The following is a 115,343-nucleotide window of genomic DNA, read 5'->3' on the forward strand; positions in this document are numbered from 1 at the left end:
AGGTTCAGACAGCGTGATATTCGATTTCATAAGAACAGTTGGTCAGTCATCGGATTACTGATTATAACACCAATGCAGATAGTTTATCTGATCAACTTAATACAAAAAACTTATTGATTTTTAATGAAATTAATTCATTTTAGTTCGCAAAAAAATCTTTTATATGTGTAAAAATATTCTTTTGAGAGAAATCAAAATCAATGTGTTAGGATTGTTATCATTTGTTTTTAAATAATTTTTATGAATTACATTATAGATGAAATTTTGTGATTGAGACGTGATTTTTCGATCATGATTTATAATAGACATGTATTCTTGTTACTATATAGTATATAAATATTTAGCTTTCATAACCAGTAATACTTTGTAAAATAGGTGTGAATTATGAAAATACTTATAGTTGGAGCAAGTGGAACAATTGGAAAAGCTGTTGCAGAGGAATTAAGTCAAAAACATGATATTATCTGTGCTGGTCGTAATAGTAACGATATTAAAGTAGATATCACCTCTCCTGAAAGCATTAAAAAGATGTATGAAAAAATTGGCTATATTGATAGCGTGGTCAGTGCAACAGGAAATGCTCATTTTGGAGCCATTCAAGAATTAACCCCACAATTAAATGAAGTTGCGATTGAAAGTAAACTTAAAGGCCAAATAAATTTAGTTCTTTTAGGACTAAACTATATTAATGAACATGGTAGTTTTACTTTGACTACAGGTATTATGAAAGATGATCCAATCTTACAAGGAGCATCAGCGGCGATGGCCAATGGTGGAGTCAGGTCTTTTGTAAAATCGGCCGCCATTGAAATGCCAAGAAATATTCGTATAAACTGTGTTAGTCCTAATGTATTACAAGAATCATGGCATAAATACGGTGCTCTTTTCCCTGGATTTGAAGCTGTACCTGTAAAAAGAGTGGCTTTGGCGTTCAAAAAAAGTATAGAAGGGGCTCAAACTGGTAAAGAATATAAAATTTACTAATTATAAAGAATAAATGTTCATAATTTCGTATAAATATAATAATTCCATTTAAAGATGCGGTTTTAATATGTAAATTATTACATAAAAATAATAATCGCATCTTAATCCTTACAATTCATCGGATTCATTATTTTTAATTTTATTATATGGAGATTTATTATGAAGAAAACCTATGACTTAATCATTGTAGGTGGAGGGTTGGTAGGCTTATCAACAGCATATAATGCAACTTCATATTATGGAGGTTATACACCTATTAAAGGAGAAAATATTCTTGTATTAGAAGAATCAACATTTTTTAATCAAAATTCTAGTACAGCAGGCGCATCTCGTCAATTTCGGCTTCAATATAGTGAAAACTATATGTCGAAACTTGTCTTAGAATCAATGTATGAATGGAAAAAGTTGCAGAAGCATTCATTGCATCCGCTGATATCCCATACAGGATGTTTATGGTTTGGCGATCCAATAATTCCTACAACTGAAGGGGGAATAATACCTGCCATAGATACTATGGATAAATTAGGAATTCCTTATCAGTCTTTATCGGCAAAAGAAATTGAAAACTTATACCTTTTTAAAAACATACCAACAAATTATACAGGTTTTTTTCAAGGTGATGGCGGAATTATAAATATCCCAGCTACTTTAAAGACTCTTTATAACGTCGCTTATAATAGAGGAGTACATCTGAAAGAAAATTGTCCAATTATCAGAATTGATTCAGATAAAAAAGAAGTTATTGTAACAAGCGAAGGTAATGTATTCCACGGTAAAAAAGTCGTAATAGCGGCAGGGCCATACACTAATAAACTATTATCCTCTTTAGGAATCTATTTAGATATAGAAATATGGGATATGATATCAGCTTATTTTTGTAAAAAAGATTGTAATATAGACTACCCAACATGGTTTGTATTCCAAAAAGATAATGAAAAAAATTCTAACTTATACTATGGATTTCCAGAAGCTTATTGGAAAAACCCCGGATATATTCGAGTAGCACCAGACTATCCATTCAATATATTAGAAGATCCTGAACAACGAACTTTACCAACAGATAATGACCTTATAGGAACTAGTAACTGGGTAAAAAATCATATGAAAGGTTTAGATCCAGAACCAAAGCTCACTTCAACTTGTATGCTAGCATTACCTAAAAATGGACAACTGATGTATCTTGATTCTTTAGATACGTCTCCTAATATTGTTGTTTATACTGCTGGATGGGGAGCTAAGTTTGCGCCATTGTTAGGAAAAATTTGTGCTCAGTAGGTCAAGAAGGTTACAATTTTTTAGCTGATGCAGGAGGATATTATTCAAATACAATTAACTGGAATGCAGCTGAATCTATGTCTTACATGGTAGGGGATTTTACACCATCTGACGTAGAATATAAAACTATTGAAAATGGGTTTGACCAAGTAGCTTATTCCTTAGCAAAAAAATATACTAATATTCCTGGTTCAAAACTTTGGCTAAAAAACTCTTTAGTAACTTTCAAACGAAATAATGGTGATGGTCGTCGTTATTCTTTACAATTTTGGAATAAAAACAGAAAAGTTTATTGGAATGTTAATTCAGATATTATTATTTTGGCAATGCCAAAACGTTCCCTTGAACTATTAGACCAAAAAAATTTTTTCTTTGATAAGTATTCTAGTCATAAATTACAAGAGCATATCAATGCTGTTATTTCTGAGCCATCACTAAAAATGCTAATGGGATTTGAATATCCCTGGTGGACTGAACAATTTGGAACTAACGCAGGAAAATCCATTACTGATTTATCTATTCGTCAATGCTATTATTTTGGTACTGACCCGAAAAATTCTCACTCATTATTTCTATCAAGCTATAACGACATGAGGTCAGTTACATTCTGGAAAGCATTAATGAGAATAAAAGATAAACAATCTATATATGAACCACATCCAACAAAAATAGTTTCACAAGAAAATTTAAAGAGGATATTCTTCCCGGTAATCCTGTTCCTAAACACTTAGTTAAGGAAGCAATTAATCAGGTTAAAGAACTACATGGTATAGATATTCCATTACCTTACATTGCAAGAATTAAAGATTGGTCTGAAGATCCATATGGTGGTGGATACCATGCATGGAAAGCAGGCGTCTCAGTAGGAGAAGCTATACCTTTTATGAGGCATCCAATAAAAAATGAATCTGTGCATATTATAGGAGAAGCATATTCAGGTGATCAAGGCTGGATCGAGGGTGCATTTTGTGTAGCAGAAAAACTGTTACAAGAATGTTTTGGTCTAAACTGGCCAAACTGGTTAGATGATAAATATTATTTAGGAAGATAATAATATATACCAATCTAACTTCAAGATGCGTGTGATTTCATATCGTGTTGTAAATTGCAACTTGAAGTTTAATGCGTATAGTTAACCTAAGTTTTTCTTAAGGATAGCTATTTTAAAGTCATGCGGATTTAAACTCGGCTTTCTCGATTGAAATGTATAAAAGACTACTCCTAATGTTACTTCTAACAGAAAGCCGACTATTCTTTTATTTCTTTTAGCAAACTATTTCACTCATCACATTTTGCCTAAACTTTCCCTTGTCGTCATCTCCATTATCATGGGGACCGAAGACTGGCAAAATATTGATACTTATGGCCGCACCAAAATGAAATGGTTGAAAAAATATCCTCCATTTCTCCGCTGGTATACCATTGCAAGAATACTATGCACTATATCTAGCTTGATCTCCTGCTGGAAGCCTTACTGAACTGGGTCAATAAACAGCGGGAATTGGGCACATCGCCTTTGGTGGGAAAGTCCTACCGTAACGACAAGAAAAATGCCATCCAATGAGCCACTGCCTATGATACCAAGGTGAGATTGGCGTTGAATCAAAAAGCGACCATCACAAAAACGGTGAAATCAGCCCCGCCTGTCAGATACTGTGATACTCTTAACCTGAAAGATACCTCGATACCTTGCATTGCCAGCGTGAAAACCCTGGAAAAGACCAGTAAAAAGAAAGCCTATGTAGTCGTTCGGGGGAGTAAAAAGAAATAACGGAGAAGGAATATTATTTCCTTCTCCGTTTTGTGATATTGGGTTTATACCTTCAAGCATCATTAATAATGAAAGAAGTTCTCACTTATTTCTGGCTATCACAATTTTGATAAGCGCCCCTGAATGTTGTCTTGCATTCATATCATAACCATAGATATCATCTCGATATTGTGGTTTGCCTTTTTCATCAACCCAGGCTGTCTGGTAGTAGAGAAATACCGGTATTTTTTTGGGGATATTAACATATTTTGTTGACCATGTTTTCAATGAACTATTCACCTTGGTTTTATTCCAACCTGCATCACCCAATAGCATATTAGCCAATTCGGGTGCTTTATTAACACGTACACAACCCGAACTTACCGCTCGCATTTCCCGGTTAAAAGAAGCCTGATTAGGGGTATCATGTAAATAAATCGCTTCTGAATTTGGCATATTAAATTTAAAACGCCCCAATGAGTTAGTGGGGCCAGGCGCCTGCCTTATACGATAAGGGAATTTATTCGGCGTTATTACACTCCAGTTAATCAATGATGGATCGATAACTTTGGCATCATTGCCCCAACTGGAAAAAACCGTATATCCACGTGTGCGGAAATAACTTGGGTCACGCATCGCCCTGGGTGCGATATCTTTGCGTGTCATGCTGGTTGGGACGTTCCACGGAGGGTTGATCACCACATTATTGAGTTCACTACTCATAATGGGGGTTTTACGGCTCGGCCGTCCAACGACCACTTTAGAATCCAATATTTCTTTGCCATCTAAATAATAGAAAAGTGAGTAATCAGGTATATTAACTAAAATGCCGGTTGGGATATCTCCGGGAATAATCCGTAATCGTTGAATATTTAATGCCATAATGCGGGCGCGGATTTGCGGGGTCGTATTTAACCAGGCTTTCGTAGATTTACCGATAACCCCATCAGCCGACAACCCGTGCAGGGCTTGAAAACGTTTTACCGCCGCGATTAATTCCTTACCGTAAACCTTATTATCGGATTTGGCAGCAGAGAGATCCAACATGCCCGAATGTGCCAATATTTTCCTTAATGCAATAACGCTTTCACTACTTTGTCCGGGTCTTAGCGTTCCTGTAAATGAAAACTCAGCCCACGGCGGTTGTTCAACCAATTGAGCCAGCATTTCCTTACGCATATTTTCATACATAGGATGATTCGGTGATAAACTCGTAATATAAGAAAAAACACTATTATTATTGATATGTTGTTGCCATGTATGAATTAAAGCGGCAGGAGGTAACTCAATTTTATAAGGCGATTTGCCATATAACCACAAATTGCCTTTTTTATCGATATTATTAATAAAATGGAGGTAACCTAACATCGCATCAGATAAAATAATATCACGCCCCATTTCGCTTAATTCAGGAGTGTGGAGTTGTATCAGCCATTTTTCAAATTGGGGCTGAAAACCCGCAAGTGATATTTCAACCAATTGTTCTTCAAACTGTTTAATGGCTTTTTTATCTGTCCACAGTGGCTGCATTTTATTATCGGCATATAAAGTCACCAAGCGATCCAGAAATATCGGTTTTACTTGTTGTGGCAACCAAATTTGTAACTGTTTTCGATTTTGGTCACTGGAAAGCACCGGGGAACCAGACACTGTCTTACCAGATAAAATAACAGCGCCTTCTTTTTTTGCTTCTACTGTTAATTGTTGTATACCCATCAATGACTGTTCATTTTGTTGGTGTGTAAAGGCTGCCTCTGATACCGCCAATGTGCTACAGATAAAAGAAACTTTCAGTAACCTGGCCGTGTTCTTCACCATAAGAGCTCACCTCATCTGATTATGTATCCAGCTATCCAATGAGTTATTATAATTATCCGCAGAGCCACTTTATCAGAAAAGAATACTCATCATTATAGACCTAATTACGGCTTAAGACAGGGAACAGACCTTACCAGACTTGCTCTCATCAGGTGGAATAAAATTTAAGAAAAAGGCAATATTGACCATAATAATTTAAATTATAATGGCTTAAAAAAAGAAAAAGGTGCCTTTAAGCGCCTTTAGTCAGGATATATTTTTAAGATTAATACTCAGAATTAATCACCACTTCTTCGCCGAACCGACCCGCTTTAGGTAAAGGTTGATAAGACGAGTTTGACGCCAACTTTTTTTGGTAAAAGGCTACCTTAACTATTGAGATAAGGAAGGGACACACTGTGCCCCTTCTTCGCAGAAATATCACTCAATGACGAAGTTATTCTTGCAATATAGGCTGAGCCTGTATTTGTAACTGCTCAGTAGCCGGAGCATCCTGCCCAAAACCACGCAGCCCAACAACATGTACATGCTCTTGGTTATTGAAAATTTTACGTACCAGCTTATAGGTCGTCCCTTTTTCTGGACTGATATTTTCCGGTGCAGCGATAATTAGCTGCATATGCAAGCGTTCACATAGCTCAAATAATGTTGCAATAGATTTCGCATCCAATCGGGCCGCTTCATCAAGGAATAGCAACCGGCATGGGGAAATATCTTTACCACGCAGACGACGGGACTCTTCTTCCCAACTCTGCACGACCATGACCAGAATGGACATCCCCGTACCAATGGCTTCCCCGGTAGAAAGCGCCCCACTTTCCGCTTTTAACCAGCCATCCGAACCTCGATTGACTTCAACGTCCAATTCAAGGTAATTGCGGTAATCCAGCAACTCTTCACCAATGGTTTGGGGTAAACGCTGCCCCATATCCATTTGCGGGTTCAGACGCTGATAAAGTTTCGCCATCGCTTCTGAAAAGGTCAAACGCTGGCTTTTGAACAGATCCTGATGCTGTTCCTGCTGCTCAGAAAGCACATCCAGTAACAGGGAATGACTTTCACGTACATTCACGTTCAGGCGTACGCCACCAACCTGCCCAAAAGAAACTGCCTGCAACCCCTGGTTCAGCATGCGAATACGGTTTTGCTCGCGTTGGATGGTCTTACGGATGATATTCGCCACGCTTTTGGCGCTAATCGCCAGTGTCTGCTCACGGGCGGTTAATTCTTCGGTCAAGCGTGCCAGCTCAATTTCCATCTGTTCAATGGCATCAACAGGGTCATCCGTGCGGATAATATCCTGCCGGATGCGTTCACGCAGATGTTGGTAAACCGCAACGAAAAATTGGATCTTACGCTCAGGGCGTTTTGGATCTTCCGACAAACGTAACGCATCGCGCAAGTGTTCATTATCAGCGACTGCCAGGCGCAATGCACCCAGCGCCTTATCCGACATTGAACGCAGATCATCCCCCTCCATATAGGCCAGTTCTCGACGGTGTAAACGACGTTCAACGCCATTGTCTTTCACCATACGCATCACGGCACACCAGCCCGCTTTAGACGAAACCACCTGTTCACGTTTCAGGCAATAATCACGCTCAGATTTGCGCAATTTCTTCTGGAGGTTTTCCATTTCCGCCTCACAGAACGCGATCTGTTTCTCAAGTTGGTTGATACGGGAACGATTAGCATTCACCGCAGCGTGGAGCTGATCACGACGTTCACGGGCGCGGCTTTCGGCATTGGCATCTGCCTGGACACCAATATCTTTCATCTCCTGCTCAAGTTCTTTCAACATATCTTGCTTAGTGTCATAAGAACTTTTCAGTGATGCCAATACCTGGTTGAACTGTGCAAATTGTGCCCGTTGCTGGCGCAATTGTTCACGCGTCCGGCTACGATCAGATTCTGCGTGCTCAAGACGTTGGCGCAGATGATCATTCAGGTCAGCATTTTCATTGAGCATACCGGCAGAGTCGCTGTAACTAAAATGCGCACGGCGCTGTATAACTTCCGTCAAGGCAAAGGCTTGCTGTTTGGCCTGATTCTGGCTGTGTTTGGCTGATTCATAATCTTTTTGCAACTGTTCATGCTGCTGTGGATCACTTTGTAAAGCCGAAACCCACGGTTCAAGTTTAGCCAGGGCGTTACCGTGTTGTTGCAGGAAACGCGCCGCCTCCTGAGCTTCACTCATTTCTTCACGCACCGTTTCCACGCGATCAAGCAAGGCTTCATCCAACAACACCGCCACTTGTGGGATCAGACGATTCAATAGTGACAGGCTCTCTTTCACCTGAACACGTTTTTGCTGATGCTGCTGGGACTGAGTTTCAAATTGAGATAATTCTCGCTCCAGTTCAGTACGACGCTGATTCAGATAACGGATCTCTGCTTCTGGATCGTCATCAAATGCAACAGAAAGGTGTTTCCCGATAAAACGGCTGAACGCCTGGTGCGCACGTTGGATCTTCTGCACATCAAATGAAAGTGTCGCATAGCGCTCTGCCAGCGTATCACGCTCAAGGCTAAGCGCTTCCAGTCGATTTTCTCTGGCTGCCCGTCCAAATAAGGGAACCTCAGGGTAACGGGAATAACGCCATTGGCGATCGGATGATTTCACCAGAACGGCGTTTTCCTGCTCTTCAAAACTGAACACACTGTCATCGAAAGATTGTGGATCGCCTTCGATGAGATAGAGATCTTCCGGGCAATCTTCCAATGTTTCCAGATGTGGACGAACCAGTGAGAGATCAGGCATGACGATTGCGTGACGCGCAGGACCATAGAGGGCAGAGAAATAAGGTGCGTCATCAAGGGTAATATCGTCATAAATTTCAGACAGTAAAACACCACCAAAGCGTTCAGCCAATGCAAGCAATCGGCTATCTTCGGCACCACTGGGTTGGTTCAGACGCTCAATCTGTTTTTCCAGCTCACGTTTTTGGGCAGCAATATCATCACGCTCGACAGTCAGTTCGCGTTCCTGTTCAAGCAATTGCTGCATATATTCAGTGACATCGTGACTATTTTCGAATGTTTCATTGCACTGTTCACTAAGCTGATTTAAGGCTTCCTGTGCTGCCAACCACACTGGCGCCCGTGCAATCAGATCCTGAATTTTTTTCTTAACCTGTTCAAATTCCTGACGTATTTGAATCCGACGTTCACCACTTTCATTGGCGCTCAGGCTTAATTCTTCTCGCTGGGCCTCCAATTCACCCTGCAATGTTTCCAGATCTTCCACCTGGTATTGTTGGTTATGGCGCTTACAGAATTCTTCCAGCAAGCGCTCTGCATTTTGCTGGCTATTTAGGCGTTGTTCCAATTCGGCCAACTGGATACGCAAAGGTTGGACGCGCTCAGCCAAATGGCGCTGGGATGGCCATTCACGTAATGCGTCACGGGCTGACTGCCACGCTTCACTGCGGCTTACTTCACCAACGACACTTTTTACCAGTTGATAGGCCTGTTCAAACTGGCTATGGGCCGTATCAGCGACGCTCAGCTTCTGTTCCAAAGCCAGCAACGTTTCCGTCGCTTGCTGCGCTTTGGCTTGATAGGTTTCCTGCCACTCATCAGCATTTTCTATCGACAGATCGGGAAGCTGGCAAATTTCACGGGCACGCTCTAGCGCTTGCAAGGCTTGCTGATATTGAATAGCGCGAGTTTGCTGGACATCCAAAGCCTGTTGGTAGTCTGCAAGCTGGCTTTTTAGCTCATCAACTTCTTGTTCTGCCGCTTCAAAGATGGCTTCATATTCCGCTTGAAGATCTTTTGCCTCTTCTACCACTTCACTCTGTTCTTCCAGCCGGTAAGTCAGCTCTTCAATATCAGATTGGTAGCGATCAATTTTTTCCTGCTGGCGCATCGCCGTTTGCACCAGATTCAGGTGATCGCTGGCTGCCTGGTAATCCATTTCCAAATCAGAAGATGCACCGCTTTGTTCGGCCAGTTCCCTTGCCATTTCAACATGACGATATTGTTCAGCGATTAATTGACGACGACTGCCAAATAATTCACTGCGCAGAGCCAATGCCTCATCCAGATGAACACGGCGTTCATTGGTATGGCGCATATAGTCAGCCGACACATAGGCCGTCGCCTCTGTGATAAGGTGTTTGAACAGGTCACGATCGGATTGGGTGACACGGATAGCCTCCAGTGTAATGCGGTTTTCACGCAAGGCGGCTTCCATATCCTGAAATGCTTTTCTGACACCACTATTTTCCGGCAGTAAGTAATCACGCAGTGAGCGGGTAATCGCACTGGAAATACCGCCATATAACGATGCTTCTATCAGACGATAAAACTTGCTGCGGTCACTCGCTGAACGCAAACGTTTTGGGATCACGCCCAAATCAAACATCAGGGAGTGGTAATCTGTAATCGAGTTAAATTGTTTGAACTGAACGCCTTCTATCTCATCAAGACGTTCCCTTAGCTCATTTAATGGCAGAACCCGCACTTGCCGCTCATTGAGGTTTTCAGTGAGTAGCTGCGTTGGCTGAATTGATGCAGGAACGCCTTGGATCATAAACGGCTTAATATCCACTTTTCGATCACGCCCTGCCACTTGTTGTAAACGAACCCCGGCGATGATCCGCTGATGGCGAGAGTTAACAATATCCAGCGTGGAATAGCAGACACCGGCTCGCAGTTTGCCATGTAACCCTTTATCGCGCGAACCAGAGGTCGCGCCCGCTTCTGTCGTATTACGGAAATGGAGCAACGTTAAATCAGGGATCAATGCGGTCACAAAAGCCGCCATCGTGGTTGATTTACCGGCACCATTACCACCGGATAAGGTGGTGACAAGTTCGTCAAGATCAAACGTTCTGGCAAAAAAACCGTTCCAATTAACTAACGTCAGTGAGCGAAATTTACCGCGTTCAATCATGACTGCTCATCCTCCTCACCTTCTGCTGAATGCCCTGATGCTTCTTCATGTTCATTATTTTCCTGCGATGTTTCCCCTTCTACGGGCATGGCTTCACCATCACGGATCATCCGTAATTGCGCCTCGCGTGGGTCATCACCGCTGCGTACATCTGCACCGAAGCGAAATACCGCTTCGGTAATCGTAAATTTAATGCTGTCGTTTTGCAGAAAATAAACCATGCCCAAACGGCGTAAACGGTTTAAGGCAGTGCGCACTTTTTCCTGCAATTTCTGTTTGTCCAGATCGGAACCTGTCGAACGCTGGTTGACTAATTTCATTAGCTTATGTTCATCTGCCAATGACAGTAATTCTTCGTACAACTCCTGAAAGCTAAATATTCCCTGATTGGACAAGCGTTCTGGGCTAAGGTAGAGATAGCACAGGATCTTACCCACCATCATATCCAATTCGGATAAAACAGATCGCGGGATCAGCGTCGTTGAACGGGGACGCAGGTAGAAAAAACCTTCTGGTGCACGGATTAACTCGACGTTATAACGCGCATAGAACATTTCCAATTCTTCCTGAAAATCCATCAAAAAGGCGTGATTATCAAGATCATCCAGACTAATATGACGACCAGCTCTTAGCTGGCTGTCTAATTCAGGAAAAAGTGTATTGGATAATGCCTGAGCCAGTTTCACTGGCATAAGTTGTTCAATATGTGTCGATGACATGTGCCTGCACCTTGGCTCCGTAATCATTAATCGCTAACCATTCCGCTGGTAATCCAGAGAAATCTGCTTCTGCAACTCCCAACCTGACTGCTTGATCCACCAGAATACGCGCTACATCAAAATGGCGCTTACGTGGATACTGGACAAGGTAGTCGCGCAGTAATGCCCCCAAATCCAGTGGAAGTTTTGCCTGTTGGTAAACCGCCAACGCCTGCTCTATCATTCCAGCCAATTGTTCATTGATTTCACTAAATTCTTCATATTCCATTTCTGGTGGTAATTCTCCCATTACCTCTTCATTGCGCAAAGTCTGTCCTTCATCGCGCATATCCAGAAAACGTTCGGCATTAGCGATAGTTAGCGCCCACGGATTATCAAAATAGTGTTGAATGGATTGACGAAGGCGCTGGGCAAAAATGCGGTTTTTATCCATATCAATGGCGGTTCGGATAAATTTGTGAACGTGACGGTCATAGCCTATCCACAGATCAATGGCCTGTTGCCCCCAACTGACAATACGATCCAGTTTGCTTTGTAAGTCAAAAACCAATTTATCCACCGGCTCAGATCCCCCGCTGTCCATATTCGCGGCCTGGATGCGCAAGAGATTAGCCTGCAACTTATCACCCGCAGCTTCCAATGTATCCTGAAGTTCCCGCAGTGTGCCGGAAGTTTCAGACAGCAGTTGTTCGCAATTAGCGATAGCCGCCTGCCAATCCTGATTGAGAAGTGCGGCAATATCGGTTTTTACGCTGTCTTGCTGTTCATCCAGCAAGCGCTGGGACATATCAATGCTGTCAAAAATTTCGGCCACCGAATATTTGAGGGGGGCAAAAACATTGCGATGCCAATGGAATTCATCACCGCCTTCTTCGGCAGCCTCTGCCGCTCGATGCAATTCATTGGCGACGATGGATAACTGCATAGAAAGACGTAACGTGGAAAATTCACGCTGACGAATGTAATAATCACTGATGCCTATTCCCAGTGGCGTTAAGCGATAAATGGCATTGCCATCCGCCAATTCACTGGTAAAACGGTTAAGTAACTTCTGGCGTACCATATCGTTAATGGCATTATTCGCCCTGACGGATACGGCTTCAGAAGTCTGCTCAAAACCTTTACACACTTCACGAAAAGCATCCACCAGCTCTCCTTCACTCATTTCGCCGTCAAGTCGCTCACTGTTCAATACAGCAATCGCCAACAAAAAAGCCAACCGTTCTGATGGCAAGGAAATTGAAAAGTCATTTTTTCTGGCCCAGGACACAAGTTCAGGAACAGTCTGGGAATATTCACTCATAATTCGCTCTTTTAGATAGGCTTGCGTGCCAGCACATGAATGTAACGCCCCAGGCTGATATAGGGCTCCTGTCTGCAATAACGCTGTTCAAGTTCAAGCAACGCTGGAAAATCTGCATCTTGCAATTGACGATTTTGCAGGTAGTCGTGAAAAACTCTTACCCCTGTTTTACCTGTTATTTCCATCTTAAGTTCAGTTAGCCACTGATATACCCGCTCTGGGATTAAGGGATTTTGGGGCGTTAAAGAACGTTTTCGACGACGTTGGATATTCGGGGTCGCCAAATGAAAATTACCTAAGATGGCGTTACGCATGATCAGTCCATTAGCATTATAAAACATTAATGAGAGTGCACCACCGGGCGATATTATATCTTCCAATGTTTCTATTGCCTCTTTTTGGTCAGTGATCCACTCCAATACAGCATGAAATAAAACCAGATCAACGGGCTGTTTAATATGCTGGTGAATGTCCTGTACCGGACTTTGGATAAATTGCATCTGATCGAGAACACCCCGCTCTTCGGCGTTATATTTTGCCCTTTGGATCATCTCTTTTGATAGATCACAAAGTATGACTTGGTGCCCCAATTCAGCTAATTGACAGGCCATATTCCCTTCACCACCCCCTGCATCCAAAATACGCAAAGGGCGTTGAGGCAGATGATTCAGCAATTCGTTAATATCCTGCCAGACAACGGCCTGCCTGATTTTACCTTTGGTTGTGCCGTAAATATTACGCGAAAATTTGTCTGCAATATCATCGAAATTGCGATCCCGCATGAAAAGCTGCCTCACTTATAAGCTAAGTTTAATTTATCTATTGAGTAATGATGCTATCTACTGCTATTTTTACTACTGCTATTTTTACTACTGTTATTTTGGCACAGTAATCATTTAATTAACTACTTTTAGCCTTAAATTCACCCTCACACGATTATAGTTTAACCAACTCAAGGCCAATCAATGTTATTTCTGTTAAAAAAATATATCGGCTCACTATTAATGCCTTTGCCGTTGATTATTATCGTCTCTTTTACAGCCTTGCTATTACTGTGGTTCAGCCGTTGGCAAAAAACAGGGAAAACTATTTTATCACTCTGTTGGCTGGCATTGCTTTTATTGAGTCTACAACCTATCGCAGATAAATTCTTACTCCCTGTCGAGGGAAAATATGTTCAGCGCTATGAGCCAGACACAACCTCTGTCACTGCGGTAAAATATATTGTTGTTCTGGGGGGCGGTTTTACTTATAACCCCCAGTGGGCTCCCAGCGCTAACCTGATCAGTAACAGTTTACCCAGAGTCACTGAAGGTATTCGGTTATATCATCTTAACCCCAGTGCTAAAATGATTTTTACCGGCGGTAAAGGTGTTAATGCCATTAGCAGCGCCGAAGTCGCTGCTATGGTAGCACAATCTCTGGGAATTCCTGTAGAAGACACGATAGCATTAAAAAAACCCTTGGATACAGAAGAGGAAGCTATTGAAGTTGAAAAAATCGTCGGAAAACAACCTTTTATTCTGGTTACTTCTGCCAATCACATGGAAAGATCCCTCAAATTTTTTGCCCAACGCGGCCTACATCCCATTGCAGGCCCAGCCAACCAATTAGCGGTCACAACACCTTTATATTCATGGGAAAAATATATTCCTTCTCCCTACTACTTATCACATACAGAGCGTGCCTGGTATGAAACATTAGGGCGCATCTGGCAAGCCATTAAGCCTGCAAGCAAGGATATAAGAATCGAAAAAACAGCAGATTTGCAGCAGAAAGATGATGAAAAATAACACCCGATTTGAGCGAAAAATTTAAGTAAACAGGGAAGAAAAAAGGGAATGCCGTATTTACGTTACGGCATTCCCTTGTCAATCATCTCCGGCTCAGACAAAAAAATCAGAGCACGGCAAAAACTTTTCTGACCGCTTCCAGATCTTCCGGTGTATCAACACCGGCACCTGGTGCTTGCAATGCCGTTGCTACATGAATTTTTTCACCGTACCAAAGCACTCTGAGTTGTTCGAGCATTTCAATACTTTCCAATGGACTTGGCGTCCATTGAACATAGCGCCGAATAAACCCCGCCCGATACGCATAAATGCCAATATGACGCAGGAAATGGTCTCCGATATTCTCCCTTGATTGCATAAAACGGTCACGCTCCCACGGGATCGTTGCGCGAGAAAAATAGAGGGCATAACCTTTCGCATCCATCACGACTTTGACGGCATTAGGATTGAATGCCTCTTCTGCATCTTGGATCGGCACGGCAAGCGTTGCCATCCCAGCATCACTACCCGCCAAATTACCGGCCACTTGCTTAATGATCTGTTCTGGGATAAGCGGTTCATCTCCTTGAACATTCACAATAATTTCATCATCAGCAAACTGGTATTTATCGATAACCTCAGCCAAACGCTCTGTACCTGAATGGTGGTTTTCACTTGTCATGCAAACTTCACCACCCGCAGCAGTGACGGCATCAAAAACGTCTTGATTATCTGTCGCCACAATAACCCGATCAGCGCCAGAGCGGATAGCCCGCTCCATCACACGCACAATCATTGGCTTGCCATGAATATCGGCCAGTGGCTTTCCAGGCAAACGGGTTGAAGCAAAACGTGCTGGAATGATAACAGTAAACATGGGTTATTTATTTTCCTCTGTAGGCAAGGCGCGAGCTTCATGCTCTAGCAACACAGGAATACCATCACGGAAAGGAAAAGCGAGGCGATCAAATTTGCAAATCAGTTCAAAGTTTTCTTTATCATAACTGAGCTTGCCATGACATATCGGACAAGCAATGATTTCGAGTAAACGGTGATCCATATATCCCCCAGGTAACGGGTTTTAAATTTAATATGGCTCAGAATACCATAAGCCATGTATCACCGTTAACTTTGTTGCCTTGTTTAGTTTCCCTTATTTTGTTCATTACCAATATTATTGGCGGGTATTTAATTCTGGCAGCAGAGCGCAAATATCGTTTAATACTTTTTGCCCTTTTTCCTCTGGCAATTCAGCGTGTACAGGTAAATACCACCAGTTAGGTTGCGCAAATTGGAAACATTTAACCGCGTCTTTCTCTGTCATCAACAAATTTTGATCGCTATTTGCCAAAGTCAATAATTGGGATTTTTCGTAAGCCTGATGATCAGCAAAAGCGTGTGTTTGTTGTAAACTCGCTCCTAATTGCTGTAATGTCGCAAAAAAACGCGGGGGATGGCCAATCCCGGCCATCGCAATGCCATTAGGAATATCAGACACTTTTCGCATTTCCCCTGTCAACAAGTTAACCACCAAATTTCCCTTTAGGGTCATGGGTAATTCACCTGCTTCTGGTGTTCCACCATTGACAATGATGGTATTGACGCTATTTAAGCGTCCTGCCAGTTCTCGCATAGGGCCGGCCGGCAGCCAGCAGCCATTGCCAAAACGACGCACGCCATCAATGACCACAATCTCATAATCCCGCTGCAAAGCATAATGTTGAAGACCATCATCGGTAATGACGATATCCACCGAAGCATATGCCAGCAATACCTGAATGGCTTCGGCTCGCTTTGGTGCCACCGCAACAGGCGCACCAGTACGCCGACGAATTAAAACAGGCTCATCTCCTGCCTGTGCTGTTGTCACCTCATCAGTCACCAGTAGCGGGTAACGTTCCGACTTCCCGCCATAACCACGCGAAACAACGCCAACCCGATAGCCTTTTTGTTGTAATTGTTCAACCAGCCAAATAACCACCGGCGTTTTGCCATTTCCCCCTGCGGTCAAATTACCAACGACAACAACCGGAACGGGTGCTTTCCAGGAACGGCTTAAGCCTAATTTATAGCTTAAACGACGTAAGACACTTACCAGCCCATAAAGGGCTGATAATGGCAATAATACGATGTAAAGCCATGAGCGGCCGGACCATATGCGTTCAATCATTGGCCAAACTGCATCCTATGTAACTGGGCATATGCTCCACCGTGTTCTAACAGCATCGCATGGCTACCCCTTTCTATGATATTTCCATCTTCAATAACGATAATTTCATCGGCATTTTCAATGGTAGAAAGGCGGTGGGCAATGACCAATGACGTTCGGTTTTTCTGCAATTCATCTAGTGCGGACTGAATTGCACGTTCAGATTCCGTATCCAGAGCAGAGGTCGCTTCATCCAAAATCAAGATCGGAGAATCACGCAATAAAGCACGGGCGATGGCAATGCGCTGACGCTGTCCCCCAGAAAGTAAAACGCCATTTTCGCCAACCATGGTATCAAGGCCATTATCCAGCTTCTTGATAAAATCCATTGCATGGGCCATTTCTGCCGCTCGCTCTATTTCTGCACGACTAAATTGTCCCTCACTGGCGTAAGCAATGTTATTGGCAACCGTATCATTGAATAGATGTACATTTTGCGATACCAACGCAATTTGGTTACGCAGTGAAGCCAGTGTATATTCACGCAGGTCATGGTTATCCAACATTATTTCACCTTCATTCACGTCATAAAAACGAGTAAGGAGATTAGTAATTGTCGATTTACCTGAACCTGATCGCCCAACCAATGCAACCGTTTTTCCCGCCGAGATTGTCATTGAAATATTTTTCAGTGCAGGATGATCTTTGGTTGGATAACAGAAAGTGACATTACGGAATTCAATGTTGCCTTTTGCCTTTTTGATTTCCAATTTACCTTCATCTTTTTCCTGCTTCATATCCAAAATAGCAAACAAGGTCTGGCACGCAGCCATACCACGTTGGAATTGAGCATTAACGTTAGTCAAGGACTTTAACGGACGCATCAGGGCAATCATGGATGAAAATACAACGGTGATTTTCCCTGCGGTCAAGGCCCCCATAATTTCAGGGAAACTGGCCGCATACAGGACAAATGCCAGTGCAAAAGAAGCAATAATTTGAATAATCGGGTCTGAAATGGAACCCGCAGAAACCATCTTCATTCCCTGCTGGCGCATATGGTTACTGACTTTATTGAAACGTTCAGTTTCAACTTTTTGCCCGCCAAAAATTAAGACTTCTTTATGCCCTTTCAGCATCTGTTCAGCACTGGTTGTTACCATTCCCATGCTGTTTTGCATGTTTTTACTAATATTACGAAAACGCACGGAAACAAGACGAATAACCCCCGCAACGATCGGCGCAATAACAATCAAAATAAGGGAGAGTTCCCAACTGTAATAGAACATCAGTATAAACAGGCCAATAATTGATGCTCCTTCCCTGACAACTGTCACCAATGCACCAGAAGAAGAAGAAGCGACCTGCTCTGAATCGTATGTAATGCGGGAAAGCAAAGTTCCTGTGGATTGCTGATCAAAGAAAGAAACCGGCATTCCCATCATATGGTTGAACAGACGGCGACGCATCTGCATGACGACTTTGCCTGATACCCAAGAGAGACAATAACTTGATATAAAACCAGATATGCCACGTAACAACATCAATCCGATAACAACCAGTGGCATCCACTTTAATACGCTAATATCTGCCTTGCCAAAACCATCATCAAGCAAAGGCTTCAACAAAGAAAGCATCAATGTATCACCGGCAGCATTAATCACTAGCGCAACCGCCGAAACTATCAGGCCGATTTTAAAAGGGGTGACGAGCGGCCACAATCGGCGAAAGGTCTGCCAGGTAGAAAGGTCTTTATCATTCATTATTGAGTTACCAAAACCAAAAGAAATAGCGAGTCATTCTACTCATGATCGCCATGAATACCAAACCACTGATGATACCACCGTGATACTATTTGTTGTCGATAACCTTTTAATTTAATGTCATCACGATAAAAATAACCGGTTATCTGACCAGAAACTGCTGTGCTATGCCACTCAACTCCGGCATTTTTATAGCGTTGTTTCACTTTCACTGAAGGCAGTCTCCACGGGCTATAACGTGCAACCGAAGCCAAAGCATATTGAGGCATAACCTTGCGTATAAATACTGAGGTAGAAGAGGTATTACTCCCATGATGGGGAACCTGTAGTACTGTTGCATGTAGATCGCTTTTCTCAAGCTCCGATAGACGATATTCGCCCTGTTTTTCCAAATCTCCTGTTAATAATAGACTGTACTTGCCATCATCAATGCGGATCACGCAAGATTGATTATTGCCAACATTCGCTGCCTTTTCTGGCGGCCAGAGAACGGAAAAATTTAATCCTTGCCATGTCCACCGCTCACCACGGACACAGGGAAAATGAGCCTGATTCTGGGAAGGACTTCTGATTTGGATATCAGGATACTTTGCAGCCAGATATTCCACCCCGCCCGTATGATCTAAATGGTCATGGCTAAGAATGATTTGCTCTGGTGTTAATCGATGCCAACGTAAATAAGGTTCAATGATTTTTTCTGCCATACTGCCCGTCTCCCAACGATTGCCTGTATCGAAAATAATCGCTTTTCCCCCTTTATCAATGACTATCGCCAATCCATGCCCTACATCCAGCATTGAAAAACGCCATCGATAATCATTGGAATGTTTGGAATAACACGCAATAATGCCAATGCAAATTCCCAACAGCCATTTATAAGATCTCCACCAATCTAAGCGCCAAATAACAACCCAAAACCAGCCGACTAGTGTCATAATAATGGGATAAGACCCGGTGTTAAACCATGAATGCGTCAAGATAGGTAAAGGTGATAAGGCAAATAAAACACTATAATCAACAAGTTGCCATAAAAATGGTTGGATAACCGGAAGAAAAAGGCAAACTATGCCCAGCATAACCAATGGCACAGATAAAAAAGAGATTATCGGAACAGCCCATAGATTAGCCACCAATGACGCAATATTAACGCCCTGAAATAACAAAAGCTGCAACGGCAACAACATTAACATCATGCCCAATTGCATATGCAACCCACGCAGCCATAACCACTGCCAACCATGACGTATTTTTTCTGGCAAGGGCATCCAATAAAACCAAAATAACAGTGCCATTACCGCAGTAAATGAGAGCCAGAAGCTATCAGAAAGCACGGCCAGTGGATCGAAAAGTAAAATCAGGGCGGCACTCCATAAAGCCCATTGCCATGAAAAACAAAGCCGGCTTTTACACCGTAAATAAATCCACAACGTCAGACTCAATATTGCCCGAATGGCCGGAATTCCCCAACCCGACAGCCAACCATATAGCATTGCGGTTAACCAGCCCATGATCAATGGGAAACGAAATCCGATCCATTTTGCAGGCAACAAATATTGCATCATTCTCGCAAAACTCCAGCCAAATAAGCTGGCCATTGCGATATGCAACCCGGAAATTGCCATTAAATGAGCAACACCGGTCTGCTGTAATAGCAAGCGAGTGGGTTTATCCAGCCACGACCTTTCACCAAACGAAAGTGCTAATGCAATACCGGCCTGTTTTAATGATTGAATTTCTGGCAACAACTGATTAATAACATGCTGTCGAAGGTTGCAATTTTTATCGAGTGGTTTTGCATCAATAATTTTTCCATTCAACGGCTGGCGAATAGACAGTGAATATCGCTGGCTATCATAACTACCTTGATTTAATTGGGCATGAACAGGCCTGAGTTTCATGGTTACCTGCCATTTCTGCCCGGCACATAGTGACTCCTGAGAGTTCCATGTTACTGACGCATATAAGGCAGGGAAAATATACTTCCCATCACTTTCAATTAGTCTTATACGATAACGCGCTTTTTGCGCCTGCTCCTTAGTGCCATTTTCTAACGATACACTGTCCATCATAACGATTGCAGTACGGGCAGTTTCACTAAAATAAGTGACTTGCGCTAATATTTGATGCGCATGCCAACATCCGAAAATAAACACCCATAATCCTAATGATATTAGCCGTAGGGTTTTACAAGGAAAAAATAGCAAGAAAAATGCCAAAAAAATCAGGTACTGGAGGGTCTTTGGTTGGGGAAGATTTGCAAGGAATAATAAGGGAAAAACACCCAATACAACAACTAATGCAGCCCAATTTAGACTGACAATTGGCACCGATTTCCGCCAAATGGCAAGCAAATAGGTAAAAGGGAAAAATATTATAGGCTGCATCCATTATGCCTCTGCGCTGACATTCCATTCACGCAAGAGAGATTATTACACAGTAAATCTTACTGCCAGTGAGAGAGATGTTACCGTAGAGCCACTTCGCAAATTAATTTTCAAACGGAAGAAACGCCCAAAAAAAATACGACTATCCTCACAAAAAACGGCACCCTAAGGTGCCGTTAGTTTAATTAAGTAATAACTGATATCTTAGCTATTGCCATAGATATTCACGCGGTCACGTAATTCCTTACCAGGTTTAAAGTGGGGAACATATTTACCGTCCAATTCCACTTTTTCACCCGTTTTTGGATTACGCCCCACACGCGGAGCCCGGTAGTGAAGAGAAAAGCTGCCGAATCCGCGAACTTCAATACGTTCACCTGCGGCGAGTGTTTCTGCCATATGATCAAGCATTTCTTTCACTGCATCTTCAACGGCTTTGGCCGGCATGTGAGATTGCTGCTCTGCAAGTCTTTCGATTAATTCAGACTTGGTCATAGTACCTCCCTAAACTACCGTATTCGGGTAATATTGCCACTCTGGCAAATATTACCCGCCGTTATTGACTTAGATTATTCGCCTTTAGCGGCTTTGAAAGCTTCAGCCATTGCGTTGTTAGCGAAGTTTGTATCTTCTTGTTTGTTCACAGAAGCGATAGCGTCTTTTTCATCAGCTTCGTCTTTTGCACGAACAGACAGGTTGATTACGCGGTTTTTGCGATCAACACCAACATATTTAGCTTCAACTTCATCGCCAACATTCAGTACTTGAGTTGCATCTTCAACGCGGTCACGTGAAGCTTCTGATGCACGCAGGTAACCTTCTACGCCGTCAGCTAATTCAACTGTAGCACCTTTTGCATCAACTGCAGTGACTTTACCAGTAACAATTACACCTTTCTTATTTACAGACAGGTAATTGTTGAATGGATCTTCTGCCAGTTGCTTGATGCCCAGAGAGATACGCTCACGCTCTGCATCTACTTGCAGAACGACAGCAGCGATTTCGTCGCCTTTTTTGTATTCACGAACTGCTTCTTCACCTGCAACGTTCCAGGAGATGTCAGACAGGTGAACCAGACCGTCGATTCCGCCTTCCAGACCAATGAAGATACCGAAGTCAGTGATAGACTTGATTTTACCTTCAACGCGATCGTTCTTGTTGTGCGTCTCAGCAAATTGCTGCCAAGGGTTAGCTTTACACTGTTTCAGGCCCAGGGAGATACGACGACGTTCTTCATCGATATCCAGAACCATAACTTCCACAACATCACCAACGTTAACAACTTTGGATGGGTGGATGTTTTTGTTGGTCCAATCCATTTCTGAAACGTGTACCAGACCTTCAACACCTTCTTCGATTTCAACGAAGCAGCCGTAATCAGTCAGGTTAGTTACGCGACCAGTCAGTTTAGTACTTTCTGGATAACGTTTAGCGATTGCGACCCATGGATCTTCGCCCAGTTGTTTCAGACCCAGAGATACACGGGTACGCTCACGGTCGAATTTCAGTACTTTAACTGTGATTTCATCGCCCACATTGACGATTTCACTTGGATGTTTAACACGTTTCCAAGCCATATCAGTAATGTGCAGCAGGCCATCAACGCCGCCCAGATCAACGAATGCACCGTAGTCAGTCAGGTTCTTAACGATACCTTTAACTTCCATGCCTTCTTGCAGGTTTTCCAGCAGTTGATCACGTTCTGCGCTGTTTTCAGATTCGATAACTGCACGACGAGAAACAACTACGTTGTTGCGTTTCTGATCCAGCTTGATGACCTTGAACTCAAGCTCTTTGCCTTCAAGGTGAGTAGTGTCACGAACTGGGCGAACGTCAACCAGTGAACCTGGCAGGAACGCACGGATACCATTCAGTTCTACAGTGAAGCCGCCTTTTACTTTGCCATTGATAATACCAGTGACAGTTTCAGCTTCTTCGTATGCTTTTTCCAGCATCAGCCATGCTTCGTGACGTTTCGCTTTCTCACGAGACAGGACAGTTTCACCGAAACCATCTTCTACCGCATCCAAAGCTACGTCGATTTCATCGCCAACCTGGATTTCCAGCTCACCTTGAGCATTTTTGAATTGTTCTACAGGAATTGCAGATTCTGATTTCAGACCCGCGTCAACCAATACAACGTCTTTATCGATAGAAACCACGACACCACGAACGATGGCACCTGGACGAGTTTCGATAGTCTGTAGGGATTCTTCAAAGAGTTGAGCAAAAGATTCTGTCATGTTTATGATCTTCAAGATTTTTAATTAACGTCCATTTAGCTTCCAGCCGAATGGGGTTGTTTTACATACCTCGCAACGTTCCCTGTTACAAGGTGTTTTAGTGTACCAGAATATTTCACTACCAATACACCAGAATTCTATATACATCTTCTTGATATGCCACTGCAATAGCATATTTGAGAAAATTAACGGTTATGCGGGTATTTCCAGCGCATTTTTCGCATAAGCCAGTGCTTTATCAATCACTTCTTCGATAGACATGCTGGTCGAATCCAAGATCAATGCATCTTGTGCAGGCACTAAAGGCGCGACTGCCCGATTACGATCGCGAAAGTCCCGTTCCCTTATTTCGGACAAAAGGCTTTCAAAGTTAACACTAAAACCGCTCTCCTGCAACTGTAACATGCGTCTACGGGCGCGTTCTTCCGCACTTGCATCAAGAAATATTTTCACTGGTGCATCAGGAAATACGACAGTGCCCATATCACGACCGTCAGCTATCAGCCCAGGCGCAATGCGAAAAGCTCTTTGCCGGCGTAAAAGCGCTTCACGGACACGTGGGAATGTTGCCGCCTGTGAAGCCGTATTTCCAACGGCTTCGGTACGAATTTCATTGCTGACATCTTCGCCTTCCAGAATGACCCGGAGTTTGCCATTTTCAGGCATAAAACGAACATCCAGGTTTGCAGCCAGAGGAACCAGAGCGTCTTCAGACTGGATATCCACCTGATGATGGATGGCAGCCAGTGCCAATACACGATAAATGGCACCTGAATCGAGCAATTGCCAATTTAACGCTTCAGCCAATGCCTGACATAGTGTTCCCTTGCCAGCACCACTTGGCCCATCAACGGTTATTACTGGGGCTATCGCCGCCATCATTATCCTCCTTTTCGCATAACATTCGTATAACAGACAGGTCATTTACCGAATGCAAAAATTGCCTAATTAGCAAGCAATAAAAACCTGTCCTATTATATGCGCTCAGCAGGTGAGAGAGAAACAGGTAAAGCCCATTTATTTCTATTCCTATCTATTTCTGCATCCCGCTCTACTTTACATACTGGCTGAGCCTTTCAAGCTGATTGAAATAGTCTGGAAATGTCTTTGCTGTGCAGCCGGGATCAAGAATGGTGACAGGGGTATCCGACAGGGCCACCAGCGAGAAACACATGGCAATGCGGTGATCATTATAGGTTTCAATTTCAGCATGATGGAATTTTTCTGGCGGAGAAATTCGGATATAATCATGCCCCTCTTCCACTTCGGCGCCGATTTTTCTTAATTCCGTAGCCATGGCGTGCAACCGATCCGTCTCCTTTACCCGCCAATTGTAGATATTGCGGATAATGGTTTCTCCCTGTGCAAATAACGCGGTTGTCGCAATCGTCATTGCCGCATCAGGAATAGCATTCATATCCATATCAATGCCGGTCAATGTACCGCGTTCGCATTCAATAAAATCATCCCCCCAACGAATAATCGCGCCCATCTGTTCCAGCACATTGGCAAATTTGGTATCCCCTTGCAGGCTATTTTTGCCAATCCCCGTAACACGAACGATACCGCCTTTAATGGCTGCCGCGGCCAGAAAGTAAGACGCCGATGAAGCATCGCCTTCTACCAGGTAGTGCCCTGGAGATAAATATTGCTGTTGGCCTTTAATGTGAAAAACCTGATATTGCTGATTGTTTACCGCCACACCAAAACTTTTCATTAAAGCCAATGTAATATCGATATAAGGCTTGGAAACTAAATCGCCTTGTATGCGGATTTCCGTGTCATTTGCTGCCAATGGGGCTGCCATCAACAAGGCCGTCAGGAATTGGCTGGAAACGCGACCGTCAACGGTAATTTTTCCCCCTGAAAATCCGCCCTTGATATGTAAAGGCGGATAATGCTCTTGTTCAAGGTAATCAATTTCTGCTCCCCCTTGGCGCAGGGCATCAACCAAGTGACCGATTGGGCGTTCTTTCATACGAGGTTCACCGGTCAATACCACACTCATACTGCGATCCAGGCTGTTATTTCCCAAGCATAACGCCGCCGCCAATGGGCGCATTGCTGTACCTGCATTACCCAGAAACAGTTCGATGCCGTGCTTATCCGTAATGCAACCGCCAATGCCATCCACTTCACAAATAGTGCGGTCGGCAGATAGACGGCAGGAAATACCCAATGCAGCCAGAGCATTAAGCATGTAACGGATATCATCGCTGTCCAGCAAATTGGTTAATCGGGTTGTTCCCTTGGCGAGAGCCGCAAGTAATAAAGCGCGGTTAGAAACGCTTTTAGAACCGGGTAAATTAATCGTTCCATTAATACGGGAAATAGGTCGTAACGTCAGGGATTGCATGATAGAGAGGCGTCTCCGGTTTTCTTAATTAGGCTATGTTCTTACGTTTTTTTAGGATAAATAGAGAAGCTGGGGTTCGGGAGGTTTTTCCCCTCCCGATGATAGAAAATTATGCGTTACGGCGTTCAAAATCAGCCATAAATTCAACCAAGGTTTTTACTCCCTCATAAGGCATAGCGTTATAAATAGAAGCGCGAGCACCTCCCGCAACTTTATGCCCTTTCAACGCATGCAGCCCACGAGCATAGGCTTCTGCCAGAAACTGACCATCTAACGCTGGGTTAGCCAGTTGGAATGGCACATTCATGATAGAACGGTTTTGGGGAGCAACCCGATTGATATACAACTTGCTGTTATCAATGGCATGATAGAGATGTTCAGCTTTGGCATGATTGCGTTTACTCAGCTCTTGCAGCCCCCCCTGCTCTTTCAGCCATTTGAATACCATACCAGATAGATACCATGCAAATGTCGGCGGCGTGTTATACATCGAGTCGTATTGGGCCTCTACAGTATAATCCAGAATAGAGGGGGTATGCTGGTGTGCTTTGCCCAATAGATCTTCACGGATAATGACGACGGTTATTCCCGCTGGGCCGATATTTTTTTGTGCTCCAGCATAAATAACCCCATAGCGGCTAACATCAATGGGTGCAGAGAGGATGGTTGAAGAGTAATCAGCAATCACAATTTTATCATCACCAAAATCAGGCTCTTCAAAAATTGCAACGCCCTCAATAGTTTCATTAGGGCAATAATGGATATAGGCCGCATCACTGTTCAAGGCCCACTCACTCATCGGCTTCACGCTTTTGATGCCGTCCGTCTCTGTCCTGATATCAATAAGGTTTGGTGTGCAATATTTTTCTGCTTCTTTCGCCGCACACTCAGACCAGTAGCCACTAACGATATAATCTGCTGTCGATTTATCACCCAGTAAATTCAGTGGTAACGCTGAGAATTGCCCTCGAGCACCACCGTGGCAAAACAGCACTTTGTAATTCTCAGGTATTGTTAATAAATCTCGGAGATCTTTTTCTGCTTCTGCCGCAATCGCTACAAATTCTTTGCTACGGTGGCTAATTTCCATTACCGATGTTCCCAAGCCGTGCCAGTTGCAAAGTTCCTGCTCTGCGCGTCGTAACACTTCTGCTGGCAACATAGCTGGGCCAGCGCTGAAATTATATACCTGACTCATTAACTTCACCCTATCAATGGATACAATAAAATCGGATATATGGGTTTTATCACTCCCTCTTTGCCGCTGCAATAATTATTAAACATTTGTTGCAATCCATTGTATAACTAGCTGAAAAAACACTCATTAATGGTCAAAATATTAAGGATAAAAAATAGCCAGAATTTTATCAATGATCATGGCCAAATTGAAGATGAAAACCCCACAGTTAACTTTATTTCAAAATTAATCATAAGAATAAAAACAAGTCATTAAGTGATTTTAATTATTCATTTATAACATTTTTATAAAAATGTTATAAAAAAACACTTCCCACTTACTTCACTTAATTTATAATTCATATAGCTAAATAAGATTTCAAAACGGTGGGACACCCCCTTACTCCTCGCGGTGCGAGGAATAAGGATTATACTGAATTTGCGTGTCTCACTATTGTGAAACGCTATTTAGTTTTACTGACAAACATAACCACCTCATTATAAATACGTTCAGAATCATCCATTAAATCATCTAAAATACTTTAATTATCAATCACATTTTAACCAAAAAATAAAATACAACCTAATACACATATACATTTTAAGTTCTAAAAAATACATTATATACCCGTCGCCTCTCAAGATGCATCTGGTCTCTCCCCGCTGCGCGGGGAGAGACCAACACTCACATTGGTTTGCAAGCGGCAACTTGAAGTTGGATTGGTATAAATTTTAGTTATTACCACAAGCCAAAAGTGTTTCATAAATAATAAATAATTCACCAATAAAACAGGATGACATAAACATGAATAAAATAAAACCAATCTATCTTAGCTATATGTTTTTTATTATATTATTTTTCTCATCTTCTTCTGCCATCGGTGCAGTAAGATCTACCTTCATTAACTTAAAAAATAGTACAGACGATATTTTAACACTTGATTCAAAATCTTTAAAAAGCGGCATATGGAACATCAAACCTCCTGAAAAAATATTAGCGGGCGGGTTAGTCACTTTTATGCCTGAATCCAACGGATTTATGACTGGAACAGAAGGAACTACCACATACAAAACATCAGATGGTGCCAATATAACCATATACTGGAGTAACCCTTATATAGGAAGTAATTCATATGCTATAAACACAAATAAACCAGACAGTTACTTGACGGGGTACTCTGGAGGAAAAGGGGATAATACTGAAATAAATGTCACTTTTTTCAAAAAGAATATCACACGAGATTATAAAGTCATTGTTATGTCTGATCCGCAACCATGGAGATTAGAAACCGGAGACCCTAACTCTACTAAAAATCAGGCTCCCTGGGAAAACAGAAATCAAAATGTTGTAAAAAGTATTAATGAATTACATTTGCAAGGTCTAGTAGACTTCGGCATCATAAATGGTGACATGACCGAATTCGGCCGACAATCCACCAGAAATAGTTTTTATAAAATATATAATAAATTGTTGTTCCCATATTATTTTGGCCTTGGTAATCATGATTACGCAAACAATGTAAATGATTGTACTGAAGGATTGGATTTTAGTAAAAACGCTTGTGCAAGATGGTCTGTAGATAATATGGCATCAGAAATCAGCAACCATTACCAAAAAGAATTATTACTAAATTTCAGTAGTTATTATAACAATAGCAACCGCAGTGGTAGTTTGGCTTACTCATGGGATTTTGGTAATATTCATTATGTTCAACTACAAAACTACCCGACTTATCACGTTAAATTAGATCACTATGCCGCATCAACAATAAATATAACAACATCAATGGAGTGGTTAAAGAACGACTTAGCAAATGCATATTCCAGAGGAAAAGCAAGCATTCTTAATTTTCACGATGGCACTCAACACTTCATTCAAAAAAGTACTGATGAAGAGAAAAAAGAACTCAAAGATTTCATTGAAAAATATAACGTTATGGCGGTCTTTCTTGGCCATACTCATCAGGTTGAAGAATCCAACCAAAATGGAAAAGACCCCGTTTTTGGTCATGCTAGAATATATAATAGCGGCGCACTATTCCAAGGCGATTTTCTACTAATGAATGTAAAAAATAAATGTATTGATGTTTCAGTTTATAATGGCCGCAATGGCTCACCTAAAAAAATCCAAGATTTTCAAGGGACTTGTGGAAAATAAATTTGCTAATGTTAATCAATCATAAAAAGGCGCATAGAATGCGCCTTTTTATTCAACCAGGCATTAATACTTACTAAACATTTCCTGAATTTTTTCCACATCGGAAGTTTGCGTCAGAGCCAATTGCAGCAGAACACGCGCTTTCTGCGGATTTAAACGCTCTGAAGCCACAAATCCATATTTGCTGTCGTTAACTTCAGCATTCTGGGTCGTGTAGCCGAAAGGAATACGGCTGGAACGAACAACAACGACGCCATCTTTAGCGGCTTTAGTCAATGTGTCAAAAATGGACTTATAGATGTTACCGTTACCTACACCTGCACTGACAATGCCCTGATAGCCATTTTCAACGAAAGCTTTTACTGGCAGATCAGACGCATTAGAGTAGTTATAAACGATACCCACTTTTGGCAATTTATCCAGTTTGCTCACATCAAAAACGGCTTTGCTGGCTTTTACTGGCACCGCAGAATAGTAGCGCACTTTTCCATTGTGAACGAAGCCTTGTGCACCAGAATTCACCGCCTGAAACGCCTGAACTTCCGTTGTACTCAGTTTACCAATGTCACGGCCATGAATAACGGAATCATTCATCGCAAGCAGGACACCACGGTTTGCAGAGTTTTTATCAGAAGCCACAACAACCGCATTAAACAGGTTTAATGGACCATCAGCACCCAGTGCAGTAGATGGGCGCATTGCACCAACCATCACGATAGGCTTCTGGCATTGAGTCGTCAGATCGAGGAAATAGGCAGTTTCTTCCATGGTGTCCGTACCATGGGTGATAACAAAACCGTCGGTTTTGTCACATTCTGCATTAATTTTCTTCGCCAGCGTCAACCATACCTGATCGTTCATGTCCTGAGAGCCAATGCTAACAACTTGCTCGCCTTTCAAATCAGCAATGTTTTTAATTGCTGGTACAGCATTCAGCAGTGCATCAATACCGACTTTACCCGCTGTATAGCTAGATTGCGTTGCAGATTCACCACCCCCGGCAATTGTACCTCCCGTTGCCAAAACAGTGATATTTGGCAAAGCGAAAGCAGAACCACTAACTAAAGCCAGAAAACCGGCTATTGCTGTTATTTTAGTCTTTTTCATTATTCAACCTCTTGTAAAAAAAACTATTTTATTATGTAAACCAAGAATAAATAAACTCTAATTAACAATAATTTTTGGGAATTGATAGAGCGGATAAAAAAAACGCCGTATGATATGCACCTTTAACATGAATTGAAGTGAATCACGATGACGCAAACCTATATCCCAGGCAAAGATGCCGCGTTAGAAGACTCCATTAACCGCTTTCAGCACAAGCTAACGTCCCTTGGTTTTAATATTGAAGAAGCCTCATGGTTGAATCCTGTCCCGAATGTCTGGTCAGTACATATCCGCGATCGCGACTGCCCTCTGTGCTTTACCAATGGCAAGGGCGCCAGCAAGAAAGCTGCATTGGCCTCTGCATTGGGAGAATATTTTGAGCGTCTATCGACAAACTATTTCTTTGCTGATTTTTATCTGGGCAATACGATTGCCAATGGTGAGTTTGTCCACTATCCAAATGAAAAATGGTTCCCGGTGCCGGAAGATGACTCTCTGCCAGCCGGTATTTTAGACGAACGTCTGCACCATTTTTACGATCCAGATAACGCGCTTTGTGCTAGCCAATTAATTGATCTGCAATCCGGTAATGAAGAGCGAGGAATTTGTGCTCTGCCATTTACACGTCAGTCAGATAACCAAACGATTTATATTCCCATGAATATTATCGGCAACCTGTATGTTTCAAATGGCATGTCAGCCGGCAATACGATGAATGAAGCGCGTGTACAGGGATTATCTGAGGTATTCGAGCGCTATGTGAAAAACCGCATTATCGCAGAATGCATCAGCTTGCCTGAAATTCCACAGGCAATTATGGATCGCTACCCAGGCGTTGTTGAATCCGTCAACAAATTGCAGGAAGAAGGCTTCCCGCTCTATTGTTACGACGCTTCACTTGGTGGGCAGTTTCCCGTCATTTGTGTCGTCCTGTTCAATCCTAATAATGGCACTTGTTTTGCTTCCTTTGGTGCACACCCCGATTTTGGTGTTGCGCTGGAGCGTACAGTCACAGAACTGCTGCAAGGCCGGAGTCTGAAAGATCTGGATGTCTTCACCCCACCCAGTTTTGATGATGAGGAAGTGTCTGAGCATACCAATCTGGAAACTCATTTTATTGATTCAAGCGGAGCAATCAGTTGGGATCTGTTCAAACAGGATGCTGATTATGCGTTTGCAGACTGGAATTTCAGCGGAACGACAGAAGAAGAATTCGCCACCCTGATGGGGATCTTCAATCAACTGGATGCTGAAGTTTATATTGCTGATTATGAGCATCTTGGCGTTTATGCCTGCCGTATTCTGGTTCCCGGCATGTCAGATATTTATCCCGTCGAAGATCTGCATATTGCTAATAACACTATGGGAACGCATTTGCGTGACACCATCTTGGCATTGCCAGAGAGTCAATGGCAGCCAGAAGCGTATCTGGCCCTCCTCGAACAGTTAGATGATGAGGGTTTGGATGATTTCACGCGTGTCCGTGAATTATTAGGCATTGCTGTAGGTAAAGATAACGGTTGGAGTAACCTGCGTATTGGTGAATTGAAATCTATGCTGGCACTGGCAGGTAAGGATTTGGAACAAGCGCTGATTTGGGTTGAATGGACACAAGATTTCAATGCTTCTGTTTTTACCTCTGAACGCGCTAACTATTATCGCTGCCTGCAAACGCTGTTGCTGTTGACCCAAGAAGAGGATCGCCAACCAGAACAATATTATCAGGCATTTGTAAAAATGTACGGTCAAGACACCGTTGATGCCGCCTCAGCCGCCATTGCCGGAGAAAACGGTTTCTATGGTTTATGGTCTATCGATCCAGAATTAAACGCTTTGCCAGCCCATCAAGCATTATTAAATGCTTATGAAAAGCTGCAAAAAGCCAAGAAAGCATTTTGGGCTGATAAATAAGTCGTTACATTAACGTTTATTAACCACAAAAAGTAAAATACAGGTTAAATATCGTTTATTTTTAAATAACAAATAAATGACAATTTAACCTGTATTTTTACTTTTAAGACCTAAAAGACCAAAAGCACTCATATAAAATATTTCTATAAATTTTAAAAAATATTTTTAATTATAAATCAATATATTAGACCAATCACACCCCATTTAGGCTGCCCTGCCCTCGTAGACTTTCGGTCTAATATGATCCATATCAAATTCTGGCTAATGTCCGTTTGTTACTATCAAGGCGTGCTATGATTAATTAAGGATAAAGAGAGTGTTAGGATGAAAACTGACGGCCCTTTTAATTTATTTCCGCCTGTTGTAATGGCACAACTCGCTGATGATATTGGTGTATATAAAGTCAATAAACATCCCGCAGTGACTTACTTATCCGCAATCATGGCAGGCGTGTTTATTTCCATCGCTTTTGTTTTTTATATTACGGCCACAACCGGAACCTCTTCCATTCCTTACGGATTAGCGAAATTAACTGGCGGGATCTGTTTTTCCCTTGGTTTAATGTTGGTCGTTATATGTGGTGTCGATCTCTTCACTTCCACCGTATTGACGATCATTTCAAAAGCAACAGGACGTATTACCTGGACTCAAATGTTCAAAAACTGGGTTAACGTCTATATCGGTAATCTCATTGGTGCTTTGTTCTTCGTGGCCTTGATTTGGTATTCCGGCCAATATGCCGCTGCTAATGGTAGTTGGGGTTTGAATGTATTACAGACAGCAGACCATAAAATGCACCATTCTTTTATTGAAGCAGTATGCCTGGGTGTTTTAGCCAACCTGATGGTATGCCTGGCTGTCTGGATGAGCTATGCCGGACGGAGCCTGATCGATAAATTATTCGCGCTGATACTGCCCATTGGCATGTTTGTCGCCAGCGGTTTTGAGCATAGTATCGCTAACATGTTTTTAATTCCGTTCGGGATCATGATCAAAAACTTCGCACCGGATGAATTTTGGCAGAGAGTCGGGACAACTCCCGAACAATTTCCCCAGCTTAATGTTTCAAGTTTTATTACCGATAACCTAATCCCTGTCACAATAGGCAACATTATTGGTGGTGCGCTACTGGTTGGGCTGACTTATTGGTTGATTTATTTACGTGGTGGCAGAAAACACTAATTCGCCTCCCTATCAGATTTCTTAAAAATTCCACTGTTAAAAGGTAGAAGTATCATGTCCGAGTTAAACGAAAAATTCTCAGTAGCATGGCAAGGCTTTAACGAGGGTAGCTGGAAAAATGAAGTCAACGTTCATGATTTCATCCAGAAAAACTATACCCCGTATGAAGGGGATGAATCTTTCCTCGCGGGTGCCACAAAAGCAACAAATATTTTGTGGGAAAAAGTCATGGAAGGTATCAAAATTGAAAACCATACCCATGCACCGATAGATTTTGATACTGACATTGCATCGACAATTACCTCTCATGATGCCGGTTATATTGAAAAAGATCTGGAACAAATCGTTGGCCTGCAAACCGAAGCGCCATTGAAACGTGCCATTATCCCATTTGGTGGCATTAAGATGGTTGAAAGTTCTTGTAAAGCCTACAATCGCGAACTGGATCCAAAACTGAAACAAATTTTCACTGAATATCGTAAGACCCATAATCAGGGCGTTTTTGATGTTTACACTCCCGATATCCTGAAATGCCGTAAATCTGGCGTATTGACTGGCCTGCCTGATGCTTATGGCCGTGGGCGTATTATCGGCGATTACCGTCGCGTTGCATTGTATGGTATCGACTACCTGCGTGATGAGAAGTTTGCCCAATTTACTTCTCTACAGGAAAAACTGGAAAACGGCGAAGATTTGGAGTCTACCATTCGCCTGCGTGAAGAGCTGGCCGACCAACATCATGCCCTTGGTCAACTCAAAGAGATGGCGGCTAAATATGGCTATGATATTTCCAATCCTGCGACCAATGCCAAGGAAGCCGTACAATGGACTTATTTTGCTTATCTGGCGGCGGTTAAATCCCAGAATGGCGCGGCAATGTCCTTTGGTCGTGTTTCCACCTTCCTGGATATCTACATCGAACGTGATATCCAGGCAGGCAAATTGACCGAACCACAGGCCCAAGAGCTGATCGACCATTTGGTTATGAAACTGCGCATGGTGCGTTTCCTGCGCACTCCTGAGTATGATGAGCTGTTCTCTGGCGATCCAATTTGGGCAACCGAATCGCTGGCGGGTATGGGATTGGATGGGCGCACGCTTGTCACCAAGAACAGTTTCCGTTTCCTGCATACGCTCTATACCATGGGGCCATCCCCAGAGCCTAATATGACCATCCTGTGGTCAGAAAAACTGCCCATTAATTTTAAAAAGTTTGCCGCAAAAGTGTCGATCGATACCTCATCCCTGCAATATGAAAATGATGACCTGATGCGCCCTGACTTCAACAGCGATGATTATGCTATCGCGTGCTGTGTCAGTCCAATGGTTGTTGGTAAACAAATGCAGTTCTTTGGTGCCCGTGCAAACCTTGCAAAAACCATGCTGTATGCCATCAACGGTGGTGTGGATGAAAAAATGAAAATGCAGGTTGGCCCGAAAGAAGAGCCAATGAAAGACACTGTGCTGGATTATGACAAGGTTATGGAGCGAATGGATCGCTTCATGGATTGGCTGGCAAAACAGTATGTTACTGCCCTGAATATCATCCACTACATGCATGACAAATACAGCTATGAAGCTGCGTTAATGGCCCTGCATGATCGTGATGTGTATCGCACGATGGCATGTGGTATCGCCGGCTTATCCGTTGCTGCTGACTCATTATCTGCCATTAAGTATGCGAAAGTTTCCACCATCCGCGATGAAGATGGCTTAGCCATTGATTTCAATATTGAAGGTGAATATCCACAATTCGGTAACAACGATCCACGTGTCGATGATATCGCTTGTGATCTGGTTGAACGCTTCATGAAGAAAATTCAGAAATTGCAAACATATCGCAATGCTGTTCCAACTCAGTCGGTATTGACCATTACCTCAAACGTGGTGTATGGCAAAAAAACGGGGAATACTCCTGATGGACGTCGTGCTGGCGCACCCTTTGGGCCTGGTGCTAACCCAATGCACGGGCGCGATCAAAAGGGTGCGGTGGCTTCATTGACTTCTGTTGCTAAACTGCCGTTTGCTTATGCCAAAGATGGTATTTCATATACTTTCTCTATCGTACCTAATGCGTTAGGTAAAGATGACGAAGTACGTAAAGCAAATCTGGCTGGCCTGATGGATGGTTATTTCCATCACGAAGCGGATATCGAAGGGGGTCAGCACCTGAATGTCAACGTAATGAACCGCGAAATGCTGTTGGATGCCATGGAAGATCCTGAGAAATACCCGCAGTTGACTATTCGTGTATCAGGTTATGCTGTGCGGTTTAATTCTTTGACTAAAGAACAGCAACGGGATGTTATCACTCGTACATTTACCCAATCCATATAATTAATTGAAATAATTAAGTAAAATCGCGTTAGCGCAAAATGTCATTATTTTCTATTCAAATGACATACACTAAAGGCCCCCTTAATAGTCGGGGCCTTTATTAGCTTGTTAATTTTGGAGAAATCCTTTCATGTCCGTACTTGGCCGTATCCACTCTTTTGAATCTTGCGGAACCGTAGATGGCCCTGGTATCCGCTTTATCGCGTTTTTCCAGGGTTGCCTTATGCGCTGCCTCTATTGCCATAACCGCGATACTTGGGATACCCATGGCGGAAAAACCGTAACCGTTGAAGAATTAATCAAAGAAGCAACAACCTACCGCCATTTTATGAATGCTTCGGGAGGGGGGGTTACGGCTTCCGGTGGTGAAGCAATTCTGCAAGCCGAATTTGTTCGTGACTGGTTCAGGGCTTGCCATGAAGAAGGCATTCATACTTGCCTGGATACCAATGGCTTTGTTCGCCGTTATGATCCTGTCATTGATGAACTATTGGATGCTACCGATCTGGTTATGTTGGATTTAAAACAACTTAACGATGATATTCACCAAAAATTAATTGGCGTATCCAATCACCGGACACTTGAATTCGCACACTATCTGGCAAAACGCAAGCAAAAAACCTGGGTTCGCTATGTTGTCGTTCCGGGTTGGTCGGATGACGATCAATCCGTTCATTTACTTGGTGAATTCACCAGGGACATGAAAAATATTGAAAAAATAGAACTATTACCTTACCACGAACTAGGCAAACATAAATGGATTGCGATGGGGGAAGAATATAAATTGGAAAGTGTTAAACCCCCATCAAAAGAGACAATGGAGAGAGTAAAAGGCATCTTAGAAAGCTACGGGCATCATGTGATCTATTAGACTTATTACCTTACCTAACCACCTAATTAATAAAATAATCTACAATTTTTAATAGAACTGGCTCTCAATCATTTGAGGTCAGTTTTCTTGCCCCAATCTACTATCACCAGTGTTCATATTGAATAAAAATTTAACTTCCTCTATATTCTGTAAAGTCGTTGTAGCTATTATTTCAAATATATTTCATTTATCCCCAAAACACTTTAATGGCAGTAAAACAATAAAAGAGAGAACCACTTTCCATTATCATTCTTAGGATATCATTATGAAAAATATTATATTTTCTCTTTTCACCCCCTATCTCTTATTAATTTCAATAAACACACAAGCTAATAATACAGAATTACTTCCCCAAAACACCACGCATAATAGCTCATTAATAAACAAAGAAAAATCTCATGAAACAAATAAAACCTCAGTCAAAACCAGTAATAAAAATGACACATTAAAAGTACTTTCACTAAATATTTGGATGGAAGGCAGTCAAGTTAAAGGCGGTTATGAAGGCATAGTCAATACCATCATTTACACTCATCCTGACCTTGTCGCGCTGAGTGAAATAAATAATTCACATGGTGACTTTACTAAAAAACTCGTAAAATCACTTCATAATAAAGGGTTAACTTACTATTCTTATAAATCAAAAAACGATGCCGGAATTCTTTCTCGTTATCCTATAATCCATCATAGCAATTTCAATAGATTCACTAAATCATTAGTGCTAATCAATAATGTTTATGTGGATTTTTACTCCAGTCATTTAGATTACACAAACGCGGCTTATTATCTTCCAAGAGGTTATGACGGCAATACCTGGAAAGAATTACCGAATGGCCCAGATACTAATCTTGATGATATCTTAAAAGAAAATAATAACTCCCAGCGCCCGAATTCAATTAAACTATTTATAAATAATGCCAAAAGTGAAGTAAAGAAAAAGCACGCTATTATATTGGCTGGCGATTTTAATGAACCCTCCTGGATGGATTGGTCAGAGCAAACTAAAGATCTTTTTGATCATCACGGTGCCGTTGTGCCCTGGACAACCACCACCTTATTGAAAAATGCGAACTATCTTGATAGCTATCGGGTAAAATATACCGATCCAGTAGCATACCCTGGTTTTACCTGGCCTGCAGATAATCCAGGCGCTGACATCAGCAAGCTCGCATGGGCGCCTAAAGCCGATGAACGTGATCGCATTGATTTCATTTTTTATCATTCTGATCCCCGCCTGACAGTGCAAGATGCCGTCATTATTGGCCCTTCGGGTAGTATTGTTAAGGGCAAGCGAGTTAAAGAAACCTCCCAAGATAAATTTGAGCAACCTCAAGGAGTTTGGCCAACTGATCATAAAGGTGTATTGGTTACCTTTGGTTTAAATCCCTAATCATTTGATATAAAGCATATACCAATCGCCTTTCAAGATGCGTTTTATATCTCCCCGTGCAGCGGGGAGATATAAGCACTTCCATTGGTTTGCAAACTGCAAGTTATTATCATATCAGGCTGGATACAGCCTGATATGCCAAAAACAAAGCATAAGTCAAAATAACTCACTGAGAGTATGTGAAATATTTTCCCCTAAAAACACACAATATCTGATGTTAAAAATAGAACCATTTACTTTAAGTAAAGATAATTTATACCCGTTGCCTTTCAAGATTCGTCTTATATCTCGCCGCGTCGCGGGGAGATATAAACATTCATATTGGCTTGCAATCTGTAACTTTAAGTCGGACTGGTATAGAAAATTAAACCAAAATGGCGTCGGGATAATTAATAAAAAACACACATTTGCGTTATTACCTATAAAACACCCCTTTTTCCGCTGATAAAGATTAAAATTAATGCTTGTTGATTAATAATTTTTATATGATAATCCGGCCGCCTTCTGTAACAACTTATGTTAATAGAATAGTCATAGAGAAAAATCAATTCTGTATATGCATTCAATAAAATAAATCGGAAAAAATATGGATACGCAAGATATGAATCTTAATTCAGGGGAAAACAGTGTCTCTCTGAGCAAGGAAAAAGACACCTTCATTCCAGGTGGTCGTGCTGTTGGAGCAGGGACTGCAACAGAGTGGATTGGTCATGCATGGCAAATGTTTAAAGTACAGCCAATGAAATGGATACTGATAACTTTAATCTATGGTGCCATAATGATAGTTTTGCAATTTATTCCTCTCGTCAATATCATCGCTAGTCTGTTGAGTCCAGTACTTATTGCCGGATTTATCGTTGCCAGTGAAAAACAACGAACAACAGGTGATTTTGACATAGAATTACTTTTCCATGGGTTTAAAAATAAATTCGGTTCATTAGTTGCTGTAGGCGGGCTTGTCTTAGGTATATCTCTACTTAGTGGCATTGCGGCCGTTATAATTGGCGGAACAGGTATTCTTCAACTCATTTTTTCGGCGCAAGATCCAGACCCAATGCTATTAATGGAAAGTTTTTCCTCCTTAATGCTGGCAATGCTGGTTGTCGTTTTCTTTAGCTTCATTTCCCTTGCATTTAGCTGGTTTGCTCCAGCCCTGATTATCATTAATGATTTAAAATTTGGTGAAGCAATCTCAATGAGTTTGAGCGCAGTAAAGAAAAACCTATTAGGGGGTTTTCTGTTTTTCTTACTGATCGGTATTCTGGTGGCTATTTCTTCCATTCCATTATTTTTAGGTCTGTTTGTTACTTTACCTATGTATATGGCAACCTACTATACCAGTTATCGCAATATTTTTTATGCGCCAGAAGCCCAAGAAACAAAATCTCATTTAATCAATTAAATATTTTCCAATAGATATTGATATGTAAAAAGCGCTATTTTTAGCGCTTTTTAATTACTGTTCAATGACATTTTGTTTTGGAATGGTACATAGCGATAGGACATGGTAGCCATTTGTGATTTATAATCCGCCTTCTGTCAATATCTACACTCTTTAGCCGCAGCAGAACGATCCATACATCCTTTATATGCATGACGATAACATTTTTCGTTACTGCCACAAGTCTTCTCTGCCTCTCTCATGCAATAATATTTGCACCAGCTGGGATCAAATTTAACTTTCTTTTGCAATGTACCAGCATGTGACACTCCTAATGTGCTCATCAAAGCGACGGCGAAAATAAGTTGATAGAGTTTCATGTTATTTTCCTGAAGTAAATTTATACAATTAAAGTATAAATAATGAAACCTAAACCAAACTTAACTATAGGTTAATTATTAGTCTATATCAGTAAGATTGAAGCCAACACTTTCTATCCCAATGTTTTTTATAAAAAAACCAAAAAATCGTATCACTGTAATAAATTGATTTACAATTGTTACTCGCAAAAAAGCGCCACATTCGGCGCTTTTTTATTAAGAATAGAGGGCATTAACCAATGTATTCTAGCCCTTGCATATAAGGACGTAATACTTCTGGGATTTCAATACGACCGTCTGCCTGCTGATAGTTTTCCATCACCGCAACCAAAGTACGGCCTACCGCAAGGCCAGAACCATTCAGTGTATGCACCAGTTGGGTTTTCTTGTCATCTTTACCGCGGAAACGCGCTTGCATTCGACGAGCCTGAAAATCCCACGTGTTGGAACAAGAGGAAATTTCACGATAAGTATTTTGCGCAGGTAGCCAAACTTCCAGATCGTAAGTTTTTCTTGCACTTGCCCCCATGTCACCGGTACACAGAAGCATCTTACGGTAAGGGAGATTCAGTAACTGCAATACCTTCTCAGCGTGTCCTGTCAGCTCTTCCAATGCTTCCATGGATTTTTCAGGATGAACAACCTGAACCAACTCAACTTTATCAAACTGGTGCATACGGATAAGGCCACGGGTATCACGGCCATAAGAACCCGCTTCAGAGCGGAAACAAGGGGTATGTGCCGTCATTTTCAGTGGCAACACACTTTCATCCAAAATTTCATCACGAACCAAGTTAGTGACCGGGACTTCCGCTGTTGGGATCAGGGCATACTGGCTGCCGGATTCCTCTTCCAGTGGCCTGGTATGGAACAAATCTTCACCAAATTTAGGTAACTGCCCTGTACCATATAAAGAATCATGGTTAACCAGATAAGGAACGTAAGTTTCCAGATAACCGTGTTGCTCTGTATGCAAATCCAACATGAACTGGGTAATGGCACGGTGCAGACGAGCGATCTGACCTTTCATTACGACGAAACGTGAGCCAGTCAGCTTAACCGCAGCCGCAAAATCAAGGCCGCCAGTCAGTTCGCCCAGTGACACATGGTCTTTGACTTCAAAATCATATTGGCGTGGTTCACCCCAACGATTTATTTCCAGGTTATCACTGTCATCTTTTCCATCTGGAGAAGAGTCATCTGGGATATTCGGCATGCTTAATGCGATATGACGGATCTCAGCCTGCAAAGTTTCCAGTTCCGCTTTTGCTGAATCCAGTTTTTCTCCCAACTGGTTCACTTCCTGACGCAGTGGTTCAATATCTTCACCACGGGCTTTCGCTGCACCAATAGCCTTCGATCGGGAATTACGGTCTGCCTGCAGGGTTTCAGTTTCAACTTGTAAAATTTTACGGCGCTCTTCTAGTTTGCGCAGTGTATCCACATCAAGGGTATAACCCCTGCGAGCCAATTTTTCGGCGACTGCGTCTAGCTCATTACGCAGTATATTTGGATCGAGCATGCTAGTCCTGTGCTTGTTGTTATTGAAAAAATTGTTAAAAACTGCCGTTTTTACACTTTAAACGGCAATCTTAAATTACTGGATATAAACCTTACCGTATCAAGAAAATTAACGATAGCGTTTTATTGAGCTATTTTGATCCTGTTCCATCAGCCAGTTTAATTTCTCACCAATCTTGCCTTCCAGTCCTCTGGCCGTCGGATAATAATAACGTGTTTGTTGCATTTCGGATGGGAAATAGACTTCGCCCGCCGCATAGGCATTCGCTTCATCATGGGCATAGCGGTATTCTTCACCAAATCCTATGTCCTTCATCAGCTTAGTTGGCGCATTACGCAAATGGGCAGGTACGTCATAATCTGGTTTATTTTGTGCATCCGCCATAGCTGCCTTGAATGCGGTATAAACCGCATTGCTTTTCGGTGCACATGCGAGATAGACAATTGCCTGTGCAATCGCCCTTTCTCCTTCAGCCGCGCCTACGCGCGTAAAACAATCCCATGCCGCAATCGCTATTTGCATTCCACGTGGGTCAGCATTGCCCACATCTTCAGACGCAATCGCCAATAACCGACGGGCAACATAAAGAGGATCACCACCTGCGGTAATAATTCGGGCATACCAGTAAAGCGCCGCATCAGGTGCGGAACCCCGGATTGATTTATGCAGCGCTGAAATTAAATCGTAATATCGATCACCTTTATTATCAAACCTGGCACTCCTTTCCCCGCTGACTTCTTTCAGTAATTCCGGTGTCAAAACCCGTTGCCCTTGTGCATTGGTTTCCGCCATGTCCGACATCATTTCTAGCAAATTCAGTGAGCGACGTGCATCCCCTGCCACAAGTTCAGCTATCATTCGGCGAGTATTGTCCGGCAACACAATATTTTGCCCGCCAAGACCACGCGCTGTATCGTTTATCGCCTGAATAAGCACCTGTTCAATTTCTGCTGACGAAAGTGACTTCAATAAATAGACACGAGCCCGTGACAACAAGGCCGAATTTAATTCGAAGGAAGGGTTTTCGGTAGTTGCACCAATAAATGTGATCGTCCCGTCTTCAATATGTGGCAAGAACGCATCCTGCTGGCTTTTATTAAATCGATGGACTTCATCGACAAATAAGATGGTTCTGCGCCCTGCGTTACGGTTTTGCCGGGCTTTTTCGATAGACTCACGAATTTCCTTTATGCCGGAAGTCACTGCTGAAATACGTTCAATATCAGCTTGCGCATAATAACCAATAATTTCAGCCAGCGTGGTTTTTCCGGTGCCCGGCGGTCCCCATAAAATCATGGAATGGAGGTGACCGGCTCGGATGGCACGCGGCAAAGGTTTCCCTTCCGCCAGTAAGTGTTGCTGGCCGATATATTGATCTAATGTGACTGGCCGCATTTTTGCGGCCAGTGGCTGAAACTCATTTTGTGAAAAATCGAGAGAAAGATTGTCCACTTAAACCTCACTGGCGTTGATCATCCAGTGTGACACCTTCCGGGACGGTAAATTTAAATTTCGCCGCATCCACGTTGACATTTTGCTGCCCTTTCAATTGGTAAGCACTCTTTTGCCCATCCTGTTCAACAGCAGTAAATTTTTGGATCGTTCCCTCTGGCGTCACAGTAATTGAAAAATGTTTTAAATTGCCATTGGCATTACGCGGAGTCAGCTCAAAACTATTGCCGTCTTGCGCAACCTTGTATTGTTTCCAGTCGGCAGGATCATTGCGGGCAATTAGCATAAATGGCGTATTTCCTGTTGCCTCTTTCAGCCAATTTGCCGTCACTTGTTCAACAAAAGGATTATAAAACCACAGCGTTTTACCATCAGAAACCAAAACGCTTTCATCGGGTGATGTCATGTGCCAGTTAAACAAATTAGGGCGTTTGATCCAAAGTTCTCCCTCTCCTTTTTGGACTGTTGAGCCATCATTACTCGTCACTGTTTGAGTAAAACCGGCATGAAAACTATTCACCTTTCCCAGACGCTTTTGCAAATCCTGCGTCGCATCAGCCCAAGCAGAACCTATGCTCACACCCATTATCAGACAACCAATCACCATCAGTTTTTTCATGTGCGAGATACCCTTAATTCGTTTTATTATCAGCCATCAATTGCCGATACTGTATTACATTCCACAACGATAATTAATGTTCATGTGGAGGAGGCGCCAAAACTTCACGATTGCCATTATGCCCAGGTGTACTCACTATCTGCTGTGCTTCCATTTGTTCGACAATCCGGGCTGCTCGGTTATATCCAATACGGAATTGACGCTGCACACCCGAAATAGAAACACGGCGTTTTTCGATGACAAACTCAACCGCTTGGTCAAACAAAGGGTCTAACTCTTCATCGCTATCAAATCCCGTACTGCCTTCGCCATCTTCTCCCCCTTTGACAATATTATCTATGTATTGAGGGCGGCCACGAGCTTTCCAGTCATTCACCACTTCATGAACTTCTTGATCACGCACAAATGCGCCATGAACACGTACTGGAATGGAGGAATTGGGTGCTAAATAAAGCATATCCCCCATACCAAGCAATGATTCTGCACCGCCTTGATCAAGAATGGTACGGGAATCTATTTTACTGGATACGGTAAACGCAATACGTGTTGGTATATTTGCCTTAATCAGTCCAGTAATAATATCCACAGAAGGTCGCTGGGTTGCCAATACTAAGTGGATACCTGCCGCTCGTGCTTTCTGAGCCAAGCGTGCAATCAATTCTTCCACTTTTTTCCCTACGGTCATTATTAAGTCGGCAAATTCATCAACCATGACAACAATATAAGGCTCTTTTTTCAGTATAGGATGCGTTGTATCCATACTGTCACCTGGTTTCCAGAACGGATCAGGGATCGGACGCCCCATATTTTCGGCTTGCTTGATTTTGTCGTTATAGCCCGCAATGTTACGCACTCCCAAAGCTGACATCAGCTTATAGCGTCGCTCCATTTCATTGACACACCAACGCAATGCATTGGCTGCATCTTTCATATCAGTGACCACTTCCGTCAATAAGTGTGGAATACCTTCATAGATCGATAACTCCAGCATTTTCGGATCGATCATAATAAAGCGAACATCCTCTGGTTTCGCTTTATACAGGATACTGAGGATCATCGCATTGACCCCTACCGATTTACCTGAGCCCGTCGTTCCTGCCACCAATAGGTGAGGCATCTTACCCAAGTCAGCGATAACCGGTTGCCCTCCAATGTCCTTTCCTAAAACAATCGTTAGTGGTGAAGGATTATCCCGGAATTTCTCGCAATCCAGAACTTCCCGCAGATAAACTGTTTGGCGTTTTTTATTGGGTAATTCCAAACCAACATAAGGTCTTCCAGGGATTACTTCTACGATACGAACCGCGACTGCTGAAAGCGAACGAGCGAGGTCTCGCGATAAATTGGAAATACGGGATGCTTTCACTCCTGGCGCCAAATCCAACTCAAATCGTGTGATGACCGGCCCCGGAGAGAATCCAACAACATCTGCCTTAACGCGATAATCATTTAAACGCGCTTCAATTAAACGGGAGGTTTGTTCAAGCGCAAACATATCAACCGGTTCTTCTTCCGCTGGTGGTTCTGCCAAAAGATCCAGAGAAGGCATCGGAGTGGTTGGTTTTGGCAACGGTTGATCATGGCGCATCAAGAATGGATGGAACAAGCTATCTTGCTGCGGTTGCTGCGGTTGCTGCGGTTGCTGCGGTTGCTGCGGTTGCTGCGGTTGCTGCGGTTGCTGCGGTTGCTGCGGTTGCTGCGGTTGCTGCGCAAGAGTATGATTTTCCGACTCCTGAGAATCAAGAGCAGTCGCGATATTTTTCTCCTGAACTTGTTGAGCCTGTGGCTGCCCTATAGGCCTAAATACCGATCCGGCAAGATCATTAACTTGAGGGAACTGATTGGATTCCGATTTTTTATCCTGTACTGAAACGGGTTCCGAGAAGGCCGGTTGGTTCATTTGGTAACGTTCACGCTGCTGTTGCTCAAAAGCTATCCGCAATGCTTCTTCCTGCACTTTTTGTTCGTCTACTGCCTGTTTGTTGACTGTCCGTTCGTCTAGGCTATTTTCCGTAAACTCAGCGACTGTGACTGTTGGCTGCTTATGTATCAGCCTGCCTGCTTCACGCAACTTTAATTCTCGATTTTCTTCTTCAAAGTTAGCACCATAGCGTTCACGCTGCTGTTCGAGGAATTGTTGACGTAACGCATTTTGCTGTTGATCATCCATCTGCTGTTCATTCGCTTCTGCAATCAACTCATTCTGTAACTCTTTTTCTTTCCGTTGCAGGTGTTCTGCCAAACGGTGAGAAGGTACTTTGACACCATACAATTCGCGACGAGTTGGGATCCTGACAGGATTGGGACGAGGCATCTCAGGGCCAATGCCTTGTTTAATCTGTGGATTCCTGACCACAGTAGCGGAGCTGACTATACCCGCTGTTGTATTTTTCAAATTAGCATTGTCACTTACAGGGGCAGTCAATGTCTCTGTTACATCACCGTGTAAATGTGCACTCGTGCCAGCAGAATTGTTTGTAGATGATGTTGAAATAGCCGGAGAAAAATGATCTGGTTGGTGATCGTCCGGTATTTCAAAAGAATAACGAACAGGTTCTTGTTCCTGAGGTTGTTCAATTTCTGGGGAGTTTGTTGCTGTTGAGATGGCTGGCGGCGGTGTATGCTCACTCACCAATGGATGTTCGGTAGTTTCTTCTTCCATAACCGCAGAAGCCGGTGCAGGCTCTGTATTAGCGAGTTCTGCTACCGTTGGGGCTATCAGCAATACATCATCTTCATCTGTATCAAACGTTTCTTCAGCCACCACCGCAGATTTAACGATTCCATGTTGACCTGCCTGCTCCACCTGTTTCTGTTCACTGATTGAGGGTTCGGAAACTAACGCCTCTTCTAAATCATCTTCGTCATATTCAGCATTATTACGGCCACGGTTGATCACAAGGCTGAGTGAATCCAGAATAATTGCACCCATTTTTTCTGCGATCGTCAGCCATGACCACCCAGTAAATAATGTGAATCCAACAGCCCAAATCCCCAGCAGAGCCAAGGTTGCTCCCAGAATGTTGAACCAAGGCAAAATCGCATTACTGAATAAATTGCCAATGACGCCACCAGCAGCAAAATCATTTAAATCATCAACGTTGAGTGCAGCCAAGCCACATGACGTCAGTATCAGGGCTAAAGCGCCGATGACGCGTAAGGCGAGTGTGAAAAAATCAATGTACTCTTGCCTATCTTTCTGACGGAAAGCATTCCAACAACCTAACAACATAAACGGCGGGACTGCATAGGCAAGAATACCGAATGCCGAGAACAGAATGTCAGATAACCAAGCACCAACACTGCCTCCCCAATTGTGAACAGGTTCATGCCATGATGTCTGTGACCAACTGGGATCGGATGGATTGAAGCTGATAAGCGCGGCCATCAAGTACACAGCACAAATAGCAATAACCAACAGAACGGCTTCCAGAAGCCGGCGGCTACTGCTGACTTTTTTTAACTTAACACTTTTGTCTTCTGTATATTCCTGGTTCAAGAAAGGCTCTCCAGGTTTTTCTGTTGATTAAATGGAACAACGCTGAGTCATCCTCAGCGTTGAAACTGTATGCATACACAGGAGTGTACCTAAGTTTTTCCTGTTTTGCATCTGTACATTTTAGATTAAATCTTAGCGAGTTTTAATCACCAAGCGGTTACTCTGTTTCACTTCTTCCATGACAACATAAGTACGGGTGTCGTTAACACCAGGAAGACGCAACAAGGTTTCACCGAGCAATTTACGATACGCAGACATATCTGGCACACGCGTTTTCAACAAATAGTCAAAATCACCAGAAACTAAATGGCATTCTTGGATTTCTTCTAGTTTCTGAACAGCGGTATTGAATTGCTCAAATACATCTGCTGCACCACGGTTTAGTGTGATTTCAACAAAAACCAGCAATGATGCATCCAAATAATGAGGATTCAGCAAAGCTGTATAGCCAGAAATAAATCCCTGACGTTCTAAGCGACGTACACGTTCCAGACAAGGCGTTGGTGACAAACCCACTCGCTTGGATAACTCCACGTTAGAAATACGGCCGTCTTTTTGTAACTCGTTAAGGATATTACGATCTATACGATCAAGATCTTTTCCCGGACGCTTCTTATTATCTATCATCTTATTGCTCTCTCTTTCTATTCCTACACCTAAAACATTTTCCCTATCTCTTTCAAGCGGTTGAGCTGGAAAAGATGTCTTCAAAGGTTAACGCTCAATCTGTAACCAAGGTTTGAGAACTATAACAACTCTTGGAATATCATTTCCTGAACGACAATTTCCCAGAATTCGATTTATTATCCCTTTTAAATTCCAAGTTGCTGCTATGTTAGCTGTGCTCACTCACCCCAATCACTCAGTTACTCATATATCAGCCACTCATTACTCATATAGTTTCTACGCGCTTGAGGTTTTGTTCCCTTGCCGCTGCACTACAACTTGAAATCGATTAGAAATACAACACGATTTACCAGAATACCCTTCCCAGAAACGTTATTTCCCAAAACATCTCTCTTAAGAGATTAGTCCCCAAAACCCCAGGTTTTTCAGAAACAGCTTAACGGCAATTTTTATATTCTATGAGAAAATTACCCACACTAATTTATCTATTTTATAGAAACAATTGATTAGCGGGGGAGATAATTATCTCTTACATAGATGTTTTCGCAAATGCACAGCCGATTGTCAAAGTAAATGAACAAAAATCAGAACAACCTACCAAACAAATTTTAAGTAAACCGTTTCGATAGCTTGTTTAATGCTCCATGTGTATAAATGATGTTCAATTCAAAAAGTTAAACAATCGTCTCTTACAATACGATTACATCATAGTTACTATCTATCGGTAAAATCGTTAATAACATGAATATTTTATCTGATAATTGCTTTTTTTAACTTATTATTTCTCCTACAATCCCTAAATCTGCAATATGCGATAATGGAAATGAGGTATTCATGAGCACAGCCAAACACAGTAAACTTATCATTCTTGGTTCCGGTCCTGCTGGTTATACCGCTGCTGTGTATGCAGCCCGCGCGAATCTAAGTCCCGTTCTCATTACTGGGGTTGAAAAAGGCGGCCAATTGACCACCACGACTGAGGTTGAAAACTGGCCAGGTGATCCTGAAGGGCTGACCGGCCCAGGTTTGATGGAGCGCATGTTCCAGCACGCTGAAAAATTTCAAACAGAAATTATTTCTGATCATATTCAGAAAGTTGATTTCTCAAACAGACCATTCCGTTTATTTGGTGATGATCAGGAATATACCTGTGATGCTTTAATCATCGCGACGGGAGCTTCAGCCCGCTATCTCGGTTTGCCTTCCGAAGAGGCATTCAAAGGCCGTGGGGTATCGGCCTGTGCAACCTGTGATGGTTTTTTCTATCGTAAACAGAAAGTTGCCGTAGTCGGTGGTGGTAATACGGCTGTTGAAGAAGCGCTGTATTTGGCAAACATTGCCTCTGAAGTCCATTTGATTCACCGTCGTGATACTTTCCGTTCAGAGAAAATCCTGATTGACCGTATGATGGATAAAGTGGAGAACGGCAATATCATTCTGCATACTGACCGTACGTTAGATGAAGTTCTGGGTGACGATATGGGTGTTACTGGCATCCGAATTCGTGATACGAAAAGTGACAATACCGAAGAACTGGATGTTACGGGTGTTTTCATCGCTATTGGTCATAGCCCAAACACCGGCATCTTTGACGGCCAACTGGAGCTGGAAAACGGCTATATCAAAGTCCAATCTGGCTTGCATGGCAATGCCACCCAGACGTCTATCCCAGGTATTTTTGCCGCGGGGGATGTTATGGATCATGTGTATCGGCAGGCTATCACCTCAGCAGGTACAGGCTGTATGGCGGCACTGGATGCTGAGCGTTTCCTTGACGGATTGGCAAGCAAATAATCATCTTTCCCCAAAGCGCTATTTCGGTAGCGCTTTTTAACAGGTAACATACAGCTTGTTTTGATATTCCGTATCATCACCCGCTAATCAGAAATTTTTCTTATGGACAAAACAAGACAATCTGAACTCGTTCGATGGCTGAAACAGCAAACTGCGCCAGCCCGTCGGTGGCTTCGTTTATCAATGCTACTTGGCTTAATCAGTGGATTACTGATTATCTCCCAGGCCTGGCTTTTGGCGACAATCCTTCAAGCCCTGGTTATGGACAATGTTCCCCGTGAAAACCTGATTAACCCATTTCTCATGTTGGCAGCGACCTTTACATTACGGGCGATTGTCAATGCCGTTCGAGAACGTATCGGGTTTATTTGTGGCAAGGTGGTACGCCAACAAATCCGCAGTATGGTACTGGATAAACTCGAACAGCTAGGGCCTGTATGGGTTAAGGGAAAACCCGCCGGAAGCTGGGCAACCATTATCCTGGAGCAGATCGAAGACATGCAGGATTTTTATTCTCGCTATCTGCCACAAATTGCGCTTGCTACGATGATCCCTGTCTTAATCCTGGTTACCGTATTTCCTATCAACTGGGCCGCCGGATTGATTTTATTTGTGACCGCACCGCTGATCCCTTTGTTTATGGCATTGGTTGGATTAGGAGCCGCCGATGCTAACCGGCGCAATTTTGTTGCTCTCAGCCGATTAAGCGGTAATTTTCTCGATCGCTTACGGGGTTTAGAAACGTTACGCCTGTTCCACAGGGGGGAAGCGGAAGTTAAACAGATCTCTGAGTCAACAGAAAATTTCCGGCGCAGAACAATGGAAGTTCTGCGCATGGCATTTTTATCTTCAGCGGTTTTAGAATTCTTTGCCGCCATTTCCATTGCTGTTGTCGCGGTTTATTTTGGTTTTTCCTATTTGGGGGAATTGCACTTTGGCAGCTATGGCATGGGTGTTACGTTGTTTGCGGGTTTCCTCGCATTAATCCTCGCGCCGGAATTCTTTCAACCTCTGCGCGACCTCGGTACGTTTTATCATGCCAAAGCGCAGGCGGTCGGCGCGGCGGAATCGCTTTTCACCTTACTTAGCAGCGATGGAGAACCGGTCGCAAGCCGTGGTGAGAAAACACTATCCAATAAAGAATCCGTTACCATTGAAGCCTGCGAACTGGAAATTATGTCCCACGATGGGCATCGCCTTGCTGGTCCTTTGAATTTTACAATTGATCAACATCAACGCATTGCCCTGGTTGGAAAAAGTGGGGCAGGCAAAAGTTCATTGATCAATGTATTGCTGGGGTTCCTGCCTTATCAGGGTTCTTTGAAAATTAACGGCATTGAGTTACGAGAACTTAATCTCACCAAATGGCGTGAACATTTGAGTTGGGTTGGGCAAAACCCACACCTACCAGAACAAACCCTGCTCGATAATATCCGTCTTGGCCGATATGACGCAACACAAGCGCAAATCAATGCGGTGATGGAACGGGCTTATGTCAGTGAGTTCATTAACGACCTTCCAGATGGGATCAATACGGTGATAGGTGACAACGCTGCTCGTCTTTCAGTCGGACAAGCTCAACGTATTGCGGTGGCACGCGCACTATTAATCCCTTGTCAATTATTGCTCTTGGATGAACCCGCCGCGAGTCTTGATGCCCATAGTGAACAGCGTGTGATGATGGCCTTAAATCAGGCGTCTCATCAGCAAACCACATTGCTGGTTACTCACTTGCTGGAAGAAACGCTATCCTATGATCAGATTTGGGTCATGGAAAATGGATTGCTTATTGAACAAGGTGATTACCAAACTTTAAGCCAGTCTCAAGGTGTCTTTTCTCGTTTGTTGTCTCACCGCAGTGTGGAGCTTTAATCATGCGTGTATTACTCCCATTTCTCGCACTCTATCGCCGCCATTGGTTTCTTATTAGCTTAGGCATGGCGTTAGCGATAGTGACACTGCTAGCCAGTATTGGGCTTTTAACACTCTCTGGTTGGTTCCTTGCTGGCACAGCCCTGGCTGGATTTGCCGGGTTATATACGTTCAATTACATGCTGCCTGCCGCCGGGGTCCGCGGGGCGGCCATTTTCCGTACGGCGGGCCGTTATGGTGAACGGCTTGTTAGTCACGATGCCACATTCCGTGTCTTGGCACATTTACGTGTTTTTGCATTTCAAAAAATACTGCCACTTTCTCCTGGGGGCATTGCCCGTTTTCGTCAAGGTGAGTTGTTAAATAGGCTTGTTGCGGATGTCGAAACACTGGATCACTTGTATCTGCGAGTGATTTCCCCTGTCCTTGCTGCATTTGCCGTCATTCTCGTTCTGACTTTCGGCCTGGGCTTCCTGGATATCACCCTCGCCTACACGATTGGCGGTATTATGTTAGGGTTGCTGCTGATATTACCTTGCGGGTTTTATCACGCAGGAAAGCCTTATGGTAGAAACATCACCCAACAACGCGGTCAATACCGTACTTTACTTACCAGTGCCTTGCAGGGGCAGGCTGAATTAACGGTATTTGGCGCACTCAAACGTTTTCGTCAATCCATGACAGAGATTGAGAACAATTGGTTGAAGAGCCAGCAAAAACAAGCCAATTTGACCGGGCTTTCACAAGCCATCATGATTTTTTCCACTGGTATAACAGTGACGTTGATACTGTGGCTGGCGGCGGCAGGTGTGGGAGAAAATAGTCAGGCTGGCGCACTAATAGCGCTGTTTACATTCTGTACCCTTGCTGCGTTCGAAGCACTTGGACCAGTCACAGTGGCATTCCAGCATATGGGGCAAGTCATTGCATCTGCGACTCGTGTTTCACAGTTGATGCACCAAAAACCGGAAGTGACTTTCCCTTCGCAGGGAACTCAGGCAGATGGCGAACTCAGTCTTGAGATAAAAAACGTCGATTTCACCTACCCTGGTCAGCCACAGCCAGTATTGAAAAATATTTCTCTATCCCTGACATCAGGCGAACATATTGCTTTGTTGGGAAAAACAGGGTGTGGTAAATCAACGCTTTTGCAATTATTGACCCGTGCCTGGGATATCAATAGCGGTGAGATTCAACTTAGTCAGCAGCCCATTTCCCATTATGATGAAAAAACACTGCGCTCTATGATGTCCGTCGTTCCCCAGCGGATACATGTCTTTAGCCATACTTTGCGTGAGAATCTCTTATTAGCAAAACCCGATGCTAATGACGATGAATTAACAACCATACTGCAACAAGTCGGTTTAGGGTATTTGCTAGACACGGATAAAAAGCTAAACTGTTGGGTGGGAGAAGGTGGACGTCAGCTTTCAGGCGGGGAACAGCGCCGCTTAGGTATTGCCAGGGCACTACTACACAATGCCCCTTTAATGTTGCTGGATGAACCGACCGAAGGACTTGATGCAGATACAGAACAACAAATTCTGTCGTTGCTGCACCGTAACTGTCAGCATAAGGCTATGATTATCGTTACTCACCGGCTTACCGGCTTGGAACGCATGGATCGAATTTGTGTCATGGATGGAGGGCGTATTATCGAGCAAGGCAAACATAATGCGCTCCTCACTCAACAAGGGCGTTACTATCAATTTTATCAGCGGCAACAATTTTATCAGCTACCGAGCTATTCTGGGCAAGAGTGATTCAACTTATGTCGATAGCTCAACTGGATCACTCTTATAAATTCCCTCATCCTACCAATGCACTGGCTGAACCTAATGGATTACTGGCATTTGGTGGAGATCTAAGTGCAGAACGTCTGCGAGTAGCGTATCATGAGGGGATTTTTCCGTGGTATTCGTCTGATGAACCTCCGTTATGGTGGTCTCCCAACCCTAGGGCTGTGCTGATCCCAGGGGAATTACACATTGGCCGAACACTGCGTCGTTTTATTCGCAAACATAATTACCAAATTACGGTAAACTATGTTTTTGATGAAGTGATATATAATTGCGCTCAACGACAAGAAGGCACCTGGATTGGGCCAGATGTTCAGAAAGGCTATCAAGCCTTGCATAGAGAAGGGTTAGCTCACTCAATTGAAGTTTGGCACGACCATGAACTTGTGGGTGGTTTATACGGCGTTTGTGTCGGGACACTATTTTGTGGTGAATCGATGTTTAGCAAAATGGAGAATGCATCCAAGTGTGCTTTTGTCGCATTCTATCACCATTTTTTACGTCACGGCGGTCAACTATTTGACTGCCAGGTATTAAATCACCATACAGAATCATTGGGTGCTAAAAATATTCCGAGAGAAAAGTTTCTCCAGCATCTTTACCAATTAAGAAAGCGGTCATTGCAATCAGGCTGCTGGGCTGTACAAAAGCTGGATTTATAATCATCTCTTAGAAATAAATGCTGTTCATGGTGGGAATGTCATTCGCTATCATACTATTGTATGCAAAATGATGGCTTAAAATACGACATTCCTTTACATAATGATGGTTTTTCGGCATTATCTTGCCGGTTAAAAACTATGGTTGTTACATTTAGAGGATTAGATGGCCAAAGAAGACACTAATTTTGAAATGCAAGGTACTGTTTTAGAAACACTGCCAAATACTGTGTTTCGCGTTGAATTAGACAACGGGCACATTGTTACTGCTCACATCTCAGGAAAAATGCGTAAAAACTATATCCGTATCCTGACTGGAGACAAGGTTACAGTTGAGCTAACTACATATGATCCGGAAAAAGGACGCATCACTTTCCGTAGCCGCTGATTAAGATACCTTAGACCTTAAGCACCACAGGTGATCGTATTTTTCAGTATTCACCTGTGGTGTGGCTATCTTAATTTTTACCACCAGTCACCAGTTTCTATCACTGATACCGTTTATGTTTATTCCGTGTTATACCAAACACGTTATAACACGGCATCTTCCGATCTCTTTTTATTCGATTTTTGATCGCTCTTAAAATCGTATACCAATGCCTGTTTGGCTTTATCAAGTTTAATCTTGACCGAGCCACCATGCACCAAAGAGCCAAATAATAACTCATTCGCCAGTGGTTTTTTGAGGTTGTCCTGAATTATACGGGCCATAGGACGCGCGCCCATCGCTTTATCATAACCTTTGTCACATAGCCATTGGCGAGCATCTGCACTCACTTCCAGAGAGACACCTTTTTCATCCAGTTGGGCTTGTAACTCGACAATAAATTTATCAACAACTTGCTGAATAACCTCAGAAGAAAGCGTATCAAACCAGATGATACCATCAAGACGATTGCGGAATTCAGGTGTGAAAATCCGTTTTATCTCTTCCATTCCATCCGTGCTGTTATCCTGTTCAGTGAACCCAATAGATTTACGCTGTATTTCACGTACCCCTGCATTGGTTGTCATCACCAAAATAACATTGCGAAAATCCGCCTTGCGGCCATTATTGTCGGTCAATGTACCATTATCCATAACCTGCAACAACAGGTTAAATACGTCAGGATGGGCCTTCTCAATCTCATCCAGTAACAGCACAGAATGGGGATGTTTGATGATTGCATCGGTCAATAATCCACCCTGATCATACCCAACATAACCTGGTGGAGCGCCAATTAAACGGCTAACAGTATGGCGTTCCATATATTCTGACATATCAAATCGTAACAATTTGACATTCAATACCTTGGCAAGCTGGATTGTGACTTCGGTTTTTCCCACTCCCGTAGGCCCTGCGAACAAGAAAGATCCTACTGGCTTGTGATCTTGCCCCAATCCTGCACGGCTCATCTTAATGGCTTCCGTCAAAGCAGCAATAGCGTTGTCTTGACCAAAAACCAGCATTTTCAAACGATCATCCAGTGTTCTCAAAACATCTTTATCACTGGCTGACACCGTTTTTTCTGGAATACGGGCTATACGAGCAACAATTGATTCAATATCGGTAACGTTGATCGTCTTTTTACGGCGGCTGGCTGGCACTAATCGGGTTCTTGCACCAGCCTCATCAATGACGTCAATGGCCTTATCCGGTAAATGACGGTCGGTAATGTACTTCACAGATAATTCAACTGCGGCTCGAATCGCTTTCGCTGTATAGCGAACATTATGGTGTGCTTCATATTTAGCGCGCAATCCATTGATAATTTGCACGGTTTCTTCAGAAGAAGGCTCAAGAATATCGATTTTTTGGAACCGGCGAGCCAAAGCCCGATCTTTTTCAAAAATATTGCTAAATTCATGGTAGGTGGTTGAGCCAATTACCCGTATGCGTCCACTGGATAACAACGGTTTTATGAGATTGGCTGCGTCCACTTGCCCACCCGATGCGGCACCAGCACCAATAATAGTATGAATTTCGTCAATAAAGAGAATGCTTTTACTGTCCTGCTCCAATGTTTTTAACAAAGACTTGAAGCGCTTCTCAAAATCACCACGATACTTTGTCCCCGCCAGCAATGAGCCAATATCCAGAGAATAGATGGTACAATCCTGCATCACTTCGGGAACATTCTTTTGCACAATACACCATGCAAGCCCCTCGGCAATAGCGGTCTTACCAACACCAGATTCTCCAACAAACAGAGGATTATTCTTGCGGCGACGGCAGAGTACCTGAATGGTTCTCTCTAATTCATTCTGACGGCCAACCAGCGGATCAATTTGCCCTTTTTGTGCCAATTGATTCAGGTTAGTAGTGAAATTTTCCAATCGATCTTCATTCACCACCTGCTCTTCCTGTACCGGATTGATATTATGGTGGGAGTCATTATCTGACTCATCTTTACGTGTTCCATGCGAGATGAAATTCACAACATCCAAACGACTAACGTCGTGCTTACGCAGTAAATAAGCTGCCTGGGATTCTTGTTCACTAAAAATGGCAACTAAGACATTCGCTCCAGAAACCTCCGAACGTCCCGAAGATTGGACATGAAATACTGCACGTTGCAAAACACGCTGAAAACTTAATGTTGGTTGCGTATCCCTGTCATCATTCTCAGATAACAAAGGCGTGGTTTGTGCAATAAAACTTTCTAACTCTTGGCGTAACATCGCCAAATCGACTTTACAAGCCTCCAGTGCTTCTCGCGCTGATGTGTTACTTAACAACGCCAGCAACAGGTGCTCTACAGTCATAAATTCATGCCTGCTATCCCTTGCTTTGGCAAAAGCAATGTTGAGACTAAGCTCCAGTTCTTGATTGAGCATAAGCACCTCCTTCTAATTTCAGTAAGCCAGATCAGACCTTTTCTAGCGTGCAAAGTAACGGATGCTCGTGCTCCTTAGCATACATGTTCACTTGCGCAGCTTTCGTTTCTGCGACCTCTGCCGTATAAATTCCGCAAACTGCCTTTCCTTTGTAGTGGACATCCAGCATTAGTTGCGTTGCTTGTTCAACATCATAAGAAAAGAACTTTTGCAATACGTCAACCACAAACTCCATAGGGGTATAGTCGTCATTGTTCAAAATAACCTGATACATTGATGGCGGTTGTAGTTTTTGTTTTACATCGTCCTTAATAAATTCTTTAACTTTCAAATTGTTATAAAACTCAGTCATTATTCTTCCGCTGGGTAGTAACTGTCCGCTGGATTTTAGTATGAACGCATTCATTCAACTGCTATATATTTTATCACTTCATAAAGCACTCTGCTTACCCTCTTCCTTAGATTAACGGATCAGTATCTTGCCTAAAAATCGGATATCGTTATCTATATCAAACTTTAGCCATTTGAGACAGCTTGGCGTTGTTTATATGCTTGACGACGTAACGAATTTCACTACAGTATATTTTATGAACACCGCTTACTCTGGGCGTCTGTTCATTTTTTTAATGTTTAGTGACTCCTAAATCCGAAATCGTGATACGAGGGATAGAGAAGTATGGAAACAGGTACTGTTAAATGGTTCAATAATGCAAAGGGCTTTGGATTTATTTGCCCAGCTGGAGGGGGTGAGGACATATTCGCTCACTATTCAACCATTCAGATGGATGGTTATAGGACACTGAAAGCTGGACAAAAAGTAAACTTTAGTGTTCATCAAGGCCCCAAAGGTAACCACGCCAGCCTTATTGTGCCTCTGGAAGAGGGTGCAAAATCAAAAAAGAGTGATCCGATAAGCTCATAATTTCCACGCCACAAATAGACTATAGACTTATTTGTGGCGTGCTGTTCTATTCTCTTGCTAAAGCCTCTATAGGATCAAGGCGAGCTGCGTTTTTCGCAGGCAAGAAACCAAAGATCACCCCTATTGCTGTTGAGCAACCAAACGCGATGATGAATGCCATAATGTTATAAGTGACATTCCATTTTGGTAACATCAACTGCGCAATCAAAGAAAAGCTGTATGACAGGATAATCCCTATAATTCCCCCGATTAAACAAACCAAAACGGCTTCAATAAGAAATTGCTGCATAATGTCACTGGTTCTGGCGCCCACCGCCATACGAATACCAATTTCCTTGGTACGTTCGGTCACTGATACCAACATGATATTCATGACACCAATTCCCCCAACAATTAGGGATATTACTGCAACTAACGTCAAGAATATTTGCAGCGTCCGTGTTGTTTTACCCACTATTTTAATCGTTTTATTAATGTTATAAGTGTGGATGTCTTTTTTGCCGTGACGGAATATCAACAATTGATTAAGTTTTTCTTCCGCTTCATTGGAGTCATAGCCATCTTTCAACCTGACAACAATCGTATTCAAGTAACTTTGATTCATTAAACGGCTATTCATCGTACTGTACGGTAACCAAATTTGTAATGTATTACTGCCATAAAGGTTTTGCCCACTGGTAATGACACCCACTACCGTCAAAGGCATATTTGTCAACAGTAACTCTTTGCCTATCACATTATCTTGGTTAGGGAAAAACTTCTTACGTGTATTTTCATCAATGATAACCACTTGAGACTGGCGCTCGATCATTTCTGAAGTAAAAGGAATGCCTTGAATAAATTTCATGGCATAGACCTGAAAAAATTCACTTCCTACACCCGTTATTTGTGCGTTGGCATCTATATTGCCTTGACGCAAACGCCCAGCGCTTGCAAATTCAGGAGACGCAGCCTGAACATAGGATTGAGATTTGATTGCCGGAATATCAGTAAGCTTCAGTGCCTGCATATCCAGGGCGCTATCACTACCAAAATCTTTGCCTGGATAAATGGATATAGAATTCGTTGCAATAGATCTAATATGTGATAACACCATCGCTTTTGCCGCATCACCAATCACCAGGATGGTGACGACAGATGCAATGCCTATGATAATCCCAAGCATTGTCAGCAAAGTACGTAGCTTATTCACATTCATGGCACGCCATGCCATCAATAAGGCTTCATTAAAACGTCCCCAGGTTTGTTGTACTGAAGAGTTTTTCACATTGACAGTTTTTGCATTCTCAGAAGAAATATGGGGCGATGTTTGACATTCAGATGAGCGTAATTCACGTATGATGCGTCCATCTTTAATTTCAATCACCCTTTGAGCCTGTGCAGCAACATTAGGATCATGAGTAACAATAACGACCGTATGTCCGCGTTGGCAGAGCTTTTTTAAGATGTCCATCATTTCCTGGCCGGAAGTACTATCTAATGCTCCCGTCGGTTCATCAGCAAGAATGACTTGCCCCCCATTCATCAATGCCCTGGCAATGCTGACACGTTGCTGCTGCCCACCAGAAAGCTGGCTTGGTTGATAGTTAATCCGATTTCCCAATCCAAGGTTCTTTAGCAGTTCAACTGCCCGTTCACGGCGTTGAGTTTTGGAAGTGCCGGAATAAATTGCGGGGATCTCAACGTTTTGCTCGGCGGTTAAATGAGACAATAAATGATAGCGCTGAAAAATGAACCCAAAATATTCCCTGCGCAACTCTGCCAATTGATCACTATCCAAATCAGCAATATTGCTTCCTGCGACCCAATACTCTCCGCTGCTGGGTTTATCCAGGCAGCCAAGAATATTCATTAAAGTAGACTTACCTGAACCGGAAGCGCCAACAATCGCCACCATTTCCCCGGCCTGTATGGATAACGAGATATCATCTAAAACAGTCACCTGACCTTCTCCAGCCTGATAGTGGCGACTCACATTTTTCAGTTCCAGTAACGTACTCATTATTACTCCTCTACGCTACTATCACTGCGACTGGTGATCACACGTTCGTTTTCCTTCAACCCGGATAGCACCTGAATATTCGTATTATCAAAAGCGCCTACCGTGATTTTACGTTTTTCTACTTTACCATTATTTAAGACACTCACTTCATATTGGGTTGAAGGTGCATATTGGGTTGAAGATGTATCCTGATGAGAAGAGATATCCAGAGCTGAAATTGGGATCATCAAAACATCATGCAGCGCCTGGAGTTTTATTTTTATTTGGGCAGTCATCTGCAAGCGCAAGATATGACTAGGGTTAGGGACTTCAAAACGGGCATAGTAGAAAATCGCGTTATTCACAACTTGCGGTGTTGGCAGAATATCTTTCAGAACACTGTGAAATTGCTTCCTTGGCGCTCCCAAGATAGTAAAAGTTACGTCCTGTCCGGGTCTTAAATTAATGACATCGGCCTCTGAGACTTCTGCATTAACAATCATCGTATCGAGATTGGCGAGTGTCAGGATAGTAGGTGCTTGCTGTGCAGCAATCACCGTTTGGCCCTGAAATGTTTTAATATCTGTCACAATGCCCTCGATTGGGGCAGTAATTCTGGTATATTGCAAATTCGTTTTCGCCGTATCAAGCTTGGCCTTATTTTGCTTAAGTTGCGCCATGAGATCGTCAATTCTGGCTGTTTTGGATTGCATATCTGTTATGCTGGAATCCAATTCTTGGCGGGACGTTAAGTGTAATTTCGACAAATGATTCAGGCGATTCACTTTGAGTTGTGCAAGTTTTAATTCGGACTGTGCCCCACGGAGATTAGCCTCCAGTGATTTTGCTGTTTCCTGAATTTCTTCCACGGAATTTTTTGCAGTTTGGGGATCAATCAATGCCAGCAATTGACCCGGTTTAACTTTATCCCCCAATTTCACATAAAGCTCTTTCAACTGACCACTAACCTGAGCGCCTACATCAACCTTACTGACCGCATCCAACTTACCTACCGCCAGGACACTCCTTTCGAAATCCCCCTTTACCACCGGACTGGTCTGATATGTAATGGGCTTTGGAAAAAAGAATAAATAAAACAATAGAAAGGCAACAGCTATGAGGAAAAGCCCAGCCGCAACCCAACGATATTTGGTAGAAAGAAGTTTCATCAACAAATACCCACCATTATAAGATGTTATCTCATTACTTCACTTGCACTTTACTGTAGAAGACATAAACGGATCCTATCAATGGGATATTTATGATAAGAAAACTTTCTGATATGTCCTCTTTTACTCTCAGAATCAAAGCCTGGAATTGCCTCACCTATTTTCGTCAAGTATCAGAACCTACTTAAAACCGGGAATGGCTAAATATTACATAAATATATATTCAATTTCTCCCTATCGGATTGACTGAATCTTATTGATAACAACTATTATTAGGGATTAAAAAATGCGTTGAGTTTCAGCATGTTTCCCTTTACCCTACTTGTTATATTAGTGTAACTTTTTTGTTTCTGTGCATTTGCCAGCCATTGTGACTGATCATAGTCATTAGAATGAGATAAAAACATTTTCATTGGATAAGGATGTGGATTATGTATTCGGGATTATTAATTATTCTCCTGCCCCTAACTCTGGGTTACCTTATTCATCTGAATAATAAACCGATACTAACCCTTGTACACCGACTACTCAATGCCATGGTGTATATTATCCTCATTCTGATGGGTATCAGCCTTGCCATGCTGGAAAACCTGGGCAGTAATTTACTTTTTATCTTGCTGTATGCGACGACGTTTTTCCTGTGCATTTTTATCATTAATGTGTTAGCGCTTCTCCTTCTGGATAGACGAAATCCGTGGATGGGTAATGCACATAAGCAAGAAAAGCCCCCTTCACGCTTACACATGGCTTTGGATTCCGTTAAATTATGTGGTGCATTAGCATCAGGATTTCTTATTGGGTTAACCGGCTGGTCATGGTTCCATTTCTCCAGCCGTGCCAGTGAAATTGCGTTAATATTTTTACTCTTTTTAGTTGGGGTCCAACTACGCAATAATGGTATGAACCTAAAGCAAACACTACTGAACCGCCGCGGTATGATCACCGCCATAGTGGTTGCAGGCAGTTCCCTGCTAGGGGGTGTACTGGCTGCATTTTTGTTGGGATTACCGACCAAAACGGGCCTTGCTATTGCATCAGGATATGGTTGGTATTCCCTTTCCGGCATTTTAATTTCTGACGCTTACGGGCCTGTACTGGGTAGCACTGCTTTTTTTAATGACTTAGCTCGTGAATTAGCCTCCATCATGCTGATTCCTATGCTAATAAACCGTTATCGTGCAACCGCATTAGGTTTAACAGGGGCAACTTCAATCGACTTTACCTTACCGATCTTACAACGCTGTGGAGGTGTAAGTATCGTGCCGGCAGCCATTGTTCATGGTTTTATCTTGAGCCTACTAACACCTCTGTTCATCGCATTTTTTACTCGCTAAAAATAATCTTGGTTTGGCGCATAAACTGCGTAAAAAAATTTTTTTGATATAAATTTTGATATGAAAATTAACCTATATTGTTAAAAAAGAGCAAAAACGATCTAGGAAACCGCCAGCAATTTGATTAGTTAACTTATTAATTCGATTAAAATGCCAATTTTATGCAGGCATTATTGCATAGTTATATTTATCGGATTAATATCTCAGCAACCAATTAACTATTCATATTTTTCGCATGAGCATTCAATTAAAAAACATAAATTGTTTCTATGGCTCACAACAGGCTCTGTTTGATATCAATTTTGCATGTACATCAGGCGAAACTGTAGTGTTGCTAGGACCGAGCGGAGCTGGGAAAAGTTCTTTGCTGCGTGTCTTAAATTTACTGGAGATGCCTCGCTCTGGGTTACTCAAGGTAGCAACACATCAATTTGATTTTAAACAGCAACCTAACCACAAAGAAATTCTCGCATTGCGACAAAGCGTTGGCATGGTCTTCCAGCAATACAATTTATGGCCACACTTAACTGTGATGGATAATTTGATTGAAGCACCTTGCCGGGTATTAAAACAATCTAAACAACAAGTGCGAGAAAAAGCGGTAAAACTCCTTTCCCGACTTCGTTTGGATGAATTCGCCCACCGTTTTCCCCTGCACCTGTCTGGTGGTCAGCAACAACGGGTGGCCATTGCACGTGCGTTAATGATGGAGCCTCAAGTTTTATTGTTTGATGAACCCACCGCTGCACTCGATCCCGAAATCACTGCCCAGGTTATTGACATTATCAAAGAGCTGGCAGGAACCGGTATCACCCAGATTATAGTAACTCACGAAGTCGAATTGGCTCGCAAAATAGCAAGCCAAGTTGTATATATGGAACAAGGACACATTATCGAACAAGGTGACCCAACGCATTTTATGCATCCCCAAACAGAAGCCTTTGCTCACTATTTATCACACTGAAATAATCGATTACAAAACCAACATCAAAGCAGTTATCAACCATAAAGTTCATAACCAACAGGATATTGCTATGAAAAAATTATTGTTTGCAGCCTTATTGAGTGCAGTCACTTTATCAGCAACCGCAGCAGAAAAAGCCACTCTCCGTTTTGCAACAGAAGCCACTTACCCTCCATTCGAATTTATTGATGCAAACAATAAAATCCAAGGATTCGACGTCGATTTAGCGAATGCCATATGTGCAAAGCTCAACACAGCATGTACATTCACCAATCAGGCTTTCGACAGCCTCATTCCCAGCCTAAAATTCCGCCGTTCTGACGTTTTGATGGCGGGGATCGACATTACACCCGATCGCCAAAAGCAAGTTGATTTCACCCAAACCTATTACGATAACTCTGCTATTTTCGTTGCTATCAAAGGGAAATTCGCTCACGTTGCCGACCTTAAAGGAAAACAAGTAGGAACGCAAAATGGCACTACCCACCAAAAATATCTGATGGAGCAACATAAAGAACTCAGAACCGTGCCTTATGACAGCTACCAAAATGCCATCCTTGATTTAAAAAATGGCCGGATTGATGCGTTGTTCGGCGATACTGCCGTTGTCCATGAGTGGCTGAAAAAGAATAGTGAATTAGGCACAGTTGGCGATAAGGTGACAGACAAAAATTACTTTGGTATCGGTTTAGGCATTGCAGTTCGCAAAGGCAATACTGAGTTGCTGGATAAACTGAACAAAGCACTAACGGAAGTTAAACAAGACGGGACTTACGATACCCTCTACAAAAAATGGTTTAGCCAATAAACGCAATCCTAATGAATGAACTTCAATCTTTAATCAGCGCCGCCGGCGTCACCGTCGGCCTTGCTATTTCCTCGCTTGCCGTCGGTTTAGTTCTGGCAATGCTTTTTGCTGCGTGGGAATCCACTCGCTGGAAACCTATCGCCTTTTTAGGCTCCTGCTGGGTTACCTTGATCCGAGGGCTACCTGAAATTTTGGTGGTTCTCTTCATCTATTTTGGCAGTTCACAGTTTCTTATTACATTGTCGGAAGGTTTTGATCTCAATCTCATTGTCTGGCACGTTAGAATACAGATGGAGATTGATAACTTTGATGTCAGCCCTTTCCTGTGCGGCGTTATTGCCCTGTCTCTGCTCTATTCTGCTTATGCTTCACAAACATTGCGGGGAGCATTAAAAGCGGTTCCAATAGGACAATGGGAAGCCGGTCAGGCTCTTGGATTAAGCCAAAGTCGCATCTTTTTTCGCTTGATAATGCCCCAAATGTGGCGCCATGCCTTACCAGGGCTTGGTAATCAATGGCTAGTTTTATTAAAAGATACCGCCTTGGTTTCATTAATTAGCGTTAATGATCTGATGTTACAAACAAAAAGTATCGCAACCCGCACTCAGGAGCCATTCACATGGTATATGATTGTTGCTGTGATCTATCTGATAATCACCCTAGCCAGCCAGTTTATTCTTAAACAGCTTGAAATGCGCGCCATCCATTTTGAACGGAGTGCTTCATGATGTTTGAATATATCAAGGAAATTTTACCCGGCTTGCAAACCAGCCTCAGTTTGACGTTTTCAGCGCTGCTGGCTGCATTCATGCTATCTGTTGTCTTGACCATGATTTTGACAATGAAATTGCCGGTGCTTTCTCAATGGGTAAGGGGCTATATCACACTGTTTACCGGAACCCCTCTTCTTGTTCAGTTTTTTTTGATTTACTACGGGCCGGGGCAATTTCAATCGTTAAAAGAATATCCCTGGTTATGGCAACTTATGTCAGAGCCGTGGCTATGTGCAATGGTTACACTGGCATTAAATAGTGCCGCCTATTCAACCCTGCTATTTTATGGGGCGGTCAAGGCAATTCCTGCGGGACAATGGCAATCTTGCCAGGCTCTCGGTATGTCCAAAGCGCATTCTATGCGCATTCTGTTGCCTTATGCTTTTAAGCGAGCACTCTCTTCTTATTCCAATGAAGTCGTGCTGATTTTCAAGAGCACTTCACTCGCCAGTACAATCACCCTGTTAGACATCATGGGATATAGCCAGCTCCAATTCGGGCGGAGCTATGACGCAACGGTATTCGTTGCTGCGGGTATCATTTACCTCTGCATCAATGGCCTGTTAACACTGCTGATGCGTATAATTGAACAGCGAGCCTTATCATTTGAACATCGCAATTAATCAGCATTCATACTCAATTATCTGATTTTACCTTTTCTTACCCGTGATAACTCATCGTTATCACGGGTAAGAATATAAAATATAATTATTTTATATCTAGAACGAGCAGAGCCAAGGTTTCATAATGTTCGGTATGGGGAAACATATCGAATAACTGTACTTTTTCTATTCGATACCGTTCAAGCAGAGTAATATCTTTCGCCATTGTCTGGGCATTACAACTCGAATAAAGAATGAATTTAGGTGCCATCCGGCTAAGATATTCACAAAGCGCTTTACCAATTCCTCTCCGGGGAGGATTCACCAGTACTAATTCAGGGAGTTGTGATTTATCAAGGGCAAAATGAGTAGAATCCAGTGCCTGAAAGTCCACCTGCTCCAACCCAAGGCTTTTAGCTGAACTTTTAGCGCAACGAATAGCTTCAGCGCAGATCTCAATACCTGTCAGCCTGGTCTTCTTATCTGCACAATGCAGACCAAAACCACCTGCCCCACAAAATAGATCCCACATACTGCTAATATTCAATTCCCTGACCCACCGCCCTGCCGTTGCATACAGCTCTGAGGCAATATCCGGATTTGTCTGGAAAAAACTGCGTGGACGAATATATAACGGGATATTGTTAAAAGTTTCCTGCAACATTTTACGCTCAGTAAAAATGATTTCCCTATCACCTTCCAGAATTGCCATATGAGTTGGTTGAATATTAGCGGAAATCACCGTGACTTGTGGCAACTGCTCCTGTAACCAAGGCAATGCCCGCTCTAGCTGGGCCAATTTTGTTTCAGAGCGCAAGACAAAACGCAGCATTATTTCGCCATTAGCACGACTCTCTGTCAGAAGAATATATTTCAATTCTCCCTTTTTCCGTTCAACGTTGTACGGAACCAAGCCCGCTTTGGCGATAAATATTTTTATGACCGCAAAAACCGCCTGAAAATATTCTGGATACAGCGGACAATCGCATAGATCTACCATTCTGCCATCACGATGCAGCATACCAAGCAATGGACGCTCGACACTGCCACTTACCACCATCTTAGCTTTATTGCGAAACGCTCTCGTTTTACTGGTTACTGGCGACAACCAATGTACTACTGATTTTTCCTGTAAAAGTTGCTTTAAATGTTGTTGTTTATCAGATAATTGCTGTGAATAGGACTTATCGAGCCACTGGCAGGAGTGACAATGCCCCGCGGTATACTGCGCACATTGCATGTAAAAAAACCGTATCAAAAAATATTAGTGCAAAGTAAATGTTGATGTTTCCGTTGAGAGCAAGGATTCTTCATCTTCAACTTCAACCTCAACTTCCATCTCACTTTCCATATCATGATTAACATAGAGAAGATTATTGCTGTGAATTTCAAAAATTACATTCGCAATTTGTTCTTCACCCTGCTGCATAAAATTGGAAAATTGTTTAAAAGTCATTCCAGCAGCAAGAGGAAATGCCTGACAAATAATCAGCTTAGGCAAGTTTTCATCCTGAACATCAAGAAATGCCTTCACGGTAAGGGAACTGGCATTAATCTGACTCAAATTGGCAACTAATGGAATTATCGCCGTTGGCCTGACTTCGGCCAAAGCAGAAAATAAAACGACATCACCCAACAGATCGAGCTTGGCATCAAACAAGCCATCGATATTCTGCATATGAGGCAAATGCAAGACTGAGCCTGAATCATTCTCAAAATAGGAGATCTTGAGCTGTTCAAGCCACGTGCGCAAAATTGACAAATTGGGAATAACCATAGAATCCATCGAATTAACCTCATATGACCGAAAAGTGACACATGCTACCTAAGGGAGCTTCCCAGCAAGCAGCCGAATGTACAATAATTAACCTGTTTTGTTTTTTTCATCAGTGACAATCTGATGGTTTTTATCCGCTTTCTTATGATCAATTCCCAAAAAGGAAAGATTATAGACTGCACGCCAGATAATATGGATAGCTGCGGGTATCAAACAACCGATACCCAATAAAATCATAGCAATATGCGCTTCTGTCGTCATTAGTAAAGGTGATAGAATTATGCTATCAGTTATCGACAAGTAAGCCAAAACCAACAGCCCTACCCCCAATACTTCCAATAAAATGACCAACTTAGGCATATCAGCCAATGAGCGCATCTCTTTTGATGGGTTCATTTTCATCCTTTAACCTGTTCCAGCCTAAAAAAACAGACTTTCCGTTACTCAATCAACTTCTGTTAATTAGTCAGCTTATCATACCTGAATCCTGCTTATTGGCAGGACTAATTACAATAAAAGGCAATTCCTACTTTTTTTTGTTAATACTTGCAGGCATAGTAACTCCAGATGACATTCTATGAAGTTCATGATCATTACCACTGAGGAGTTTGTATGTACACTGTCATTTTTGGCCGCCCTGGTTGCCCGTACTGCGTTCGCGCCAAAGAAATCGCTGAAAAACTAAAAACAGAGCGCGACGACTTTGATTATCGCTATGTCGATATCTGGGCTGAAAACATCACCAAAAACGACTTATCCAAAACGGTGGGTAAACCTGTTGAAACGGTTCCCCAGATTTTCATTGACGAAAAACATATTGGTGGCTGCACAGAGTTTGAAGCTTACGCCAGGGAAAATCTGGAACTATACAAATAATCGAACCCAATAATTAGCGCGATACCCGTCAGCAAAAAAACCGCTATCCAGCAAAAAACCTTTCTCTCTGCTGGATAGCGGAAGCTTAAACCATACTGCTTTTCGAGAAAAATCCCACTCCCTGAAAAAATTTTGCGATTTTTTTCTCAAGGGTGAGAACTTTCACGGCATAGTGCAGTCTTAATTATTGCCACTGCTTTTCTTTGATGTCCCCATATTGAGGAGCCCGATAGTCATCCACTTTGGTTAAAGACTATCGGGTTTTTTGTTGGTCACAAATGAGTTGCAAGACAAGGGTTACCTTCCATTACTATTACAATCCCTATATTATTTACTCATGCAACATCAACAAGCATTAAATAAAATCAGGAATCAATACAATCTGCTTTTTTATGTAAAATAATCATTGTTAACAATAGGTTGATAAAATAAAATCACCCTGTTTACGTAAATATCTCGCTTGTGAGGCCGACCTTGCTAGAACAACTTAACCACATTCTGTTTACTTTTATCAATGCAACCCCAGATTCACCGCCAGCAATGATCTCGCTTGCCATCTTTATAGCGAAATATTGCGTATTTATTTATCCCATCACATTAGTCATTTGCTGGCTTTGGGGCAAAGACAAGGCCATCACATCGCAACGCATCGTTGTCAGTAAATCTTGTATTGCTTTTGCCTTTGGCATAACCACATCCTATATCATCGGGGTAATTGTTCCACATGCCCGGCCATTTGTTGAAGGTTTTGGCTATAATTTCCTCTATCACGCGCCTACAGACTCTTTTCCCAGTAACCACGGCACAGCCGTCTTTACTTTCGCCCTGGCGTTTATATTTTGGCACCGGGTTTGGTCTGGTTTATCTCTAATGTTTGTAGCCTGCGCTATTGCCTGGTCCCGTGTTTACGTTGGTGTTCATTGGCCAATCGATATGATCGGGGCATTCTTAGTCAGTCTGTTGGGATGTGCTTTTTCCCAAATCTTTTGGAGCCAATACGGGGAATGTTTACAAAACAAACTTACTCGGCTTTACCAATTCTGCTGTGCATTTTTTATCAAAAAAGGATGGGTAAAAAACTAATCAAGCCCAAATACAGACTCAATCGATTTCAAATGACAATATAGAAAAAGGCTCCTAAATATACACCAGCCACATACCTATATGATGGCTGGAGTAATCAATGTGACTGGAATGTTGGACGTTGCTAACAAAGCAATCCATTTGCAAACCCTATCACCATGAAAAAAATATGGCATTATTTTGTTCAATACATTTCTTAACATTGATTTTCCTCTCCATCGTCGCTTTAAATATTGAGATAAAATCCTTCGCCATATTTAACAATACATAACAGCAAAATGATTACCATTTCTTCATAAACATAGGACTAACTCGCCAACCTTATACACAACAATTGATACTCTCATTAAGGCATAATCAATGTTAAATATATTTTCATTCAAAGAATAAAGATCCTGTGCAATGCAGAAAAATTTTTCCTTATTTATCATAATAATAAGTAAATAAAAATGACAAAAAAAGCAATGGAGAATTAAGAATATTGACATTTATAATGCAATTCGAGGTTATCCAAACACCACACAAGAAAAAATCATTAATATATAAATATCACTAAGCAATAAAACAGATAGATATTATAATTTAAAATAAAAATAATGATATATTCCCTAATAAGACTTTTACTTTATTTTATTTAATATTTAATTAACATCTAGATAAATATTTTTAACAACTTTCCTTTACTATATAAATCTTGCAATTGCGAGAGTGATCACGGTACATTTCACTGAAAATAACTATATTTCCCCCATCAAAAGTCTGGGGTTAAGTTTTCGGATTGAGACAAAGAGATGAATTGAAGGTCTTTTATCTTAAATGAACATATTTCAGGCAATTTATTAATGTAGTAAATAATGTAGCGATAATGTAGTAATAAAAACGTTTAGATAAACACCAACGCAATATCTGACAACTTATTATTCATATAAAAAATCCAACTCGCGCATTTAATTAATGTGCGGGTTTAGTAGTTTTTAAATTTTACTTTACCGCGTTATTTCGGAGATACTTATGGACACGTCTCAAGCAGGCTCGATCGCATCCTCTGCTTCCAACAAAAGCAATCACACGACCTGGCGTAAATCAGATACCGTATGGATGCTGGGATTATATGGCACAGCGATTGGTGCCGGCGTTTTATTTCTTCCCATCAATGCCGGTATTGGTGGTTTAATTCCACTCATTATCATGGCAATTCTTGCGCTTCCCATGACATTTTTTGCGCACCGTGGCATGTGCCGTTTTGTTTTATCGGGTAAAAGCAGTGGTGACGATATCACCGGCGTGGTAGAGGAACATTTTGGTAAGGTTGCAGGTTTTCTGATCACTATCCTCTATTTCTTTGCGATTTATCCTATTTTGCTCGTCTACAGTGTTGCATTGACCAATACAGTAGAAAGCTTTCTTGTGAATCAGCTACAGATAGATGCTCCGCCACGTGCATTACTGGCGTTGGTATTGCTGCTTGGTGTCATGAGCATTATTCGTTTCGGTGAGAAAGCCATTGTTAAGGCCATGAGTATATTGGTATTTCCATTCGTTACCGTTTTGATGCTGTTGGCCTTGTATTTAGTCCCTCACTGGAACACGACCATTTTTGATAACCTGTCGCAAGGCATTACCCTGTCTTCTACAGGCAATAGTGGTTTGTTGTTTACCCTGTGGCTAGCGATCCCTGTTATGGTTTTCTCTTTTAACCATTCCCCCATTATCTCAGCATTCGCAGTTGCAAAACGTGAAGAATATGGTGAGCATGCGGAGAAAAAATGTTCACGCATTCTGGCCTATGCCCATATCATGATGGTGCTGACCGTCATGTTCTTTGTTTTTAGCTGCGTACTGAGCTTGTCACCAGAAAATCTGGCAGAAGCAAAAGCACAAAACATTACTATTCTGTCTTATCTGGCTAACCACTTCCGTATACCAACTATTGAGTATATTGCTCCACTCATCGCCTTTATTGCCATTACCAAATCTTTCCTGGGCCACTATCTGGGTGCCCGTGAAGGTTTTAACGGCATTGTGAACAAGGCAATGATCAACACGAGTGGCAAGACTCTTCAGCATAAAACGCTGAATCGTATCACTAGCCTCTTTATGCTGCTCAGTGCCTGGCTTGTCGCCACGCTTAACCCAAGCATCCTGAATATCATTGAATCACTGGGTGGGCCAATTATTGCGATGATCCTGTTTATTATGCCAATGTACGCAATCAAAAAAGTGCCGGCCATGCGCAAATATGCAGGTAAACCAAGCAATCTTTTTGTCGTTGTGACTGGCTCAATTGCTATTTCAGCGGCCATTTATTCCGTCATGTAAGCAATATTTATCGGCTGCTTTCTTCGACAGTAGCACCTAAAAAAATGCCAGCCGACCTTTTGGCGACTGGCATTTTTTCATCTAAGGGTTAACCAAAGATTGCGTTAAACCAACCACTCACCGTTTTTACAATGAAATCCCACATACGCCCAAGGAAACCGCTTTCTTCCACGGCTTCTTTGACCACCAGTGGGCGTTGGTCAATGACTTTGTCATTCAGCAAAAAGTTCACCGTGCCCACCACTTGGTTTTGCGCTAATGGCGCCTCAAGGGAAGCATTATCCAGGGTAAAGCTCGCTTTCAAATTCCCTGCTTGCCCACGGGGAACGACCACGGCAGCATCTTTTTCCACCCCCAAGGCGACTTCTGGGTGAGTCCCATACCATACTTTTTCCGTCACCAAAGTATCGCTGGCCTTCAACGGTGTCGCCGATTCATAAAAACGAAATCCCCATGACAAAAGTTTCTCACTGTCAGAAAAACGTACACGATCACTGGGGGCGCCCAATATCACTGAAATCAGGCGCATTGACCCTTCCGTTGCCGATGAAACAAGATTATAACCCGCACCGCTGGTGTGTCCGGTTTTAATACCATCCACATTCATGTTCTTATTCCACAACAGGCGATTGCGATTAGGCTGGCGAATACGGTTAAACGTGAATTCTTTTTCTTTATTCAGGGCATATTCTTCTGGCACATCGCGGATCGTCGCCTGCCCCAAAAGCGCCATATCACGGGCGGTACTATACTGCCCTACCGCATCCAGACCATGCACGGTCTTGAAGTGGGTGTTCGTCAATTTTAGTGTTTCCGAATACTTATTCATCAAATCAACGAAGGCATCCTGGCTGCCTGCAACATAGTCTGCAAGCGCAATACTGGCGTCATTACCGGATTGGATGACAATACCGCGGTTCAGATCAATCACCTTAACCCTGTCACCGGGTTTCAGAAACATCAGCGATGATCCCTTAAGGATGGGATTTCCTGTCGCCCAGGCATCCTGACCAACAGTGACCCTATCTTCTGTGGATATTTTCCCTGATTTGATCGCTTGCCCAACCACATAGCTGGTCATTATCTTCGTCAAACTGGCGGGATCTAACCGCTCATCCGCATTATTGGAGGCCAGGATTTTTCCACTGGAATAATCCATCAATACATAGGCTTTCGCATCAATTTCAGGTGCGGCGGGCTGCTCCATTGCATATGCATTAACCCCCACCATCCCAAAAACAGCCAAGCCAAAAGTAAAAAATTTAATTACCGGTATCTGCCGTATTTTTTTCATCGTCGCTTGCCCTTTTCCCTATTACTCGACTCTGTGTCATATCGACAAAGTAAACGTAAAAGAATAAAAACTTTATTAATATAGGATGTTATGAGAGAAGACTCCAACCTAATAACGTAAAGATTTTTCTATCTCAGCTAGATTTATTATCATATTATTAATTACGAAAAAAGCACTGATATTAAGGAGAAAGTGATGTTGACGATCTGGGGCCGTAAGAATTCATCAAACGTGAAAAAAGTCCTTTGGTGTCTGGAAGAGCTAAATGTGCCATATCAACAAATTGATGTTGGTGGCAAATTTGGCAAACTGCGCGATCCTGAATACCTGCGTATGAACCCCAATGCCGTTATTCCCTGTTTGCAAGAAGACGATTTTATCTTATGGGAGTCAAACGCCATTGTTCGTTACATTGCGGCGAAATTTGGCAAAGATAGCCTTTACCCGGCTGATCTTCGAGCAAGGGCCAGCGTTGAAAAATGGATGGATTGGGTAGGCTGCAACCTCTTCCCGCCGATTAGACAATTCCTAATAAGTTTTGTCAGAACACCGGCAGACCAACGTGACCCTAAAGTCATCGCTCAATCTTTAGCAGAAATTGAAAAATTGCTGAAAATTGTCGACGAAACCCTCAGCAATCAACAATACCTTTCCGGCGACAAATTGGGTATGGCTGACATAGCCCTGGCTCCGTTGGTTTACTTATGGTTAAACGTAGAAATAGCGCGCCCATCGCTGCCAAACCTGGAGCGCTGGTATCAATTATTGGCCGAAAGACCCGCGTTCAAAAAAATTGTCATGATAGAAATAAGCTAAGTTTTTTTGTTGATTAACTCATTGGCATTCTGCCGGGATCTGGAAACTGATATTCAAACCCTAGTTCCCGACAGATGCGGCTACCATCAACGATTTTGCTTTCAATTTTTTCGATTTTTCCACCTTCTGACGGCAAAAATTCTGGCGGTATCAGATCAAGCTGGCAACTGGCTAATTGATAAAACTCCGCTCTTTTTGGGTGGATTGGTGCACACAAATTAAAGAGATACCCGCCTTCTGGTTGCTGTATAAGAAGTTTAATGGCAGAAATGACATCATCTTGATGTACCAAATTGACGGCACTTTCTCCTCCACTGAGTGCCTTCCTGCCAGCCAGAAAACGCCCCGCGTGACGCCCATTACCGACCAAACCGGCCAATCGCAAGATATCGACCGATGTATTGGGCAGTTGATGCAACCAGCTCTCCAACTCAGCCAGCGCCTTGGCTGATTCCGTTTCAGGGTGTACTGGCTCATCTTCATTGAGGTAACCAACCAATGAACCATAAACAGAGGTAGAACTGGTGAAAATAATCCGTGGAACTGAATACGACAGTGCAGTATCCACAATCAGTTGCACTGCTTTTATATAAGCCTTGCCACCGCCCGCAATACCACTCACAGGCAATGTCAGCACCAACACATCAACGGACATTAATTGTTCAAGATCATCCGCATCGCAAACAACCTGAGGCACCAAATTTAATAGATAACAATCCAGCCCGCACATACAAGCGGCTTCAACGCCATCCGGTGTTGTTTTACTCCCCACTACCTGCATTCCCCCGCTGTGCAGTGCTTGTGCCAATGGCATCCCTAACCACCCCAACCCAATAATGGAAACTTTTTTCACCATCCCCTCCCAAAAGAGATATTATTTCGATTCTTAGGCCATTATGTGACCACGGCTAACATTACTCATCTATTTGTTTAATAGCAATAAAACACATTTTTGTTTTAAAACAATATGTTGTAAAAAAATAAATATCTTCTTTAAAAAAAGTTTGCTTTTTATACATAAAATCGTATAGGTTAAACAACAAGCAACCAATCCTCAGTCACAAATATCGCCATTATTCAGTACAGCATATTTTTCACACAATCCGTTTGGTAGAAAAAATAGAGAACTCGTATATATGAACCGTATTCAATTTAACCACCATCACCACCATCACCCTGACTAGTCTTTCAGGCTGATAGGTGCTGGAAGACATTTGACCCGTCTTCCGGTGGTATGAATACGAAAAAAACCCTCGGAAGATTTTCCGGGGGTTTTTTTATGTCTGACGGCTACGAATGAGTGACTCACTGAATCTTGAGACAGGATAAAACACAACATGCTAGATAAAACACGTTTACGTATCGCCATGCAAAAGTCAGGCCGCCTGAGCGATGACTCCAGAACCCTGCTGGCGAGTTGCGGCATCAAAATTAACTTGCAGCAACAGCGCCTGATCGCATTCGCTGAAAATATGCCTATCGACATTCTGCGTGTCCGCGATGATGACATTCCCGGCCTTGTGATGGATGGGGTTGTCGATCTGGGCATTATTGGGGAAAACGTGCTTGAGGAAGAATTACTGACTCGTCGGGCACAAGGAGAAGATCCTCGCTATCTCACATTGCGCCGGCTCGATTTTGGCGATTGTCGGCTTTCTCTGGCAGCACCTTTTGATTGCGATTATACCGGCGCGGAATGCCTGCAAGATTCTCGCATTGCCACCTCTTACCCGCACTTATTGAAACGTTATTTAGACCAAAAAGGCATCCGTTTCAAATCCTGTCTTCTTAATGGTTCAGTCGAAGTTGCCCCCCGTGCAGGGCTGGCAGATGCCATTTGTGATTTAGTTTCCACAGGCGCGACGTTGGAAGCTAATGGCTTGCGGGAAGTTGAAGTCATCTATCGTTCAAGAGCCTGTTTGATCCAACGTGATGGAGAGATGCCAGAAGCCAAACAGCAGCTTATTGACAAGTTGATGCTCCGCATCCAAGGCGTCATCCAGGCGCGAGGCTCCAAATACATCATGCTGCACGCGCCCAGTGACAAACTGGAAGAGATTATATCCCTGCTGCCAGGGGCAGAACGCCCGACTATCTTGCCTCTGGCGGGTGCACAAAATCGCGTCGCCATGCACATGGTCAGTAGTGAAACCCTGTTCTGGGAAACGATGGAAAAACTCAAGGCATTAGGTGCCAGTTCCATTTTGGTTCTGCCAATTGAAAAAATGATGGAGTAACGTTGATGAATACCAATTTTAAGACCATCATTCACTGGCAGGCATGTACGCCAGACCAGCAAAAAATATGGCTGACACGCCCAGCGATTGCTGCATCCGCAGATATTGCCAGTACAGTCAAACAAATTCTGGAAACCGTAAAAACACGGGGTGATCAAGCATTACAAGCGTTCAGCCAGCGCTTTGACAAAACGACTATTCAAGCCATCCAAATTTCTGCAAATGAAGTGAATGCTGCGGCTGCTCGCTTAAATCCCGAAATCAAGCAGGCTATGCAACAGGCCGTGGACAACATCCGTCAGTTCCACGAGGCACAAAAACCGGCAGAAATTGACATTGAAACATTACCAGGCGTTCGCTGCCAGCTAGTTACACGCCCAATAGATTCAGTTGGGCTCTATATTCCCGGCGGCTCTGCCCCCCTGCCTTCCACGGTATTAATGCTGGGTACACCCGCCCGTATTGCGGGTTGCCGTAAAGTCATCCTGTGTTCTCCTCCCCCCATTGCCGATGAAATACTCTATGCTGCGCAACTCTGTGGGATCAGCGAAATATTTCAAGTCGGTGGCGCCCAGGCGATTGCCGCAATGGCATTTGGGACAGAATCCGTTCCCAAAGTAGACAAAATTTTTGGTCCCGGAAATGCATGGGTTACCGAAGCCAAACGTCAGGTCAGCCAACAGATTGACGGCGCCGCCATCGACATGCCCGCCGGCCCATCCGAAGTACTGGTCATTGCTGACAGCGGAGCCAACCCCGTCTTTACGGCGGCGGACCTACTTTCACAAGCAGAACACGGCCCTGATTCCCAAGTGCTCCTATTAACGCCCGATGAAAACCTGGCTAAAAAAGTGATCCGTGAAATTGAAACCCAACTGACTGCTTTGCCACGCCAGCAGATCGCAAACCAAGCCTTGCAAGCCAGCCGGATTATTGTGACTGGCGATCTCGCCCAGTGTGTCGCGATCAGCAATCAATATGGCCCAGAGCATTTGATCATTCAAACACGCCAGCCTGAACAACTGGTTGAACAAATTACCAGCGCCGGTTCCATTTTTCTCGGCGACTGGTCGCCTGAATCCGCCGGAGATTATGCTTCCGGCACTAACCACGTTCTGCCTACCTATGGCTATACTTCAACCTATTCCAGCCTCGGCTTGGCTGATTTTCTGAAAAGGATGACCATCCAGCGGCTTACTCCCCAAGGATTAAAAAAACTCGCACCAACCATCGAAACGTTGGCACAGGCAGAACAGCTTATCGCACACAAAAACGCCGTTACATTACGCATAACGGCCTTGAATAACGCAGACCGATAACCACTGAGATTAATAACCATAACACGTTAAGGAACAAGTATGAGTACGGTTTTTGATATCAATGCATTGGCAAGAGAAAACGTTCGCAAATTAGTCCCTTATATGTCTGCCCGCCGGCTGGGGGGGCGTGGTGATATTTGGTTGAATGCGAATGAATACCCTATCGCACCCGATTTTCAATTCACTGAAAACACGCTCAATCGCTATCCCGAATGCCAACCCACCACGGTCATTCAACGGTATGCCGATTACACTACCCTGCAACCGGAGCAAATCCTTGTCAGCCGTGGCGCAGACGAATCTATCGAACTGTTGATCCGCGTTTTTTGCGAACCCGGTCAAGATGCTGTACTGATTTGCCCACCCACCTATGGCATGTACAGCGTTAGCGCCGAAACCTTTGGTGTAGAACAGAAAAAAATCCCCGTTAACGCCAACTGGCAACCCGATATTACCGCCATCAAAAATAATCTGGATCGCGTCAAGCTGATCTATATCTGTAGCCCCAACAATCCGACAGGCAACCTGATTGACCCTGCGGCATTACGCCAGATCCTGGAATTGGCATCTGGTCGCGCTATTGTTGCCATTGACGAAGCCTATATCGAATTTTGTCCACAACATACTACCCTTCGTTGGCTACAAGACTATCCTCATTTAGTCATTTTGCGAACCCTCTCGAAAGCTTTTGCTTTGGCTGGATTACGTTGTGGATTTACGTTGGCTTCTGCCGATATCATCGCACTGATGCAAAAAGTGATTGCGCCTTATCCACTGCCAACGCCGGTTGCGGATATTGCTGCACAAGCGCTCACTAAAACCGGGATTGAAACAATGAAAAAACGGGTCGCCGAGATCACCCGCAATCGGGCTTATCTCCAGCACGCACTGAGTCAATTAGCGTGGGTTGAAAAGGTGTTTCCAAGCGAAACCAACTATATTTTGGTGAAATTTACCCATGCAGAGTGGGTATTCAAGACACTGTGGCAACAAGGGATCATCTTACGGGACCAGCGTCAGCAACCAGGATTAGAACATTGCCTGCGTATTACTATCGGCAGCCGGAATGAATGTGAACAGTTGGTTCGTGCTATCAGCGTACTGTCCAACCCACTTCAACAACCAAAGGAAACTGAGAACCCATGAGCCAGAAACTGCTTTTTATTGACCGCGATGGAACATTGATCACCGAGCCACCCAGTGATTATCAGGTTGATCGCCTTGATAAATTGGCTTTTGAAACTGATGTGATCCCAGCCTTACTGGCCCTGCAAAAAGCCAATTATAAATTAGTGATGATCACGAATCAGGACGGGTTAGGTACGCCCAGTTTTCCACAAGCCGATTTTGATCCCCCCCATACCTTAATGATGCAGGTTTTTACCTCACAAGGTATCCACTTTGAAGAGGTGCTAATCTGCCCGCACAAAGCAGAAGATAACTGTCACTGTCGCAAGCCCAAGCTGGGATTGGTACAAAAATATCTGGCCAACAATGTCATCGATATTGATAACAGTTACGTCATCGGTGATCGGGAAACTGATCTGCAATTAGCCCAAAACATGGGGATTAAGGGGATCCGTTACCAGCCTGAATCACTGGGATGGTCGATCATTTGTCAGCAACTGACCCGTAACGATCGCCATGCGCACGTTGAACGAAAAACCCAAGAGACGGCCATCAATATTGAAGTTTGGTTGGATCGTGAAGGGGAAAGCCGCATCAATACCGGCGTTGGTTTTTTCGATCATATGCTAGACCAAATCGCCACTCACGGCGGCTTTCGCCTGCATATCCAGGTCAGAGGCGATCTCCATATTGACGATCATCACTCCGTTGAAGATACCGGTCTCGCACTGGGGGAAGCCTTAAAACAGGCATTAGGAGATAAACGCGGCATTGCCAGATTTGGCTTTATGCTACCGATGGATGAGTGCCTTGCCCGCTGTGCCCTGGATATTTCCGGTCGCCCACATCTTGAATATAAGGCTGAATTTAAACATCAGCGGGTTGGCGATTTAAGTACAGAGATGATCGAACATTTTTTCCGTTCCCTCTCTTACACAATGGGATGCACCCTCCACCTGAAAACCAAAGGCAAGAACGATCACCATCGGGCAGAAAGTCTGTTTAAAGTCTTTGGCCGGACATTACGGCAAGCCATTCGCGTAGAAGGCGATACCTTGCCTAGCTCCAAGGGTGTTTTATAGGAACGGTTATAAAGGAAGTGATGATGAATGTGGTTATTCTGGATACCGGTTGCGCTAACCTTGCTTCTGTGACCTATGCTATCCGTCGGTTAGGCTATGAACCAATGGTGAGTTTAGACGCGGATATTGTACGAGCGGCCGATAAGCTATTGCTACCTGGCGTGGGGACAGCAGCCGCTGCAATGAAACAACTTAAACAACGGGAATTAATTCCCTTGATTCATTCCCTTACCCAGCCCGTGTTGGGTATCTGTCTTGGTATGCAATTGCTGGCCGGTGTGAGTGAGGAAGGAAATAATGTCACTCTGTTACAGTTAATTGACGCGCCTGTCAAAAAAATGATGGACGCAGGTTTGCCATTGCCACATATGGGTTGGAATAAAGTACAAGCGCAGGCAGGTCATCCCCTGTTTCGCTATATTGCCGATAATGCCCGTTTCTATTTTGTCCATAGCTATGCCCTGCCTGTCGGTGAATATACGATTGCCCAAACGGAATATGGCAATACATTTAGTAGTGCCATTGCAAAAGACAATTTCTTTGGGGTGCAATTCCATCCTGAACGTTCAGGCGCCGCGGGTGCACAATTACTCAAAAACTTTTTGGAGATGTAAGCGCATGATTATACCTGCATTAGATTTAATCGATGGCAATGTGGTGCGTTTGCATCAGGGAGATTATGACCAACGTCAGGATTATGGCAACTCTCCACTCTCCCGCCTACAACAGTATGAACAGGAAGGCGCTAATTTATTGCATGTGGTGGATTTGACAGGTGCCAAAGATCCTGCCAAACGCCAAATCGCACTGTTAAAAGCGCTACTGGCAGGCATTACGGTTCCCGTGCAAGTTGGCGGTGGAATTCGCTCAGAAGCAGATGTAAAAACCTTGCTTGAAGCAGGCGCACACCGGGTTGTCATTGGTTCTACGGCCATTACACAACCTGAATTAGTCAAGCAATGGTTTCAGCGCTACGGGGCAGAGGCCATTGTGCTGGCACTGGATGTCCGCATCAATGCTGATGGGGTGAAACACGTCGCGATTAGCGGTTGGCAGGAAAACAGCAACGCGACCCTTGAGGATGTCATTGAACAATATCTCCCTGTCGGACTAAAACATGTTTTATGTACCGATATTTCCCGTGATGGCACATTAAGCGGCTCTAATCTTGCGCTCTATCAGGAAATCAACCAGCAATATCCACAGATCCAATTTCAAGCCTCTGGCGGCATTGGCAGTCTCAGCGATATCGCTCCCCTGCCTGCATCGGGTGTGGCGGGGGTTATTGTCGGGCGCGCATTACTGGAAGGAAAATTTACCTTGCCGGAGGCTATTCAATGTTGGCAAAACGCATAATTCCCTGTCTGGATGTCCGTGCCGGACAAGTCGTCAAAGGGGTACAATTCCGTAACCATGAAATTATTGGTGATATCGTTCCCCTTGCACAGCGCTATGCCCAAGAGGGCGCCGATGAATTGGTGTTTTACGATATTACCGCCTCTTCCGACGGCCGTGTGGTAGATAAAAGCTGGGTGGCGAAAGTCGCTGAAGTTATCGATATCCCTTTCTGTGTAGCGGGTGGTATTAAAAATGTCGAAGAGGCAGGTCAAATTTTAGCATTCGGGGCAGATAAGATTTCCATCAACTCCCCTGCCTTGGCTGATCCAGATTTAATTAACCGTCTGGCTGATCGCTACGGTGTTCAATGCGTTGTCGTGGGTATTGATACGTGGTTTGATGAAAATACCAACCATTATCAGGTCTATCAATTTACCGGGGATGAAAAACGCACCACCGCAACAGGCTGGCAAACATTGGATTGGATCAAAGAAGTCCAACAACGCGGCGCGGGTGAAATCGTCCTGAATATGATGAATCAGGATGGTGTCCGTAATGGCTACGATCTTACTCAACTGAAATTAGTGCGTGATGTCTGTTCTGTCCCCTTAATTGCGTCTGGCGGGGCTGGGGCACCAGAACATTTCCTTGATGCTTTCCAGCTTGCCAATGTTGATGGTGCTTTGGCGGCTTCCGTTTTTCACAAGCAGATCATTAATATCAGTGAACTCAAACAATATCTTGCTACACAAGGTGTCGAGGTTAGAACATGCTAACAGCGCAGCAATTAACAACCCAAGACATCGAGAAGCTGGATTGGGAAAAAGTGGATAATTTGATGCCCGTCATCATCCAACATGCCACTTCTGGAACCGTGTTAATGATGGGGTATATGAATCAGGAGGCACTGCATGCCACGCTTCACTCTGGCAAGGTGACTTTTTTTTCCCGTACTAAACAGCGATTATGGACAAAAGGCGAAAGTTCCGGCCACTTTCTGGATCTGGTCGATATCTATCCTGACTGTGACAATGACACCCTGCTAGCCTTAGTCCTTCCTATGGGGCCAACCTGCCATAAAGGCACGGAAAGTTGTTTTGCCCCTGCACAAACCGAATGGGGTTTTCTCTATGAATTGGAACAACTCCTGGCAAGCCGAAAAAATGCCTCGCCGGATAGTTCCTATACCGCGCGTTTATATGCTAGCGGAACAAAACGCATCGCCCAAAAAGTTGGCGAAGAAGGTGTCGAAACCGCATTAGCCGCGACAGTCAATGATAGGGAAGAGTTGACGAACGAAGCCGCAGATTTGCTCTATCACCTGCTGGTTTTACTTCAGGATCAGAAGCTCGATCTCAGTCGCATCATTCGCCAATTGCGGGAACGGCATTCAGCCAAGGCGTAATTTTCGATGCAAGCATTGAGATCTTAAAAAATAACAGCCACTTCGCCAACAAGCATTGAAACGAAGTGGCTTGCTCGCTAAATCTTGCAGCATTTAGATATTATCATAATGATTGGATAACCTTACCGTCACATGGCTGCCTGGAAGATAGCAACAATTTCTTCATGTGATGCTTGAATCGGGTTAGTGAATCCACAGGCGTCTTTCAATGCATTAGTCGATAATATTGGCAAATCTTCCTCTTTTACATTCAACGCAGACAAACCCGACGGAATATTCACATCTTTTGCCAATTCACTGATGGCCTGAATACAGGCTTTAGCCCCTTGTTCATCGTTTAAATCACCAACCTTAACCCCCATGGCAACCGCAATCTCTTTCAGGCGCGTAGCAGAAACTTTTGCATTGAATCGCTGTACATGGGGTAATAAAACCGCATTGCAGACACCATGAGGCAAATCATAAAATCCGCCTAACTGATGCGCCATGGCATGGACATACCCCAAAGAGGCATTATTGAATGCCATACCTGCCAAAAACTGGGCATAAGCCATATTCTCACGCGCTTCCATATCGTTACCATTTTCAACAGCACGGCGCAGATAGCGGCTAATCATTGTCACGGCTTTCAACGCGCAAGCGTCAGTGATGGGATTTGCCGCCGTAGAAACATAAGCCTCAATAGCATGGGTCAGTGCATCCATTCCCGTCGCAGCAGTCAATCCTTTTGGCATTCCTGCCATCAATGTAGGATCATTGACTGACAAGATGGGGGTCACATTTTTATCCACGATGGCCATTTTGATATGACGTTCAACGTCCGTAATAATACAGAAGCGTGTCATTTCAGAAGCGGTTCCCGCGGTAGTGTTAATGGAAATCAAGGGTAGCTGTGGCTTAGCTGAACGATCGACCCCTTCATAATCACGGATATCTCCGCCATTTACCGCCACCAGCGCAATACCTTTTGCACAGTCATGTGGTGAACCACCACCTAACGAGATCACACAGTCACAGTTATGCTGACGCAAAATTTCCAGGCCTTCCTCAACATTGATTGTGGTTGGGTTTGGATTTGTTCCATCATAAATTGCGCTTTTTATCCCAGCATCTACCAGTAAAGCCTGAACTTTACCCACAACACCAATCGCATTTAGCACGCGATCCGTGACAATTAAGGCCTGTTTGTAGCCATAATTTTTTATTAATTCAACAGATTCAGTTATAGATCCCGTGCCGATTTTATTCACTGACGGGATGAAGAAAGTTGATGCTGCCATTTGAAACTCCTCAGATTTTATGAAGTATCCCAAATCTAATGTAAGAAGATTAGATTACAATGTGATACTTATCTACCTCAGTAATTTTGACCAGAATCAGTAAGTTCCCTATGCAGGAATGAAAAAACAGGTGTCAATTTTTACTTTGAACATATACAGGAGAATATTTTGCTAAAAAACAACATCTTTGAACGTCTCACCACCTTATTGGACACCCACAATGCCCGCTATCGAGTTATGGAGCATGAGACTGGCGGTCGTTCAGAAGAAATAGCTAAAATACGGGGCACCCACTTGGGGCAAGGCGCTAAGGCCTTGGTTTGCCATGTAAAAGGAAATGGTCATCGACAGTATGTCCTTGCTGTCTTACCCGCTGACCAACAAGCCGATCTTGCTATCCTTGCCAAACAAATAGGAGGAACTCGGGCATCTCTGGCAAGTCCAAAAGAAGTTTCTGAATTGACCCATTGTGTTTTTGGAGCCATCCCACCCTTCAGCTTTCACCCAGATCTGAAGTTGGTTGCCGATCCGCTTTTGTTTGAACGCTATGACGAATTGGCATTTAATGCAGGCAGTCTGGAACGTTCGATTATTTTGAAGACAGAAGATTACCTTCGCATCACTGTACCAGAATTAGTTGTTTTTCGTAAAACAGTTGATTAAACATGACATAAATAAAAATTATATTTTTGCTATAATTTAACCAGGCAAAAATGGGTGACTATTATATGAATAATATTTTTGTTCTGGTAATAATCGGCCTTGCTATTCTCAGTCTTGCTGTATTTCTTTATCTTCACGATGCAGAAATAGCCCATTGGTTGGAGAGATTTACCCAACGATTGCTTAAATGGCAACCTCCAGATTGATGCTTTACTGTTACTGCATACCCTTTAACAAATAAGGTGCTGATAATTCAGCACCTTACTTTGTCAATATCTTATGTCTTATAAAGAGATAAAATGATTATTCCAGCCATTCGGTGTGGAAAACACCTTCTTTATCAGTACGCTTGTAAGTATGCGCACCAAAGTAATCACGTTGTGCCTGAATCAAGTTGGCTGGCAAGACCGCAGAACGATAACTGTCATAATAAGAGATGGCTGCGGAGAATGTTGGCGTTGGGATGCCATTTTGCACACCATAAGAAACCACATCACGCAGAGCTTGTTGATATTGGTCTGCGATTTGTTTGAAGTAAGGTGCTAAAAGCAGGTTAGCGATAGCGGGGTTTTCATTGTATGCATCGGTGATTTTTTGCAGGAATTGCGCACGAATAATACAGCCCGCACGGAAAATCTTGGCAATTTCGCCATAGTTCAGATCCCAATTGTGCTCATCCGATGCCGCTTTCAATTGTTGGAAGCCTTGCGCGTAAGAAACAATCTTACCCAAGTACAGGGCACGGCGAACTTTCTCGATAAATTCCGCCTTATCTCCGTTGAATGGCAGAATTTCTGGACCGGACAGAACCTTAGATGCTGCTACACGCTGATCTTTCAAGGAAGAGATATAGCGAGCAAAAACCGATTCCGTGATAAGTGTGACTGGAACACCCAGATCCAACGAGCTTTGGCTGGTCCATTTGCCGGTGCCTTTGTTGGCCGCTTCATCCAGGATCACATCAACCAGATATTTCCCATCTTCATCTTGCTTACGGAAAATATCAGCCGTAATTTCGATCAAATAGCTGCTCAGTTCGCCTTGGTTCCAGTCACTGAATACTTCAGCCAGTTCTTGGTTACCCAGGTTCAATGCACTTTTCAACAAAGAATAGGCTTCTGCAATCAACTGCATATCCCCATATTCAATGCCATTGTGAACCATCTTCACATAATGACCGGCACCATCTGCCCCGATATAAGTCACACAAGGTTCGCCATCAACCTGGGCTGCGATCTCTTTCAGAATTGGGGCCACCAATTCATAGGCTTCTTTCTGGCCACCAGGCATAATTGAAGGACCTTTTAACGCACCTTCTTCGCCACCAGAAACACCTGTACCGATAAAGTTAATGCCCTGAGCAGACAATTCACGATTACGACGAATAGTATCCTGAAAATAGGTGTTGCCACCGTCGATCAGAATGTCACCCTTATCCAAATGTGGCAGCAATGATGCAATGGTCTTATCCGTAGCTTCACCCGCCTTAACCATCAACAGAATACGACGTGGCTTTTCCAGCGAATCGACAAATTCTTCAATGGAATAACTTGGGACTAATTTTTTCCCTGGATTTTCAGCAATAACTTCATCTGTTTTATCGCTGGAGCGGTTAAAAATAGATACAGAGTAACCACGGCTTTCAATATTCAACGCCAGGTTGCGCCCCATTACCGCCATACCGACAACACCGATCTGTTGTTTGGACATGAATGACTCCCGTCTAATAATGACTACCACCCACTCAAGATGCTGTACGTCATGCCGTATGCAACAATACAGAGTGGGCAATTTGTTAATGAAGCCACATGTTAACTCAGGAATGGTCATCGGCGGTAGTTATTGATGCAATCGATACCGTCATGACGTTTTTTTGCTGAAAAAATTTCCAACTGAGACAAATCAACTATTGATATTTCGCATTTCAATACGCATTATTTAATAGTCGGCAAGTGCCGTCCCGCTAAAAGGTAAAACAAATTATATGGAATGGATCGCTGATCCGACGATATGGGCAGGTCTGGCCACACTTATCGTTTTAGAAATTGTTCTCGGAATAGACAACTTAATATTCATCGCCATTCTGGCAGATAAACTTCCTGAAAAAGAGAGAGATAAAGCTCGCCTGACAGGGCTTTCCTGTGCCCTAATCATGAGGATATTGCTGTTATTTAGCTTATCCTGGCTTATTTCCCTGACGAATCCATTGGTTACCTTATGGGGGCATCCTTTCAGCGCCCGTGATTTAATCATGTTGATTGGTGGGTTTTTCTTGCTGTTCAAAGCAACAATGGAATTGAATGAACGATTAGAAGGAAAAACCCTACATACTAATCAACAACGTAAAAGCGCTAGCTTCTGGGCGGTTGTTGTACAGATTATTGTTTTGGATGCGGTATTCTCTCTTGATTCTGTTATCACCGCCGTCGGTATGGTCAATCACATTGGTATCATGGTTGCTGCTGTGACCATCGCCATGACCCTGATGATATGGGCCAGCAAACCACTGACAAAATTTGTCAATGCCCATCCCACCATCGTTATTCTGTGCCTCAGTTTCTTGCTAATGATCGGTTTTAGCCTGGTTGCAGAAGGCTTTGGTTATCATATACCGAAAGGTTATCTTTATGCTGCCATCGGCTTCTCCATCATGATTGAAGCACTGAACCAGTTTGCCCTGTTCAATCGTCGCAAGTTTTTGAGCGCCTCTCGCTCCCTGCGCGAAAGAACCGCACAGGCTGTTCTTCATATTTTAAATGGCAAACGTGAAAACGCAGACTTGGATAATCATACTTCCGATCTGATTGCTGATCATGCAGATAACAAAGAACTCTTTGAGCCCCAGGAACGCCAGATGATTGCCCGCGTTCTCAGCATGGCGCAACGGACTGTCAGTAGCATCATGACTTCACGCCATGATGTGGTTTATCTTGATATCCATTCTCCTACGGAAAAATTGACGACGCTACTGAAACAAAAGCCGCATACACGAATTGTCGTCACAGATGAACAGATCGGTGATGAACCGCTTGGTGTGGTACATGTGATTGATATCCTTGATCAACAGCTAACCCACAAGACGTTCGATTTAAAGAATTTGGTTCAGCAGCCATTGATTTTCCCTGAGTCTCTCTCCTTGTTGCAAGCATTGGAACAGTTCCGTAAAGCACAAACCCACTTTGCTTTTGTCGTCGATGAATTTGGTTCTGTTGAAGGGGTAGTTACGGTAACCGATGTGATGGAAACCATTACAGGCAATCTTCCTGTTGGTAGCGGAGAGATCGACGCTCGCCATGATATTCAGGTCATGGAAGAGGGACATTGGATCGCCAATGGATTTATGCCATTGGAAGATTTAGTGCTTTACGTACCCCTGCCCTTGGATGAAAAACGGGAGTACCAGACACTGGCGGGCCTGTTGATGGAACATTTGCAACACATTCCACAACAAGGTGAACAATTGAAGATTGGTGACTATCAGTTTGAAGCGTTGGAAATCACGAGCCACCGCATCAATAAAGTGAAAATTACCCCCCTGATCGTAGAAGAAGAGCTGGAAATATAATCTGCTCTTTTAACCAGCTACACCACTTACTAAGAAAAAACCGGCATAAGCCGGTTTTTTTTATTCCTATAAGTTTTATCAGTTTGATTTAATTTTTAAAGTATTTGTTCATGATGACCCTAAGTACAATAACCCCGTTCAATGGTAATTAGCGGAGATGTCAAACCGCCTTCATATGGTCAAAGGGCGTTACAAATAGCGCCTGTGGCTAGGTTAGCAATACATCTATTTATTGTTGATAAAGTGAGGGTTTATATGAGTACAAAATATTTTGCACTACTAACACAGGCTGGCACTGAAAAACTGGAAAGAGTGGCCTTATCAGGTAGCAAACTTGAAATTACCCATATGGCTGTAGGCGATGGTGGAGGCAGTTTTCCCATTCCCAATGCCAACCAATCAGGGTTAATTAATGAAAAGCATCGTGCTGAACTTGATTCCTTGATCATCAACGCCCAAACACCCAGCCAAATTATCGCCGAACAGATACTCCCTGAGGGAGAAGGTAATTGGTGGATCCGTGAAATGGGACTATTCGATAAAGATGGCACACTGATTGCGGTAGGAAATTGTGCTGAACTCTACAAACCAGAATCTCAGGAACAAGCTATCCGCATGGCCCTGACGTTCAGCAACAGCGGCATGACTGGGTGGATCAAAGAACTACTTTCTGGTTTAGCATCTCGTAATTATGTAAGGGAAAAAATTAAAGAGCATGCCGCAAGCCGTAATCATCCAAATGCAACCTTAGAAAAAAAAGGGTTGGTTGCGTTAAGTAGTGAAGTAAACAATGACAGCGAAATCCATGCGGCAACCTCCAAAGCAGTTAAAACGACGTATGAGTTAGCCAATCAAGCGAATGAATCGGTTAATTCGATACTCCTGACAAATAAATATGTGCCATCAACGCGTAAGGTTAATGGTAAGGAATTGTCTAAAGATATTGAATTAACAGCAACGGATGTCGGCACCTACGACAGAATTCAAACAGATTCTCTTGTTGATAAGGCTAGACAATTAGCCAATAAAGCCCTCGATCAGGTAAAAACTAAAGTTCCATTATCTCGTCAGATCAACGGCAAAGAGCTGTTAAGCGATATCGAACTTACTGCACTGGATGTCAATGCCTATAGCAAACAGGACGTCGATGGTCTTATCGGAAACATTGAGAAATTGGCTAACACTGCTAATGAAAGTGCCAACGACGCCCTTAAATATCTAGACAAGAAAATCCCCTCAAGCCGCAAGATCAACAATAAGGAGTTGATAACAGACATTCAATTAACAGCAAATGATGTTGGCACTTACGATAAGAAAGAAATTGATGATCGAATCAACCTAGTTCAACAAACTGCTGACACTGCCAATAATAACGCTAATACCGCGATTCAAGATGCTAAAGGCAAAGTCCCTGAATCCCGCAGAATCAATGACAAAGAGCTGGTATCTGATATTGAATTACGCGCAGTTGATGTTGGTGCCTATGGTAAAGAAGAAACTGATGCCATTATCAAAGACATCAAAATACAGATCGATAATGTCAATAATTTAGCTGAAAACGCCCATAATAATGCCAATACCGCAATTCAAGATGCCAATAGCAGAGTCCCGTCAAGTCGTAAGATCAATGGCAAAGAGCTGGCAACAGACATTGAACTGACTGCGGCGGATGTCGGTACTTACAATAAAGCGGAACTTGATGATAATATCAGCAAAGTTGAAAAACAGGCTGATGCCGCCGAGCAAACGGCGAATTCTGCTATTCAACTTGTTGACAGCAAAGTGCCATCAAGTCGCAAAGTGAACGGCAAAGAACTGTCAACCGATATTGAACTCACCGCAGCCAGTGTAGATGCCTATAACAAGGCGGAGATCAACATCCTTATCGATGAAGTTAAGGAGATAGCTAATAATGCCAATAATACGGCGGATCATAAAGTCCCATTGACTCGCACGGTAAATGGCAAGGCTCTGTTATCTGATATTAATCTGATCGCCTCTGATGTGAATGCCTACAGCAAAGGAGAAGCGGATCGTAATCTTGAAGACATTAAGGACCTGGCAAATAAAGCTAATAACAACGCAGATAGCCGAGTACCACTCACACGCACCGTTAATGGCAAGGCTCTGTTATCCGATATTAGGCTCACCGCTTCTGATATAGGGGCTTATAGCAAAGTAGAGGTTGATACCCGCATTAGCAAAGTTGAATCTTTAGCGAATGATGCCAATACCAATGCGATAGCCGCCAAAACTGACGTTGAAAGCCGGCTAGCGAAAAGCAAAAACGGGGCAGATATCCCGGATAAACAAGCCTTTGTAAGAAATCTAGGTTTGGGTAATCTGGTTGGATTAAGTATCGAGTCACATCGGGTCACGGACGAACACACCATCATCAAGCTGGGTGAAATATTTATGATAAATGGGCTTGCAGTTGGTAGTGAACCTATTGCTGAATCCCATTCATCCGAGATTGGTGGCGTGACTTACTATACCCACTTCTACAAAATTAAACTGCCCACGACCTTGCCAAATGGCATCATCTCAGGCCAGGCAAGTATTGTTGGCGATAATTTTGATAATCAGCGCCCCAGTTATTTGGCCGATGTCAGAACACAGCGAGACAATCCAAACGGAGATGGTTTGTCGAAGGATACCCTAACAATCTCTGTTACAACGCCCCATTCAGGTTGGGTTCCAAATTTCTATTATCAGGTTATAGGATATTAGCCGTCCAGCACGAGTCCGTTATTTAAGAATGGAATATTTTCGTTATAATTTTTAGCTAATTAGGTGATCGCCCTAGCGATCACCTATTTTTTATTCAGCAGATCCTCTATTTTCTTAAGATTTTCGTTGCTACTGTTATTTTCGAGCCAATCTTTAATCGATTTTTTGACCTTTTGCTGTAATTCATCACGCAACAGGGGCTCCACATTCAGCGCATATTGCAGGTTATTCCAGTCGCCATAAACCCGTAGCGGGATTTTTAATTGCACCAGGCGACGTACAAACTCATTCTGTTTGCCCCAGCCATGGGTTAATTGCACCCATAATGAAACATCGGTGTTTTGTTTCAGTAAATTGGCGCTTCCCTGCCCTGTAATATTGAACATGCCTGAAGTTGCTGCCAGTTCACTGATTTTAATCTCACCGCCCTTCAATCGTGCTTTCGCCGACATACTCTTCGCTTCAGTGAAATCATCTGTATTCGTAGGTTGGCTGACTTGATCGGTTGCCCGTGCAAAAGATTGTTGAATAAGCTGAGGAATATTCAACCCTTCCAGACGCGCGTTTTTCAGGTCGATATTCAAATCACCTTGCCAATAATGGGAAATAGCGTACTCATCATAGCCTTCTCCCAAAAGGTCACCGTCAACGTTAAGTTGACCGTCGAATATGGTTGGCAATGCCAATGCGGTTAACAAAGGCTGCATCTCAATCTTTTGCAAAAGCGGCTTTGTATGCAGTTTGGCAGGCACAGCCGTAGCATCAATGGAAGTTGGCAGCGCAAAATACCCACCAAACACATTGCCACTTAATTTTGAGATGTTTGCCAGTCCACTGTTATTGCTCGCTTTCAGGCCAAAATGATCAATATCCATACCCTGATAAATGAATTTATCTGCTGTGAACGAAATATCAGCATCAAATCCTTGCAAAAAGGTAAGGTCATAGTCAGATAATGCCGAGACCGACGTTGCAATCACCGGTTTTAGGGAGTTGTTTTCAACCCGATAATCATGTTTTGCCTGAGGCGTATTTTTCGGTAAGGCATCCCACCCCAACAGCTTATCCAGATTGAACGTTGACGAACTCAGGTTGATGGAATATTGCGGCTTATCTTGCAAAATGGCCGTTATATCACCTTTAAGCTCACTCTCATCATTCACCGTCAATGCCATTTTTTGCAGCGAAATTGATTCCGGTGAAGCCTGATACTGCACGATAGCACTCCCCGCGCCCTGGATACCGGCAGATGGCAACCCAATTCCCTGTAATTGGTATTCAAGGGAGCGAATATCAGCCGATAGTTGTTGTGGATAATCAGAAATATCGACCGACGAATTGAGCTTAATTGACAGCTCTTGCTGGTTTTTATTGATTTTACTGCTCAGGCTAAGGTCAAAGTGATCCTGATCACTGCGTTCCAGCAATAAATTGAGATCACGAACATTGAATTGGGAATGCTCGTTGGTCTGCCAGATCAGTAAGCTGTCTACTACCCTGATTTTGGCAATATCCAGTTTCCAGGCCTGGCTTCCCGCAACGATGGGATAGTGAATATCACTTTCCGGTGCAATGGGTGCCGCTGGCTGCGTTTGTGGCTGGCTATCCGGCGTAAAACGCAAGACAGCCCCTTTCAACATCACTTCTTTTACTGAAAGCTGGTGAGATAACAGTGGCAGTAACTCCACATCCAGGCGCATATTTTCTGCCACAATCGCCGGCACCTTGGCATTTTCAGCAGTCAACGCGATCTCACCGGTCAGAATGCTTAATTTTGGCCAAACATGCCAGCGCAAGTTATCCCGCAACACGAGCTGGTAACCACTCTTCTTTTGTACTTGTTTGACTATATAGCCACGAAAATCATTGGGGTTAACCAGCATAACCAGTGCGGTCAGGCCAGTCACAATGACTACCAACAAAATAACGAGTGTCGTCAACAATCTTTTCATGACTTCCCCAGTCCCATGTTCACAAGAAGACTATTTTCACCAGAAGGCCTTACCAGAAAAGATTAATCCTCACTGATTCGGCTACCTACGGCACCCTGCTGATTTTTATACTTAGCATCCTGACGTCGGTTATAAGGCCGATCAGCGGAGCCAGAAAGGGGTTCAAAACTCAATGCACCAATGACCATGCCAGGACGCAAGGCTAAAGGCAGTTTGCCTGAATTGTAGAATTCCAGAACAATTTGCCCCTGCCAACCTGGATCAATGCGGTGCGCAGTAACATGAACCATCAAACCAAGGCGCGCCAGAGAGGAGCGACCATCCAACCATCCAACCAAATTATCGGGCAGTGTGACAGATTCCAGCGTGACTGCCAAAGCCAATTCACCCGGATGGAGGAAAAAGGCTTCCCCCTCCGACAAAGTGATTTCATCGCTCATGACACGGTCAAGTGCCGCATTGACTTCCGCCTTAGGGCCACTTAAATCAATATAGGCGGCAGTATGACCACGAAAAACACGAAACTGATTCCCAAGGCGCACATCAGCCGTTGCCCCATTAATACGTTCAACAGGGGGGCGCGGGGTAATTACCAGCTTACCTTCATCTAGCCATTTAATAATGTCACGGTCACAGAGTCGCATTATTTCCTCTCAAATACGATGATACTTATGAATGCCTGAACAACAGATTATTCGCAAAATTGGCCAATCTTGGCTTTTAAGATATCAATGGCCACGCGGTTCTTTCCACCACGGGGGACAATAATATCGGCATATTGTTTTGATGGTTCGATAAATTGCAGGAACATTGGACGCACCGTTTTCTTGTACTGCTCCATCACGGAATCCAATGAGCGTCCACGTTCATTCACGTCACGTTTAATACGGCGCATCAAACAAATATCCAGTGGCGTATCGACAAAAATGGAGAAATCCAGTTCTTGGCGTAAGCGCTTATCTGTTAATAGTAGAATACCTTCAAGGATAATAACTCTTTTCGGTTCAAAATGAATGGATTCAGGTTTGCGGGTGTGCTCAACGTAGTCATATTGCGGCAATTCAATGGATTTTCCGGCTTTCAAAGCTTGAAGATGTTCGAACAGTAAATTGTGATCCATTGAATTCGGGTGATCGTAATTAACTTTATAACGCTCTTCTATCGGGGTGTTAGTTTGGTCTTTATAATAGCAATCTTCTGGAATAACGCCGATATTGTGATCACCAACCTGAGCCCGTAATTCTCTATAAAGTGTGCTGGCAATAAGGCTTTTGCCGGAGGCGGAGGCACCTGAAATACCTACGATTGTACACTTATGTGCTTCATCAGCCATACTAAAAATAACCTGGTTAAAAAAAGAAAAATAAAGTGGGAATATGGTATTTACTAACACCATGTTGGGCGGATTATAGGGAGTTAATGGCTTCTATTCCAGAGTAAACAAGATAAGTCTCGTTTTTTTCGATACGCTTCGCATAAAAATCCCGCAATTTTATGCAATTAATGGAGAATATTCTCCCCATAATTTTCACCCAAATGTGCACCTGAATTTCGGAAAGAGTAAGAATTCTTCATCAATATCCGTGCTTCGCTATAAGGAAAAGGGATTTAGCGTAACCAAACAAGCGCTTATGGAGAGATTCATTCAGGTTAGATCCAATAATATTTAATCCATTCCAAGAAAACGCCGTTTCATCAAAAACACATTAAAATAAAACGACGTTTATCGCATATGGGTTGCGCAGTTATTTAAATCAAACTTCGCGGAAAGAAATTTCAGTTGGGATTTTTTCGCCCTGCCAATACATCTTGGCAGAAATAGTGGCGGCAATTTCACGATAAATATCCGCAAATTCACTGTCAGGCTGGCTGCTTACCGTTGGTTCACCACGATCGAGATCTTCACGCAGTGAGATATGCAGCGGGATTTTCCCCAGTAATTGGCAATGGTATTTTTCGGCCAGTTTTGCTGCCCCATCCGTGCCAAAAATAGGCTCATGGTGGCCACAGTTGCTGCAAATATGGGTACTCATGTTCTCAATAATGCCTAACACTGGCACATTGACTTTCTGGAACATGACAATGCCTTTCATCGCATCGATCAAGGCAATATCTTGCGGTGTGGTAATCACTAACGCCCCTGTCACCGGAATATTCTGGGACAGCGTTAGCTGAATATCTCCGGTTCCTGGCGGCATATCGACCACCAGATAATCCAGATCCGGCCATAGCGTATCTTGCAGCATCTGCATCAAGGCTTTGCTGGCCATCGGGCCACGCCATACCATCGCGTTATCATCGGTAACCAAGTAACCGATAGAATTAGTTGCCATGCTATGAACCATGATGGGTGCCATATGCTGTCCATCAGGGGAAGTCGGGCGCTCTTTGGCTGTACCAAGCATATTGGGGATGGATGGGCCATAAATATCCGCATCCAAAATTCCCACTTTGGCGCCTTCCTGTGCCAGCGCCAGCGCCAGGTTCACTGCTGTACTGGATTTCCCTACGCCGCCTTTTCCTGAACTGACTGCCACGATATTGCGCACGCCATTCACGCCAGGCAAATTATTGGCACGACGCAACGTGCTGATATTATGGGTTAATCGCCATTCAACGGATTTTGCTCCCGTCACGGATTGCAGGGGTTGAGTGGTTTCTTTCTTTAATATTTCGAAGGCGCGTTTCCAGACAAACGGCATGGTTAATTCAATATGCAGTATTCCATCCAGCATAGTGCAATGATGTAATGCTTTCAGGGCAATCAAATCTTGCTCTAACGTCGGATGCTTAAATGTTGCCAATATCTTTGCAACATGTGCTTTCAGCAGGTCAGGATGGGTCTGCTTGGGGGATTGTGAGTTCATCCCAGCTCCTTTTGATTTATCGTTCTCAACCTAAAACTGTTCAGCCATCATAACAGAAGCTAACCACTTCGGATAAAGGCAACAAGTAAAAGTGACGAAGATTTCGCGTTACCCTAGCGGCAACGCTCCTGATCAGGTAACATCAAAAACCCTTTTCACTTTATGGAAGTCAGATCCTAACTATGTCTCAAGTCGCGAACAAATTATTGGTGACCTGTGCGTTACCTTATGCTAACGGTCCCATTCATCTCGGTCATATTCTGGAACACATTCAGGCTGATATTTGGGTTCGTTATCATCGAATGCGCGGCAAAGAGGTTCACTTTGTCTGTGCCGACGATGCCCACGGTACACCAATTATGCTGAAAGCCCAGCAGAGTGGGATCTCTCCAGAAGAGATGATTACCAAGGTGAGCCTAGAGCATCAGCAGGATTTTGCCGGTTTTGCCATTAGTTATGATAATTACCACTCTACGCATAGCGAAGAGAATAGAGCACTTGCCTCCAAAATTTATCTGGAACTGAAAAAGAACGGTTACATTAAAACCCGGACGATTTCTCAATTGTATGATCCAGAAAAAGGCATGTTCCTGCCAGACCGTTTCGTTAAAGGTGCCTGCCCGAAATGTAAGGCCGAAGATCAATATGGCGATAACTGTGAAGTCTGTGGAACAACCTATTCCCCAACGGAATTAATTAACCCTCGTTCTGTTGTCTCCGGTGCAACCCCCGAAATGCGCGATACAGAGCATTTCTTCTTCGATTTGCCTGCTTTCAGCGACATGCTGCAAAAATGGACACGTTCCGGCACTTTGCAGGAACAAGTGGCAAATAAAATGCAGGAGTGGTTCGAAGCGGGGTTGCAACAATGGGATATTACCCGTGATGCGCCTTATTTTGGCTTTGAGATCCCTGATCAGCCGGGTAAATATTTCTACGTCTGGCTGGATGCCCCTATTGGCTATATGGGGTCGTTCCAAAATCTGTGTGCTAAACGTGATGACCTGGATTTCGATGAGTTCTGGGAGAAAGACTCCAAAGCCGATCTCTACCATTTCATCGGCAAAGATATCGTTTATTTTCACAGTCTGTTCTGGCCAGCGATGTTGGAAGGCTGTAACTACCGCAAGCCAACCAACCTGTTCGTCCACGGCTATATCACGGTTAACGGCACCAAGATGTCCAAATCCCGTGGCACCTTCATCAAGGCAAGTACTTACCTGAAACATCTTGATGCAGATTGCCTGCGCTATTACTACGCGGCAAAACTCTCTTCCCGCATTGATGATATCGATCTGAATCTGGAAGATTTTGTCCAGCGGGTCAATAGCGATATCGTTAACAAAGTGGTTAACCTCGCTTCACGCAATGCAGGCTTTATCAATAAGCGCTTCGGAGGACAATTGGCAGGGCAACTTGCTGATCCTGAGTTGTACCAGAAGTTTGTCGATGCGGCACAGGGGATTGCAGAAGACTTTACCCACCGCGAATTCAGCAAGGCCATCCGTGAAATTATGGCACTGGCCGATCTTGCTAACCGCTATGTTGATGAGCAAGCGCCGTGGGTGGTAGCCAAACAAGAAGGCCGTGACGCCGATCTGCAAGCCATCTGCTCAATGGGGATTAACCTGTTCCGCGTGCTGATGACTTACCTGAAACCTGTTCTTCCAGGTCTGGCCACACGTGTAGAAGCCTTCCTGAATACTGAACTGGCCTGGGACGACATCCAGCAACCGCTGCTGAACCATGAAGTTTCACCATTCAAGGCGCTGTTTAACCGTATCGAAATGGCTAAAGTTGAAGCCATGGTCGCGGATTCGAAAGAAAGCATCGAACCACAAAAAACGGTAACGGGTCCACTGGCTGATGATCCGATTCAGGAAACTATCACATTTGATGACTTTGCCAAGGTTGACCTGCGGATTGCGCTGATTAAACAGGCTGATTTTGTCGAAGGTTCCGATAAGTTACTGAAACTGACACTGGATCTTGGTGGCGAAACACGTCAGGTCTTCTCTGGTATTCGTTCAGCCTATCCTGATCCTAAGCTGCTGGAAAACCGCCTGACCGTGATGGTGGCTAACCTTGCGCCACGCAAGATGCGTTTCGGTATCTCAGAAGGTATGGTGATGGCGGCAGGTCCTGGCGGAAAAGATATTTTCTTGCTAAGCCCAGACAGTGGCGCGCAACCCGGTATGCTGGTTAAATGATAATGATATATATTTAATAAATAGTTTAATTATCAGTTAGATAATAAAGCGGGTTCAAAAAAAGACCCGCTTTTTAATGTGATGTATGGCACATTTACAAGGTTAGTCGTATGATAATTTCCTCGTGATATTGAGGAATTATTGATTATGTCTTTCCAAAATGTGCTGATAATAGGTTGGCAATACCTACGCGCATTTGCGCTACTCTATTTATGCCTGATCGTAGGGAATCTTATTTCGGCACTGCTTCCCTTCTCTCTCCCCGGCAGCATTATTGGCTTGCTTCTCCTGTTTGGTTTACTCGCATTCCAAATTATCCCCTCACATTGGGTAAAACCCGGCTGTAGCTTGTTGATGAAAAACATGACGCTGCTCTTTTTACCCATCGGGGTCGGGATCATGGATTATTATCCACAACTTAGCCAACAGATGTTCCCCATACTGCTTTCTTGTCTCGTCAGTACAGTCATTGTTATGGTCGTTGTTGCTTACTGTTCCCACTATATCCATCGTGAACGTATCATTATTGGTGCTAAGCAGCAAAATCCCACTTCGGCACCGACCAATCCATCACAACTGTCACAAGAACCGAAAGAGAAAGAAAAATGTTAAGCCATATTTGGTGGTCACTACCGCTAACCTTGATTGTATTTTACTGTGCCAAAAAGTTGTCAGTGTGGCTTAAGCTACCGATATTTAACCCCTTATTGATCTCAATGGCGGTGATCATTCCCTTGCTGCTGATGACACATACCCCTTACGGACACTATTTTGCCGGCAGCCGGATACTGAACGATTTGCTGCAACCCGCGGTGGTTGCTTTGGCTTTTCCCCTGTATGAACAGCTCCATCAAATTCGTGCCCAGTGGAAATCAATTATTAGCATCTGTTTTATTGGCAGCATTGTCGCCATGGTGACGGGGACGGCTATCGCATTATGGGCAGGTGCCACGCCTGAAATTGTCGCCTCTATTCTCCCCAAATCCGTGACAACTCCCATTGCGATGGCCGTAGCCAGCTCTATTGGCGGAATTCCTGCCATTAGTGCAGCTTGTGTCATTGCGGTAGGTATTTTTGGTGCAGTCTTTGGTCACAATCTATTTAACGTTCTCAAAATAAAAACCCAGGCGGCACGGGGATTGGCAATGGGTACGGCATCCCATGCGGTAGGGACGGCGCGTTGTGCCGAAATGGATCATATTGAAGGGGCATATAGTTCATTGGCCTTAATGACCTGTGGCATCATTACCTCACTCATTGCACCTTTCCTATTCCCAATATTGCTGCATCTGTTTGGTTAATCATTTTATGAAAAACTGTTTATGAAAAACTATTTATGAAAAAATATGGCTTTATTGGTTGCAAAACCGTAACAAAAAAGTAAACAACCCCATCCAGATAGCAAGAATTTGATACAGGCCACTAAGATAATGTCTTTCTTACACAAATTTCATTAATTATATGGCCTTTATCACATTGCAAACCTGACCAGACGTCCTAGAATGACCTTCAATTAATTTGGAGATCATTCTATGCAAGCTCGTTTTCGCGCTATTTGGTCAGATATCCCCTCTGAACTGCAAAAAGCCCTATCGCCTTATATTAGCTACGACGATTTTCCAGCCATGCTGACAGCAGGGCAAACAGAGTCAATCAAACAGCTCAGCGGATTGGATGATCAGGCACTGGCATTAGCTTTATTACCCCTTGCTGCCGCCTACTCGCTGGCCCCCATTTCCCATTTTTATGTGGGTGCCATTGCGCGGGGAGAAAGTGGCAATCTCTATTTTGGCGCCAATATGGAATTCGCCGGCGTTCCATTACAGCAAACCGTCCATGCAGAACAATCAGCCATCACACACGCCTGGCTGCGGGGTGAGAAGAAATTGGCCGCTATCACTGTCAACTATTCACCTTGTGGTCATTGCCGGCAATTTATGAATGAACTCAACAGTGGAACACAATTGGCCGTTTACCTCCCCAACCGTCCACCTTTAACCCTGGCCGACTACCTGCCAGAAGCCTTCGGCCCACGTGATTTAGCCGACACACCATTGTTGCTGGATGAGGTTAATCACGGCTATCAATTGGCTACCTGTGACGAATTGGTACAAGCCGCATTGGATGCAGCAAACCGTAGCCATGCACCTTATAGCCAATCCCATGCAGGCGTTGCCCTGCTGGATGAGCAAGGGAAGATTTATACTGGCCGTTATGCGGAAAATGCCGCATTCAACCCAAGTTTACCGCCATTACAGGCCGCGTTGATCCTCATGAATATGGCGGGCGGCCATTGCCAATCCATCAAACGGGCAGTGTTAGTGGAAGGTGAAAATAGCCACTTATCACAATGGAATGCCACAAGCGCCACATTAACCGCCCTCGGCTGTACAACAGTAGAACGGTACACATTTTAGATTGCGTATATCCTGTAACCGCAATAAAAGAAAAGAGTCACTTAACAAAATAGCCATTATCCCCTTTCTCTCTTTCTAAAGGGGAAAAATGAAAACAACCAATAACATTTTATTAGCTAATTCTGCATGTTATCTCTCATTTTTGCTCATGATAATCCTATTTAAGTAACATTTACTGTACTTATTGCTTTTATCTTCTTAGGATCGGTAGCCGATTTTGTTATTGATAAGTTCAAAGAGTAAGCATCATGGAACTGGAACACGAAAGTAAACGTCCCCTCTATATCCCCTACGCTGGCCCTATCTTGTTGGAATTTCCGCTGTTGAATAAAGGCAGCGCCTTTACAGAAGAAGAACGCAGTCATTTCAACTTGCATGGCTTATTGCCGCAGGCCGTTGAAACCATAGAAGAACAGGCCGAACGCGCTTATCGCCAATATTGCGATTTCAAAAATGACATTGATAGACATATTTATTTGAGAAATATTCAGGACACCAACGAAACGCTGTTCTATCGGCTCCTTGATGCCCATCTCAGTGAAATGATGCCTACCATCTACACACCCACCGTCGGTGCCGCGTGTGAACACTTTTCGGACATTTACCGCCGTGCCCGTGGGTTGTTTATCTCCTACCCGAACAGGGCTTACATCGATGACATGCTACAAAATGCCACCAAGCAGAATGTAAAAGTCATTGTTGTTACCGATGGTGAGCGCATCCTGGGTCTGGGTGATCAGGGGATCGGCGGCATGGGGATACCTATTGGTAAGCTGTCACTGTATACCTCCTGTGGCGGGATCAGCCCTGCTTATACCCTGCCTGTGGTTTTGGATGTCGGGACGAATAACCCACAGCGCCTCAATGACCCACTGTATATGGGCTGGCGTCACCCACGCATGACGGGCAAAGAGTACGATGAATTTGTCGATGAATTTATTCAGGCCGTAAAACGTCGCTGGCCTAACGTACTGCTGCAATTTGAAGATTTCGCCCAAAATAACGCCATGCCGCTGTTGCACCGCTATCGCGATGAGCTTTGTTGCTTCAATGATGACATCCAAGGCACCGCAGCCGTTGCCCTGGGTAGCCTGATTGCAGCCAGCCGTGCTGCCGGTCGCCAATTGAAAGATCAGACCGTGGCATTCCTTGGTGCCGGCTCCGCGGGCTGTGGTATTGCCGAGCAGATCATTGCCCAAATGAAATCCGAAGGATTAAGCGATGAGCAGGCGCGCGCGCGCGTGTTTATGGTTGACCGCTTTGGCCTTTTGACTGACAAGCTGCCAAACTTGCTGGATTTTCAAAGTGCATTGGTACAAAAAAGTTCTGCGTTACAATCGTGGGATGTCACCAGCGATTCCCTCTCATTGATGGATGTGGTTCGCAATGCCAAGCCGACTGTCCTGATTGGTGTTTCCGGCCAAGCAGGTCTGTTCACCGAAGAGATTATCCGTGAAATGCACAAACATTGTGAGCGCCCCACCGTGATGCCTCTGTCCAACCCGACATCACGCGTGGAAGCCCGCCCGGAAGACATCATCAACTGGACGGATGGCAAAGCGCTGGTCGCGACAGGAAGCCCGTTTGCGCCAGTCAAATATGCCGGCCAGGAATACTCCATTGCACAGTGCAACAACTCCTATATCTTCCCTGGGATCGGCTTAGGCGTTATCGCTGCCGGCGCTAAACGCGTGACCGATGATATGTTGATGGCTGCCAGCCGTGCATTAGCAGATTGTTCACCGCTGGCACAAACAGGCTCTGGCCCACTGTTGCCACCGATTGATGATATCCAAGATGTTTCCCGCAAAATAGCGAAAGAAGTGGCGAAAAAAGCCCAAATACAAGGCGTTGCGATTGTTACATCGGAAGATGCATTGGATGAAGCCATTGAGCGTAATTTCTGGAAACCAGAATATCGCATCTATAAACGCACTTCATTCTAATAATATGGGTCATCAGCCTGCCAGTAATATTGGCAGGCTTGAAAAATAATCCAATAATTCCACTCGATAGATCATAAATAATCGCCTTACGTTTTCTATTTTCAAAAATCAAAATAAACCCAATAGCTAAAAACTTGCTTCAATATTTCAAGTCAAGTAGCCTTTAGTGCATTGGCTCATCAGCGCATATACCAATCTAACTTCAAGATGCGTGTGATTTCATATCGTGTTGTAAATTGCAACTTGAAGTTTAATGCGTATATAAGGAAAACAAAATTTATGTGGAAGCGTTTGATTACTGGTCTTATTTTTGTCATTGCTGTCCTTACGCTGGCCGCTATTATGCTTGACCGTTGGATTAGCTGGAAAACCGCCCCTTACATTTTTGATGATCTCAGGCAACTTCCTGAGCGAGAAGTCGGTATGGTACTCGGCACATCCAAATATTATAAGACCGGTACATATAACCAATATTATTTCTATCGGATCCAAGGTGCGGTAAATGCTTACAACAGCGGTAAAGTCAACTATCTGTTATTGAGTGGGGATAACGCCCAGCATAGTTATAATGAGCCAATTACCATGCGGAAGGATTTAATCAAAGCGGGAATTCCGGCCAGTAATATTGTGATGGATTTTGCCGGCTTCCGAACACTGGACTCCGTTGTCAGAACCCGTAAGGTCTTTGATACCAACGATTTTACTATTATCACTCAGCGCTTCCATTGCGAACGCGCCCTGTTTATCGCTATGCATTTTGGCATAGAAGCACAATGCTATGTGGTTCCTTCCCCTAAAAATATGATGACGATCCGTATCAGGGAAGTACTGGCTCGTCTCGGCGCTTTGACTGATCTCTATATTTTAAAACGGGAACCTCGCTTTTTAGGTCCGTTAATGCCTATCCCTGCCCCACATTCCGTACCAACAGGAATCCAAGGTTACCCTGCGGTATCCCCGGAGGAGTTACAGGAATTGGAAAAAAAGCCACAAAGGAAATAAACAGGGAGAGCAAGCCAATACGGCCTATTTAATCAGTTTTACGCTCTTCATTTTTCAAGTTGCAGTTTACCGACAACCTTAGAACTGCAACTTGAAATCGATCAACCCATTACCCTCAAAATCGATCAAAGATAACAGGGTCGGCAGAGCGTATTTCTAAACCTTACCAGCTAATTTAGCTGTCAAACTGCGCCAGAGTTTTTCCATCGGTCCCTGAGAATAATGTTTCAACCACCAGCAAGCAAACCCGATATTCAAGGCCCAGATAAAAGGAACAAATGCCATCAACTCTAAACGGCTAAACTGCCCAAATAACTCAAAGCGATAAAAAAGCGTGGTACAAATCAGTGTTTGCAACAAATAGCTGCTCAGTGCCATTTTTCCAACCTGCTTGAGCCAGAATGTGATTTTCCAATGCGAAACAGTCGGCCAAAAACCATAGATCAACGCGATATAAGCCAATGCCAGCAACGGGGTTGCCAATTCAGTAATGGTGTAGCGAACAGTCCAGGATGCAAAATAACTGTAGGGATATAAATATTGTATCGATAAGGCAATACCTTGAATGATCAAACCAACAGGGATCAAACATAACGCCAGCCGACGGTAATGCTTGCGGCTAAATCTCCCTTTCAGCCAGCCATTACGCAATAACATAGCGCCACAAAGCATGACTCCCATGAGTTGCCAGCCATATTGCACAACCACCACAATCATTGCACCACTCATCTGACGAATACGGTATTCTATGGCCAGCAATCCACCATAGGTTTTCCAGTAGCTTTCATAGGAAATATCTTCCGGTGTAGGCCGCCAAAATGAATTATTTTCCTCCAGGGGGAACAACCCCAGAAGGTAAAACATCATTATGCCGAACAGATAGAAAGTCGCCGCTGTACCAAACAATTTTTGCCGATTATTGATGAACCGCCATGCCAATAAGCCAACAATGCCATATGCCAACAAAATATCGCCATCCCATAGCAAGATACCGTGCAATAAACCAATAACAGCCAAAACCAGTAACCTGGGAATATTCCAGTCACGTCCCCGCTGCCGAAGCAATTCGAGTGATGCCCCGAATAACAGCGTCAAGATGAACAGGAATTTTCCCTGAGTAAAGGTGTTCAATACAGACCATGTCATCACATCAGAGAATGAGACGACATCCTGATAAAACAAATTCATATAGGCGGCATAGGGCAAGGCAAAACTGGAAATGTTCAGCAACAATATTCCCAAAATGGCAAAACCACGCACACAATCAAGTAGTTCAATTCTCTGATTCATTACTCCATCACAATTGTGTTTCATGATAATAAAAATTCATCATGATAAGTACAGATTACGCACGGCACGCAGAAACTCCTGCCGTGTATTCTGGCTAGTTTTAAATAACCCACCCAGCGAAGTCGTCGTCGTGGTGCTGGTCGCATCACGAATGCCACGCGCTTTCACGCAATAATGAACAGCATCAATGGAAACCGCGACATTATTTGTGCCGAGCAGTGTTTGTAGCGCAATCAGGATCTGCTGTGTTAAACGCTCCTGCACTTGCGGACGCTGCGCAAAAAACTGGACAATGCGGTTAATCTTCGACAAGCCAATCACCTTATCCTTAGGAATGTAGGCAACCGTGGCTTTGCCATCAATGGTGACAAAATGGTGTTCACACGTGCTGGTCATCGTAATATCACGCACAGTCACCATTTCATCCACTTTCATTTTATTTTCTATCAAAGTGATTTTCGGGAAATTGTGATAATCCAACCCGGAGAATATCTCATCCACATACATTTTCGCGATACGGCCAGGTGTATCCGCCAAACTGTCATCACTCAAATCGAGATTTAACAGTTTCATAATTTCTGTCATGTGTTCCTCAATGCGTACTTTACGCACCGCAGGTTCCAAAGTTTGTTCACGCAATGGGGTTTCAAGACCACGGTCAACCAGTGCTGAATGCACTAGCGCAGCTTCTGTACTTAGGGATGACATCAGTTTCTCCAAGGTAAATACTTTCCGTTACTTGACGGGAAATCGGGACGCTTATTTTACGCAGATATCAGCGAATGTAATACCACACAATGGCTATTTTTATTTATCTTGTACTACGCATATACCCGTCGCCTTTCAAGATGCGTCTTATATCTCCCCGAATAACAGGGAGATATAAACACGCTCATTGGCTTGCAAACGGCAACTTGAAGTTGGATTGGTATATATCGTATCAGTGCACAACTCTTTATTATGCAAATAAACGCACAACTATACCTATACATCATCCATGCACCAAATCAAGATGGCTTATGATGAGTATTGGTGCGATAAAATACCAGTAACCCAGCAATGAGCAATCCAATAAATGCGATATACAAAGCCGGTTCCAGTTTTCCCGTCAGCCACGTCGAAATGGATGACAACATTGGCCCTACCAATTGCCCTAACGCATAACCTGTCGTCAGCAATCCTGCCATGTAACGGGCATGATGGGGCGCTAATTCACGGCCATATTGCAAAGCAAGCTGTACCACACACATAAACCCACCACCTACCAATAACGCCCCAACCATCAGGCCGCCAATCCCCGACAACATTTCCGCAACCAAGATACCTAGCGCCTGAAGCCATAATGTCACTGCCAGGCGAATTTGAGGTGTTGAAACATTACGCAGCAAGATCCCAAGCATAATGCCAATGACCGAAGCAGCCCCAAATATTGGCCAGACAAACTGGGCAAATAAGCTCTCAGGAAAACGCGTTGTCGCCATTTGGGAAAGGAAGGTTGCAGGCAAAATATAGCCGAATCCAGCCAGACTATAACTCCATACCAAGCGCTTAATTTCCGGTGTCAGGCTCAGCGCTTGGATTGCCGTCTGTGGACGGTGCAATTCACCGTTGCGGGGCAGATAACGGCTGACATAGATACTGAATAACAGTGCCAATATGCCATATAATACCCACGCGCTAGCGGCACTCATCTGCCAGGATTGGATCCCAATGGCTAACATACCACTGATAAAAATCCCCACACCTGTCCCTGAAAACACGGCCGCACTCAACCCCGGACGATTGAGTTTTGCCAACTCATCATTCGCCCACGCAGCGACCAATACCAACGTCCAGCCACTGGCCCAGCCAATAAAAAAGCGGGCAATACTGTGCAATATCGGTCCATCCAACAAGGCGGAAAATAGCGTGATAATGACAGCTCCCCATAACCCGCTCCACAAACGGTACTCCACACAACGTTGCGCCCGCATGGCATCATAAGACCCCGCCAGATAGCCGAGGTAATTGAATGCCGCGACGATTCCTGCACTCGTCAAGGTGAGTTGGGATTCAGCGATCATCAATGGAACTTGTGGGGTAAAAGTGAAACGCCCTATTCCCATTGCGACCACTAAAGCAAGAAAACCACTTAATGCAATCTGAAAAGCTTGATAGTTACGGCGACAAGATATAACAGTTTGATTTTTCATAGTGATTAATAGTAGTGAAATGAATTGATTTGGTTAGCATTAATTATTTATAACAAATCATAGATATAATATACATCTTTAGTTAACACTCCATTTCGCTGGGCAATCACGATTGCCTGTCATTCCTCATCATTGCGATCTTTGCCATAATGCATTCAATACAAAAGTAAATGCTTAAGAATAAACAATTGCCTGCAATTTGCGGCGTATAGGGAGTTTCTTATGGATCACTGTCATACCTCAAACTTAATCTCACTTGAGCAAGCCCTAAAAAAATTATTGAACCTCACTGCAACGTCCCCGATCACGACAGAAACCATTAACCTGACCGAATCTGCGGGACGAATTACCGCCACGGAGATTATTTCCCCAATCAACGTCCCCGCTTTTGATAACTCAGCGATGGATGGTTATGCCATTCGCCTCGCCGATCTTAACGGAAACCCGATCTTGCCAATGGCAGGAAAAGCGCTGGCGGGGATGCCATTTCAGGGGGAATGGCCGGCGGGCAGTTGTATCCGCATCATGACTGGCGCTCCCATTCCTGCTGGCACTGATGCCGTTGTTATGCAAGAACAAACGGAGGTTACCGAAACAGGCATTCGCTTCACTTATCCGGTAAAACCGGGGCAGAATATCCGTACCATCGGGGAAGATATCAGCCAAAATACGGTGGTATTGCCAAAAGGGATCAGGCTTTCCACCGCGCAATTACCGCTGATCGCTTCACTCGGTATTGCAACCGTTGATGTTGTCCGCAAATTGAAAGTCGCTCTTTTTTCTACCGGTGACGAATTACAAGCCATCGGTGAACCCTTACAGGCAGGGCAAATTTACGATACCAACCGATTCGCCATTCGCCTGATGCTGGAAAAGCTAGGCTGTGAAATTGTTGATTTGGGTGTGATCCGTGACGATCCTGATGCCTTACGCCAGGCCTTTATCGAAGCAGATAAACACGCTGATTTAGTGATCAGTAGTGGAGGCGTTTCTGTTGGTGAAGCGGATTACACTAAACAGATTTTAGATGAAGTAGGAAAAATCAGCTTTTGGAAACTCGCCATCAAACCGGGTAAACCTTTTGCCTTTGGTCAATTGGAACATGCCTGGTTTTGCGGCTTGCCAGGCAACCCGGTATCGGCGGTGCTCACCTTCTATCAATTGGTGCAACCCCTGATTGCTCACCTATCGGGTTTTACCGCATGGCAACCGCCTATGCGTCTCAAGGCCAGGACGACAACCCCATTGAAAAAATCGCCTGGCAGACTGGATTTCCAACGTGGCATGGCGTCACTTAATGAACAGGGTGAATTAGAGGTACAAACCACAGGGCATCAAGGTTCCCATATCTTTAGTTCATATAGTCAGGGTAACTGTTTTATTGTGTTGGAACGGGAACGGGGGCATGTGGCTGCTGGCGAAACCGTGCAAATCGAATTTTTCAACCCATTACTGAAAAACCAATAACATCATTTTAAGAAGATACCGAGAATGCGTGTCGAACTTACCGATGAAGAAACCTTACGTTATAACCGACAAATTGTCTTACGTGGTTTTGATTTCGACGGACAGGAAACATTAAAATCGGCCAAGGTGTTGATAGTGGGTGTCGGGGGGCTGGGTTGTGCCGCTTCCCAATATCTTGCGGCGGCAGGGGTTGGGACAATAACCTTATTGGATTTTGATACGGTTTCCCTCTCTAACCTGCAACGGCAGATCCTCCATCGCGATAAGCACATGGGTATGGCAAAAGTGCATTCTGCGGCGCTGACTCTGCGGGAGGTTAACCCTCATGTCATTATCAACCCGATTGAAGGGTTATTGGATGATCCGGCGTTAGAGGAATTAATCAACCAACACGAAATTGTGCTCGACTGTACCGATAATGTCGCCATACGCGAACAACTCAACCGCCTGTGTCATAGGCGTAAAATACCGTTGGTTTCAGGTGCTGCAATCCGCATGGAAGGCCAGCTTTCTGTCTTTACTTACCAACCGGAAGCGCCTTGTTACCGTTGCCTTAGCCGCCTGTTTGGTGAAAATAACCTGACCTGTGTTGAAGCTGGTGTCATGGCGCCATTGGTCGGTATTATTGGCGCCTTGCAGGCAATGGAAGCCATTAAACTCTTGGCTCACTACGGGCAAACCTGTCATGGCAAGGTCTTGCTTTTCGATGCCATGACCCTGCAATTTCGCCAAATAACCTTGCTGAAAGATCCTTTGTGTGAAGTTTGTCAATTGCAGTGAATATATCGGCCAACACTTATTTTTCTTTCTATAAGAAATAATCCACTATAAGGAAACATCCAGCCAAATTGGCTGGATGTTTCCTGCTATATAAACCCGACTTACTCAACAACCCCTTGGCTTTTCAGGTAATCATCGTAATTACCTTTGAAATCAATAATTTTATCAGATTTGATCTCCAAAATACGGCTCGCCAGTGAACCCACAAATGCGCGGTCATGGGAGACGAAAATCAACGTTCCTTGATAGAGTTCCAGCGCAAGGTTCAACGATTCGATGGATTCCATATCCAGATGGTTGGTCGGTTCATCCATAACCAGAATGTTGGGCTTTAACATCATCAGCTTGCCAAACAACATCCGGCCTTTCTCACCACCAGAAAGCACGCCAACTTTTTTCTTGATATCATCCTGCCCGAACAACAAACGGCCGAGAATACCGCGTACCGCCTGCTCATCATCGCCTTCACGCTTCCATTGGCTCATCCACTCAAATACCGTCATATCACAGTCAAAATCACTGGCGTGATCCTGTGCATAATAGCCAATCGTACTATTTTCCGACCATTTAACTGTACCGCTATTAGGTTCTTCTTCACCGACCAGTGTCTTCAGGAATGTGGTTTTACCGATACCGTTTTCACCGATGATCGCCATCTTTTCGCCGACTTCCATCAACAGGTTTAGATTTTTAAACAAGGGTTCGTTATCGTAACCCTTGGTCAAGCCTTCCAATTCCAGCGCATTGCGGAACAGTTTTTTCTCCTGTTCAAAGCGAATATAAGGATTTTGGCGGCTGGAAGCCTTCACTTCGTCCAACTGGATCTTATCAATTTGACGGGCACGGGAAGTGGCCTGTTTAGACTTGGAAGCATTGGCGCTGAAACGGCTAACAAATGATTGCAGTTCAGCAATCTGTGCCTTTTTCTTGGCATTATCGGCCAGCAAACGCTCACGAGCCTGGGTCGCAGCAGTCATATACTCATCATAGTTACCAGGGAACAACCGCAGTTCGCCATAATCCAAATCAGCCATATGAGTACATACCGTATTCAGGAAATGCCGATCATGGGAAATGATGATCATGGTACTGTTACGTTCATTGAGCACTTGTTCCAACCAGCGGATGGTATTGATATCCAGGTTGTTGGTTGGTTCATCAAGCAGCAGGACGTCAGGATTAGCAAACAGTGCCTGAGCCAGCAACACGCGCAATTTCCAGCCCGGAGCCACGGCACTCATCAAACCATAATGTTGTTCGATAGGAATACCGACACCCAGCAACAATTCACCGGCACGTGCTTCTGCGCTATAACCATCCATCTCACCATAAGCGACTTCCAAATCAGCGACACGATAGCCATCTTCTTCGCTCATTTCTGCCATCGCATAAATGCGGTCCCGCTCCTGCTTGACTTCCCACAATTCCGAGTGTCCCATGATGACAGTATCCAACACGGTATATTCTTCGAAAGCAAACTGATCCTGACGCAACTTACCCAGACGCTCATTAGGGTCAAGGCTGACGTTACCGGCAGTTGGGATTAAATCCTTACCCAGGATTTTCATGAAAGTAGATTTACCGGCCCCATTCGCCCCAATCAAGCCATAGCGGTTACCGTTGCCGAATTTGACAGAAATATTTTCAAACAGTGGCTTACTGCCAAACTGCATAGTGATGTTGTTTGTACTTAACACAACTGTTGCTCTTAAAGTGAATAAAAAGGGTGATTATAAAATCGATAGCCGCACATTATGCCATAACAGGAGAAAAGTATCGCCAGAATGCGCTATCCGCCACTAAAATCAGCACAACATATCAAATAACTTACTGAATATTAATTATTTTTTATGATAATTTCTAATATAGATAAAAATTTAATATTGTAGGACGTTTCCTCACTCCTCGCGGCGCGAGCAGTAAGAATTGTACTGAATTTGGGTGTCTCACTATTATGAAAAACTATCTATTGGTCAGAGAAAATATGTTATTTTTGATCACAGGGTAATCGCCATCGTTCTTATTACTTCTTGATACCCTTCCCGTATATAAAAGCGTATTGCATCAACATTCTGGGATAATACATTTAATTCAAGGTGTGAATACTTGTTTTCTTTAGCCCACTTTTTCATTCCAAACAGTAAATCCTGACCAATTCCAAGATTTCTGGCATCCTGGCTCACGACTAAGTCCAAAATATACCCATAAGTTCTCGGAACCAAGCAATTGAAGGGCGGTGTCTTTTGCTCCTGTGCAAGCGCAAAACCTTTAATGCTGCCATTCCCATCTTCTGCAACCAGAAAATAAAATTTATCATTATTGATATTGGAAGCAATAAAATCGCTATCCTGTTCAGTCGCTTGCATTCTATCCGGCTGCAACACCGCCATTTCACTGAACAATACACGATAAAGCGATAAAATAGCCTCAACATCCTGCAAGGTAGCCGTTCTTATTATCATTAGATTCTCTCCATTATTTTCAACTAATTAGTATAAGTTTTCACTGAAGGAACAATATAATCATTAAAACGATCAAGTAATAAAGCCGGATCTTGTTCAACAATTGCCATATGACGATATCTCTCTTGCAAGAACTGTTCATCAGCCATTTTATGAAACATGGCAATCAAAGGATCGTAGAATTGATTGATATTAAGGATGCCACAAGGCTTACTATTCAAGCCAATCATACTCCAGGTCAAGACCTCACTGAGTTCTTCCAATGTGCCAAAACCGCCCGGCAAAGCGACAAATCCCTCAGCCAGTTCAATCATCTTGCTTTTGCGCTGGTGCATGGTTTCCACAACATGAAGTTCAGACAGGTTCTTATGGGAAATTTCTCGCTTTTCCAGCAATGCAGGGATCACACCAATCACTTTTCCCCCCTCCTGTAAGACAGTATCCGCGACAGCCCCCATTATCCCCACACTTGCACCACCATAAACCAAGGTAATATCGCGTTTAACCAGTTCTTTCGCAAAAGATATCGCACTGACTTTATAAATTTCATCTGTACCCAGGCTTGAACCACAATAAACGGCAACACTCTTTACAGAACCCTTTTTTTCTGAAGAATTGTTCATCATCTCATGCATTATCTAAACTCCATTATTGTTGTCTTTGATGATTATAAGATAGCCTGACAAGCATACAACTGATAATACTGTTGAGTTATATCTGTTTCACTGCGAAGATGGCGCTCCTTAAATAACACGTTGTAGCTGAGGTTTTTTTAAATGTCTCTTTCAAAACATCGGGCAGCTTCTTTTTCACTGCTTCCTGTGATTTTATTGTTACTGTCGATGACATCGATTCAAGCTGGAGCTTCGCTGGCTAAAACAATATTTCCTGTCATTGGCGCGCCTGGTGTCACAGCCTTGAGACTTGCATTAGGAACCATTATCCTGTTTTTGATTTTTAAACCGTGGCGTCTCAAATTTCAGCGCTCTTCACTGTTTCCGCTTTTCGCCTACGGTATTTCCCTGGGGGCAATGAACTATCTGTTCTATATGTCCTTATCCCGTATTCCTCTCGGCATTGCGGTTGCGCTTGAGTTTACCGGCCCCTTAGCTGTCGCGATGTTTTCTTCCCGACGCCCTTTGGATTTTCTCTGGATTGCGTTGGTCATTGTCGGATTAAGTTTCCTGCTGCCAATCGGAAATAGCGTTAATACACTTGACCCTATCGGTATTTTGTACGCGCTGGGAGCGGGCTTTTTTTGGGCGCTGTATATTATCTTTGGACAACGTGCTGGAGCAGGTTATGGTGCCGCCACTGTCTCTATCGGTTCACTCATTGCTGCCTTTATCTTTTTCCCAATCGGGTTAATACAGACTGGGTCTGAACTCCTGTTTAATGTTTCCTTGCTGCCTATTGCGCTGGGGATCGCCATTTTATCCACCGCATTTCCCTATACATTGGAAATGATTGCCCTTACTCGTCTACCCGCCAAAACATTTGGGACATTAATGAGCCTTGAACCTGCATTGGGGGCATTATCCGGCATCATTTTCCTTAATGAGCATTTGACCATGACCCAGTGGATTGCCCTTTTTTGCATTATTTGTGCATCCATAGGCTCCACCTCAAGCATTAAGCGAAAAACTAAAATAGAAAAAGTAGAATAATGACTTTATAAATACTGATATGATTGACTGAAACCGGAGAAAAATATTTCTCTCCGGTTTTTATTTTTGCAAGTAATCAAGACGTTACCGATTCAAAATAATAACGATTAATTCGATAGCGATAAGCAATATGACTTCTGCCCGATGATCAGCTAACTTTATTCTATCTAATGAGATAACTCATTATTCAGAATTAAGAGGGCATTATTATGAATACAGCAAAATTGATCAAAACCAAATCTTCTGGCCTGATTTATACCCGAAATAATCTTGATGAAGGCATTAAACAGAGAACGATTACTACCTTAAATCACATACTGATCCAATTTATCGACCTCTCCATGTTGACTAAACAAGCTCACTGGAACATGCGTGGCCGCAATTTCATTGCCATTCATGAAATGCTGGATGATTTTCGTCATTCCATCACGGAACATCTTGATATATTTGCAGAACGTGCCGTTCAACTAGGTGGAACCGCTCTGGGTACGGTTCAGGAAGTACATAAACGTACGACACTGAAAAGCTACCCAACAGATATTCACGATGTACAGGATCATCTGAAAGCATTGGCAGATCGCTATGCTGTTGTTGCCAATGATATCCGTCAGGCGATTGTTGATGCGGAAGATGAAGACACTGCCGATATGTTCACTGCTGCATCCCGTGATCTCGATAAATTTTTATGGTTTATCGAAGCCAATATTGAGCAATAAAATAAAAATATTATTTTTCCTTAAGCTAAGGCCACAAATGTGGCCTTTTTTACATCAATTCTCGTTGTTGATATTAAAAAATAGAAGCTATAACCTTAAAAACCCCGCAAACCTTTAAAAAAATCATTTTTCTCTCTATAATCCCTGTTTGATTCAAAAATAAACATGAGGATTCTATAAGATGGATATCGAAGTCAAAGACGCTAATGGCGCATTACTGAGTGATGGTGATTCAGTTCAGGTTATCAAAGATCTAAAAGTTAAAGGGACTTCCAAGACGCTGAAACGCGGCACGCTGATCAAAAACATCCGCCTGACCCATCGTGAAGATGAGGTTGAATGCAATGCGGATAAAATTAAAGGGTTAGTCCTGAAAACCTGCTTCCTGAAAAAAATAGAGAAATAACCGTTACAATCTCATTTTTTCTTAAAGGATAAATAATACTAACTCTGATATTATTTATCCTTTTTTATTAATGAGGTTAAAAATAGAATAATATTAGATCATATTGAATCAATGACTCACTGCGGCCATTATCCATTAAGTTCTCTGCAAAAAATAAAAATATCACTCAAAAAATCAATCCATTAAATACATATCTCATAAACCAAGACACAAAAGAACATCAAATAGATTGGAATTTCCACGAGAAAAAATTATTATCATTATGTCTTTATTCTGGTACAGACTAAAGATATTGAAAATATTAAAAATTTATATAGAGGTTACAAGATGAAGACTTCACTGACTCTATGCACAGCTATTTTGGTATTAACATCATGGAATACATTTGCAACCGACGCAAAGCTGGATAGCGCTAAGTCTGAACGATGCGAAGCACAGGCACGTACCCTATGCGCTAAACATATTAAACATCATAAAAAATATCAATTTTGCCTCAAAGAAATATATAGCAAGTGCATGCACCAATAGATACGGCATCACCTTAAATTTGTTTAAAATTCAGGCTTATGTTTAAACCTGAATTTTTCGTTTGAGACATATACCCGTTATTATTAAGGTATTAAATATCTTCAATAACAACGGGTATATTATGTTGCCAATATTGACCCGAAAACATTACATAACCAAAAGTGAAGATATAAAACAAATTAACCCATAAAATTACGTAAGAAAATATATAATCTCTGGTTTTAGGAGAAAAAATGAATCTACTTATTGCCGACATGTTAGAATATAAATGTAAAATAAAACAATTTGCTTTAGGAAATAAAAATCTGCTTTTATTTTTATGTTTTTTATTTATTCCTGCCAAAGCAAGTGGGATTTTTTATGGCTTGATACATTTATCACAATATGTGACAACCCAAAATAATACAATAGATTCCTTTTACCTGTCATTAATATTCCTATTGGTATATATCATTTTTTACTCAGTACAAAGACCGTTATTTCCATTAGAATATTCCAATGGTTTTATTTCATCATTAGTAGACAAAAAAACTTTCTTTGTCTGCCGAATTATGTTCATGATTTATAGTGCCATCCCTATCTCTATTTTCTTTTTCGTTGGATTTTTATCCAACGATAGCAATAGTACATTATCACAAACAACCTCTGTATTATTCTTGCTTACATCATTTGCCGTGATTGGATTTTCTTTATCAGAGTTGAAATTATCTCACAGTATAACTTTATCATTTTTATTTATTCTTCTGTCTATATTAAGATGTAATTCGTTATGTAACTTAGTTTACACCTTTATTATTTTTATTATTCCTTTTTGGTTATTTACGCAAAATAAGAAAAGCCATCAAGAAAATAAGGTTCATTTATCTAATAAGTTTTCATCCCCTTACCTTGTTAACTTGTTTTATTTTTTATCAATTAACAAAATATTCATTTTAAATATAATCGCATCAATAGTATTTTTGTTTTTCATTGCTTATATAGCTTATCAACAAGTTCCTGATAATATCAATTATATTGTAATAGGCTACCTTGGTGGCATACTCTATATTTTAATGATATTATTTTATAATTTAATTCATATTAATGAAAAATACCTTTGCCATCTGATTAATTTCATATCAAACAAAAAGCTCTTGCTTCTTAATTATTGTGTATGCCTTGCTGTTTTCACTATTCTATTCGTTCTATTTTCTCTCTTCATAACCCATTCATTTTATGTGGTTTTATTTCTCTATTATTGTTTAATCTCTGTTTTTACTGCTTTAATAAACCTATCAAAAACACAATATACAAAATTACTGACATTATGTTCTATCGTTCTATTTTCTTGTTTAGGAGGATATATTTATGCTTGATATCATCGAATTAGAAATAATGGTTGGGAACAGAAAAATATTTTCAAGTGTTAATTGTCAGTTTAATATTGGTATAAATCGTATTGTGGGTATCAATGGTTCTGGAAAGACAACCTTTCTTTCTTGCCTCTCCGGCATTAACAAGATTAACAAAGGTAAAATCAATTTCGTCAAGGATCATAAAAGTGCCCCATTCAATTTACAAAAACAAGGTTTTTATCTATCTGATTATGTTTATTTTTATCATTTTCTTACTGGCTTGAACATCATTAAATTAACCAAACGTTATAAAAAGATAAGTCAAAATTGTCAATTGGAAGATTATTTAACCGGATTTGGCATTTCTCATTATTTAAATACAAAATTTGGTGATATGTCTTTAGGTACTAAAAAGAAATTTCTGCTAACCTCAGCTTTAATGTCTGATGTGGATGTCTATATTTTTGATGAACCCACTAACGGCCTTGATTTAAAGTCAATTGCTTTTTTAAAGGAATTAATAAAATCCCTTGCTGATAAAAAAGTTTTTATTTTAAGCTCTCATGATGAAAATTTTTCACAAGGATTAATATTCAATGATTATCAGATACATAAAAATCAACTCATCAAGGTTGAACATTAGATATCTCAAAAGGATAAATAACCCTCATGG

94 protein-coding genes, 1 pseudogene and 1 other annotated feature are annotated in these 115,343 nt (G+C 43.1%); of the genes and pseudogenes, 51 read left to right on the forward strand and 44 right to left on the reverse strand.

Going from position 1 to position 115,343, the window contains the following annotated elements; all coding sequences use genetic code 11:
- Positions 1–384: 384 nt before the first annotated feature.
- The 3 genes from Xkoz_RS02545 to Xkoz_RS02555 all read left to right on the forward strand — a co-directional run bounded on the left by Xkoz_RS02545 (position 385) and on the right by Xkoz_RS02555 (position 2,990).
- On the forward strand, positions 385–984 hold the full coding sequence (locus tag Xkoz_RS02545) for a short chain dehydrogenase (RefSeq protein WP_099140608.1): 600 nt from the start codon (positions 385–387) through the stop codon (positions 982–984).
- 159 nt (positions 985–1,143) lie between these two features.
- Complete coding sequence (locus tag Xkoz_RS02550) at positions 1,144–2,259, forward strand: FAD-dependent oxidoreductase (RefSeq protein ID WP_099140609.1); 1,116 nt, start codon at positions 1,144–1,146, stop codon at positions 2,257–2,259.
- Positions 2,247–2,990 carry an FAD-dependent oxidoreductase gene (locus tag Xkoz_RS02555; protein ID WP_099140610.1) on the forward strand — a complete coding sequence of 248 codons (744 nt, stop codon included), beginning with the start codon at positions 2,247–2,249 and terminating at the stop codon, positions 2,988–2,990. Before Xkoz_RS02550 ends, Xkoz_RS02555 begins: the two co-directional genes overlap by 13 nt.
- Before the next feature lie 1,121 nt (positions 2,991–4,111).
- Here the strand turns inward: Xkoz_RS02555 and ldtD are convergent.
- The 6 genes and pseudogenes from ldtD to cmoM all read right to left on the reverse strand — a co-directional run bounded on the left by ldtD (position 4,112) and on the right by cmoM (position 13,531).
- Positions 4,112–5,827, reverse strand: coding sequence for a L,D-transpeptidase (gene ldtD / locus Xkoz_RS02565; RefSeq protein ID WP_099140612.1), 1,716 nt, complete (start codon positions 5,825–5,827; stop codon positions 4,112–4,114).
- A gap of 265 nt (positions 5,828–6,092) precedes the next feature.
- Positions 6,093–6,170, reverse strand: a pseudogene (gene aphA / locus Xkoz_RS02570) (acid phosphatase AphA); the annotation flags it as partial.
- Positions 6,171–6,263: 93 nt separating this feature from the next.
- Positions 6,264–10,727 (reverse strand): chromosome partition protein MukB, encoded by a 4,464-nt coding sequence (mukB, locus tag Xkoz_RS02575; RefSeq protein ID WP_099140613.1) that lies wholly within the window; start codon positions 10,725–10,727, stop codon positions 6,264–6,266.
- Positions 10,724–11,446, reverse strand: a complete 723-nt coding sequence (mukE, locus tag Xkoz_RS02580; RefSeq protein WP_099140614.1) for a chromosome partition protein MukE — start codon at positions 11,444–11,446, stop codon at positions 10,724–10,726. The genes mukB and mukE overlap by 4 nt, the downstream gene beginning before the upstream one ends.
- Positions 11,427–12,749, reverse strand: a complete 1,323-nt coding sequence (mukF, locus tag Xkoz_RS02585; RefSeq protein WP_099140615.1) for a chromosome partition protein MukF — start codon at positions 12,747–12,749, stop codon at positions 11,427–11,429. The genes mukE and mukF overlap by 20 nt, the downstream gene beginning before the upstream one ends.
- A gap of 11 nt (positions 12,750–12,760) precedes the next feature.
- Positions 12,761–13,531 (reverse strand): tRNA uridine 5-oxyacetic acid(34) methyltransferase CmoM, encoded by a 771-nt coding sequence (gene cmoM, locus Xkoz_RS02590; protein WP_099140616.1) that lies wholly within the window; start codon positions 13,529–13,531, stop codon positions 12,761–12,763.
- Between the two features lie 183 nt (positions 13,532–13,714).
- Here cmoM and elyC point away from each other — a divergent pair, with 183 nt between their 5' ends.
- Entirely contained in the window at positions 13,715–14,542 is an 828-nt protein-coding gene (gene elyC, locus Xkoz_RS02595) for an envelope biogenesis factor ElyC (protein ID WP_099140617.1), read from the forward strand.
- Between the two features lie 106 nt (positions 14,543–14,648).
- Here elyC and kdsB read toward each other — a convergent pair whose 3' ends face one another.
- The 10 genes from kdsB to serC all read right to left on the reverse strand — a co-directional run bounded on the left by kdsB (position 14,649) and on the right by serC (position 26,614).
- Positions 14,649–15,398 carry a 3-deoxy-manno-octulosonate cytidylyltransferase gene (gene kdsB / locus Xkoz_RS02600; protein WP_099140618.1) on the reverse strand — a complete coding sequence of 250 codons (750 nt, stop codon included), beginning with the start codon at positions 15,396–15,398 and terminating at the stop codon, positions 14,649–14,651.
- Positions 15,399–15,401: 3 nt separating this feature from the next.
- Positions 15,402–15,581, reverse strand: a complete 180-nt coding sequence (locus Xkoz_RS02605; protein WP_099140619.1) for a Trm112 family protein — start codon at positions 15,579–15,581, stop codon at positions 15,402–15,404.
- A gap of 114 nt (positions 15,582–15,695) precedes the next feature.
- A complete protein-coding gene (lpxK, locus tag Xkoz_RS02610) occupies positions 15,696–16,691 on the reverse strand; it encodes a tetraacyldisaccharide 4'-kinase (protein WP_099140620.1) in 996 nt (331 codons plus the stop codon).
- Complete coding sequence (msbA, locus tag Xkoz_RS02615) at positions 16,688–18,436, reverse strand: lipid A ABC transporter ATP-binding protein/permease MsbA (protein WP_099140621.1); 1,749 nt, start codon at positions 18,434–18,436, stop codon at positions 16,688–16,690. The genes lpxK and msbA overlap by 4 nt, the downstream gene beginning before the upstream one ends.
- A gap of 35 nt (positions 18,437–18,471) precedes the next feature.
- Entirely contained in the window at positions 18,472–20,817 is a 2,346-nt protein-coding gene (locus tag Xkoz_RS02620; RefSeq protein WP_099140622.1) for a ComEC family protein, read from the reverse strand.
- A gap of 204 nt (positions 20,818–21,021) precedes the next feature.
- Entirely contained in the window at positions 21,022–21,312 is a 291-nt protein-coding gene (gene ihfB, locus Xkoz_RS02625; RefSeq protein ID WP_099140623.1) for an integration host factor subunit beta, read from the reverse strand.
- A gap of 74 nt (positions 21,313–21,386) precedes the next feature.
- Positions 21,387–23,060 (reverse strand): 30S ribosomal protein S1, encoded by a 1,674-nt coding sequence (rpsA, locus tag Xkoz_RS02630; protein ID WP_099140624.1) that lies wholly within the window; start codon positions 23,058–23,060, stop codon positions 21,387–21,389.
- 192 nt (positions 23,061–23,252) lie between these two features.
- Entirely contained in the window at positions 23,253–23,939 is a 687-nt protein-coding gene (gene cmk / locus Xkoz_RS02635; protein ID WP_099140625.1) for a (d)CMP kinase, read from the reverse strand.
- Positions 23,940–24,111: 172 nt separating this feature from the next.
- The gene (gene aroA / locus Xkoz_RS02640; RefSeq protein ID WP_167386543.1) at positions 24,112–25,416 is read right to left on the reverse strand and encodes a 3-phosphoshikimate 1-carboxyvinyltransferase; all 1,305 of its coding nucleotides are present in this window, start codon (positions 25,414–25,416) and stop codon (positions 24,112–24,114) included.
- Between the two features lie 109 nt (positions 25,417–25,525).
- Complete coding sequence (gene serC, locus Xkoz_RS02645) at positions 25,526–26,614, reverse strand: 3-phosphoserine/phosphohydroxythreonine transaminase (protein WP_099140627.1); 1,089 nt, start codon at positions 26,612–26,614, stop codon at positions 25,526–25,528.
- A 783-nt stretch (positions 26,615–27,397) separates the two neighbouring features.
- On the opposite strand from serC, the gene Xkoz_RS02650 reads away from it, so the two are divergent.
- The gene (locus tag Xkoz_RS02650; protein ID WP_141554395.1) at positions 27,398–28,750 is read left to right on the forward strand and encodes a metallophosphoesterase; all 1,353 of its coding nucleotides are present in this window, start codon (positions 27,398–27,400) and stop codon (positions 28,748–28,750) included.
- A gap of 63 nt (positions 28,751–28,813) precedes the next feature.
- Here the strand turns inward: Xkoz_RS02650 and ansB are convergent, their stop codons facing one another.
- Entirely contained in the window at positions 28,814–29,857 is a 1,044-nt protein-coding gene (gene ansB, locus Xkoz_RS02655; protein ID WP_099140628.1) for an L-asparaginase 2, read from the reverse strand.
- A gap of 147 nt (positions 29,858–30,004) precedes the next feature.
- Between ansB and ycaO the strand changes: the two genes are divergently transcribed.
- From ycaO to Xkoz_RS02685, 6 genes are all read left to right on the forward strand, one after another.
- Positions 30,005–31,768, forward strand: coding sequence for a 30S ribosomal protein S12 methylthiotransferase accessory factor YcaO (gene ycaO / locus Xkoz_RS02660; protein WP_099140629.1), 1,764 nt, complete (start codon positions 30,005–30,007; stop codon positions 31,766–31,768).
- A 324-nt stretch (positions 31,769–32,092) separates the two neighbouring features.
- Positions 32,093–32,950 (forward strand): formate transporter FocA, encoded by an 858-nt coding sequence (gene focA / locus Xkoz_RS02665; RefSeq protein ID WP_099140630.1) that lies wholly within the window; start codon positions 32,093–32,095, stop codon positions 32,948–32,950.
- Between the two features lie 54 nt (positions 32,951–33,004).
- Positions 33,005–35,287, forward strand: a complete 2,283-nt coding sequence (gene pflB / locus Xkoz_RS02670; protein ID WP_099140631.1) for a formate C-acetyltransferase — start codon at positions 33,005–33,007, stop codon at positions 35,285–35,287.
- 130 nt (positions 35,288–35,417) lie between these two features.
- Complete coding sequence (gene pflA / locus Xkoz_RS02675; protein ID WP_099140632.1) at positions 35,418–36,158, forward strand: pyruvate formate lyase 1-activating protein; 741 nt, start codon at positions 35,418–35,420, stop codon at positions 36,156–36,158.
- A 265-nt stretch (positions 36,159–36,423) separates the two neighbouring features.
- Positions 36,424–37,548 (forward strand): endonuclease/exonuclease/phosphatase family protein, encoded by a 1,125-nt coding sequence (locus tag Xkoz_RS02680; protein ID WP_208615195.1) that lies wholly within the window; start codon positions 36,424–36,426, stop codon positions 37,546–37,548.
- Between the two features lie 586 nt (positions 37,549–38,134).
- Entirely contained in the window at positions 38,135–38,950 is an 816-nt protein-coding gene (locus Xkoz_RS02685) for a BPSS1780 family membrane protein (RefSeq protein ID WP_099140633.1), read from the forward strand.
- A gap of 137 nt (positions 38,951–39,087) precedes the next feature.
- Here Xkoz_RS02685 and Xkoz_RS02690 read toward each other — a convergent pair whose 3' ends face one another.
- The 6 genes from Xkoz_RS02690 to lrp all read right to left on the reverse strand — a co-directional run bounded on the left by Xkoz_RS02690 (position 39,088) and on the right by lrp (position 47,028).
- The gene (locus tag Xkoz_RS02690) at positions 39,088–39,309 is read right to left on the reverse strand and encodes a hypothetical protein (protein WP_099140634.1); all 222 of its coding nucleotides are present in this window, start codon (positions 39,307–39,309) and stop codon (positions 39,088–39,090) included.
- Between the two features lie 232 nt (positions 39,310–39,541).
- The gene (serS, locus tag Xkoz_RS02695) at positions 39,542–40,831 is read right to left on the reverse strand and encodes a serine--tRNA ligase (RefSeq protein ID WP_099140635.1); all 1,290 of its coding nucleotides are present in this window, start codon (positions 40,829–40,831) and stop codon (positions 39,542–39,544) included.
- Between the two features lie 108 nt (positions 40,832–40,939).
- A complete protein-coding gene (locus tag Xkoz_RS02700; protein ID WP_099140636.1) occupies positions 40,940–42,283 on the reverse strand; it encodes a replication-associated recombination protein A in 1,344 nt (447 codons plus the stop codon).
- Positions 42,284–42,290: 7 nt separating this feature from the next.
- A complete protein-coding gene (gene lolA / locus Xkoz_RS02705; protein ID WP_099140637.1) occupies positions 42,291–42,902 on the reverse strand; it encodes an outer membrane lipoprotein periplasmic chaperone LolA in 612 nt (203 codons plus the stop codon).
- A 73-nt stretch (positions 42,903–42,975) separates the two neighbouring features.
- Positions 42,976–46,401 carry a DNA translocase FtsK 4TM domain-containing protein gene (locus Xkoz_RS02710; protein ID WP_099140638.1) on the reverse strand — a complete coding sequence of 1,142 codons (3,426 nt, stop codon included), beginning with the start codon at positions 46,399–46,401 and terminating at the stop codon, positions 42,976–42,978.
- 132 nt (positions 46,402–46,533) lie between these two features.
- Complete coding sequence (gene lrp / locus Xkoz_RS02715) at positions 46,534–47,028, reverse strand: leucine-responsive transcriptional regulator Lrp (protein ID WP_004256338.1); 495 nt, start codon at positions 47,026–47,028, stop codon at positions 46,534–46,536.
- An 834-nt stretch (positions 47,029–47,862) separates the two neighbouring features.
- Here lrp and trxB point away from each other — a divergent pair.
- The 5 genes from trxB to infA all read left to right on the forward strand — a co-directional run bounded on the left by trxB (position 47,863) and on the right by infA (position 53,540).
- Positions 47,863–48,822 carry a thioredoxin-disulfide reductase gene (gene trxB, locus Xkoz_RS02725; RefSeq protein ID WP_099140640.1) on the forward strand — a complete coding sequence of 320 codons (960 nt, stop codon included), beginning with the start codon at positions 47,863–47,865 and terminating at the stop codon, positions 48,820–48,822.
- A 102-nt stretch (positions 48,823–48,924) separates the two neighbouring features.
- Positions 48,925–50,694, forward strand: coding sequence for a heme ABC transporter permease/ATP-binding protein CydD (gene cydD, locus Xkoz_RS02730; protein WP_099140641.1), 1,770 nt, complete (start codon positions 48,925–48,927; stop codon positions 50,692–50,694).
- A gap of 2 nt (positions 50,695–50,696) precedes the next feature.
- Positions 50,697–52,457, forward strand: a complete 1,761-nt coding sequence (cydC, locus tag Xkoz_RS02735) for a heme ABC transporter ATP-binding protein/permease CydC (RefSeq protein ID WP_099140642.1) — start codon at positions 50,697–50,699, stop codon at positions 52,455–52,457.
- 8 nt (positions 52,458–52,465) lie between these two features.
- A complete protein-coding gene (gene aat / locus Xkoz_RS02740) occupies positions 52,466–53,155 on the forward strand; it encodes a leucyl/phenylalanyl-tRNA--protein transferase (protein ID WP_099140643.1) in 690 nt (229 codons plus the stop codon).
- A 163-nt stretch (positions 53,156–53,318) separates the two neighbouring features.
- A complete protein-coding gene (gene infA / locus Xkoz_RS02745; RefSeq protein WP_047767507.1) occupies positions 53,319–53,540 on the forward strand; it encodes a translation initiation factor IF-1 in 222 nt (73 codons plus the stop codon).
- Between the two features lie 143 nt (positions 53,541–53,683).
- Here the strand turns inward: infA and clpA are convergent, their stop codons facing one another.
- Positions 53,684–55,969 (reverse strand): ATP-dependent Clp protease ATP-binding subunit ClpA, encoded by a 2,286-nt coding sequence (gene clpA / locus Xkoz_RS02750; RefSeq protein ID WP_099140644.1) that lies wholly within the window; start codon positions 55,967–55,969, stop codon positions 53,684–53,686.
- Positions 55,970–56,000: 31 nt separating this feature from the next.
- Positions 56,001–56,321: an ATP-dependent Clp protease adapter ClpS gene (gene clpS, locus Xkoz_RS02755; RefSeq protein ID WP_099140645.1), complete on the reverse strand. Its 321-nt coding sequence runs from the start codon at positions 56,319–56,321 to the stop codon at positions 56,001–56,003.
- A 324-nt stretch (positions 56,322–56,645) separates the two neighbouring features.
- Between clpS and cspD the strand changes: the two genes are divergently transcribed.
- The gene (cspD, locus tag Xkoz_RS02760; RefSeq protein ID WP_099140646.1) at positions 56,646–56,891 is read left to right on the forward strand and encodes a cold shock-like protein CspD; all 246 of its coding nucleotides are present in this window, start codon (positions 56,646–56,648) and stop codon (positions 56,889–56,891) included.
- A 46-nt stretch (positions 56,892–56,937) separates the two neighbouring features.
- On the opposite strand, the gene macB is transcribed toward cspD, so the two are convergent.
- Together macB and macA are read right to left on the reverse strand one after the other, a co-directional pair.
- The gene (gene macB / locus Xkoz_RS02765; protein WP_099140647.1) at positions 56,938–58,893 is read right to left on the reverse strand and encodes a macrolide ABC transporter ATP-binding protein/permease MacB; all 1,956 of its coding nucleotides are present in this window, start codon (positions 58,891–58,893) and stop codon (positions 56,938–56,940) included.
- Between the two features lie 2 nt (positions 58,894–58,895).
- Entirely contained in the window at positions 58,896–60,041 is a 1,146-nt protein-coding gene (macA, locus tag Xkoz_RS02770) for a macrolide transporter subunit MacA (protein WP_099140648.1), read from the reverse strand.
- A 431-nt stretch (positions 60,042–60,472) separates the two neighbouring features.
- Here macA and Xkoz_RS02775 point away from each other — a divergent pair, with 431 nt between their 5' ends.
- The 5 genes from Xkoz_RS02775 (at position 60,473) to artM (ending at position 64,543) form a co-directional block, all read left to right on the forward strand.
- Positions 60,473–61,375 (forward strand): LysO family transporter, encoded by a 903-nt coding sequence (locus Xkoz_RS02775; protein ID WP_099140649.1) that lies wholly within the window; start codon positions 60,473–60,475, stop codon positions 61,373–61,375.
- Between the two features lie 235 nt (positions 61,376–61,610).
- Positions 61,611–62,339 (forward strand): arginine ABC transporter ATP-binding protein ArtP, encoded by a 729-nt coding sequence (artP, locus tag Xkoz_RS02780; RefSeq protein WP_099140650.1) that lies wholly within the window; start codon positions 61,611–61,613, stop codon positions 62,337–62,339.
- Positions 62,340–62,409: 70 nt separating this feature from the next.
- A complete protein-coding gene (artJ, locus tag Xkoz_RS02785) occupies positions 62,410–63,147 on the forward strand; it encodes an arginine ABC transporter substrate-binding protein (protein WP_099140769.1) in 738 nt (245 codons plus the stop codon).
- 11 nt (positions 63,148–63,158) lie between these two features.
- Positions 63,159–63,875, forward strand: a complete 717-nt coding sequence (gene artQ / locus Xkoz_RS02790; RefSeq protein WP_099140651.1) for an arginine ABC transporter permease ArtQ — start codon at positions 63,159–63,161, stop codon at positions 63,873–63,875.
- Complete coding sequence (gene artM, locus Xkoz_RS02795; RefSeq protein WP_099140770.1) at positions 63,875–64,543, forward strand: arginine ABC transporter permease ArtM; 669 nt, start codon at positions 63,875–63,877, stop codon at positions 64,541–64,543. The genes artQ and artM overlap by 1 nt, the downstream gene beginning before the upstream one ends.
- 85 nt (positions 64,544–64,628) lie before the next feature.
- Here the strand turns inward: artM and rlmC are convergent, their stop codons facing one another.
- From rlmC to Xkoz_RS02810, 3 genes are all read right to left on the reverse strand, one after another.
- On the reverse strand, positions 64,629–65,762 hold the full coding sequence (rlmC, locus tag Xkoz_RS02800; protein ID WP_099140652.1) for a 23S rRNA (uracil(747)-C(5))-methyltransferase RlmC: 1,134 nt from the start codon (positions 65,760–65,762) through the stop codon (positions 64,629–64,631).
- Positions 65,763–65,786: 24 nt separating this feature from the next.
- Entirely contained in the window at positions 65,787–66,308 is a 522-nt protein-coding gene (locus tag Xkoz_RS02805) for a type III secretion system chaperone family protein (protein ID WP_099140653.1), read from the reverse strand.
- 78 nt (positions 66,309–66,386) lie between these two features.
- Entirely contained in the window at positions 66,387–66,701 is a 315-nt protein-coding gene (locus Xkoz_RS02810; protein WP_099140654.1) for a YbjC family protein, read from the reverse strand.
- 210 nt (positions 66,702–66,911) lie between these two features.
- Here Xkoz_RS02810 and Xkoz_RS02815 point away from each other — a divergent pair, with 210 nt between their 5' ends.
- From Xkoz_RS02815 to Xkoz_RS02825, 3 genes are all read left to right on the forward strand, one after another.
- Entirely contained in the window at positions 66,912–67,175 is a 264-nt protein-coding gene (locus Xkoz_RS02815; RefSeq protein WP_099140655.1) for a GrxA family glutaredoxin, read from the forward strand.
- Between the two features lie 474 nt (positions 67,176–67,649).
- Positions 67,650–68,258, forward strand: a complete 609-nt coding sequence (ybjG, locus tag Xkoz_RS02820) for an undecaprenyl-diphosphate phosphatase (protein ID WP_099140656.1) — start codon at positions 67,650–67,652, stop codon at positions 68,256–68,258.
- Between the two features lie 1,011 nt (positions 68,259–69,269).
- Positions 69,270–70,577, forward strand: coding sequence for an HAAAP family serine/threonine permease (locus Xkoz_RS02825; protein ID WP_099140657.1), 1,308 nt, complete (start codon positions 69,270–69,272; stop codon positions 70,575–70,577).
- Positions 70,578–70,665: 88 nt separating this feature from the next.
- Here the strand turns inward: Xkoz_RS02825 and Xkoz_RS02830 are convergent, their stop codons facing one another.
- Complete coding sequence (locus tag Xkoz_RS02830; protein WP_244183377.1) at positions 70,666–71,808, reverse strand: serine hydrolase; 1,143 nt, start codon at positions 71,806–71,808, stop codon at positions 70,666–70,668.
- Positions 71,809–72,066: 258 nt separating this feature from the next.
- Here Xkoz_RS02830 and Xkoz_RS02835 point away from each other — a divergent pair, with 258 nt between their 5' ends.
- Positions 72,067–72,687: a glutathione S-transferase family protein gene (locus Xkoz_RS02835; protein WP_099140659.1), complete on the forward strand. Its 621-nt coding sequence runs from the start codon at positions 72,067–72,069 to the stop codon at positions 72,685–72,687.
- A gap of 13 nt (positions 72,688–72,700) precedes the next feature.
- On the opposite strand, the gene Xkoz_RS02840 is transcribed toward Xkoz_RS02835, so the two are convergent.
- The gene (locus tag Xkoz_RS02840; protein ID WP_167386549.1) at positions 72,701–73,540 is read right to left on the reverse strand and encodes an SDR family oxidoreductase; all 840 of its coding nucleotides are present in this window, start codon (positions 73,538–73,540) and stop codon (positions 72,701–72,703) included.
- 283 nt (positions 73,541–73,823) lie between these two features.
- Between Xkoz_RS02840 and hisL the strand changes: the two genes are divergently transcribed.
- The 9 genes from hisL to hisIE all read left to right on the forward strand — a co-directional run bounded on the left by hisL (position 73,824) and on the right by hisIE (position 81,196).
- The gene (gene hisL, locus Xkoz_RS19490; RefSeq protein WP_113967449.1) at positions 73,824–73,871 is read left to right on the forward strand and encodes a his operon leader peptide; all 48 of its coding nucleotides are present in this window, start codon (positions 73,824–73,826) and stop codon (positions 73,869–73,871) included.
- Positions 73,847–73,968: a sequence feature (His leader region), on the forward strand. Its footprint overlaps the gene before it by 25 nt.
- 56 nt (positions 73,969–74,024) lie before the next feature.
- The gene (hisG, locus tag Xkoz_RS02845) at positions 74,025–74,924 is read left to right on the forward strand and encodes an ATP phosphoribosyltransferase (protein ID WP_099140661.1); all 900 of its coding nucleotides are present in this window, start codon (positions 74,025–74,027) and stop codon (positions 74,922–74,924) included.
- A gap of 2 nt (positions 74,925–74,926) precedes the next feature.
- Positions 74,927–76,243, forward strand: a complete 1,317-nt coding sequence (hisD, locus tag Xkoz_RS02850; RefSeq protein ID WP_167386544.1) for a histidinol dehydrogenase — start codon at positions 74,927–74,929, stop codon at positions 76,241–76,243.
- A 39-nt stretch (positions 76,244–76,282) separates the two neighbouring features.
- Positions 76,283–77,389, forward strand: a complete 1,107-nt coding sequence (gene hisC / locus Xkoz_RS02855) for a histidinol-phosphate transaminase (RefSeq protein ID WP_099140663.1) — start codon at positions 76,283–76,285, stop codon at positions 77,387–77,389.
- Entirely contained in the window at positions 77,386–78,453 is a 1,068-nt protein-coding gene (hisB, locus tag Xkoz_RS02860; protein ID WP_099140664.1) for a bifunctional histidinol-phosphatase/imidazoleglycerol-phosphate dehydratase HisB, read from the forward strand. The genes hisC and hisB overlap by 4 nt, the downstream gene beginning before the upstream one ends.
- 23 nt (positions 78,454–78,476) lie before the next feature.
- Complete coding sequence (gene hisH / locus Xkoz_RS02865; RefSeq protein ID WP_099140665.1) at positions 78,477–79,067, forward strand: imidazole glycerol phosphate synthase subunit HisH; 591 nt, start codon at positions 78,477–78,479, stop codon at positions 79,065–79,067.
- 4 nt (positions 79,068–79,071) lie between these two features.
- Complete coding sequence (gene hisA / locus Xkoz_RS02870) at positions 79,072–79,809, forward strand: 1-(5-phosphoribosyl)-5-[(5-phosphoribosylamino)methylideneamino]imidazole-4-carboxamide isomerase (RefSeq protein WP_099140666.1); 738 nt, start codon at positions 79,072–79,074, stop codon at positions 79,807–79,809.
- Entirely contained in the window at positions 79,791–80,567 is a 777-nt protein-coding gene (gene hisF, locus Xkoz_RS02875; protein ID WP_099140667.1) for an imidazole glycerol phosphate synthase subunit HisF, read from the forward strand. Before hisA ends, hisF begins: the two co-directional genes overlap by 19 nt.
- Positions 80,561–81,196, forward strand: a complete 636-nt coding sequence (gene hisIE, locus Xkoz_RS02880; RefSeq protein ID WP_099140668.1) for a bifunctional phosphoribosyl-AMP cyclohydrolase/phosphoribosyl-ATP diphosphatase HisIE — start codon at positions 80,561–80,563, stop codon at positions 81,194–81,196. The genes hisF and hisIE overlap by 7 nt, the downstream gene beginning before the upstream one ends.
- Before the next feature lie 128 nt (positions 81,197–81,324).
- On the opposite strand, the gene yiaY is transcribed toward hisIE, so the two are convergent.
- Positions 81,325–82,476 carry an L-threonine dehydrogenase gene (gene yiaY / locus Xkoz_RS02885; protein ID WP_099140669.1) on the reverse strand — a complete coding sequence of 384 codons (1,152 nt, stop codon included), beginning with the start codon at positions 82,474–82,476 and terminating at the stop codon, positions 81,325–81,327.
- A gap of 168 nt (positions 82,477–82,644) precedes the next feature.
- On the opposite strand from yiaY, the gene Xkoz_RS02890 reads away from it, so the two are divergent.
- Positions 82,645–83,139 (forward strand): YbaK/prolyl-tRNA synthetase associated domain-containing protein, encoded by a 495-nt coding sequence (locus Xkoz_RS02890; RefSeq protein WP_099140670.1) that lies wholly within the window; start codon positions 82,645–82,647, stop codon positions 83,137–83,139.
- Positions 83,140–83,442: 303 nt separating this feature from the next.
- Here the strand turns inward: Xkoz_RS02890 and gndA are convergent, their stop codons facing one another.
- Positions 83,443–84,849: an NADP-dependent phosphogluconate dehydrogenase gene (gene gndA, locus Xkoz_RS02895; protein ID WP_099140671.1), complete on the reverse strand. Its 1,407-nt coding sequence runs from the start codon at positions 84,847–84,849 to the stop codon at positions 83,443–83,445.
- Between the two features lie 274 nt (positions 84,850–85,123).
- Between gndA and Xkoz_RS02900 the strand changes: the two genes are divergently transcribed.
- Both Xkoz_RS02900 and Xkoz_RS02905 read left to right on the forward strand, forming a co-directional pair.
- Complete coding sequence (locus tag Xkoz_RS02900; protein WP_099140672.1) at positions 85,124–86,704, forward strand: TerC family protein; 1,581 nt, start codon at positions 85,124–85,126, stop codon at positions 86,702–86,704.
- Between the two features lie 255 nt (positions 86,705–86,959).
- Positions 86,960–89,434, forward strand: coding sequence for a phage tail protein (locus Xkoz_RS02905; protein ID WP_167386545.1), 2,475 nt, complete (start codon positions 86,960–86,962; stop codon positions 89,432–89,434).
- An 83-nt stretch (positions 89,435–89,517) separates the two neighbouring features.
- Here the strand turns inward: Xkoz_RS02905 and asmA are convergent, their stop codons facing one another.
- The 4 genes from asmA to apbC all read right to left on the reverse strand — a co-directional run bounded on the left by asmA (position 89,518) and on the right by apbC (position 94,253).
- Positions 89,518–91,386, reverse strand: a complete 1,869-nt coding sequence (asmA, locus tag Xkoz_RS02910) for an outer membrane assembly protein AsmA (protein ID WP_099140674.1) — start codon at positions 91,384–91,386, stop codon at positions 89,518–89,520.
- Between the two features lie 62 nt (positions 91,387–91,448).
- Positions 91,449–92,030, reverse strand: a complete 582-nt coding sequence (gene dcd / locus Xkoz_RS02915; RefSeq protein WP_099140675.1) for a dCTP deaminase — start codon at positions 92,028–92,030, stop codon at positions 91,449–91,451.
- A 47-nt stretch (positions 92,031–92,077) separates the two neighbouring features.
- On the reverse strand, positions 92,078–92,719 hold the full coding sequence (gene udk / locus Xkoz_RS02920; protein ID WP_099131933.1) for a uridine kinase: 642 nt from the start codon (positions 92,717–92,719) through the stop codon (positions 92,078–92,080).
- Between the two features lie 421 nt (positions 92,720–93,140).
- The gene (gene apbC, locus Xkoz_RS02925) at positions 93,141–94,253 is read right to left on the reverse strand and encodes an iron-sulfur cluster carrier protein ApbC (RefSeq protein WP_099140676.1); all 1,113 of its coding nucleotides are present in this window, start codon (positions 94,251–94,253) and stop codon (positions 93,141–93,143) included.
- 182 nt (positions 94,254–94,435) lie between these two features.
- Between apbC and metG the strand changes: the two genes are divergently transcribed.
- From metG to sanA, 6 genes are all read left to right on the forward strand, one after another.
- Positions 94,436–96,463 carry a methionine--tRNA ligase gene (gene metG, locus Xkoz_RS02930; protein ID WP_099140677.1) on the forward strand — a complete coding sequence of 676 codons (2,028 nt, stop codon included), beginning with the start codon at positions 94,436–94,438 and terminating at the stop codon, positions 96,461–96,463.
- Between the two features lie 147 nt (positions 96,464–96,610).
- Positions 96,611–97,075, forward strand: a complete 465-nt coding sequence (locus Xkoz_RS02935; RefSeq protein WP_099140678.1) for a CidA/LrgA family protein — start codon at positions 96,611–96,613, stop codon at positions 97,073–97,075.
- Positions 97,069–97,764, forward strand: coding sequence for a CidB/LrgB family autolysis modulator (locus tag Xkoz_RS02940; RefSeq protein WP_099140679.1), 696 nt, complete (start codon positions 97,069–97,071; stop codon positions 97,762–97,764). The genes Xkoz_RS02935 and Xkoz_RS02940 overlap by 7 nt, the downstream gene beginning before the upstream one ends.
- 231 nt (positions 97,765–97,995) lie before the next feature.
- Complete coding sequence (gene cdd / locus Xkoz_RS02945) at positions 97,996–98,880, forward strand: cytidine deaminase (protein ID WP_099140680.1); 885 nt, start codon at positions 97,996–97,998, stop codon at positions 98,878–98,880.
- A 248-nt stretch (positions 98,881–99,128) separates the two neighbouring features.
- On the forward strand, positions 99,129–100,826 hold the full coding sequence (locus Xkoz_RS02950; protein WP_099140681.1) for an NAD-dependent malic enzyme: 1,698 nt from the start codon (positions 99,129–99,131) through the stop codon (positions 100,824–100,826).
- Between the two features lie 279 nt (positions 100,827–101,105).
- On the forward strand, positions 101,106–101,828 hold the full coding sequence (gene sanA, locus Xkoz_RS02955) for an outer membrane permeability protein SanA (protein WP_099140682.1): 723 nt from the start codon (positions 101,106–101,108) through the stop codon (positions 101,826–101,828).
- 156 nt (positions 101,829–101,984) lie between these two features.
- Here the strand turns inward: sanA and yeiB are convergent, their stop codons facing one another.
- From yeiB to Xkoz_RS02970, 3 genes are all read right to left on the reverse strand, one after another.
- Positions 101,985–103,118 carry a DUF418 domain-containing protein YeiB gene (yeiB, locus tag Xkoz_RS02960; RefSeq protein WP_208615196.1) on the reverse strand — a complete coding sequence of 378 codons (1,134 nt, stop codon included), beginning with the start codon at positions 103,116–103,118 and terminating at the stop codon, positions 101,985–101,987.
- 39 nt (positions 103,119–103,157) lie between these two features.
- Positions 103,158–103,826, reverse strand: coding sequence for a GTP cyclohydrolase I FolE (folE, locus tag Xkoz_RS02965; RefSeq protein ID WP_099140684.1), 669 nt, complete (start codon positions 103,824–103,826; stop codon positions 103,158–103,160).
- A gap of 299 nt (positions 103,827–104,125) precedes the next feature.
- Positions 104,126–105,310 carry a YbfB/YjiJ family MFS transporter gene (locus Xkoz_RS02970; protein WP_099140685.1) on the reverse strand — a complete coding sequence of 395 codons (1,185 nt, stop codon included), beginning with the start codon at positions 105,308–105,310 and terminating at the stop codon, positions 104,126–104,128.
- 222 nt (positions 105,311–105,532) lie between these two features.
- Between Xkoz_RS02970 and moeA the strand changes: the two genes are divergently transcribed.
- Both moeA and moeB read left to right on the forward strand, forming a co-directional pair.
- Entirely contained in the window at positions 105,533–106,777 is a 1,245-nt protein-coding gene (gene moeA / locus Xkoz_RS02975; protein WP_099140686.1) for a molybdopterin molybdotransferase MoeA, read from the forward strand.
- A gap of 24 nt (positions 106,778–106,801) precedes the next feature.
- A complete protein-coding gene (gene moeB / locus Xkoz_RS02980) occupies positions 106,802–107,557 on the forward strand; it encodes a molybdopterin-synthase adenylyltransferase MoeB (protein WP_099140687.1) in 756 nt (251 codons plus the stop codon).
- A gap of 101 nt (positions 107,558–107,658) precedes the next feature.
- Here the strand turns inward: moeB and Xkoz_RS02985 are convergent, their stop codons facing one another.
- From Xkoz_RS02985 to Xkoz_RS02995, 3 genes are all read right to left on the reverse strand, one after another.
- On the reverse strand, positions 107,659–109,254 hold the full coding sequence (locus Xkoz_RS02985; RefSeq protein WP_099140688.1) for an ABC-F family ATPase: 1,596 nt from the start codon (positions 109,252–109,254) through the stop codon (positions 107,659–107,661).
- Positions 109,255–109,554: 300 nt separating this feature from the next.
- A complete protein-coding gene (locus Xkoz_RS02990; RefSeq protein ID WP_099140689.1) occupies positions 109,555–110,019 on the reverse strand; it encodes a GNAT family N-acetyltransferase in 465 nt (154 codons plus the stop codon).
- Between the two features lie 23 nt (positions 110,020–110,042).
- A complete protein-coding gene (locus Xkoz_RS02995) occupies positions 110,043–110,654 on the reverse strand; it encodes an LOG family protein (RefSeq protein WP_099140690.1) in 612 nt (203 codons plus the stop codon).
- Between the two features lie 141 nt (positions 110,655–110,795).
- Here Xkoz_RS02995 and rhtA point away from each other — a divergent pair, with 141 nt between their 5' ends.
- From rhtA to Xkoz_RS03020, 5 genes are all read left to right on the forward strand, one after another.
- A complete protein-coding gene (gene rhtA, locus Xkoz_RS03000) occupies positions 110,796–111,686 on the forward strand; it encodes a threonine/homoserine exporter RhtA (protein ID WP_099140691.1) in 891 nt (296 codons plus the stop codon).
- Positions 111,687–111,895: 209 nt separating this feature from the next.
- Positions 111,896–112,402: a DNA starvation/stationary phase protection protein Dps gene (dps, locus tag Xkoz_RS03005; protein WP_099140692.1), complete on the forward strand. Its 507-nt coding sequence runs from the start codon at positions 111,896–111,898 to the stop codon at positions 112,400–112,402.
- A gap of 181 nt (positions 112,403–112,583) precedes the next feature.
- Positions 112,584–112,808, forward strand: a complete 225-nt coding sequence (locus Xkoz_RS03010; protein ID WP_099140693.1) for an alkylphosphonate utilization protein — start codon at positions 112,584–112,586, stop codon at positions 112,806–112,808.
- Between the two features lie 761 nt (positions 112,809–113,569).
- Positions 113,570–114,691 carry a hypothetical protein gene (locus Xkoz_RS03015; protein ID WP_099140694.1) on the forward strand — a complete coding sequence of 374 codons (1,122 nt, stop codon included), beginning with the start codon at positions 113,570–113,572 and terminating at the stop codon, positions 114,689–114,691.
- The gene (locus Xkoz_RS03020) at positions 114,684–115,313 is read left to right on the forward strand and encodes an AAA family ATPase (protein ID WP_099140695.1); all 630 of its coding nucleotides are present in this window, start codon (positions 114,684–114,686) and stop codon (positions 115,311–115,313) included. The genes Xkoz_RS03015 and Xkoz_RS03020 overlap by 8 nt, the downstream gene beginning before the upstream one ends.
- Positions 115,314–115,343 lie beyond the last annotated feature (30 nt).

This window comes from Xenorhabdus kozodoii, assembly GCF_002632875.1.
In the GTDB taxonomy this organism is placed as follows: Bacteria; Pseudomonadota; Gammaproteobacteria; order Enterobacterales; family Enterobacteriaceae; genus Xenorhabdus; species Xenorhabdus kozodoii.

Coding starts and splice junctions, on each gene's coding strand:
- Xkoz_RS02545 (WP_099140608.1), top strand. CDS start 385: ATGAAAATACTTATAGTTGGAGCAAGTGGAACAATTGGAAAAGCTGTT.
- Xkoz_RS02550 (WP_099140609.1), top strand. CDS start 1,144: ATGAAGAAAACCTATGACTTAATCATTGTAGGTGGAGGGTTGGTAGGC.
- ldtD (WP_099140612.1), bottom strand. CDS start 5,827: ATGGTGAAGAACACGGCCAGGTTACTGAAAGTTTCTTTTATCTGTAGC.
- mukB (WP_099140613.1), bottom strand. CDS start 10,727: ATGATTGAACGCGGTAAATTTCGCTCACTGACGTTAGTTAATTGGAAC.
- mukE (WP_099140614.1), bottom strand. CDS start 11,446: ATGTCATCGACACATATTGAACAACTTATGCCAGTGAAACTGGCTCAG.
- mukF (WP_099140615.1), bottom strand. CDS start 12,749: ATGAGTGAATATTCCCAGACTGTTCCTGAACTTGTGTCCTGGGCCAGA.
- cmoM (WP_099140616.1), bottom strand. CDS start 13,531: ATGCGGGATCGCAATTTCGATGATATTGCAGACAAATTTTCGCGTAAT.
- elyC (WP_099140617.1), top strand. CDS start 13,715: ATGTTATTTCTGTTAAAAAAATATATCGGCTCACTATTAATGCCTTTG.
- kdsB (WP_099140618.1), bottom strand. CDS start 15,398: ATGTTTACTGTTATCATTCCAGCACGTTTTGCTTCAACCCGTTTGCCT.
- Xkoz_RS02605 (WP_099140619.1), bottom strand. CDS start 15,581: ATGGATCACCGTTTACTCGAAATCATTGCTTGTCCGATATGTCATGGC.
- lpxK (WP_099140620.1), bottom strand. CDS start 16,691: ATGATTGAACGCATATGGTCCGGCCGCTCATGGCTTTACATCGTATTA.
- Xkoz_RS02620 (WP_099140622.1), bottom strand. CDS start 20,817: ATGCAGCCTATAATATTTTTCCCTTTTACCTATTTGCTTGCCATTTGG.
- ihfB (WP_099140623.1), bottom strand. CDS start 21,312: ATGACCAAGTCTGAATTAATCGAAAGACTTGCAGAGCAGCAATCTCAC.
- rpsA (WP_099140624.1), bottom strand. CDS start 23,060: ATGACAGAATCTTTTGCTCAACTCTTTGAAGAATCCCTACAGACTATC.
- cmk (WP_099140625.1), bottom strand. CDS start 23,939: ATGGCGGCGATAGCCCCAGTAATAACCGTTGATGGGCCAAGTGGTGCT.
- aroA (WP_167386543.1), bottom strand. CDS start 25,416: ATGCAATCCCTGACGTTACGACCTATTTCCCGTATTAATGGAACGATT.
- serC (WP_099140627.1), bottom strand. CDS start 26,614: ATGAGTCAGGTATATAATTTCAGCGCTGGCCCAGCTATGTTGCCAGCA.
- Xkoz_RS02650 (WP_141554395.1), top strand. CDS start 27,398: ATGAATAAAATAAAACCAATCTATCTTAGCTATATGTTTTTTATTATA.
- ansB (WP_099140628.1), bottom strand. CDS start 29,857: ATGAAAAAGACTAAAATAACAGCAATAGCCGGTTTTCTGGCTTTAGTT.
- ycaO (WP_099140629.1), top strand. CDS start 30,005: ATGACGCAAACCTATATCCCAGGCAAAGATGCCGCGTTAGAAGACTCC.
- focA (WP_099140630.1), top strand. CDS start 32,093: ATGAAAACTGACGGCCCTTTTAATTTATTTCCGCCTGTTGTAATGGCA.
- pflB (WP_099140631.1), top strand. CDS start 33,005: ATGTCCGAGTTAAACGAAAAATTCTCAGTAGCATGGCAAGGCTTTAAC.
- pflA (WP_099140632.1), top strand. CDS start 35,418: ATGTCCGTACTTGGCCGTATCCACTCTTTTGAATCTTGCGGAACCGTA.
- Xkoz_RS02680 (WP_208615195.1), top strand. CDS start 36,424: ATGAAAAATATTATATTTTCTCTTTTCACCCCCTATCTCTTATTAATT.
- Xkoz_RS02685 (WP_099140633.1), top strand. CDS start 38,135: ATGGATACGCAAGATATGAATCTTAATTCAGGGGAAAACAGTGTCTCT.
- Xkoz_RS02690 (WP_099140634.1), bottom strand. CDS start 39,309: ATGAAACTCTATCAACTTATTTTCGCCGTCGCTTTGATGAGCACATTA.
- serS (WP_099140635.1), bottom strand. CDS start 40,831: ATGCTCGATCCAAATATACTGCGTAATGAGCTAGACGCAGTCGCCGAA.
- lolA (WP_099140637.1), bottom strand. CDS start 42,902: ATGAAAAAACTGATGGTGATTGGTTGTCTGATAATGGGTGTGAGCATA.
- lrp (WP_004256338.1), bottom strand. CDS start 47,028: ATGATAGATAATAAGAAGCGTCCGGGAAAAGATCTTGATCGTATAGAT.
- trxB (WP_099140640.1), top strand. CDS start 47,863: ATGAGCACAGCCAAACACAGTAAACTTATCATTCTTGGTTCCGGTCCT.
- cydD (WP_099140641.1), top strand. CDS start 48,925: ATGGACAAAACAAGACAATCTGAACTCGTTCGATGGCTGAAACAGCAA.
- cydC (WP_099140642.1), top strand. CDS start 50,697: ATGCGTGTATTACTCCCATTTCTCGCACTCTATCGCCGCCATTGGTTT.
- aat (WP_099140643.1), top strand. CDS start 52,466: ATGTCGATAGCTCAACTGGATCACTCTTATAAATTCCCTCATCCTACC.
- infA (WP_047767507.1), top strand. CDS start 53,319: ATGGCCAAAGAAGACACTAATTTTGAAATGCAAGGTACTGTTTTAGAA.
- clpA (WP_099140644.1), bottom strand. CDS start 55,969: ATGCTCAATCAAGAACTGGAGCTTAGTCTCAACATTGCTTTTGCCAAA.
- clpS (WP_099140645.1), bottom strand. CDS start 56,321: ATGACTGAGTTTTATAACAATTTGAAAGTTAAAGAATTTATTAAGGAC.
- cspD (WP_099140646.1), top strand. CDS start 56,646: ATGGAAACAGGTACTGTTAAATGGTTCAATAATGCAAAGGGCTTTGGA.
- macB (WP_099140647.1), bottom strand. CDS start 58,893: ATGAGTACGTTACTGGAACTGAAAAATGTGAGTCGCCACTATCAGGCT.
- macA (WP_099140648.1), bottom strand. CDS start 60,041: ATGAAACTTCTTTCTACCAAATATCGTTGGGTTGCGGCTGGGCTTTTC.
- Xkoz_RS02775 (WP_099140649.1), top strand. CDS start 60,473: ATGTATTCGGGATTATTAATTATTCTCCTGCCCCTAACTCTGGGTTAC.
- artP (WP_099140650.1), top strand. CDS start 61,611: ATGAGCATTCAATTAAAAAACATAAATTGTTTCTATGGCTCACAACAG.
- artJ (WP_099140769.1), top strand. CDS start 62,410: ATGAAAAAATTATTGTTTGCAGCCTTATTGAGTGCAGTCACTTTATCA.
- artQ (WP_099140651.1), top strand. CDS start 63,159: ATGAATGAACTTCAATCTTTAATCAGCGCCGCCGGCGTCACCGTCGGC.
- artM (WP_099140770.1), top strand. CDS start 63,875: ATGTTTGAATATATCAAGGAAATTTTACCCGGCTTGCAAACCAGCCTC.
- rlmC (WP_099140652.1), bottom strand. CDS start 65,762: ATGCAATGTGCGCAGTATACCGCGGGGCATTGTCACTCCTGCCAGTGG.
- Xkoz_RS02805 (WP_099140653.1), bottom strand. CDS start 66,308: ATGGATTCTATGGTTATTCCCAATTTGTCAATTTTGCGCACGTGGCTT.
- Xkoz_RS02810 (WP_099140654.1), bottom strand. CDS start 66,701: ATGAAAATGAACCCATCAAAAGAGATGCGCTCATTGGCTGATATGCCT.
- Xkoz_RS02815 (WP_099140655.1), top strand. CDS start 66,912: ATGTACACTGTCATTTTTGGCCGCCCTGGTTGCCCGTACTGCGTTCGC.
- Xkoz_RS02825 (WP_099140657.1), top strand. CDS start 69,270: ATGGACACGTCTCAAGCAGGCTCGATCGCATCCTCTGCTTCCAACAAA.
- Xkoz_RS02830 (WP_244183377.1), bottom strand. CDS start 71,808: ATGGTGGGGGTTAATGCATATGCAATGGAGCAGCCCGCCGCACCTGAA.
- Xkoz_RS02835 (WP_099140659.1), top strand. CDS start 72,067: ATGTTGACGATCTGGGGCCGTAAGAATTCATCAAACGTGAAAAAAGTC.
- hisG (WP_099140661.1), top strand. CDS start 74,025: ATGCTAGATAAAACACGTTTACGTATCGCCATGCAAAAGTCAGGCCGC.
- hisC (WP_099140663.1), top strand. CDS start 76,283: ATGAGTACGGTTTTTGATATCAATGCATTGGCAAGAGAAAACGTTCGC.
- hisB (WP_099140664.1), top strand. CDS start 77,386: ATGAGCCAGAAACTGCTTTTTATTGACCGCGATGGAACATTGATCACC.
- hisH (WP_099140665.1), top strand. CDS start 78,477: ATGAATGTGGTTATTCTGGATACCGGTTGCGCTAACCTTGCTTCTGTG.
- hisA (WP_099140666.1), top strand. CDS start 79,072: ATGATTATACCTGCATTAGATTTAATCGATGGCAATGTGGTGCGTTTG.
- hisF (WP_099140667.1), top strand. CDS start 79,791: ATGTTGGCAAAACGCATAATTCCCTGTCTGGATGTCCGTGCCGGACAA.
- hisIE (WP_099140668.1), top strand. CDS start 80,561: ATGCTAACAGCGCAGCAATTAACAACCCAAGACATCGAGAAGCTGGAT.
- yiaY (WP_099140669.1), bottom strand. CDS start 82,476: ATGGCAGCATCAACTTTCTTCATCCCGTCAGTGAATAAAATCGGCACG.
- gndA (WP_099140671.1), bottom strand. CDS start 84,849: ATGTCCAAACAACAGATCGGTGTTGTCGGTATGGCGGTAATGGGGCGC.
- Xkoz_RS02900 (WP_099140672.1), top strand. CDS start 85,124: ATGGAATGGATCGCTGATCCGACGATATGGGCAGGTCTGGCCACACTT.
- Xkoz_RS02905 (WP_167386545.1), top strand. CDS start 86,960: ATGAGTACAAAATATTTTGCACTACTAACACAGGCTGGCACTGAAAAA.
- asmA (WP_099140674.1), bottom strand. CDS start 91,386: ATGAAAAGATTGTTGACGACACTCGTTATTTTGTTGGTAGTCATTGTG.
- dcd (WP_099140675.1), bottom strand. CDS start 92,030: ATGCGACTCTGTGACCGTGACATTATTAAATGGCTAGATGAAGGTAAG.
- udk (WP_099131933.1), bottom strand. CDS start 92,719: ATGGCTGATGAAGCACATAAGTGTACAATCGTAGGTATTTCAGGTGCC.
- apbC (WP_099140676.1), bottom strand. CDS start 94,253: ATGAACTCACAATCCCCCAAGCAGACCCATCCTGACCTGCTGAAAGCA.
- metG (WP_099140677.1), top strand. CDS start 94,436: ATGTCTCAAGTCGCGAACAAATTATTGGTGACCTGTGCGTTACCTTAT.
- Xkoz_RS02935 (WP_099140678.1), top strand. CDS start 96,611: ATGTCTTTCCAAAATGTGCTGATAATAGGTTGGCAATACCTACGCGCA.
- Xkoz_RS02940 (WP_099140679.1), top strand. CDS start 97,069: ATGTTAAGCCATATTTGGTGGTCACTACCGCTAACCTTGATTGTATTT.
- cdd (WP_099140680.1), top strand. CDS start 97,996: ATGCAAGCTCGTTTTCGCGCTATTTGGTCAGATATCCCCTCTGAACTG.
- Xkoz_RS02950 (WP_099140681.1), top strand. CDS start 99,129: ATGGAACTGGAACACGAAAGTAAACGTCCCCTCTATATCCCCTACGCT.
- sanA (WP_099140682.1), top strand. CDS start 101,106: ATGTGGAAGCGTTTGATTACTGGTCTTATTTTTGTCATTGCTGTCCTT.
- yeiB (WP_208615196.1), bottom strand. CDS start 103,118: ATGAATCAGAGAATTGAACTACTTGATTGTGTGCGTGGTTTTGCCATT.
- folE (WP_099140684.1), bottom strand. CDS start 103,826: ATGTCATCCCTAAGTACAGAAGCTGCGCTAGTGCATTCAGCACTGGTT.
- Xkoz_RS02970 (WP_099140685.1), bottom strand. CDS start 105,310: ATGAAAAATCAAACTGTTATATCTTGTCGCCGTAACTATCAAGCTTTT.
- moeA (WP_099140686.1), top strand. CDS start 105,533: ATGGATCACTGTCATACCTCAAACTTAATCTCACTTGAGCAAGCCCTA.
- moeB (WP_099140687.1), top strand. CDS start 106,802: ATGCGTGTCGAACTTACCGATGAAGAAACCTTACGTTATAACCGACAA.
- Xkoz_RS02990 (WP_099140689.1), bottom strand. CDS start 110,019: ATGATAATAAGAACGGCTACCTTGCAGGATGTTGAGGCTATTTTATCG.
- Xkoz_RS02995 (WP_099140690.1), bottom strand. CDS start 110,654: ATGCATGAGATGATGAACAATTCTTCAGAAAAAAAGGGTTCTGTAAAG.
- rhtA (WP_099140691.1), top strand. CDS start 110,796: ATGTCTCTTTCAAAACATCGGGCAGCTTCTTTTTCACTGCTTCCTGTG.
- dps (WP_099140692.1), top strand. CDS start 111,896: ATGAATACAGCAAAATTGATCAAAACCAAATCTTCTGGCCTGATTTAT.
- Xkoz_RS03010 (WP_099140693.1), top strand. CDS start 112,584: ATGGATATCGAAGTCAAAGACGCTAATGGCGCATTACTGAGTGATGGT.
- Xkoz_RS03015 (WP_099140694.1), top strand. CDS start 113,570: ATGAATCTACTTATTGCCGACATGTTAGAATATAAATGTAAAATAAAA.
- Xkoz_RS03020 (WP_099140695.1), top strand. CDS start 114,684: ATGCTTGATATCATCGAATTAGAAATAATGGTTGGGAACAGAAAAATA.